Annotated in this window: 92 protein-coding genes (2 of these 92 cut by a window edge); 40 read left to right on the forward strand and 52 right to left on the reverse strand. The window is 60.0% G+C overall.

The genetic code is table 11. The features are described from left to right. The 3 genes in view from asd to R3C19_11395 are tightly spaced (at most 35 nt apart) and all read right to left on the reverse strand, a layout consistent with a single transcriptional unit that may run on beyond the window. Positions 1–825, reverse strand: the 5' portion of a protein-coding gene (gene asd, locus R3C19_11385) for an archaetidylserine decarboxylase (GenBank protein ID MEZ6060955.1). It extends 51 nt beyond the left edge of the window; the window shows 825 of its 876 coding nt (coding positions 1–825); the start codon lies at positions 823–825; its stop codon lies off the left edge, out of view. Positions 826–839: 14 nt separating this feature from the next. Next, positions 840–1,472 (reverse strand): GMC oxidoreductase, encoded by a 633-nt coding sequence (locus R3C19_11390; protein ID MEZ6060956.1) that lies wholly within the window; start codon positions 1,470–1,472, stop codon positions 840–842. A gap of 35 nt (positions 1,473–1,507) precedes the next feature. Beyond that, a complete protein-coding gene (locus tag R3C19_11395) occupies positions 1,508–2,062 on the reverse strand; it encodes a hypothetical protein (GenBank protein ID MEZ6060957.1) in 555 nt (184 codons plus the stop codon). A gap of 587 nt (positions 2,063–2,649) precedes the next feature. Between R3C19_11395 and R3C19_11400 the strand changes: the two genes are divergently transcribed. The 10 genes from R3C19_11400 (at position 2,650) to R3C19_11445 (ending at position 18,483) form a co-directional block, all read left to right on the forward strand. Then, positions 2,650–2,955, forward strand: a complete 306-nt coding sequence (locus tag R3C19_11400) for a hypothetical protein (protein MEZ6060958.1) — start codon at positions 2,650–2,652, stop codon at positions 2,953–2,955. Beyond that, on the forward strand, positions 2,903–3,487 hold the full coding sequence (locus R3C19_11405) for a hypothetical protein (protein MEZ6060959.1): 585 nt from the start codon (positions 2,903–2,905) through the stop codon (positions 3,485–3,487). Before R3C19_11400 ends, R3C19_11405 begins: the two co-directional genes overlap by 53 nt. A 75-nt stretch (positions 3,488–3,562) precedes the next feature. After that, the gene (locus R3C19_11410; protein MEZ6060960.1) at positions 3,563–4,882 is read left to right on the forward strand and encodes a glycosyltransferase family 1 protein; all 1,320 of its coding nucleotides are present in this window, start codon (positions 3,563–3,565) and stop codon (positions 4,880–4,882) included. Between the two features lie 13 nt (positions 4,883–4,895). Then, positions 4,896–5,780 carry a UDP-2,3-diacylglucosamine diphosphatase gene (locus R3C19_11415; protein MEZ6060961.1) on the forward strand — a complete coding sequence of 295 codons (885 nt, stop codon included), beginning with the start codon at positions 4,896–4,898 and terminating at the stop codon, positions 5,778–5,780. A 399-nt stretch (positions 5,781–6,179) separates the two neighbouring features. Further along, a complete protein-coding gene (locus R3C19_11420) occupies positions 6,180–6,830 on the forward strand; it encodes a hypothetical protein (protein ID MEZ6060962.1) in 651 nt (216 codons plus the stop codon). A gap of 305 nt (positions 6,831–7,135) precedes the next feature. After that, entirely contained in the window at positions 7,136–8,491 is a 1,356-nt protein-coding gene (locus R3C19_11425) for a DUF1501 domain-containing protein (GenBank protein MEZ6060963.1), read from the forward strand. 493 nt (positions 8,492–8,984) lie between these two features. Next, on the forward strand, positions 8,985–11,159 hold the full coding sequence (locus R3C19_11430) for a protein kinase (GenBank protein ID MEZ6060964.1): 2,175 nt from the start codon (positions 8,985–8,987) through the stop codon (positions 11,157–11,159). A gap of 188 nt (positions 11,160–11,347) precedes the next feature. After that, a complete protein-coding gene (locus R3C19_11435) occupies positions 11,348–16,132 on the forward strand; it encodes a hypothetical protein (protein ID MEZ6060965.1) in 4,785 nt (1,594 codons plus the stop codon). A gap of 12 nt (positions 16,133–16,144) precedes the next feature. Further along, positions 16,145–16,873: a hypothetical protein gene (locus R3C19_11440; GenBank protein ID MEZ6060966.1), complete on the forward strand. Its 729-nt coding sequence runs from the start codon at positions 16,145–16,147 to the stop codon at positions 16,871–16,873. A 347-nt stretch (positions 16,874–17,220) separates the two neighbouring features. Further along, the gene (locus R3C19_11445; protein ID MEZ6060967.1) at positions 17,221–18,483 is read left to right on the forward strand and encodes a transporter; all 1,263 of its coding nucleotides are present in this window, start codon (positions 17,221–17,223) and stop codon (positions 18,481–18,483) included. Positions 18,484–18,587: 104 nt separating this feature from the next. Here R3C19_11445 and R3C19_11450 read toward each other — a convergent pair whose 3' ends face one another. The 4 genes from R3C19_11450 to R3C19_11465 all read right to left on the reverse strand — a co-directional run bounded on the left by R3C19_11450 (position 18,588) and on the right by R3C19_11465 (position 24,170). After that, entirely contained in the window at positions 18,588–19,409 is an 822-nt protein-coding gene (locus R3C19_11450; protein ID MEZ6060968.1) for a hypothetical protein, read from the reverse strand. A gap of 156 nt (positions 19,410–19,565) precedes the next feature. Further along, complete coding sequence (locus tag R3C19_11455) at positions 19,566–20,669, reverse strand: cis-3-hydroxy-L-proline dehydratase (GenBank protein MEZ6060969.1); 1,104 nt, start codon at positions 20,667–20,669, stop codon at positions 19,566–19,568. Positions 20,670–20,700: 31 nt separating this feature from the next. Continuing rightward, entirely contained in the window at positions 20,701–22,455 is a 1,755-nt protein-coding gene (locus tag R3C19_11460) for an arylsulfatase (protein ID MEZ6060970.1), read from the reverse strand. A 74-nt stretch (positions 22,456–22,529) separates the two neighbouring features. Next, positions 22,530–24,170, reverse strand: a complete 1,641-nt coding sequence (locus R3C19_11465; GenBank protein ID MEZ6060971.1) for an FAD-dependent oxidoreductase — start codon at positions 24,168–24,170, stop codon at positions 22,530–22,532. Between the two features lie 121 nt (positions 24,171–24,291). On the opposite strand from R3C19_11465, the gene R3C19_11470 reads away from it, so the two are divergent. Further along, positions 24,292–25,608: a Gfo/Idh/MocA family oxidoreductase gene (locus R3C19_11470; GenBank protein ID MEZ6060972.1), complete on the forward strand. Its 1,317-nt coding sequence runs from the start codon at positions 24,292–24,294 to the stop codon at positions 25,606–25,608. Between the two features lie 383 nt (positions 25,609–25,991). Here the strand turns inward: R3C19_11470 and R3C19_11475 are convergent, their stop codons facing one another. The 3 genes from R3C19_11475 to R3C19_11485 all read right to left on the reverse strand — a co-directional run bounded on the left by R3C19_11475 (position 25,992) and on the right by R3C19_11485 (position 28,638). Further along, positions 25,992–27,410, reverse strand: coding sequence for a magnesium chelatase (locus R3C19_11475; protein ID MEZ6060973.1), 1,419 nt, complete (start codon positions 27,408–27,410; stop codon positions 25,992–25,994). A gap of 158 nt (positions 27,411–27,568) precedes the next feature. Then, positions 27,569–28,249, reverse strand: coding sequence for a tetraacyldisaccharide 4'-kinase (gene lpxK / locus R3C19_11480; protein ID MEZ6060974.1), 681 nt, complete (start codon positions 28,247–28,249; stop codon positions 27,569–27,571). Next, on the reverse strand, positions 28,159–28,638 hold the full coding sequence (locus R3C19_11485; protein MEZ6060975.1) for a tetraacyldisaccharide 4'-kinase: 480 nt from the start codon (positions 28,636–28,638) through the stop codon (positions 28,159–28,161). The genes lpxK and R3C19_11485 overlap by 91 nt, the downstream gene beginning before the upstream one ends. A gap of 83 nt (positions 28,639–28,721) precedes the next feature. Between R3C19_11485 and R3C19_11490 the strand changes: the two genes are divergently transcribed. The 4 genes from R3C19_11490 to R3C19_11505 all read left to right on the forward strand — a co-directional run bounded on the left by R3C19_11490 (position 28,722) and on the right by R3C19_11505 (position 35,871). After that, positions 28,722–30,959 carry an NADP-dependent isocitrate dehydrogenase gene (locus R3C19_11490; protein ID MEZ6060976.1) on the forward strand — a complete coding sequence of 746 codons (2,238 nt, stop codon included), beginning with the start codon at positions 28,722–28,724 and terminating at the stop codon, positions 30,957–30,959. Positions 30,960–31,127: 168 nt separating this feature from the next. Further along, on the forward strand, positions 31,128–32,246 hold the full coding sequence (locus R3C19_11495; GenBank protein ID MEZ6060977.1) for a leucine-rich repeat domain-containing protein: 1,119 nt from the start codon (positions 31,128–31,130) through the stop codon (positions 32,244–32,246). A gap of 376 nt (positions 32,247–32,622) precedes the next feature. Next, positions 32,623–34,887, forward strand: a complete 2,265-nt coding sequence (locus R3C19_11500; protein ID MEZ6060978.1) for a CehA/McbA family metallohydrolase — start codon at positions 32,623–32,625, stop codon at positions 34,885–34,887. A 63-nt stretch (positions 34,888–34,950) separates the two neighbouring features. After that, the gene (locus tag R3C19_11505) at positions 34,951–35,871 is read left to right on the forward strand and encodes a hypothetical protein (protein MEZ6060979.1); all 921 of its coding nucleotides are present in this window, start codon (positions 34,951–34,953) and stop codon (positions 35,869–35,871) included. 54 nt (positions 35,872–35,925) lie between these two features. Here R3C19_11505 and R3C19_11510 read toward each other — a convergent pair whose 3' ends face one another. Beyond that, entirely contained in the window at positions 35,926–36,495 is a 570-nt protein-coding gene (locus R3C19_11510) for a hypothetical protein (GenBank protein MEZ6060980.1), read from the reverse strand. A 346-nt stretch (positions 36,496–36,841) separates the two neighbouring features. Beyond that, positions 36,842–37,573 (reverse strand): hypothetical protein, encoded by a 732-nt coding sequence (locus tag R3C19_11515; GenBank protein MEZ6060981.1) that lies wholly within the window; start codon positions 37,571–37,573, stop codon positions 36,842–36,844. A gap of 391 nt (positions 37,574–37,964) precedes the next feature. Between R3C19_11515 and corA the strand changes: the two genes are divergently transcribed. Beyond that, positions 37,965–39,065, forward strand: a complete 1,101-nt coding sequence (gene corA / locus R3C19_11520) for a magnesium/cobalt transporter CorA (GenBank protein ID MEZ6060982.1) — start codon at positions 37,965–37,967, stop codon at positions 39,063–39,065. Positions 39,066–39,093: 28 nt separating this feature from the next. On the opposite strand, the gene R3C19_11525 is transcribed toward corA, so the two are convergent. From R3C19_11525 to R3C19_11560, 8 genes are all read right to left on the reverse strand, one after another. Further along, complete coding sequence (locus R3C19_11525) at positions 39,094–39,759, reverse strand: carbonic anhydrase (GenBank protein ID MEZ6060983.1); 666 nt, start codon at positions 39,757–39,759, stop codon at positions 39,094–39,096. A 109-nt stretch (positions 39,760–39,868) separates the two neighbouring features. Beyond that, on the reverse strand, positions 39,869–40,414 hold the full coding sequence (locus R3C19_11530; protein ID MEZ6060984.1) for a PTS sugar transporter subunit IIA: 546 nt from the start codon (positions 40,412–40,414) through the stop codon (positions 39,869–39,871). A gap of 328 nt (positions 40,415–40,742) precedes the next feature. Further along, positions 40,743–42,101, reverse strand: a complete 1,359-nt coding sequence (locus R3C19_11535) for a sigma-54 dependent transcriptional regulator (protein ID MEZ6060985.1) — start codon at positions 42,099–42,101, stop codon at positions 40,743–40,745. 34 nt (positions 42,102–42,135) lie between these two features. Beyond that, positions 42,136–43,494, reverse strand: a complete 1,359-nt coding sequence (locus R3C19_11540; protein MEZ6060986.1) for an ATP-binding protein — start codon at positions 43,492–43,494, stop codon at positions 42,136–42,138. Positions 43,495–43,822: 328 nt separating this feature from the next. Further along, positions 43,823–45,262 (reverse strand): proton-conducting transporter membrane subunit, encoded by a 1,440-nt coding sequence (locus R3C19_11545; GenBank protein MEZ6060987.1) that lies wholly within the window; start codon positions 45,260–45,262, stop codon positions 43,823–43,825. Positions 45,263–45,268: 6 nt separating this feature from the next. Beyond that, positions 45,269–45,952 carry a hypothetical protein gene (locus R3C19_11550; protein ID MEZ6060988.1) on the reverse strand — a complete coding sequence of 228 codons (684 nt, stop codon included), beginning with the start codon at positions 45,950–45,952 and terminating at the stop codon, positions 45,269–45,271. A gap of 117 nt (positions 45,953–46,069) precedes the next feature. Then, the gene (locus R3C19_11555; GenBank protein MEZ6060989.1) at positions 46,070–46,999 is read right to left on the reverse strand and encodes an NADH-quinone oxidoreductase subunit H; all 930 of its coding nucleotides are present in this window, start codon (positions 46,997–46,999) and stop codon (positions 46,070–46,072) included. Positions 47,000–47,012: 13 nt separating this feature from the next. Further along, a complete protein-coding gene (locus R3C19_11560; GenBank protein MEZ6060990.1) occupies positions 47,013–49,016 on the reverse strand; it encodes a proton-conducting transporter membrane subunit in 2,004 nt (667 codons plus the stop codon). Positions 49,017–49,697: 681 nt separating this feature from the next. Between R3C19_11560 and R3C19_11565 the strand changes: the two genes are divergently transcribed. The 9 genes from R3C19_11565 (at position 49,698) to R3C19_11605 (ending at position 63,882) form a co-directional block, all read left to right on the forward strand. After that, positions 49,698–50,405 carry a PTS sugar transporter subunit IIA gene (locus tag R3C19_11565; GenBank protein ID MEZ6060991.1) on the forward strand — a complete coding sequence of 236 codons (708 nt, stop codon included), beginning with the start codon at positions 49,698–49,700 and terminating at the stop codon, positions 50,403–50,405. Between the two features lie 115 nt (positions 50,406–50,520). Beyond that, positions 50,521–52,062, forward strand: coding sequence for an NADH-quinone oxidoreductase subunit C (locus R3C19_11570; protein MEZ6060992.1), 1,542 nt, complete (start codon positions 50,521–50,523; stop codon positions 52,060–52,062). A gap of 41 nt (positions 52,063–52,103) precedes the next feature. Continuing rightward, on the forward strand, positions 52,104–52,880 hold the full coding sequence (gene nuoB, locus R3C19_11575; protein ID MEZ6060993.1) for an NADH-quinone oxidoreductase subunit NuoB: 777 nt from the start codon (positions 52,104–52,106) through the stop codon (positions 52,878–52,880). 576 nt (positions 52,881–53,456) lie between these two features. After that, the gene (locus R3C19_11580) at positions 53,457–56,585 is read left to right on the forward strand and encodes a DUF2309 domain-containing protein (GenBank protein ID MEZ6060994.1); all 3,129 of its coding nucleotides are present in this window, start codon (positions 53,457–53,459) and stop codon (positions 56,583–56,585) included. 120 nt (positions 56,586–56,705) lie between these two features. Continuing rightward, a complete protein-coding gene (locus tag R3C19_11585) occupies positions 56,706–58,112 on the forward strand; it encodes a proton-conducting transporter membrane subunit (protein ID MEZ6060995.1) in 1,407 nt (468 codons plus the stop codon). Then, on the forward strand, positions 58,112–59,656 hold the full coding sequence (locus R3C19_11590; protein ID MEZ6060996.1) for a proton-conducting transporter membrane subunit: 1,545 nt from the start codon (positions 58,112–58,114) through the stop codon (positions 59,654–59,656). Before R3C19_11585 ends, R3C19_11590 begins: the two co-directional genes overlap by 1 nt. Before the next feature lie 12 nt (positions 59,657–59,668). Beyond that, a complete protein-coding gene (locus R3C19_11595; GenBank protein ID MEZ6060997.1) occupies positions 59,669–61,681 on the forward strand; it encodes a SulP family inorganic anion transporter in 2,013 nt (670 codons plus the stop codon). Between the two features lie 179 nt (positions 61,682–61,860). Further along, positions 61,861–62,094 (forward strand): hypothetical protein, encoded by a 234-nt coding sequence (locus R3C19_11600; GenBank protein MEZ6060998.1) that lies wholly within the window; start codon positions 61,861–61,863, stop codon positions 62,092–62,094. A gap of 597 nt (positions 62,095–62,691) precedes the next feature. Further along, complete coding sequence (locus R3C19_11605) at positions 62,692–63,882, forward strand: pyridoxal phosphate-dependent aminotransferase (GenBank protein ID MEZ6060999.1); 1,191 nt, start codon at positions 62,692–62,694, stop codon at positions 63,880–63,882. Positions 63,883–63,958: 76 nt separating this feature from the next. On the opposite strand, the gene R3C19_11610 is transcribed toward R3C19_11605, so the two are convergent. Further along, the gene (locus R3C19_11610; protein ID MEZ6061000.1) at positions 63,959–64,738 is read right to left on the reverse strand and encodes a 2-phosphosulfolactate phosphatase; all 780 of its coding nucleotides are present in this window, start codon (positions 64,736–64,738) and stop codon (positions 63,959–63,961) included. A gap of 729 nt (positions 64,739–65,467) precedes the next feature. Between R3C19_11610 and R3C19_11615 the strand changes: the two genes are divergently transcribed. Next, positions 65,468–66,562, forward strand: a complete 1,095-nt coding sequence (locus tag R3C19_11615; protein ID MEZ6061001.1) for a hypothetical protein — start codon at positions 65,468–65,470, stop codon at positions 66,560–66,562. Between the two features lie 142 nt (positions 66,563–66,704). On the opposite strand, the gene R3C19_11620 is transcribed toward R3C19_11615, so the two are convergent. From R3C19_11620 to trpB, 3 genes are read right to left on the reverse strand one after another with little or no spacing between them, the layout of a single operon-like run. Then, positions 66,705–67,763, reverse strand: a complete 1,059-nt coding sequence (locus R3C19_11620) for a hypothetical protein (GenBank protein ID MEZ6061002.1) — start codon at positions 67,761–67,763, stop codon at positions 66,705–66,707. Further along, positions 67,763–67,987: a SlyX family protein gene (locus tag R3C19_11625; protein ID MEZ6061003.1), complete on the reverse strand. Its 225-nt coding sequence runs from the start codon at positions 67,985–67,987 to the stop codon at positions 67,763–67,765. The genes R3C19_11620 and R3C19_11625 overlap by 1 nt, the downstream gene beginning before the upstream one ends. A 45-nt stretch (positions 67,988–68,032) precedes the next feature. After that, positions 68,033–69,154 (reverse strand): tryptophan synthase subunit beta, encoded by a 1,122-nt coding sequence (gene trpB, locus R3C19_11630; protein MEZ6061004.1) that lies wholly within the window; start codon positions 69,152–69,154, stop codon positions 68,033–68,035. An 820-nt stretch (positions 69,155–69,974) separates the two neighbouring features. On the opposite strand from trpB, the gene R3C19_11635 reads away from it, so the two are divergent. Then, complete coding sequence (locus R3C19_11635) at positions 69,975–71,585, forward strand: NAD(P)-dependent oxidoreductase (protein MEZ6061005.1); 1,611 nt, start codon at positions 69,975–69,977, stop codon at positions 71,583–71,585. A 59-nt stretch (positions 71,586–71,644) separates the two neighbouring features. Here the strand turns inward: R3C19_11635 and leuB are convergent, their stop codons facing one another. Then, a complete protein-coding gene (gene leuB / locus R3C19_11640; protein MEZ6061006.1) occupies positions 71,645–72,718 on the reverse strand; it encodes a 3-isopropylmalate dehydrogenase in 1,074 nt (357 codons plus the stop codon). A 121-nt stretch (positions 72,719–72,839) separates the two neighbouring features. Between leuB and R3C19_11645 the strand changes: the two genes are divergently transcribed. Then, positions 72,840–73,265, forward strand: a complete 426-nt coding sequence (locus R3C19_11645; GenBank protein ID MEZ6061007.1) for a hypothetical protein — start codon at positions 72,840–72,842, stop codon at positions 73,263–73,265. A gap of 12 nt (positions 73,266–73,277) precedes the next feature. On the opposite strand, the gene R3C19_11650 is transcribed toward R3C19_11645, so the two are convergent. From R3C19_11650 to R3C19_11660, 3 genes are all read right to left on the reverse strand, one after another. Continuing rightward, positions 73,278–74,285 (reverse strand): PmoA family protein, encoded by a 1,008-nt coding sequence (locus R3C19_11650; protein ID MEZ6061008.1) that lies wholly within the window; start codon positions 74,283–74,285, stop codon positions 73,278–73,280. Positions 74,286–74,324: 39 nt separating this feature from the next. Continuing rightward, the gene (locus R3C19_11655) at positions 74,325–74,675 is read right to left on the reverse strand and encodes a hypothetical protein (GenBank protein ID MEZ6061009.1); all 351 of its coding nucleotides are present in this window, start codon (positions 74,673–74,675) and stop codon (positions 74,325–74,327) included. 159 nt (positions 74,676–74,834) lie between these two features. Then, the gene (locus R3C19_11660) at positions 74,835–75,005 is read right to left on the reverse strand and encodes a hypothetical protein (protein ID MEZ6061010.1); all 171 of its coding nucleotides are present in this window, start codon (positions 75,003–75,005) and stop codon (positions 74,835–74,837) included. Between the two features lie 1,038 nt (positions 75,006–76,043). On the opposite strand from R3C19_11660, the gene R3C19_11665 reads away from it, so the two are divergent. After that, entirely contained in the window at positions 76,044–76,334 is a 291-nt protein-coding gene (locus R3C19_11665) for a hypothetical protein (GenBank protein MEZ6061011.1), read from the forward strand. A gap of 267 nt (positions 76,335–76,601) precedes the next feature. On the opposite strand, the gene R3C19_11670 is transcribed toward R3C19_11665, so the two are convergent. The 9 genes from R3C19_11670 to R3C19_11710 form a co-directional block, all read right to left on the reverse strand. After that, entirely contained in the window at positions 76,602–76,784 is a 183-nt protein-coding gene (locus R3C19_11670) for a hypothetical protein (GenBank protein MEZ6061012.1), read from the reverse strand. Positions 76,785–76,891: 107 nt separating this feature from the next. Then, positions 76,892–77,995: a Gfo/Idh/MocA family oxidoreductase gene (locus R3C19_11675; protein ID MEZ6061013.1), complete on the reverse strand. Its 1,104-nt coding sequence runs from the start codon at positions 77,993–77,995 to the stop codon at positions 76,892–76,894. After that, positions 77,988–78,869, reverse strand: coding sequence for a methyltransferase domain-containing protein (locus tag R3C19_11680; protein ID MEZ6061014.1), 882 nt, complete (start codon positions 78,867–78,869; stop codon positions 77,988–77,990). The genes R3C19_11675 and R3C19_11680 overlap by 8 nt, the downstream gene beginning before the upstream one ends. An 18-nt stretch (positions 78,870–78,887) precedes the next feature. Further along, positions 78,888–79,550 carry a class I SAM-dependent methyltransferase gene (locus R3C19_11685; GenBank protein ID MEZ6061015.1) on the reverse strand — a complete coding sequence of 221 codons (663 nt, stop codon included), beginning with the start codon at positions 79,548–79,550 and terminating at the stop codon, positions 78,888–78,890. Further along, entirely contained in the window at positions 79,543–80,220 is a 678-nt protein-coding gene (locus R3C19_11690; GenBank protein ID MEZ6061016.1) for a pyridoxamine 5'-phosphate oxidase family protein, read from the reverse strand. The genes R3C19_11685 and R3C19_11690 overlap by 8 nt, the downstream gene beginning before the upstream one ends. 94 nt (positions 80,221–80,314) lie before the next feature. Continuing rightward, positions 80,315–80,833 carry a putative metal-dependent hydrolase gene (locus R3C19_11695; protein MEZ6061017.1) on the reverse strand — a complete coding sequence of 173 codons (519 nt, stop codon included), beginning with the start codon at positions 80,831–80,833 and terminating at the stop codon, positions 80,315–80,317. A 277-nt stretch (positions 80,834–81,110) separates the two neighbouring features. Beyond that, complete coding sequence (locus R3C19_11700) at positions 81,111–81,587, reverse strand: CbiX/SirB N-terminal domain-containing protein (GenBank protein MEZ6061018.1); 477 nt, start codon at positions 81,585–81,587, stop codon at positions 81,111–81,113. Between the two features lie 6 nt (positions 81,588–81,593). Beyond that, positions 81,594–82,484 carry an NUDIX domain-containing protein gene (locus R3C19_11705; protein ID MEZ6061019.1) on the reverse strand — a complete coding sequence of 297 codons (891 nt, stop codon included), beginning with the start codon at positions 82,482–82,484 and terminating at the stop codon, positions 81,594–81,596. A 114-nt stretch (positions 82,485–82,598) separates the two neighbouring features. After that, positions 82,599–83,426, reverse strand: coding sequence for an enoyl-ACP reductase (locus tag R3C19_11710; protein MEZ6061020.1), 828 nt, complete (start codon positions 83,424–83,426; stop codon positions 82,599–82,601). Between the two features lie 219 nt (positions 83,427–83,645). Between R3C19_11710 and R3C19_11715 the strand changes: the two genes are divergently transcribed. Then, entirely contained in the window at positions 83,646–84,710 is a 1,065-nt protein-coding gene (locus R3C19_11715; GenBank protein ID MEZ6061021.1) for an endonuclease/exonuclease/phosphatase family protein, read from the forward strand. A gap of 54 nt (positions 84,711–84,764) precedes the next feature. Here R3C19_11715 and R3C19_11720 read toward each other — a convergent pair whose 3' ends face one another. After that, positions 84,765–85,649: a PA0069 family radical SAM protein gene (locus R3C19_11720; GenBank protein MEZ6061022.1), complete on the reverse strand. Its 885-nt coding sequence runs from the start codon at positions 85,647–85,649 to the stop codon at positions 84,765–84,767. A gap of 115 nt (positions 85,650–85,764) precedes the next feature. On the opposite strand from R3C19_11720, the gene R3C19_11725 reads away from it, so the two are divergent. Genes R3C19_11725 through R3C19_11735 form a run of 3 tightly spaced genes read left to right on the forward strand, consistent with a single transcriptional unit; the run spans position 85,765 to position 87,366 of the window. Continuing rightward, complete coding sequence (locus R3C19_11725; GenBank protein MEZ6061023.1) at positions 85,765–86,148, forward strand: nucleotidyltransferase domain-containing protein; 384 nt, start codon at positions 85,765–85,767, stop codon at positions 86,146–86,148. Continuing rightward, the gene (locus tag R3C19_11730; protein MEZ6061024.1) at positions 86,145–87,200 is read left to right on the forward strand and encodes an ADP-ribosylglycohydrolase family protein; all 1,056 of its coding nucleotides are present in this window, start codon (positions 86,145–86,147) and stop codon (positions 87,198–87,200) included. Before R3C19_11725 ends, R3C19_11730 begins: the two co-directional genes overlap by 4 nt. Positions 87,201–87,207: 7 nt before the next feature. Beyond that, positions 87,208–87,366, forward strand: coding sequence for an AAA family ATPase (locus R3C19_11735; GenBank protein ID MEZ6061025.1), 159 nt, complete (start codon positions 87,208–87,210; stop codon positions 87,364–87,366). Between the two features lie 42 nt (positions 87,367–87,408). Here the strand turns inward: R3C19_11735 and R3C19_11740 are convergent, their stop codons facing one another. The 7 genes from R3C19_11740 to R3C19_11770 all read right to left on the reverse strand — a co-directional run bounded on the left by R3C19_11740 (position 87,409) and on the right by R3C19_11770 (position 95,412). Beyond that, a complete protein-coding gene (locus tag R3C19_11740) occupies positions 87,409–88,920 on the reverse strand; it encodes a sulfatase-like hydrolase/transferase (protein MEZ6061026.1) in 1,512 nt (503 codons plus the stop codon). A gap of 352 nt (positions 88,921–89,272) precedes the next feature. After that, positions 89,273–90,109 carry a hypothetical protein gene (locus tag R3C19_11745; GenBank protein ID MEZ6061027.1) on the reverse strand — a complete coding sequence of 279 codons (837 nt, stop codon included), beginning with the start codon at positions 90,107–90,109 and terminating at the stop codon, positions 89,273–89,275. A gap of 21 nt (positions 90,110–90,130) precedes the next feature. Continuing rightward, positions 90,131–90,877, reverse strand: a complete 747-nt coding sequence (locus tag R3C19_11750; GenBank protein ID MEZ6061028.1) for a glycosyltransferase family A protein — start codon at positions 90,875–90,877, stop codon at positions 90,131–90,133. After that, complete coding sequence (locus tag R3C19_11755) at positions 90,823–91,497, reverse strand: hypothetical protein (protein ID MEZ6061029.1); 675 nt, start codon at positions 91,495–91,497, stop codon at positions 90,823–90,825. The genes R3C19_11750 and R3C19_11755 overlap by 55 nt, the downstream gene beginning before the upstream one ends. Further along, positions 91,494–92,225, reverse strand: a complete 732-nt coding sequence (locus R3C19_11760) for a hypothetical protein (GenBank protein MEZ6061030.1) — start codon at positions 92,223–92,225, stop codon at positions 91,494–91,496. Before R3C19_11760 ends, R3C19_11755 begins: the two co-directional genes overlap by 4 nt. 30 nt (positions 92,226–92,255) lie before the next feature. Next, on the reverse strand, positions 92,256–93,464 hold the full coding sequence (locus tag R3C19_11765; GenBank protein MEZ6061031.1) for a bile acid:sodium symporter family protein: 1,209 nt from the start codon (positions 93,462–93,464) through the stop codon (positions 92,256–92,258). A gap of 4 nt (positions 93,465–93,468) precedes the next feature. Continuing rightward, on the reverse strand, positions 93,469–95,412 hold the full coding sequence (locus tag R3C19_11770; protein ID MEZ6061032.1) for a hypothetical protein: 1,944 nt from the start codon (positions 95,410–95,412) through the stop codon (positions 93,469–93,471). A 437-nt stretch (positions 95,413–95,849) separates the two neighbouring features. On the opposite strand from R3C19_11770, the gene R3C19_11775 reads away from it, so the two are divergent. The 7 genes from R3C19_11775 to R3C19_11805 all read left to right on the forward strand — a co-directional run bounded on the left by R3C19_11775 (position 95,850) and on the right by R3C19_11805 (position 107,912). Further along, positions 95,850–97,577: a PQQ-dependent sugar dehydrogenase gene (locus tag R3C19_11775; GenBank protein ID MEZ6061033.1), complete on the forward strand. Its 1,728-nt coding sequence runs from the start codon at positions 95,850–95,852 to the stop codon at positions 97,575–97,577. Next, positions 97,574–99,976: a DUF1592 domain-containing protein gene (locus R3C19_11780; protein MEZ6061034.1), complete on the forward strand. Its 2,403-nt coding sequence runs from the start codon at positions 97,574–97,576 to the stop codon at positions 99,974–99,976. The genes R3C19_11775 and R3C19_11780 overlap by 4 nt, the downstream gene beginning before the upstream one ends. A gap of 275 nt (positions 99,977–100,251) precedes the next feature. Further along, complete coding sequence (locus R3C19_11785) at positions 100,252–102,384, forward strand: hypothetical protein (protein ID MEZ6061035.1); 2,133 nt, start codon at positions 100,252–100,254, stop codon at positions 102,382–102,384. 57 nt (positions 102,385–102,441) lie between these two features. Further along, a complete protein-coding gene (locus R3C19_11790) occupies positions 102,442–103,677 on the forward strand; it encodes a sialidase family protein (GenBank protein MEZ6061036.1) in 1,236 nt (411 codons plus the stop codon). 207 nt (positions 103,678–103,884) lie between these two features. Continuing rightward, positions 103,885–105,216: a DUF1552 domain-containing protein gene (locus R3C19_11795; protein ID MEZ6061037.1), complete on the forward strand. Its 1,332-nt coding sequence runs from the start codon at positions 103,885–103,887 to the stop codon at positions 105,214–105,216. Between the two features lie 118 nt (positions 105,217–105,334). Then, a complete protein-coding gene (locus R3C19_11800; GenBank protein ID MEZ6061038.1) occupies positions 105,335–106,858 on the forward strand; it encodes an ankyrin repeat domain-containing protein in 1,524 nt (507 codons plus the stop codon). A 130-nt stretch (positions 106,859–106,988) separates the two neighbouring features. Further along, the gene (locus tag R3C19_11805) at positions 106,989–107,912 is read left to right on the forward strand and encodes a metal ABC transporter substrate-binding protein (GenBank protein MEZ6061039.1); all 924 of its coding nucleotides are present in this window, start codon (positions 106,989–106,991) and stop codon (positions 107,910–107,912) included. Between the two features lie 78 nt (positions 107,913–107,990). Here the strand turns inward: R3C19_11805 and R3C19_11810 are convergent, their stop codons facing one another. The 7 genes from R3C19_11810 to R3C19_11840 form a co-directional block, all read right to left on the reverse strand. Further along, on the reverse strand, positions 107,991–108,911 hold the full coding sequence (locus R3C19_11810) for a class I SAM-dependent methyltransferase (protein MEZ6061040.1): 921 nt from the start codon (positions 108,909–108,911) through the stop codon (positions 107,991–107,993). An 8-nt stretch (positions 108,912–108,919) separates the two neighbouring features. Then, positions 108,920–110,221, reverse strand: coding sequence for a hypothetical protein (locus R3C19_11815; GenBank protein MEZ6061041.1), 1,302 nt, complete (start codon positions 110,219–110,221; stop codon positions 108,920–108,922). Then, a complete protein-coding gene (locus R3C19_11820; protein ID MEZ6061042.1) occupies positions 110,215–111,546 on the reverse strand; it encodes a hypothetical protein in 1,332 nt (443 codons plus the stop codon). Before R3C19_11820 ends, R3C19_11815 begins: the two co-directional genes overlap by 7 nt. A 160-nt stretch (positions 111,547–111,706) precedes the next feature. Next, entirely contained in the window at positions 111,707–112,816 is a 1,110-nt protein-coding gene (locus R3C19_11825) for an SDR family NAD(P)-dependent oxidoreductase (GenBank protein MEZ6061043.1), read from the reverse strand. A gap of 39 nt (positions 112,817–112,855) precedes the next feature. After that, positions 112,856–113,419, reverse strand: a complete 564-nt coding sequence (locus R3C19_11830; protein ID MEZ6061044.1) for a sulfotransferase family protein — start codon at positions 113,417–113,419, stop codon at positions 112,856–112,858. Positions 113,420–113,521: 102 nt separating this feature from the next. Continuing rightward, positions 113,522–113,851: a thioredoxin gene (trxA, locus tag R3C19_11835; GenBank protein MEZ6061045.1), complete on the reverse strand. Its 330-nt coding sequence runs from the start codon at positions 113,849–113,851 to the stop codon at positions 113,522–113,524. 143 nt (positions 113,852–113,994) lie between these two features. Next, positions 113,995–115,343, reverse strand: partial view of an NAD-dependent epimerase/dehydratase family protein gene (locus R3C19_11840; protein MEZ6061046.1) — the 3' portion only. Its footprint extends 133 nt past the window's final position; 1,349 of the gene's 1,482 nt are visible here — the last part of the coding sequence; its start codon lies beyond the right edge, outside the window; the stop codon is at positions 113,995–113,997.

Genomic DNA, 115,343 nt, shown 5'->3' on the forward strand with positions numbered 1-115,343 from the left:
GAACTGAAAGGCCAATGTGTCGTCAGGCTCCGTAATCAAAATCACTGTCGAACCCAGTTCAAACGTCGCGATCCATTCCCCCGCGCGAAACGACACCGGTGACTCCGGAAATGCGTGTGTGACTTTCGCCTTGTGGAACTTCAACGGCGACGGAAACGGGTGAGTGATATGGCCGACGCCCCATCCGGCCACCATCACAAGTACGAACTTCGCGCGATCGCCTTGCATTCTGAGAATCACGCGTTCGTTCAGCACGAATACGGGAAACTCGGATCGCTGAAACGGAGGATGCACCAGCAACCTGCGGCCGGGCACATGTGTCATCTGCAGCAGTCTGGCATCCGCGGGACAAAACACGCGATGGCAATCGCTGGGCGACAAAAAGCTCACGGCAAAGTGTCCTCCGTGAAAGCGTTGAATGTCATAGTCGGGCAACAGTGACGGCAGAGAATAATCGATGCCTTTGACCGTCATCACCGAATCATCTCGCAGAAGGCCGGCATCCTGGATCGTCGCATCGCACGGACACAAATAGCCTTCCGGTACGTTGGCAATTGGCCGGCATTCTTCGCGTATTCCGCGAGTAAACAATTCGTTCAGGGATCGGAATGCTGTCAGCGGCTGAGTCATTTCCCGTTCATCCAGCGCCTGGTATTTGTTGCCGTACACCAGCCCGAACACCTTGCGCCGCAGTCGCCGTGACGGAATGGGAACGCGCGACAGTCGTACGCCAACAGACGCGGCCAGCATATTGGCCATGCCGCCGTGAATGGTCTTTGCCTGGCGAATCTGTTCGCGGCGGGTTTGAAAAGTGGTGGCTGTCATCGATCGGCGGTCCTTCAGCAGTGAAGTGCGAGACTGGCAACTCGAAGAGAATTGGCAACAATCGTCAGCGACGGACCCACGCCCATCGAAGTTGGCAGCACGCTGCCGTCGACGACAAACAGATTGGCCCGGCCAAACAGCCGTCCGTCCCGATCCACCGACGCATGACGCGGACTAGAGCCCATGCGAACAGTTCCGCACTGATGAGCAACGTGTTCGTGTGAAGGGAACTCTTTGACGATCGTCGAGACAGCGCCCGTCGCGCGCAGGATGCGTTTCATTTCGCGTCCCAGCGCCTGGCCTCGCAGTTGATCGAAGCGGTTGAATGAATGTTCCAAACGAATTCCGCCGTCTTTGCGCAGAGACACGCGGTTCGCGGGATTCGGCAAGTCTTCGACAATTCCGGCCAGAGGCAACATGCGGGCGCGGAGGAACTGCACCACACGCTGCGGGACGTGTTTCAATCCCGATTTGGCCAGCAACAGAGGTCCCGGAGCCGGCAGAGACTGGACAATTCCCATCTTGCGAGGACAACCCGCCGTGCCGAAATAGAAGTCGGCAAACCCAACCTGTTTGACAAACGTGTGATCGGCTTCTGTCGCTCCGGCAAACAGTCCGATCGCGATGGGGGAATACCAGTGCATCATATAGGAGCATGATCAGTCCGTCATCGATGCCGACTTCAGCAGGATCGCGGGCGATCTGATTGCTCCGGCGCCGGTGAACACAACAGCGAGCTGTCAGGCATAGTTCCTGCTGACTGCTTCGGTCGCACAGATACGCCGGTGATCTGTCCAGTCCTGTTTGTTTCCAGCCGCAGAACATCGGTATTTGTCATCACGCGGATTGCCTCGACGCGGCGGGAGCCGTCAGGAGATCCGCTGCGGAACGGCGAGCACCGTGCGGGCACAAATATCCGGGCGTAGGCACGCAGCACAGCGGAACGATCGATCGCCAGCGGCAGCCGAAACGGCCGAAGCCCCTTCGTCCGGCAGCGGCCGATCAGTCGCAGATTGATATCTGCCATCGGCAGCACATCATGGGTATTGTGCTGACACGGAGGTTCCAGCGGACGGAAGCTATCCTGAGAGTCGCTCGCTGCCGCGAACAGCCGCTCGGCTTCATCATACCACGGAGCGAGATCCTCGTACTGAATGGGCCATTCCCACTGTTCGCGGGGAAGCTCGTTTCCATAATGTCGGCCAGGCAGAAAATCGTCGACACTGGGTCGCAGCATGACACCTCCAAACCGCCGTGCCGCCGCCTGAACGCCGCCCATATAGAGCCGCAGGGCCCCGAGCATTCACTTCGATGGAACGATCGTCGTATGGTCGTTTGTCGATGAGCGATGCCTGTTCGTCCAGCGGTTGTTGTGGAGACTGGCAGGGCATTGCCACGTTCGACCACGAGCACGCTGCGACCGGCGGAAGCCCAGACATAGGCGAACGCTGATCCGCCGGGGCCACTGCCAATGACGATGGCATCAAAATCGTAGTGCACGCAGATCCTTTGCAGCAGTGCGTTGCTCAGTCTCGATGAGTCGCGAGTACGGCAGTTTTCTGTCGACAAGCGCGAGTTATGAAACCGCCACGTCGTTCTGTAAATCCTGGGCAGGCGGAAAGTTGTGGTATTCACGAATACTTCAACGACACTTCGCCATTTCAACACAGCCATTTAGAGTTCGCCGTGTCTGGTGGATGAGCGATTATGCACCGGCCATAACCCGATTGCACAACCGAAGAACAAGGCATCGCGACAATTGGTTGAGCGGTCGCAAATGAACGATAACGAACGGCCTGTCGCCGTGAGCACAAGGAATGTGGAATGAGTACGGTGGTGGCCATTCAGCGGCAATATGATGAAGTCATTGCTCACAACTATGACCTCGATCCCTTGTCGCTGACAAATGATTCCCTCGATCACGCCATTGAACAGCTTGCTGCGGAAGGCTGTCTGGCGGCTGGCCTTCCCGCCCTGAGATCGCTCGATCCGGGCATGGGGACCGGCCTGTTTTACGAGAAGCTGCGCGTGAGTGCTCGCGAGCTTCTAATGTTCGGGCTGGACCTGTCCGGGCCGCATGGTCGAGATCGCTCGCGGGCGAATCCCGGACCTGACGGCGGCGGTGGATGATGCGGCCAACGTCGATCAGCATTTTCGCGGCGAAGTCTTCGATTTGATCTGCACGCACTTCATTACTGGTTTCGTGCCGCTCAGCCATCTTGCTCCGCGAGTGTTTCAAAAGCTGAAGCCCGGCGGATACCTGACTCTGCTGGGTGCCACCGGCGAAGCGTTCCCCGTTCTGCGCAGGAAGGCATCCGGGAAAATTCTGCAGCTCGTGTTTCGCGGCCGCAAGCCGGACCTTGCCAATCTGATCACGCCGGCCAACGCCGGTGAAGTCGCCGATCAATTGCTGCGGAACGGTTTTGAAATCATCCGGCTGGAGCTGCTGGAGCCGGAGCTGCGTTTCGCGAACTTTGATGATTTCATGGAGTTCGCTTACCACGGCGGCTGGCTGACTCCGTTCATTGAAGACATCGGACTGCATCAGGCGCGTCCGGCGCTGCGGAAACTGCTGAATTCCTTCGTGTTTCCGGTACGCGATCAGCATCGCATTGTTTCGGCGCTGGTTCGTCGTCCGGTGGACAGTGAATTCGACGGGTGATCTTCCGGCCCTGCCTGTAACCGCGGAGTGTCAGGACGGGACTCTGCAAACGACTGAAACAGCGGAACAGATTCCATGCGAGTTGCGATTGTTGCCGAAGTGTTTCTGCCGAAGATCGACGGAGTCGTGATTCGGACAATGAACCTGATTCGCCATCTCCGCGAGTCCGGCGACGATGTGCTGGTGATTTGTCCGGAAGCGGATGAGCGCGGAGACTGTGGCGTGGCTCTTGCTGAATTTCCCGCGTTTCCGTTTGTTGCGTATCCGGAATATCGAATTGGCACTCCGGATGATCGGCTGCTGAGCAGGCTGGACGAGTTCCGGCCGGATGTTTTGCACTTTCTGAATCCGTTTGCGTTTGGATTCCGCTGCCACGATCTGCTGCAGCGCCACGGTCGGCGGTATCCATGTGTTTTTTCGTTTCACACGCTGTACGGCGAATTCGTGAAGCGCTACCCGCTGCTGCGTCCCCTGTCGAAGATGCTGTGGTGGATGACGAAGCAGTATCACAACCAGGCTGACATGAATCTGACGGTGTCCGGGACGATGCAGCGCGAACTGGCTGCTCGCGGATTCGAACGCGTCGCGCTGTGGCCACCGGCCGTGGACAGTTGTCTGTTTGCTCCCGATCGCGCGTCGGCAGAAATGCGAACGATGCTGTCCGGCGGAGAGCCCGATCGTCCCCTGCTGCTGACCGTCTCGCGGCTGGCTCCGGAAAAGAACGTTGAGTTTCTGCATTCGGTCATGCAGAAGCTGCCACAGGCGAAGCTGGCGATCGTCGGTGACGGGCCTCATCGTGGTGTTTTGGAAAGCAAATTCGCCGACGTCGACGCGGTGTTTCACGGTTATCTGAAGGGTGAGCAACTGGCGTCGGCCTATGCGTCGGCGGATGCGTTCGTATATGCGTCCGAAACGGAGACGATGGGCAACGTGATTCTGGAAGCGATGGCATCGGGTGCTCCCGTCGTGGCTCCGCGAGCCGGCGGTATTCCGAGTCTGGTCGATCACGAAGAAACGGGCCTTCTGTTCGAACCCGGCGACGCGGATACGGCGGCCAGGCTGGCCGGGCGTCTGCTGGACGATTCCATTCTGCGTTCAATGATCAGCCGTTCGGCGAGAAACGCGGTCGAAGAAACCGGCTGGCGGCAGTCGATCGATCAGGTCCGCGAATGTTACAGGCGAACGATCGCCAGCGCGCTGAGCAGGTCCGCTCCGCGCCTTCATCGCCGCAGTCGCATGGCGGCCGTGGCGGTTCGAGGACTCGTGACGGCGTTTCGGGTTGTGTCGCCGCGTGGCGTGCTGCGCGATCGATTAACCATTCGCGAATCCGCGCGTGCGAAGTCAGATGATTCCATTCCGGTGACTGCTCCGGAAGCCGTTTCCGTCTCCACTTAACATGGATATGAACATGGAAGTGATTCCAGGCCAGCCACCGCGTTCGGTCCGCACGCTGTTCGTCAGCGACGTGCATCTCGGTTGCCGATTCGCTCAGACGGAACGATTCGTCGAGTATCTGGAAGCCGTTCATCCGGAACGCATCTATCTTCTCGGCGACATTCTTGACGGGTGGAAGCTGAAGGGATCGTTTCGGTGGAAGCCGATCTGCACGCGCGTGCTGAACCGCCTGATGGAACTGTCTCACGGCGGAACGGAACTCTATTACACACCGGGCAATCACGACGCGTTCATGCGTTGCCGGAATCTGCGGGATGCCGTGGCCGCCAGCGGGTTGCGGATTCACGTGGCGGATGAGTTCATTTTTGTGACACGCGACGGCCGCAGGTTTCTGCTGACTCACGGCGACCAGTTCGATTCGGTAGAAATGAACTACCGCTGGCTGTCGGTGGCGACGACTTACATCTACGAACCGTTCTTGTATCTGAACTGGTGTACGAGCCGCATTGTGCGTCGTCCGGACCGCAGTCCGTATTCGCTGTGCGGAGTTGCCAAGGAGCGTGTGAAGCGGGCGGTGAAGTTCGTGAGCAGTTTCGAGTCGCGAGTGGCAAAGCGAGTTCGGGAGCGTCGCTGCGACGGCATCATCTGCGGCCACATCCACAGTCCGCAGATCGTGGAATCGGAAAAGCTGACATACATGAACACTGGCGACTGGGTGGAAAACTGCACCGCCATCGTAGAACTCCACGACGGCACGCTGCAGCTGGAATCGAGTTACAAGAATCGCGAGACCCGGACGATGCGCGTGACGTGCGAGCCTGCCGTCGATGCGTTCTCATCCGATCCCGGCGACACGGAGGACGAAATCCGCGAACCCAGCCGCAGAGTTGTTGCCTGACAGGTTACCGAGTTCATCATCCGTGGCGGATTCCTGGCAGCACAGCGCCCCCTCAGGGTGTTGGTCACGGCGAGTTGTCGGCGTTGTAAGTCATCGTCACTCGAGAACCGGTCGGCAGACGATACTGAACTGTCGGGTGTTGGTGGTCCCATGCGACTTCATGCCAACCGTTTGGCAAATCGTAGTGTGGGACAAGCAGGCGGAATCATCAAAGCATTCAAAAACATGCCGCCCCATATCCGATCTCGGCGAACGAAGACACGGCCTGCCTGCTCCGTCCCACCTGCGGTCGCGTAACGGATATCCGTGGGGCGGCGCGGGCACGGTTCGGGTTGATTGAGCTCAGCTTTCAGCGAACCTGAAGCTTTCCACAGACCGGATTGGAGTCCGGCTGCTCGTATGTTCGATGTGTTATCGGGCCACGACCTGCCGCTGCCGGTGGCGTCACACGCTTCGCTCGTCGCATGGCAAGACCCGTCAGCGGGTCTGGTGTTGCTTGACCTTAACAGCAATCAGAAGGTTGTCACACTGCCAGTCACTGACAACGTGGAGGCGCTCGATTTTTCGCGTGACGGCCGATATCTGGCAGTCGGAAGCGTCGAATCTGTCATCTACGACCTGTCAGCGAACGCTCAAAACGTCGTTCTGGATGGCATCGGAAGGCCAGCCAACTGTCTCGCGTTTCCCCCGGACTCATCCGGCGTGGCAGCCGGTATGCAGGGCCGCACGATTCACCTTTCGAAACTGGCCCGAGATGGAAATTCGCAGAATGCCGTTCACAGTCGAGTGCTGCACTGCCATGCGGGAATCGTCCGTGCTGTGTTGTATTCTGCCGACGGCGAAACATTGTTTTCAGCAGCCTCCGATCGCACGATCCGCGTCTGGGACGTTGCGACCGGACAACAGCGAGCCGTTCTGAAAGGCCACACCAACAACGTCGACTCGCTGGCGTTGTCGCCCGACGGCCGCACACTGGCTTCGGCGGGATCTGACAACACCGTCAGGATCTGGCGAACGGCTTCGGAGCGCGACGTTCGCGATTTTCCGTAGCCGACTGACTGGTTTGACGGCACCTGTGCGTCACGGCTGCGTTGGCATTTTCCGTCACCTCCTGATTCGCACGATCGCTGTGCCAAGGTGCCGGTTGTTCCATCCCGGCGAGCTGATTTTCCATCGCAGCCCTGCACACCTGGCAGGGTTGCGCCGGAGCGGTGTAGCTTGGTTCCCTGTTTCGGCAGACCTTTCTCTGCCGGCGGAGCAGGCGTTTGAAAGCGCTGTTCACGTCGCCGGATTCGCGGTAGACTCGAAAGACTCTGCCACCGCCTTCCCGCCTCAACCCGCATCGGGAACCTGCCATGCTGTCAATCCTTGCCCGACCTGACGCCGGCCAGCGTCTGTGTAACGGAATCTCACGTCGCGACGCGTTGCGGATCGGTTCGCTGGGAAGCGTGGGACTGACTCTGCCGCAACTGTTGCGCGCAGAGGAATCGAAACCAGCGTCCGCGGGCAAACGGCACAAGTCGGTCATCATGATTTACCTGTGCGGAGGCCCGCCGCATCAGGACATGTACGACATCAAAGTCGACGCGCCAAAGGAAATTCGCGGCGAGTTCCAGCCGATCGCGACGAATGTACCGGGCATTGAAATCTGTGAGCTGCTGCCGGGGCTGGCTCGCAATATGGACAAGCTGGTGCCCATCCGGTCGATGGTCGGAGCGAAGGATGCTCACGCTTCGTACCAGTGCATGACGGGCTATCACCAGCAGAACGAAGCGGCCGGGGGCTGGCCTCATTTCGGTTCCGTGGTCAGCCATTTTCAGGGGCCGGTCAATCCCGGAACACCGCCGTTTGTCAGCCTGTGTTATCGCACAAAGCATACTCCCTATAACGAACCGGGAGCCGGCTTTCTGGGACTCGGTCAATCCGCGTTCGCGCCGAAGGGGCCTGGCCGCGACGACCTGGTTCTGCAGGGAATCACGCCGGAACGCCTCTCGAACCGTCATCAACTGCTGACATCGATCGATCGTTTTCGACGGGAAACCGACGCCAGCGGCCGGATGGACGGCATGGACGTGTTCACCGAACAAGCGATGAACATTCTAACGTCGCCGGAATTGTTCAATGCGCTGGACGTCACCAAAGAGTCGCAGGAAACTCGCGACCGCTATGGCGTGCAGGACGAAACCAAACCGCGAGGCGACGCCGCTCCGCTGTGTCCTCAGAACTTCCTGGTGGCTCGCCGGCTGGTGGAAGCCGGCGCGCGAGTCGTCCCGGTGAATCACAGCTTCTGGGACTGGCACGGCAACAACTTCAAGACCGCTCGCCACGAACTGCCGATCTTCGACCAGGGCGTTTCGGCACTTGTTGAAGACCTGCACGAACGAGGGCTCGACAAAGACGTCACGGTCGTGATCTGGGGCGAATTCGGCCGGACTCCCAAGATCAACAACGACGCCGGACGCGACCACTGGCCAAACGTCTGCTGCGCACTGCTGGCCGGCGGCGGAATGCAAACCGGCCAGGTGATCGGTGCCACCGACCGTCTGGGCGGAGAAGCCGCCGAGCGTCCGGTGACGTTTCAGGAAGTGTTCGCCACGATCTACCACAACCTTGGCATCAACCTGGATTCCGAACGCCTGTTCGACTTCCGCGGCGTGCCACGTTCGTTCGTGGAACCCGGTGTGAAGCCGATTGCGGAACTGGTTGGGTAGCAGCGCGCCGCCAACGCGACCTACTGCCGGTTTTCCAGCAGATACCGCAGATGAAACCGGCGGATGCCAGCGCCTCCGCGGCGTTGTCCAGGTCCGACCGCCGCAGCAGGACATCGACGTCGCGAGTGAACCTCACCGCCGCCCTGTCGAGTCGTCCGACCCATTCCACAACCGCGTTTTCGCCCGGTATGGCGTATGCGACCCCGCCGGCTTCCAAAGCCGCGACGGCTCGTTTCAGCCGCTACTGTACTTCTTCGATCGCCATCGCGACTCGGCTCCAGCCTGAGGTCTGTTGCGAACCTGCCGGCATCGTCAACCTGTTTGAAAAATGAATCCGGTGTGTGCGACGAACAGGACAGCCAGTGTATCACGGCGCAGCGGCATTGATTTACTTATCCGCTGCCGTGAGAATTGGCCGATTGCGGTTATTGGGAACCTGCGGCGCGCGTCACGCCGATGTTCCGTCCAGCGTAAGAGGGCCCGGACAAAGCGCATGTCTGACGACAAGTTTACAGGCCGAAAACTGGATGACCGCTACCACCTGGCGCGGCGGCTGGATGCCGGTTCGTTCGGTGCCGTCTACGAAGCCGTCGACCTGAAATTCGACAGCACCGTCGCCGTCAAAATTCTGTTCGAACAGAACCTGGAATCCGCGTCGTCGTTCCGCAAGGAAGCCCGCCTGGCTCGCCAGTTCAAGCATTCCAACGTTGTCACTGTGTTCGACTACGGCTCTGACAAAAAGCTGGATGTCGGCTACATCGTGATGGAGTTCCTGAAGGGGCACCGGCTGGATCAGTTGATCGTGCCGGAATCACCGATTTCGGACCGCATGATCGCGAAGTTCACGGACGAAATCGGATCGGCTCTGCAGTCGGCGCACGAACGGCAGCTTGTGCATCGCGACCTGAAGCCCCGCAACGTCATGCTGGTCGACGAAGGCACGTCGCATGAACGCTTTGTGCTGCTGGACCTGGGACTTGCCAGCCAGACAGATTCCACAGCGACTTTGCGAAATCAAACGCTGGACGGTGCCATGACGCCGCACTACGCGTCGCCGGAGCAGTTCAATCAGGGCACGGTCGATTTTCATTCCGACATTTATTCCTTCGGCACGGTGCTGTACGAGCTGATCACGGGAAAGATCCCGTTTCCACGCGAGCAATTGCTGGGAATGATGATGGCGATCTGTAACGACCCGCCGCCTCCGTTCTCTCAGTTCGCTCCCGACCGCCAGGTTCCTCCGGAACTGGAAGCCGTTGTGATGCAGTGTCTGGAAAAACGGGCGGAAAACCGGCCGTCGTCGATGCAGGAAGTTCGCGATCGCGTGCTGGCGTCGATGGGTTTTGCGACCGGCTTCTACGATTTTCCGGGCCGGGACACGTCGCAGTCCGGCAGCAGTTCGACGCTGACTCCCGCGCATCACGCGGACGTCGACCAACCGTTTGATTCGAAGGAGACCGTCGCGCCGCCGCGCCCGGGTTCCGGAAGCGACATCAGCCGGACGGCGCTGCCGGGATACCCCGCCGAATCGCGCGCAACCGGAACCCTGTTGCCCGGCGAACCACCGACAACCGACGTCGCCGGAACGCTCGAGCCGCCCGGTACCGGTGGATTTTCGACCGGCGACACAGCGCCCCCGGGCAGCCGCCGGGCGTCCGGCTGGGCAAGACCGCACGCTCGCCGCGAGACCGCGTCCAAAGGCAGGACCTGGCTGTTGCTGACTCTGCTGCTGGTGCCGGCTGCGGTTGTCGCGGCGATGCTGTACGTCCCCGGCAAGAAAGAAGCGACGACTCCACCGCGACCTTCGACCGTGCAGTGGGAGCCTCCCGCCGGTTTCGCACCGGTCGAGGGAGCGGAATTCGTGACCAGCGCCGAAAATGGTGTCTCATATCCCGATTGGATTGAGCGTGATCTTGGCGGCGATCTGCGCGTGCGGTTTCGGTTGATCCTGACTTCGCCGGATCTGGGTCGCGAATGGAAGATGCCGCCGTTCTATATCATGGAAACGAAAGTCTGGAACGAACTCTTCAACAGGTTCTGGGACGAAGCCGGGAATCAGACGTTTTCCGGAGCCGATCAGGACCGATGGCGAAACGGCGGCCAGGCAAATGGTGACGACGTACCAGCCGCCGGGCATCCGCGAAACCCGGTCTTTCGAGTCCACGCGATGCAGGCCTACGAATTCGGCGTCTGGCTCGGTGGTGAAAAAACGTGCCACCTGCCAAACCGTGACCAATGGAAGCTGGCCGCCGGACTGCCGCAATGGGAGGCGATGTCCGCCGAAGACCAGACCCGATGGCCCGAAGGACCGTACCACGGACCGTGGCAGCCGGATTCCTCCGACATCGCCGTCAACCGATACAGCACGGGACCGATTCCGGTGATGAGTTCGAAGGCGGATGTCAGCGTGACAGCGTGTCACGACATGGCGGGAAATGGCCTGGAACTGACGGAAAACATCCTTGGCGGCGGCATCGTCGGTCCCGAAGTTGTTGTGCCGGGCGGCATTGATGTTGACCAGCGAGTCGAACTGCAGGGTCGGTCTTATCAGTCGACCACGGGCCCGCTGCAATGGTCTGATCTGAAGACCACGGGACTGCCGCAGACAACCGGCTACGTTGACTTTGACCCCATGGTTGGCTTCCGCGTCGTGCTGGAAACGAACTGATTGCTCGCGCGGAGCGCCGATTTTGAATCAGCACGAAACTCCGGCAGCGATCCCTCGAAAATGGCTTTCCTGAGCTGTGACCGATCGGAGTCGATAAGATGCCGGAAAATTCGAGGCGAAGGTTCTGGCGAAACCGAACCTGGTTTCGCCCTGATCGCAAACTCCGCCAGCGAAACGGACGGTGAACCATGAATTCTTCCGATCGGCTTCGTCACGATACCACGCGCTGGTTGTCCTGGTGGCAGGCGGCCACGGTTGCCGTGTTGCTTTTCTGGTCAACCGCCGGCGTTGCTCAGCCGCCGGATCCGGCACCGACTCCCGTGTTGCGGCACGATCCCGGCGGACCCGACAGTTTCGTGAAGGCACTGCAGTTCGCTCCTGACGGGAAGACTCTGTACGTCGCGGGGTGGAATAAGGTTGTGCAGGTTTACAAAGCCGGCGACCTTCCGGAATTTCACTACGAACCCAGGCTTAACTACCGCGTGCCGGTCGGGCCGGGACGATTCGGAATGATTGAGGCCATGGCGCTGTCGGACGACGGCCGATATCTGGCCGTGGCCGGACCGGGCTGGGCGAAAAGCATGGATGCGCTGATGAAGGTCGGCTACGTCTGGCCGCGCGGGGCTGCCGATGAGGCCATCTGGAATGACGTCGGCACGATCTACGTCTACGACACGAACTCCCGCGAATGCCGAGTCCTGCGAGGACACCGCGGCGATATCCGACAGCTTGAATTTCCCGCTGGCGGCGGTGAGCAGAATCAGGCTCCGCGGCTGGTGTCGGTCGGTTTTGAATACGAAGGCGAAACGATCAATCAGTCCGTGCGCGCGTGGTCGATCGACGACGGCACCCCCATCGGCCAGCCGCTGATGCTTCCCAACAGCAATCTGCCGCCGCGCATTCGTGCCTGGAGCGATCAACAGAACTCGCTGCATGTCGCGGTCAGCATCTCGCAGATCACAAGCTCCGGCGCCACGTCGGAGCTGAAGCTCTGGAGCCCCTCGCGGAATGCCGTCGCCACGTCGCTTCCCGTCAGTCCGGGTGTGTTCGCGATTGAGCTTTCCGGAAGCGGCGGTTCCCGGCGTCTGTTCGCCGGACACACAGGCGGCGCGTCGGCATACAACGTCAGCGACACCGGCCGAAACGCACGTCAGGCTATCAGCGGTCTCTCCGCCGGAGCGACTCCGTTCGCCGCCGCGGAGATCCCGTCTGCGAATTCAAACACGGCGTCACGGGTCGCGTTCATATCCATTCAGGGAACCGACGGCGGCGACCTGGAGTACTGGCTGAACATCGCTGACGGCGGTCGCTCGCGGCCTGTTGGCCGACTGTGGACAAACACGAAGGAGCGGGGAGAAACCAGTACCCGGCTGCGCGAACCGGCGCTGGTGGTGTCGGCCGACGGTCAATTGCTGGCCGCAGCAGGATTTCAGGGCAACGATGTTCGGGTCTATAAACTGGCCGACCTTCCCAGCGCCGGAGTTCGCGGCGAAATCGCGCCTTCGCAGATTCTGGCGTCGGAAAATGCCGTCCCCTCGCATGCGGCGTTCGCCAGACGAGACAACGCCACCGGCATCGCCATCGGTTTCGGAAATGCGTCTCAAACGGCACCGGTGCTTTCGAATGGTCGACCCTTTCCTTCCGGCACGCTGATTCTGGATCCCGGCACCGGCACGCTGGCCGACAACGCGACGGGATGGACGCCCGACGTCGCGTCTCCGGGACGATTGACGGGGCGGTTGTCGACAGATCGAAGCACCGTGATTGTCAGCGGCGCGTCGGCATCGTTGGCGTTGACGATTCAGGTGCCGCAGGCATTTCGGCCGCCGGATGTGCTGGCGGAAGTGACGGCTTATGTGCTGTGCCCGGCGGTCGGGAAAAATCCACCGCTGGCGATCGTGGCGACACACATTCAAGGCGAACCGTTCCTGAACGTATTCCGCGCCGATACCGGTGACTTCCTGCGCGAACTGACCGGACACGTTCGGCGGATTTCAAACCTGTCGCTGTCCGCCGACGGAAATCTGCTGCTTTCGTCGTCACTGGATGGCACGGTGCGAGGCTGGCTGCTGGAAGATCTTGTGGACACGACGATCGGTCATGTCGGCTTGCTCAACGGTCTGCAGGTCGCTGCGCGCGACGGGAGGTTGATCGCCGAGAAGGTGCAGCCGAATACTCCTGCCGCGACCTCCGGCATCCGCGAAAACGACGTCATAGCGGGACTCGTACACGACGGCGAAGTCGTGACGTTTGAGAATCCTTCGCAGTTTTATCTGCACATGTCTCGCACGCCGCCCGGTCCGCAGGCAACCGTTGTCGTACGGCTGACGCGAGGCGGCAGGAACACGGACGTCACCGTTCCCGTCGGTCAGGGAGCCGACATTCGCGAACCGCTGTTTTCCATTCTGGTGCAGAATGTCCCCGGCCAAAACGTTGCCGGCGCGAATGCCAACGCGGCCTGGAACTGGCTGGTCTGGAGTCCGCTCGGCCAGTTTGATCTCAGCGGTCCCGAGCTGGAACAGAGGCTCGGCTGGCATCTGAACACGGGCGACGACGGTGCACCGGTCACATATTCTTCCATCGATCAGTATCGCGACCGGTTCTGGCACGAAGGACTGCTGGGTCGGCTGCTGACGGGAGATCACCTGGCACTTCGGCCGGCTGCTCCGCCGCCGATTCTGGTCTCGCTGCTCAGCGACGACGGACAGGTGGCGACTCCGGACTACGACAACGATCTGGTCGTTCGACAGGCAGGCGGTTCGCTGCTGCTGGAGTTTCCGGACGACGCCGGCCGAATGGTGCGAAGCGCCGAATGGCAGATTTCGGACGGCGAAGGCGGCAACTTTGCTCCTGTTCGCGGCGACCTCTGGGAAGCTCGACTCAACGCCGCTCAGGTTAACCGGGGCCAGCGATTCCTCAATATCCGCCTGCTGACCGCCGATCAGCCGCCGCGGGAAGTCAGCCGACGGTTTGGTCTGCGGTATCAGCCGGCGGCTCCCGAATTGAAGCTGGTGTCGCCGGACAACAACATCGGCACCGTCGCGGACGCTGTCCTGCCGCTTCACGCGACAGCCGCGTTCGCAACGCCCGGACGCGTCGTGCTGACTCACGGATTCGACGACAACCAGTCCGTCGAAACAACCACCGACTTCGAAACCTCCGGCGACCTCCGCCAGGACATCACTCTGCGGCCCGGCCGAAACACCCTTCGGCTGGTCGCCCGCAACAATGACATCCCCGACGACGTTGCTGACTTCGCGTTTCTGGAAGAATCCTCCCTCGAAATCACGGTGACCTACACGCCGGTTGAAGCCCCTGTGATCACAGTCGAAAGTGTCGAAGTCACCGAAACCGGACAAGCTGCGGATTTGAACGACGGCTCACTGACGGTTGACCGATCGAATATCACTATCCGCGGCACGATTGCCGGCGATCGACCGCTGACGGAAGCGTCTTTCCGATTCAACGATCAGGAATCCGCGTTTGCCGGTTTCACAGCGGGCAGCGCGCAGCAGTTTCCCTTCAGTCGGCAACTGCAGCTTCAGCCCGGTCGACAACGGCTCACGATCTCGGCGTCCGCTGGCGGTGAATCGGGTACGCTGGACCTGGACCTGAATTTCCATCCGGCGCTTCCCGCTGTCACTGTGCTGTCACCGGAACGGCAGCGAACCCTCCTGGACGCGTCACGCGATGAGCACTCTGTTGCACTGCACGCTCGCGTGGAGCAATTGGGGGGTGACTATCCCTTCGAGTTCGATGTGGCGGTTGACGGGCAGACCATTGACCGAAGTTTGCTGTCCTTTGACGCGGCGTCGGGAACATTGTCCGGAACTCTGCCCCTGGTACCGGATGCGAATCAGCAGTCAGACGAGCACCGGATCGAAGTCCGCCTGGCGAATGAGTGGCGGCGGGAGTCCGTGCATCCGCTGGCGGTCGAGTTCCGGCATCCGCCACGGCTGGCCGACGTCACCGTGAACCGACCCGGCGATTCCGCGATTGCAGACATCCTCTGCCAGGTCGAAACTTCGCCGTCTCGTCCCGTGACAAGTGTTGAGGTCACAGTCAACGGCAGTCCGGTTCCCGTCGACCGTTTCAGCGTTGACGGCGATGATCCGTCGCAGCATCAAATGCGGATTCCCGATGTCCCGCTCCGGGAAGGTCCGAACGAAATCAGCATCGTGGCGCATAACCGAGACGGCCGGTCCAATGCCGCCGATGCACGGGAAGTTGTACCGCCTCCGCCGAAACCCGCCGTCATTCGGTTGCCAAATCCCGTCGGACAGGTGTCGAGTGCTGAGCTGCCGATCGCGTTTTCCGTGGAATCCGAATCACCGCTGCAGCGCGTGGACGTCGTTGTGCGGCAGGATCGCGGACCGGAACTGCGAACGTCGCTGCTGGCGAACGCCGCCGACCGGCCGGGCAGCGTGCAGACCTTCCGTCACGAGTTGAACCTGAATCCGGGCACCTCGGTTGTGCGAATTGAAGTGCAGAATCGGGGAGGCTTGTCGGAAAGTTCCTTCGCCGTGTCCTATGTGCCGCCTCCGGTCAGCGTGCACCTCACCAGTCTGGAACCACTGAATCAGCAAAGTCCCGCCGCGCTGCCGAAGCTGACCGATGGGAGACTGGTGTTTGATCAGCCGGCCGGTTTCTCCCGGGCGACGCTGCACGGTTTTGTTTCCTGGTCGCCCGGTATCCGGCCGACGGCCGATACCTGGACAGTTCGCGTCTGGATCAATGGCTTTCTGCGAAGCACGTCAGCTGTCGTCAACGAAACGAAGCGTCGCACGGAATTTCAGATGCCGGTTGTGCTGAATCAGCGTTCCAACCGAATTCGCATTGAAGCCGCTGTCAACGACCTGAACCAGCCGCTCAGCGATGAGAACCTGGCGCTGCTGGAAGACATCCCCGTGCGCTGCACGAACCCGGAGACTCGGCAGCGGCTGCACCTGGTGCTGATGGGACTGCAGATGTAAGGCGATCGAAATGTGGCCAGCGCCGAACAACTGCGCGACCTCGCCGATCAGGCACTGCTGCTGCAGGCTCCCGAAAGCGCGTTTGAAAAGATCGAGCTGTACCCGACGCTGACCGGGGACAACGCCCTTGGCCGGCAGTTGAAGACCGTCATGTGGAACGTCGAACGGGAACTCCGACAGCAGCGCGACGCCGGTGCGCAGCCAAACGACGTCGTCATGTTTTACTACCGAGGCCGCGAACATCGCCGCACGACGGGTGATGACGGTGACTTCGTGCTGGAAGACTTCGCGAACCGCGCCGTCGTTCGCGACCCCGCCAGGCGCGACGCAGCTTTCCGCGATACTCAATCGATCACCGGCACCTACCTGTCGGCACTGTTCAAGCGGCTGCCTGGAGCCCACGTCGTGTTTCTGGACATGGAGGATCCTCAGCCGACGATACCGGTGGCCGGGAGATACGGACATGACTGGCCCCATTTTCCGAACCTCGGACTGTTCCGTGTCGCGTGGACCGGGCCGCAGCCGGGAATCACGAACCCGCCGGGACCGCTGCTGACCGCCGTGCGCAAAGCCACCGCGGAACCGGATTCCGACGGTGTCGTCGTGCTTGGAACGATCGCCAAAGTGGTAGAATCGTATTTCGCCGGTTCCCGGTCCACTTCGGTCGAAACGGTTGTTCCGCCGGATCTGGCCACACTGACGCTCGCAAGGCTGGGGCGAGGACAGTCGCCTGACCGCTGACGTCTGCCAGCGGACGCGTGCCGGAAACGTAACCACGGTTCGAAGGTCCGGCGGTGTTCGTCATGCACATCGCAGTTTCGCTGTCTTGCCGGATCGTCAAAGACTGCCGGCAATCCGCAGATGAAATAAGCGGGATTCCCGCACGTGGTTTTTTTCCGCGTGAAGGGATCTGCACGATTCGCCGTCACCCTGTACGTCTGTTGTGGCCGATTCAACTTCATGGATTCGGCCCGTTCGTACCGTTGTCAGGTACGTCGTGGCCAGCAAGGCTTTGCCGCATCGTTTGGCCGGAGAGGTCGCCGGCTGACACGGTATGACGGCTACACACGCAGGGAAGGCGAGTTTCTATGATTCGGCACAGGCTCATCGACGGGATCGGCGCGCGCTGTTCCCGAATCTTTCTTGCTGCTGCCACTAGTCTCTCGCTGGGCGCTACCGCCTTCGCCGAATCAGACTGGGTTGGACCCAGTGGCGTCGGTTGCGGCACGGGCTGTGGTCCCGGTTACGGCATCGGTTGCACCGAAGACAACTGCACGGACCTGGCGGCTCCGGTAACGACGGAACCCATATACAGCCCGTCACCAAATCCGATTCAGGAATCTCCCGCCTACTCTCAGCCCGCAACTACGCCGTCAAATGCGTTTTCCAGCGGGACACCGCAGGGCTTTCCGTCGTCGACTCCTTCCGGATCGAACATTTTCTCCGGCGGCGTTGAAGGAACCCTCACGGCTCAGGCTCACGCGCCCGGCTACATCGACAACGCCCTTCCGCAAAGCCAGTTCCGTATCCGGTTCGACGGTGGCTGGAATAATGTGACCCCCGACCGGGCGGAATTCTTCTACGCTCAGTGCGGTTGTGCCGGAGGACCGGGCCCGGGCGATCCGAACACCGGTACGATCAACGGCCGAGTTGACTATCAGGACATTCGAGCCTACCTGGAAATCGCGACGGGGAACCGTTCGTCTATCTTCGGTGAAATCCCGATTCGCTTTATTCAGGGTGTTGGTCCGCTGGACAACCGCGGCAACGGAACCGGCACCGCCAGCGGTCTCGGCGATATAGATCTGGGCTTCAAGTACGCTCTGACGACCGATCCAAACGACATCCTGACCTTCCAGTTGCGTGCGTACCTTCCGACAGGCGACGCGGACCGCGGTCTGGGAACTCAGAATGTGAATCTTGAGCCCGCACTGCTGTGGCGAAGCCGTGTCAGCAACCGGGTCACGGTCTTCGGTGAACTGCGTGACTGGATTCCCATTCAGGGCAGCAAATTCAACGGTCAGAACTTCGCGGGCAACGTTCTGCGATATGGACTGGGTGTCGGTGTCACGGCGTACGAAGACTGCAACCTTCAGGTGTCACCCATCACGGAACTTGTCGGCTGGTCCGTTCTGGACGGTCTGGTGAACGACGCGGCAGTGACCGCCGGCGGTCTGGGACTCGGAAACCCGCCGGTTTCCGCGAAGACGACCATTGTCAACGCGAAGTTCGGTCTGCGAACAATCTTCAAGCGGAATGGAAGTTCACTGTACTTCGGCTATGGCCGCGCGCTGACCGGTACTCACTGGTATCAGGACATCGCCCGAGTCGACTACACCGTCTACTATTAAGCCGCCGTCCGCTCTTATGCGGCATCGAACACAAAAGCCCGGCATCGCAATGATGCCGGGCTTTTTTTGTGTTCGACCTCGTTCCGTCAGCAAACCTTGTCTTTCTATTCGACGACAAGTTCGCTTTCGGCGTTGTTCAGGATGCGCTTGACGGACATCACCGTGGTGACCGCAGCGACTTCCCGGAACTGATCGCGGGGGGCGGTGGATTCCTTTTCTTCCTGCGTCACCTTCACTTCCCAGCGCACGAGACCGAACGGCACATCGGCGGCCACCCAATAGTCGCCGGTGTTCGTCGATCGCATCCGAGTGCTCTCGATCGTCAATTCGCCCTTCAGATGCTTCGACGGGAATGACTGTCCGGCTTTCGTCTGCGGCACTTCGGACTCCGTCACGACTTCCGGAGAACTGTAGTTGGTCAGTTGCGTCATTGTCGGATACACGCGCAGTGCCCGGCTGGTCATCGGTTTGACGGGATTTTCTCCCAGTCGCTGAAAGCCCTTGACGATCGGCAGCTGATCGTTCGGAATGGAATCCGCGTCGACGGCTGTATCGATGACTTTGCTCTCCGGAATCAGGACCTTGTAAATGGTCGCCCCGACCGGCCCCGGATCTATTCCCGCGGCCCCGGCTGTTCCGGTGACGGTCTTGATTTCGATCCAGCGGCACGGCTGACGTGTCCCTTCGAACTCCGCGTCCTCGCGTCCGACCGACTTGATGGACAGTTCCCGCGTAAAGGACAGCACTTCCTTGCCGTCCGGGATATCCGGACGGAAGTTTTCCTGCACGAACGTGCCTTCATATTCGATGCCGATGCCGTCCTGCGGCAGGTTGAAGATCAATCCCTGCGCCGGCGCCGATTCACAGGCAACAACGATGATTCCCAGGACAGCGGCGACAACGGCTGATCGGTTTCCCACGCTCATGAGCAGCGAACCTCGTAACGAAAACTCCCGGAGCAGTATTGACTTACGTTGGGATACAGTGTGTCAGCCAAACGGACTTTGACGCAAGAGGAAACGGCATTGGCCTGCGGGATTCCCCCGGCCTGCCGTTTCTACCGGTCAAACTCACCCCAATTGCTACTCCACAATGACGACCGGGTCTTTCAGGACGTCGAATCGGGGCCGGACACCCAGTCCGGCTTCCCGAGACGCCGCCATCCGACCGTCCTGACGATGCGGTGCACCTTCCGCGTTGCTGACGGTGACATAACTGTTGAAATCGGTACTGGTAAACAGGAACTCCGTCGGCGTGCTGTGCGCCAGAGCCGCGATCGCTGCTGTCGTGATATCACCGCCCCAACTGTCTTCGATCGTCATGGCGATCCCCAGTGACGCGCATAAGTCGCGAGCCTGCCGGGCCTTCGTCAGACCGCCGAATTTGCTGATCTTGATGTTCACGACATCGGCTGCCTGGTCTGCGTGAGCCTTCAGCAAGACGTCGATGCCATCGACGTGCTCGTCGATGACGAACGGCAGACTCGTGCGACGCCGGACCGACAGGCACTCTTCGTAGCTCAGACACGGCTGTTCGATGTACACGTCGACGTCCCGAACAGCGTTGACCACTCGAACAGCCTCGTGCATCAGCCAGCCCGTGTTGGCATCCGCAACCAGTTTGTCGCCGGGCTTCAGCACCTCGCTGACTGCGATGATCCGTTCAATGTCTTCGTTCGGATTTCCTCCGACTTTCAACTGAAACCGACGATAGCCCTCCGCGCGATAACCTTCGACGTTCTTCGCCATGTCGGCGGGAGACTGCTGGGAAATCGCCCGGTACAGCACAAAGTCGTCTCCGTAGCGACCGCCGAGCAACTCGCACACCGGCATTCCGGCGGCCTGACCCAGCAGGTCCCAGCACGCGATATCGATCGCTGATTTCACGTAGGAATGACCCTTCATCGCTCGATCCATCAATCCGTTCAGCTTACCCGGCTGCGTGGGATCTTCGCCGATCAAATGCGGGCCCAGTTCGCCGATCCCGGTTCTCACTCCCTTCGCGTATGCCGGCAGATAGAACGGGCCCAAAGGACACACTTCGCCGTGTCCGGTCAGACCGATGTCGGTTTCGACCTGCACGACCGTGCTGTCGAAAACTTCGACCGACTTGCCGCCGGACCACTTGTAGCTTCCCTCATGCAGCGGAAGGTCGACCTGATAGGCAGCGATACGCTTGATTTTCATAAGGTGTCCATCTTCGATTGGCAGCCGGCTGCTACAGAATTTTTCGCGTCAGCGTCAACAACCGGAAATCCATCGCTCTGTCGCCGGGGATCTTTGTTGCTCGCAATTCCAGAGTCCCGGTGCCGGAATTCAGGTGGATCGTGCCGGCCGTCATTCTGGCCCAGTGCTGCTCATAGGATTCCTGGCGAGGCACCCGGTCCTGTGCTGCGCCAACGAGTTCCGATTCGTGAGCGGTCGTTATCGTGGATGTCAGTGAGTCGTCGTTGAAGCTGAGTCGCAGTTCTGTTCCGACGGATGATTCCGGACACGTGTAGTAGATGTCGACTTCGTAGTCGCCGGTCGCCAGCACCTCCGCTTTCCACAGAAGAGCGTCGTCGGTGCTGGTCCAGTTTGTAAAGAACGAGCTGTTGGGAAACCGGTTTGACCGTTCGATCATTCCCAGCGACGTCGCGTCGCGCGCCGGAAGCTGCGTGACGGCGGCATCCGGATGAGCGATGACAAACGGCCGATGATCGTCGTCGTATCCCGGCATGACGTCGTCGCGATAACGTTTTGCTTCCGCTTTCATCGTCGCCGTGATTTCCGGATGCTGCTGGCTGACATCTGTGTCCTGGCCAGGGTCCGCCGCCATGTCAAACAACCGGCCGTCGGTGTCCAGCCGGTACCGCTGGCTGCGGACACTGACACTGTCCCGCCACGACGATACGATCAGTCGTTCCGGCCATTCGGCTTTGGCGGACAGCAGCAGCGGTTTCAGACTGAGTCCGTCGAACGGTTTGTCGTTCTTCGTGTCGATATCCGCCAGCTCCGCCAGTGTTGGATGCAGATCGATGGCCGCGGCGATCTGAGTCACCAGGCTGCCGGGTTCGATTCTTCCCGGCCAGCGGACCAGCAGCGGCGAACGCACTCCGCCTTCGTCCGTTGAACCCTTGCGTCCCTTCATTCCGCCGTTCCACCGCCAGCCGTTTGGTCCGTTGTCACAGAAATACACGACGATCGTGTTGTCCGACAAATGTGCTTCGTCCAGCGTCTGCAGCAGACGACCGATGTTCCAGTCAACGTTTTCGCACATCGCCAGCGCCGCCCGGATGTGGTTGATGTCTTCTCTGTCGGGGTCGCGGTTGTGCATTTTCAGCTCGGCGTCTCGAAACCTGTTCCACCAGCGGTCCGGCACCTGCATCGGCGAATGCGGCGTGTTGTAGGCCAGGTAAACGAAGAACGGCTCGCTTTGGTGCGACCTGATGAATTCGATCGCTTTGTTCGTGAGATCGTCCGTGATGAACCCATCGCCCTGTACGATGCGGCCGTTGTGTTCCAGCATAGGGCTGAAGTAGTGTCCCCAGTGTCCGGAACAGAAACCGTAGAATTCCTCAAAGCCGCGTGCGTTCGGGTGGTAAGGATACTGTGTGCCGTTGTGCCACTTTCCGAAGGCCGCCGTTCGGTATCCGGCGGCTCTGAACGTATCGCCGATCGTCTTTTCGTCCAGATCCAGTCGCTCGCCTCCGGCTGATGTGCTGTAAACGCCTCCGCGCGGATGATACCTCCCTGTAAGAAACTCAGCCCGCGTCGGGGAGCACACGGGGCACACGAAAAACCGGTCGATACGTGCTCCGTCCGCTGCCAGTTGATCGATGTTGGGGGTGCTGAGATTCCTGTTTCCGTTCAACGACAAATCACCCCATCCCTGATCGTCAGTCAGAATGACGATCACGTTCGGACGCTCAGCGGCCGCCGCTGGCACGACAAGCACGGCCACCAAACACAGTCGCATAATGATTTCGTGCATCGGTCGTTTCTCTCCTCGCTGACATGACGACCCCGGGGGCCGGGCATCTTACAGGGAGTGCGCAGCGGATCGAACTACTGGACGGCGACATCGTGCTGCAGTTCGACTTTTCTGACGACATACAGAACCGGCGACGAATCACCGGCGGACCTGCTTTCGATTCGCCGGACATTGAAGCCTGCTCCGAGTCGCGCGAGCACTTTGGTGACGGCTGTGCCTTCTTCCGGACCACCCGCATGACCCCGGTAAGCCAGAATCGTCATGATGCCGCCCGCTCGAAGTGCTTCGGCAGCCTGTTGAATCGCCGGCACTGTTGTTTCCGGTGACGTGATCACTTTCTTGTCGCCTCGCGGCAGGTAGCCGAGATTGAACATCACGGCCGCGACGCTGAGCGGGCTGACTTCGCTGTTCAGTGTTTCGTGTCCGCGAAGGATCAATCGGACGTTTTGCAATCCGTGGGCCTGCAGCCGCTGTGTTGTCGAAGCTAGTGCCGCTTCCTGGATATCGAAGCCGATGACCAGTCCCGCGTCGCCGACGAGCCGGGACAGATGACACGTGTCGAACCCGTTGCCGACCGTCGCGTCGATGACGGTGTCGCCGGGTTTCACGACTTCCGCCACAAGTTGCTGAGCTATCTGCGTCAGCGGCGGCTGTGCGGCAAGTTCGGCCTTTTTCTTAAGTCTTGCATAGTCGCTTTTCGCTTCGATCGGGCTGTCGTTGTACATCGCTTCGACGAGTTGCGCCGCCAGCCGCGGTGCCCGTACCGCTCCTTTTGAACCCAGCCCGTTGAAAATCCAGGCGTTGCGATGTTGTGAATTCCGTCCCAGCACCGGTTCGTAGTCTTTCATCGTCGGCCGCACCGCCGCTCGATGCCGGATCACTTCGATCGACCCGGTCACGAGTTCTGACAGCCGGCTCAGCAGTTCCGCTCGTCCCTCTGCTTTCGGCTGCGGCCTGGGATCCTTCCAGTCATACGTCGCGCCGGCTGTCTGTCGCCCGTCGATTTCCGGAGCAATCCAGATTCCGCGATGAATCACTTCCGTCCGTCTGTATCCGCCGATGCTGATCGTCAGGATATCGCCGCGAGCGGGGTTGTTCGGGACTTCCGGGAACCACTTCGTGCTTTCGAATCCTGTGCAGAACACGATGTTGTCGGCTGTCGTTCCGAGTGGATTTATTGATACGCGGTCGCCTCGCAACTCCACTTCCGTCGTCATGTCCACGCGACCGCGAAAGTACTCGCTGCGTCGATCAAAGAAGGCGGCCGTCGCCTTAAGAAACCCGGCGACGTCCAGTCGGCCTGACGGCTTGCGTCGGCTGCCGTAGTACGTTTTTCCGCCGACCTGCAATTCGCCGCTCCATTCACCGCGATCTGCGCCGGACTGATCTTCGGCCGTTGCTCTTGCCGACGACGTGTCTTCCTCCGCCTGCCGCAGCCGCACTGTTTCGGTTTCGCGAAAAAATGTCCCGGCGACTTCTGCTTCGACCCGCTGATAGAACGCTCTGGCCGTCTGCCAATCGAGTTCGAAATCCTGCGACCGCACCATCCGTCGCCCGGTGACCGGTGTCATCAATCCCGCGGAAACTCTTGACGCTGAGTTCTCGTCACCTGCGTCAGCGATCAGTACTGATCGGCCCTGCCAATGGAGGTTCCATGCCAGAGTTGATCCGGCAAGTCCCTGGCCGATAATGATTGCGTCGACGTGTTTCGTCATTCACCTGCCGCGCCCTGAAATCCGTTGCTCTGAACAATGATTGCTGGCAACGATTGTTCAGTTTCCGTAATCTCTTCGTGGTCAGCTACCGTCGCCGCTTTTTCCCTCCGGAGTGCATTCCATGACTCAACAAACCCGCCGCGCTTTTCTGCAAACCACCACCGCTGCCGCCTCGGCGATTTCCACCGGCCTCTTCGCTGGTTCGTCGGTGGCCTACCAATCGAAGAATCCTCTTGAGAAGCTCAGCGTTGCCTGCATCGGCACCGCCAATCGTGCCGCCGAAGATGTGAACGGTGTCATGAGCGAGAACATCGTGGCGCTGTGCGATGTCGATGCCAATTATCTGGATCGGTCAAAGAAACTGATCACGGAAAAAATGGGCGCGGAACCCCGGACCTACGCTGACTATCGAGAAATGATCGACGCTGAAGCCGACAGGATCGATGCCGTTGTCGTCGCTACGGCCGATCATCATCATGCTCCCGCTACGATGCGCGCGATTCGCGCCGGAAAGCATGTGTACTGTGAAAAGCCGCTGACACACACGGTTCAGGAGGCTCGACTGGTCGCTGAAGCCGCCCGCGAATTCGGCGTCGCCACACAGTTGGGGACTCAGATTCACGCCGAAAACAACTATCGTCGTGTCGTGGAGATCATTCAAAGCGGTGCGATCGGCGACGTCACCGACGTTCACGTGTGGGTCGGTAAGGGCTGGGGTATCACCGAACTGTCGGGTGAGGAATCCGAACCGCCGAAAACACTGAGCTGGGATTTGTGGCTTGGTCCGGCCCCTGTGCGGCCTTTCGTCGCCGGACGATACCACCCCGCTCAATGGCGTCGCTGGTGGGATTTCGGTCAGGGGACACTTGGTGACATGGCCTGCCACTACATGGACCTGCCGTTCTGGGCTTTGAAGCTGCGTCATCCGACGCACTGCGAAGCGGAAGGAGCCGAAGTCCATCCGCTGATGGCGCCCACCGGGCTGATTGTTCGCTACAAGTATCCGGCACGGGAAGACCTGGTCGCCTGCAATCTGACGTGGTACGACGGTGACCTGATTCCGAAAGAGGTCGCCGGCCAGCGCGTGCCCGCCAACGGCGTCATGTTTGTCGGCACGGAAGGTCTGATGTTTGCCGACTACGGAAAGTACAAACTCTTCCCTTCGGACAAGTTCGCGGGCTTCGAACCGCCGCCCAAAACCATCCCCGATTCGATCGGTCATCATCAGGAATGGATCAGGGCGTGCAAAGACGGATCGTCGACGACGTGCAACTTCGATTACTCCGGCGCTCTTACCGAAAGCGTGCTGCTCGGAAACGTGGCTTATCGAACCGGCACATCTCTGGATTGGGACGCTGCAAATCTGAAGGCCACGAATTGTCCCGACGCGGATCATTACATCCGCAAGGAATATCGCAGCGGTTGGGAAGTCTCGTGACCTTGTCAGGAATGACGCTGCCGGTCGCACGAATTTGTCCTCCACCGAAGCAGAGTCGGTGGAGGACCGGCAAAACAGAAATAAAGAAAGTAGCAGTAATAGACGTCAGACGAACGGTTGTTGATAAGTCACGGCCCGAAGATCGTAAGTACGGCGATCACAACGAATTGAATGAACCCGTGAGCTGTGAAGACACGGCGAAACAGCCGGGCGATCGATGTTGGAAAAGCGGCTGGTGAGTCGTGTCGAAACGGACGCAAACGCCGTCACGGAATCGACCGTCGCGTCAAAGTCGATGGAAAGTAGCACAACCATCAGACAGACAGAGACAATCAATCAACACGCGTGTTGATAACGTCAGCAGGGGTCGAAACGGCGGCGGATCAGGTTTCGTAAGCCACGACGCCGTGACGCTGCGAGCGGCTGATGCGGTCGGTGGCGTGCAGTCCGGCCAGCACGAATTCCACGCACGAAGCACGGACAGCCACATTTTCGGAGGCATTCAGTTCGAAGGCCTTGTCCCAGATCGGCGGCACTCGTTTCAGCAGTTGCTCATAGTGGTGGCTGGGCAGCATGTCGCCCACTTCGATCTTGACACCCCTGGCGAAGATCTGACTGATTTCTTCCAGACCGTGCAGCTCGACATATTCTTCGAAGACGGACTTAATCGCTTCGGCAGTGACGGAATCCAGCACCTGCCGTTCACTCATCTGATGGCTGCTCATCAGGTCGACTTCCAGCTTACCGAGTGACGACGAATACAGGTGGCCCAGGTCGCTGATTCGGGGAGCGGAAGGTTTTTCGCCAAGAACAGCACCTCGACGTCGGGCGCTGGCGATCATTGTCTGATAGTTGGCGATACTGAATCGAGCACTGACACCGGACTGCTGGTCGATATATCGGCTGCGGCGAGCTGCGCGGCTGATTTCCTCAACGATCTGCTTCATGAAGAACGGGACGACGACGGGAAATTCGCCGTCAAGCGGGATGTCTGCTTCCTGTTCCATGATCTGAATGCCCAGGTCACGCTCTTCCGGATAGTGCGTGTGAATGATGCTGCCGATGCGGTCCTTAAGCTGCGGGATGACCTTGCCGCTGCGGTTGTATGTCGAGGGATTCGCGGAGAACAGGATCACAACATCGATATCGAACTGGATGGGAAAACCGCGAATCTGAACATCGCGTTCCTCCAGAATGTTGAACAGCCCGACCTGAACCAGCTCATCAAGCTCCGGCAGTTCGTTCATGGCGAAGATACCGCGGTGCATTCGCGGAATCAGCCCGAAGTGCAAAGCGTCTTCGGCCGACATGCTGGTGCCGGCGGCCAGTTTCGCGGGGTCGATTTCGCCAATGATGTCAGCAAACTTGGTGCCTGGTGCAAGGCGTTCCGAATAGCGCTGCTCACGAGGCCACCACTTGATGGGGACCTCTTCATCCGCCGTGGTTGCCAGGTGGTCGATGGCCATCGAAGTAATCGGCTTCAGAGGATCCTCGTGGACCGGACATCCGGGAAGATCGAGATACGGAATGGCATCAGTCAGAAACCGCGACATCGTTCGCATCAGGCGGCTCTTCCCCTGGCCCTTTTCCCCCAGAAACAGCATGTCGTGACCCGCCAGCAGCGCCAGGCTAATTTCCGGAATCACAGTACTGTCGTAGCCGATCATCCCGGGAAACAGTTCCGCGCCGCCGGAGAGCGCGAGGAGAAAGTTGTCACGAAGCTCTTCCTTGACGGTTCTCGACTGCCAGCCGCAGGCCTTCAATTCGGCCAGGGTGGACGGTCGTTCCGGGGTGTGAGTCATAGTCTTTTCGCTTTCGTTGCCGTGAGGCGACCGCAACAGAGGGTTACGAGTCACAAGTGACAACAGCCGAAGGGGATGGCTCGGCGAAGGTTCGCTGTTTGTACCCGGATCGCGGCGGGCATCCGATTATTGCCGCGATTCGGCCTGTGAACAGGGCTTCATGATGTTTTTGACGGCATGTTTGAAATCGCGGCTGTCATGAGTCCCCGGAAGGATTCTTCATCGTCAGTGGATAGAAAAGCGGTATCGATCATCACAGCCGCCAGATCGTCGGTTCGCCGAGGAATTTTCACGAGATCCTTCAGTGTGACGAGCACCAGATCGCAGTCGTTGTCGGTTCGCAACCGGAGCACTTCATCGATATCAGCGGCGGTAAAATGATGGTGATCGGGAAAGAACCGCGACGCCGCGATTTGGGCGCCGAGAGTCTCACAAGTCATCCGAAAAGCCGTCGGGTTGCCAATCGCCGCAGCCAGCACCACCCGTCTTCCCATGATCGCGGTGAGATCGATGTGTTTCCCGGTCGCCGTCTGAAGACCGGCGGGCACGAAGCTGACGCGAAAGATCCGGTCGGCCAGCTTCGGGTTGTTTCGCAGCACCGCGGTGTCAATCCGGTCTAAAGCAGTGTGATCCGCGAGATCCGCTCGCGTCACCAGGACCGCGTCGGCACGTCGCAGCGAGGACAGCGGTTCTCGAAGCAAGCCCCGCGGCAACAGATGATCGTGGCCGAACGGACACGTCGCATCGATCAGAACGACGTTGAAGTCACGGTGGATTCGGCGATGCTGGAAGGCGTCGTCCAGCACGATCGCCGTCGCGGAAGTGTTGCGTGCCAGCATCGACGCCGCGACCACACGATCCGGGTTCTGTTCGTGAGGAACCCGGGACACAACAATTCCAGAACGCGTTTTTCATCGTTGGTGCCGCTGCTGTCCGCCCGATAACCGCGGCTGACGATACCCGGCATGTGGCCGGAGGACAGCAGCATTCTCACCATCGCAGCGACCACGGGCGTTTTTCCCGTGCCGCCCGTGGTGAGGTTGCCGATCGAAATCACGGGCACACTTATCCGCCGCGTTGTCTTCCAGCCGAAATCATACGCCGCATTTCTGGCAGCGATCACGGCTCGATAAGGCACGGACAGCGCTGACAGAACAAGACGTCCGCAGGCCGCCGCGGGACCAGCCGTCTCACCGCTGATAAGTTGGTGAAATGCCCGTTCAGACATGATCCCGCCGAAGTTGTTTGGCCGCGCCGATACTGCTAGTTTGCCCAGCCAGGCTCGAACAACACCCGAAAACAGAGGATCGCATGTCGTCCACAAAGTCCACGATTTACTACACCTACACCGACGAAGCTCCGGCGTTGGCAACGCACTCATTGCTTCCGATCGTGCGGTCGTTTGCCGGCGCCGCGGGAGTTGACATCGAAACGCCGGATATCTCACTGGCCGGAAGAATCATCGCCAACTTTCCGGAGAATTTAACGGAGCAGCAAAAGCAACGCGATGCACTGTCGGAACTGGGGGAACTTGCGAAGACACCGGCCGCGAACATCATCAAGCTGCCAAACATCAGCGCGTCAGTGCCCCAACTGATCGAAGCCATCCGCGAACTCCAGCAGCAGGGCTATAACATCCCGGATTACCCGGAAGAACCGCAGACCGAAGCAGAAAAGGCAATCCGGGCGCGGTACGGCAGAGTACTCGGCAGCGCTGTGAATCCCGTACTGCGCGAAGGCAACTCTGACCGCCGAGTCGCCACTCCCGTGAAGGAATATGCCAGGAAGCATCCGCATTCGATGGGCGAATGGAGCCGCGATTCAAAAACGCACGTGGCCAGCATGAGCCGCGGCGATTTCTACGGCAGCGAACAGTCGGTTGTTGTGGAAAACGCAGGCAGCGTACGAATCGAACTGGTGTCGCGGAACGGTGACGCAACGGTGCTGCATCCCGGTGTGACTGTGCAACAGGGCGAAGTCATCGACGCGGCGCGCATGAGCGCGAAATCGCTTCGGGAATTCCTGGCGTCCGAAATCGAGGACGCGAAAGCTCAGGGTGTGCTGCTGTCGGTCCACCTGAAAGCAACGATGATGAAGGTGTCGGATCCGATCATCTTCGGCCACGTCGTAAGCGTCTACTTTGACGAAGTGTTCACGAAGCATGCCGCTACGCTGGAAGAGATCGGTTTTGATCCGGAGAACGGATTGGGAGATCTTTACAGCCGGATCGAAAGTCTTCCCGCCGATCAGCAGCAGTCCATCAAAGCCGACATCGAAAAGGTGTTCGAGAATCGGCCCCGCCTGGCGATGGTCAATTCGGACAGGGGGATCACGAATCTGCACGTACCCAGCGACGTGATCATCGACGCTTCGATGCCCGCCGCGATCAGGGCCTCCGGAAAGATGTGGGGCCCGGACGGCAGCCTTCACGACACAAAGGCGCTGATCCCGGACCGCAGCTATGCCGGCGTTTACCAGGCGACGATTGACTACTGCAAACAACACGGAGCCTTCAATCCCGCCACGATGGGCAGCGTCTCGAATGTAGGTTTGATGGCCAGAAAAGCCGAAGAATACGGCTCCCATGACAAGACGTTTAAGATCCCGCATCCGGGGACCGTTCGAGTCGTCGATGAATCGGGGCAGGTACTGCTGGAAGAAGTTGTTGAGACCGGCGACATCTGGCGAATGTGTCAGACGAAAGACGAACCGATCCGAGACTGGGTCCGCCTGGCGGTCAGCAGGGCTCGCGCGACAGGAGCGACTGCCGTGTTCTGGCTCGACGAGAATCGAGCCCACGACGCAAATCTGATTGACAAGGTGAACCAATATCTGCCGGACTATGACACGACCGGACTCGATATCCGCATCATGTCTCCCGTAAAGGCAACAGAGTTCACGTGCCAGCGTTCGAAGGAAGGCAGGGATACAATTTCCGTGACCGGCAACGTCTTGAGAGATTATCTCACGGACCTGTTTCCGATCCTGGAACTCGGCACCAGTGCGAAGATGCTGTCCATCGTTCCGCTGCTGGCGGGTGGCGGATTGTTCGAAACCGGTGCCGGCGGTTCCGCGCCGAAGCATGTGGAGCAGTTCCTGGAAGAGGGCCATCTGCGCTGGGACTCGCTGGGTGAGTATCTGGCTCTGGCCGTGTCGCTGGAAGACCTCGCGGAAAAAACCGGCAGCGAACGAATTCGAATGCTCGCGGAAACGCTGGACCGAGCCAACGGCCAGTTTCTGAACAACGACAAGTCGCCGTCGCGCAAGGTGAACGAGCTGGATAATCGCGGCAGCCACTTCTACCTTGCGCTGTATTGGGCTCAGGAACTGGCGGCGCAGGCAATCGATGGCGATCTCCGGAGTCGGTTTACGGGAATTGCGCAACGGCTGAGTGAAAACGAATCCAGGATCGTCGGGGAACTGAACGCCGCGCAGGGACATCCGGTTGATATCGGCGGCTACTACCATCCGGATCCCCAAAAGACGGAAGCCGCCATGCGTCCGAGCGCGACGTTCAATCAGATTCTGGCGGAGCTTGTTGATCGGTAACCGCAAATCGTCAGCGCCGCTGTTCACATTGGCGAGCCGGGCAGCACTGCGATCGTGCGGGAGATCCGCGTTTCGCATCGCAGCCGCAGGCAGTCCGGCGAACTGACAGTTTCCGTGCATATCGGGCACATCGACGACTCGGAACATTCACATCGACGGGAGACTGACATGTTGGATCGTCTGCTACTGACCTGCCTGTTGTGTCTGCTGATATCCGGATGCCGGGAAGCGGCTTCTCCCGGCGGCGGATCACCGCCCACGGCCGAAGTGAGCTCCGCAATCGCAAAGCCACCGGCGGACGATCCGGCCGCTGTCATCACGCTGGAAGCACTGGGAGCAACGCTCAAACGGGACGGCAACGGTAACGTGACGGAAGTCAGCCTGAGGAATACAACGGCGTCGGACCACGATATTGCTCACGCGGCGAAACTCATGGAATTGAAATCGCTGCTGCTGAACGACCTGCCTCTGACGGACGAGGGCCTCGCGCATCTTGCCGAAATGAAGGCTCCGCTGGCCAATCTGGATCTGCGCGGTGCGGCGATATCGAACGCCGGGCTGCAGTCGATCACCCACCTGAAGACGCTGCGGGCGCTGAAGCTGTCCGGCGAAAACTCCAGCATGTCGGTCGACGACGACGGCATGAAATTCATCGCCGAACTGCCAAACCTGAAGGCTCTGGGACTTGATCAGGTCTGGATCACCGAGCCGGGGATCGAGCAACTGACGAGTCTGGCGAATCTCGAAGAACTCTACCTGGCGAAAACTCCCATCGGCGATGAAGCACTGACCTCGATTCAACGGATGCCCAGGCTTCGAAAGCTGCGGATTTCACAGAACCAAATCACCGACGCCGGTCTGGCTCACTTGGCCGGAAATCCGACGCTGGAAGAACTGGATCTCAGCGAAAACAGCCAGCTTACTGACGCCGGGATGGCCCATCTTTCGGGCATGACGTCGCTGACGAAGTTGAATCTTTGGCGGCTGGGGATATCGGACGAAGGAGTCAGGCATCTGTCGACGCTGGTAAACCTGGAGTGGCTGAATCTGGACAACACGCAGTTGACCGACGCCGGCTTGCCCGCGCTGCAGGACATGACGAAACTGAAGTTCCTGCACATCGGTTCCACACAGGTCTCCGATGCCGGACTGCCCGCATTGTCGTCGCTGACGTCACTCGACGATTTGAAAGTCACGCGGACAGCCGTCACGGAAGCCGGCGTGGCCGAATTGCAGAAGCAACTTCCGGACACAGCGATTCAGTTGAAGTACATCGAAGGTCAGTAACGGCTCAGTCGTCTGACGACCGCCGGAATTCCGGCCTTCTGCCGGCTGGAAGTCGCGCGACCCGGTCCGATCCAATCAACGGAACCACGGGAAGCCGGTCACGCACCGCGTCGGCTAAATCGGAAACCGTATCCCCGGACGAAAGGCTCTGTCATGCAACCACCATTGGATCGTCGCCGTCGCAATCTGCGCGTTCGGACAGTCGTTTGCCGCCGGACAGGCCGTTGACGGACAGCCGCTGGCCGCCAACGCCACGCGACTGCTGGAAGCGCTGGACTATCTGGGATCGCCGCTGCCGGCTGATCTGACGAAGACCCTGCGGGCCGCGATCGACCGCGACGACGCGAACGCCATCATCAAGACACTCGATCCACAGGTGCTGTTTCAGATTTCCATCAATCCGGAACTGCGGGTGAAGGTGGCTCGCGGTGACGGCGATCCCGTTCTGCAGCAGGCCGGCTACACCCCCGTTCTGGTGAAGGTGACAAACGAAGCCACCGTGACGCGCCGTTTGAGAATCGACAGTCCGCAATCCGGCCCGATCTACGCCGGAGCGGCGGAGGCTATTCTGAAGCGACAGGCACAGACCGAACTGAACACGAACGAAAACTCGAATCGCCAGCGTCGATTTCTGAACGTCGAGATCTTTGACACGTCGCCGATGACTGACCGGCTGAGCGGCCTGAACGTCGAATACATGATCGCATTGATCTACAGCAGCGAAGCCGGCCAGCGCGAGGCAACGATCATTTTTGACATCGGTCAGGGGACGCAGGATCTGGGGTTTCGAAGTGAAGTCCCCGTGCTGTTCAGCGTGAAGCCGGCGATTCCGGTGAAGCTTCACATCGTCGACACGGACGGCACGCCAACCACCGGACGACTGGAATTCCGCGACAAGGACGGGCACGTCTATCCGCCTCAGGCGCGTCGGCTGGCACCCGACTTTTTCTTCCAGCCGCATATTTACCGAGCCTTTGGCGACGCTGTGCTGCTGCCACCCGGCGAGTTTCGATTGACCTCGGGTCGCGGTCCGGAGTACCTCGATCAGCAGCAAATCGTTCGAGTGACCGAAGGCGGCTCCGAGCCTGTCACCGTATCACTCAAGCGCTGGGTGAATCCGCGCGAATTCGGATTCTACAGCGGAGATCATCACATCCACGGAGCCGGCTGTTCGCACTACGACAATCCGACGCAGGGCGTGACGCCGCAGGACATGTTCGCTCAGGTGAAGGGAGAAGGTCTGAATGTAGGCTGCGTTTTGACGTGGGGTCCGTGCTTCGACCATCAGCGGAAGTTCTTTTCACCGGTTGCTGATACCGTCAGTGAACCGCTGACGGTGCTGAAGTACGACCTGGAAATCAGCGGCTTCGGGTCCGCCGCGCTGGGACATGTCTGCCTGTTGAACCTGGCCGACCAGACCTATCCCGGTTCGGAAGGCACCAGCACCAAAGGCTGGCCGACGTGGACGGTGCCCGTCATGAGATGGGCGAAGGAACAGGGTGGAGTCACCGGGTATCCGCATTCGGCGCTCAGCGTTGATCCGAAACTGGCGGCGGCGTGGCTGATTTCCGAACGAGACACCAGCGGCGACGGAACCATCACCGAAGATGAAGCCCGCGGCCGTCTCTTCCCCGAAGGCTTCGGCGCAATCGACGAGGACGGCAACGGTTCGCTGACGTCCGAAGAACTTCAGCGCAGCGCCGATCGCGCGGCCGACATACTGCCGAATCTCGCGCCGCCTTCCATGAACGGCGGCGGTGCGATGGAAATCTTCGTCAGCACGGCCGAAGGAGTCTGCGACTTCATCAGCGCGATGGATACCGCCAGGATTCCCGAATGGAACACGTGGTATCATCTGCTGAACTGCGGATTTCCGCTGAAGCTCAGCGGAGAAACCGACTTCCCCTGTATGAGCAGCCGTCGAGTGGGTCAGGGACGGGTTTACGTTCAGCTCGGCGAATCGGAACAGGTCGACTTTACGGAATGGTGTCGCGGCATCGAAGCCGGACGCAGCTATGTTTCGGACGGATTCGCTCACGCTCTGGACTTCACCGTCAACAATGTCGCGCCGGGCACAGGCGACGTCGCCGTGGCTGGCCCTGCCACGGTCAAGATTTCGGCGAAGGTTGCGTTCGCTCCGGAACAGCCGAGAGCCGTTGCCTACGGTACGCTCGATCCGCCGACCGGCCGGCGCATGGTGGGGGACACGATAAACCTGCACGCCCCGCGCGAAACCGGTACCGTGCAGGGTGGCGATCGGCTGGTGGAGATCATCGTGAATGGCGACGTCGCGGCATCGAAAGTGGTGGAAGCCGACGGCAACATCCATGACCTGTCGTTCGAAGTTCCCGTCGAACAAAGCAGTTGGATTGCTCTGAGGCAGTTTCCGCAGCTTCACACCAACCCGGTCAACGTGATCGTCGCGAACAAACCAATCCGAGCCTCCCGAGCCAGCGCGATCTGGTGTGCCGAATCCGTTCGCCTGCTGTGGCAGAATCGCCGCCGGTTTATTGTCGACGAAGAACGTCCGGCAGCCCGCGATTCGTACGTTCGCGCAGTCGGAGAATTCCTGGCACGAGCTTCACAGGCAGGCGACTCCCGGCTGTCGGTACCAAAAGTGTCGATTGGTCCACTGGAATAGGCCTCGAATCCTCAACAGCGCCGGGCTCACGGCTCGTCGCGACGTTTCCTGGGCTGCGACCCGATGACGGACGACAACTGGACAATTCTCGAGCCTGACATTGAATCGATTTTGTCGGCGAATCCGGAGCCGCTGGAATCGCTGGCGGCTGGTGACGTACCGGCGGTGGTAATTCGAAGTGCGTTCGCTGCTGATTCCTGCCGCGAGCTGGTTGGCAGGCTGGTTGATCGGGGATTGCTCTACGACCCGGCTCAGCCGGTACCGGACCAGTTCGTCAGGGCCGCAATTCCCGAAGGATACTTCCGCGAAGGACGCAGCCAGGCTGCTGCGGCTGCCTGGGACGCCGGTGCTGCCACGGATCGCCGCAGAATCGACATCGGGACAAGTCTGGGATACCGGGGCTCCGATCCGGAAGAATTCTTCGCTCACGCCCGTGACACGCACGCATTGTTCGCCGATCTGTTTGCTGACGGCGACAATCCGATCCGAACGCTGTACGAATCTCTTCAGCGGCTATCCCCCGAAAAGCAGGTCACTACGGCGCGCGAACCGGATGGTCGCGAATACGGTCCCGCCATCATCCGAGCCCACTACGGCGGATACACGTATGCTCCGCACTTTGATTCCGTCCGTCTGCGTGAGAAGCGCGAAGGCTACGCGGTCCATGATTTCGAGCACCAGTTTGCCGGAGTGCTCGTGCTGCAGAACACCCAGGACGGTGACCGGTCGGCCCAGTGCGTTCTGCATCGATGTCTGTGGCAGCCGGACGTTGACCCGTACCTGCAAGCCGGCACGTTCCATGAATATGCTTCGCGGACGGGGATCGCGAATGTGCGTGTCGTGCTGGAACCCGGCGACCTGTACTTCTTCAACACGCGCTGTATTCACGAAGTGCCGGGTGTCGCCGGCCGACTGCCGCGAATCGTTGTGGCAACGTTTATCGGCTACAGCAGTGACAGGAACGACATCTTCGTGTGGTCGTAGGTGCTACGACGCTGCGCAGTCCGTTCGCCGTGGCGCGTCGCGCTGCAGACGTCATCACCGGAGCTGGCTGACCAACTGGTTGCGGGTCATTTCGATCAGCGCGGCCACCATCCTGACATTGTTGAAATACTTGTTGGCCTGAATTCGTGTCTGCCATTCCTTGCCGGACGGCTTGCCTTCCAGCGCATCAGCAATCAGGCCGATGCCCTCTTCCTCCATGGAGATCATGATGGCCGGAGTCTGCCTGTCGCCGAGAACCTTCAGCATTTTTTCGGGCGGCGCTTCGGACAACAGCTCGTCACCGGTTTCTCGCAGGTAAGCGGCGATTGCAACGGCGCTGTCGTGAACAGACTCGGCGCCGCTCGATGAATCGCCGGCGTCGGGCGACCGGGTGACGTCTGCAGCGGTCGCGGCAACGGCTTCCGGTTCGGCCTGATGCTGCGACGGTGCCGAAGCCGGTGCTTCGGCCGCGGGCTGTTCGGCTTCGGCCAGGAACGCAGCCAGCGGAAGGCGATACTCCACTTCGCAGCCGTCCGGAAGTCGCCCTTTCGAATGCAGCTTTTCCACTTCCCTGCGCGTATAGGACTTCGTGCGTTTTCCATCCGGCATGATGATTCTGTACACGACGCTCTATCCTTGTCTTGAGATCCCGGGCGTGCGGATTCTCCACGGCGATCAGAAGTGGGGTCGGCTGTTCACGATACCAGTGGGCCGCAGAATCCCATAGCAGAATCCTCAGGCCACCCGGTGGCAACGTCTATCTGACGGCAACGTTCCGGGAACGAAGGCTGGCGGCCGGTCACTCGGAACTTTCGGCATTTTTCAGACAGCCGCGCAAACCGAAACGGGCGTCGCAGTTCAGGAACCGCGACGCCCGCGTGCTGAAGCGGGTTCATCCGCTTACTGACACAATTGTTCCGGCGGCGACCTGGCCTCGGGCGGCTGGTCGAACCGCTTCCGATAGTGACTTTCAGTCGTGATATTCGACGTCGATATGCCCGTCGCAGGACCGAATTTCCACTTCGTAGTCGCCATAGTCCAGTTCCACCATGGTTCGGCAGGGTGAGACTTTCAGCTTCTGAAGCGGACAAGGCGGCACGAACACCTGGACATAAACAAGGCTTTCCACGCAGCCCGGACTTCCGAACGGCCCAAGATGCGGATTGCGGACGGCCACAGTCACAGGCACCGCTCCTGGAGCGATCTCCTGGGCATTGAAGACGACCACATGGCGTTCCAGAGGCACCGGGCATGTCACGATGCAGCCGATTTCATGGACCGGAGCGGGCGCGGGAACCACGGGGTATGTCGGTACCGGCGGCACGGTGTACACCGGAGCCGGAACCGGGGCCGGAGGAACGATCGGAAACGTGCCGCCAATCTGCAGTGAAACAGTCGTTCGGCTGCGGTTTCCAATGGTGATCGGGCGGCGATAAGCCGTCTGGCCGCGCCCGAAGTTTCTGCTGCCCGCGGACCAGTGAGCGCCACCTGCGTGGTGGGATGCAGCGGCGTGGATGGCTGGGTTGCCGTGCCCTCGGTGACCAACGGATTCCACGACCACGGGACCGCGAACCTGGCGGTGTGGGCGTGACGGACCGCGGACGGCCTTCAGAAAATCAACAATATCATTCGCTTCCACCGACATCGGTGACGAAGCGATTACAGCCAGCAGAGTCGATGCGAGAAAGAGAGAGCGGGTCATCGTGATCGTCCTTTATTCGTCGTGAGTCGGAGGGAACGGGTTGAGAAGTCCGTTTGACACCACATCGTTCGGTGGTGTCGGCATGTGGAGATTCAATTTCTGTACCAACAGCGACACCAACAACAATAAAGTCCTAAATATAAACGACTTGCGAACATCATTGAATCACTCGGGATTGCCGCAAGGCGTCATCAGAACGATGTCACTGCTGTCGTCGTGACAACACGTCGCCGGTGATTTCAGCCCATTGATCAGCGGAATCCGCCGTTCGCGGGAACACGCGAAGTCACCGTCGGCAACGGGTCTTGCGGAGACAGGGGAAGTCGAAGATGCTTTGAGACGACCGCGCGAACAACCTGCCGTTCGCGAATCTCGATCGAGGCACCAGTACATGCTCGCGTCTGCCATTCAGTTTCCGGGCCGCCTGCGACAGCGCCTGCGACGGCGCAGCAAGCCGGGAGCGGTTCCGGGGACGATCCTTCCGGGCCCCACCGCGACGGCTCCCGTCGTGCGGCTGACACGATACGGGACTTCCGAGTACCACGACGAGACCATCGAAGATCTCGATTCGATTCCGCCCCGGCTGAATCAGTCGCCTGTGACCTGGGTGGATGTCGACGGTCTTGGTGACGCCCGCGTGACGACTCGAATCGGCGAGATATTCGGGCTGCATCCGCTGGCCCTGGAAGACGTGACCAACGTCCATCAGCGTCCGAAGGTCGAAATGTATGGCAGCTATCTGTTTCTGGTGGCTCGGGCCTATCGAAGCGGGGAGTCGCTGGAGAGCGAGCAGATCTCCATGTTCCTGGGATCGAACTTCGTCGTCACGTTTCAGGAAAGCGGGACGGATTGTTTTGCCGCTGTTCGAAAAAGACTGGAAGCGTCCACCGGACGAATCCGCCAATGCGGAGCCGACTACCTGCTGTACAGTCTGCTGGACGGAGTCATCGACCACTACTTTCCCGTGCTGGAGCAATACGGTGAACGGCTTGACGCGCTGGATGAACGGATCGCCGTGCGCCAGGAACGATTCATGATTCACCAGATCCACACGCTGCGCAGCGAACTGCTGTCGGTGCGGCGGTCCATCTGGCCGCTGCGGGAGGCCGTGAACGCGCTGATTCGCGATTCGGGGCAACTGGTGTCGGATGAGACGGACATCTACCTGCGCGACTGCTACGACCACACAGTTCAGATCATCGATGTCATCGAAACGGACCGGGAAACCTGCGCCGACCTTCGAGACTTTTATCTGACCGTTGTCGGCAACCGCATGAACGAAATCATGAAGGTGCTGACGGTGATCGCCACGCTGTTCATGCCGCTGAGTTTCATCGCCGGCCTGTACGGGATGAACTTCGACACGAACGTCTCGCCGTGGAACATGCCCGAGCTGCGCTGGGCGCTGGGTTATCCGTTCGCGCTGGCATTGATGGCGGGAACGGCTCTGGGGCTGCTGGCGTATTTCTGGAAGCGAGGCTGGCTTTCGTAGCCGGACGGTCTGCACCGCATCGCAGGACTCAGATTGCCGGCAGGCTGCGGTCCATGTCCGGTTCGAGCGCTGCGATATCCCGGATTTCCAGGAACTGTCCGTGATCCGGGTCGTACGCGAACACCTGGCCGGATTCGAATTGATAAACCCAGCCGTGCAGGTTCAGGCTGCGTCGCGAAATTGCCGCCGCCACGGCGGGGTGAGTTCGCAGGTTTTCCAGTTGAACCAGGACGTTTTCCTCAACGGTCAGCGTCAACCTGCGTTCGTCGCCTTTCACATGGCCGTAGTTTTCCAGAACGATGCGTCGAGTCGCTTCGGCATGGGACAGAATCGCCTTCACCGCCGGCAGATTTGCCAGTTGATCCTGGTTCAGCAGCCCGGACATTGCGCCGCAGTGCGAATGCCCGCAAACGACAATGTCCTTCACTTTCAGGACGCTGACTGCGTATTCGATCGTGGCCGCTTCGCCGCCATGAACGGCCCCGTACGGTGGAATGATGTTGCCGGCGGTCCGCAGAATGAACAGCTCACCGGGCCGTGTCTGGGTCAGCAGATTCGGATTGATGCGCGAATCCGAACAGGTCACGAACAGCGCCAGGGGCTGCTGACCTTCCGCCAGCGTTTCGAACAGTGTCGCATTCTGACTGAAATGCTGGCGCTGAAACGCATGGATACCTTCAACCAGTTTCTGCATGATCGCGGACCGGATGCTTTAACGGACAATCGGACGGCGGGACAGACTCCCGGCCGATGCAGTCTAGCACCACAGACCCTGCAGGCCAGCGCGCCCGGCGGTTGGCCGATCAGGACTGGTCGTCGAGATCCGTCAGGTAGGCGTAGATGTCCCGCGGCTGCATCTGATGGTTCAGCCGCATGTTGACCGCCTTGTCCTTCATCAGGCTGACGAGTCGGCTGAGCAGTTGCTGATGCTGTTCGCGATCATCCCACGGTGACAGCGTCAGGAACACCAGCTTTGTGGGTTCACCATCCAGGGAACCGAAATGGATGCCGTCCGGTGCCACGCCGATCGCGCCAGCGAAGTGAGTGACGTCTCGCGTTCGGAGGTGAGGAAACGCCAGGCCTCTGCCGATAGCGGATGACGTATGCCTTTCCCTTTCGATCAGGTCCCTGACGAGCTTTTCGGCATGAATCCGGTCAATCCGCTGCTCGCGCGCAAGGATCTGGATGAGCAGGCTGATGGCGGAAGATTTCCCGGTCGCCGGTCGAATGATCTCGATGCAGTTCTCGTGAAAGACATCGGTCAGTGACAACTCCGATGGGGATTTCGCCGGGCCGGGATCGTCTGCTGCCGAAGCCGTGTCGTCTGAAAGCGTGAAGCCTGTCATCATTGGAAACCTCGCGGCAGCCCCAGGGATCGAAGCAAGTTCATTTTTCAAAACGCAAGACGTGTGCCAATGGCGGACGAGGTTGCGGATTTGCCGGTCGCTCGCAGCGACGCGTGCCGTTGTCGTCGCCGACTCTGTTTGCGGTTCTCCGGATTCCGCCTGTTGACTGAGTCACAAGTGTCGGAGCAGATACCGGTAACCGCCGGCACAAGTGCAGTTCAGGATGCCGTTGCCCGTTGCCTGGTGGCGAGTGCAGGTTTCAGCATCCGCCGTGCAAATCTTTGCACCGAATCGAAGTCAATGTGGTACAGCGCGGCGACTGACATCGAACTCAGTGCAGCCCGTACCGGCTCATCTTGTAGTGCAGGGTTCGTACGCTGATGCCGAGCGCTTTTGCGGTCTGTTCGCGACGGAAATCCGACACGGCGAGAGCGGCCTGGATGGCATCCCGTTCCGCTTTTTCCGTGACCTCCACCAGCGGGGCGACGACGGTGGCGGAGACCGGCTGCAGCGGGTTCAGTTCGGCGGGCAGATTCCTGGCCCGAATCACGTCGTCCGCCACGGTCACCACCAGCCGCTCCATCACATTGCGAAGTTGTCGGACATTTCCAGGCCAGTTGGCGGCTGTCAGCACCTGAACCGCATCGTCGGCAAGTTGCTTCGGCGGACGACAGTGCCGCTTGCAGAAGTGGTTCAGGAAGTGTTCGACCAGCAGCGGGATATCTTCACGCCGCTCGCGAAGTGCGGGTACCTGAATCGGGACGACATTCAGGCGGTAGTAGAGATCTTCGCGGAATGTGCCGGCTTCGATCATCGGCAGGATTTCGCGGTTCGTCGCCGACACGATGCGCGCGTCGGACGACAGCACTTCTTCACCGCCGACGCGATTGAACCGGCCGGATTCCAGCACTCGCAGCAGGTCGACCTGGCTCTTGACGGGGATTTCCGTGACTTCATCCAGAAACAGCGTGCCTCCGCGGGACTGTTCGAAGCAGCCGGGCTTCTGTCGCGACGCACCGGTGAAGGAACCTTTTTCGTGGCCGAACAGTTCGCTTTCCAGCAGCGTTTCGGGCAGCGCTCCCATGTTGACGGCGATAAAGGGGCCGCAGCTTCGGTTGCTCAGGTCATGCAGGGCTCGGGCGATCAGTTCCTTGCCGGTGCCGCTTTCGCCGCGGATGAAGACCGTGGCGTCGGTATCGGCGACCTGCCGGATCTGCTCGAACACATTCTGCATGACGGCGCTGTTGCCGATGATGCCGGAGATCTGTCCCGCGTCCGCCAGGCGGTCCCTGAGTTCGCGGTTCTCCGCCTGTAGCCGATGATGATCCAGCGCGCGATGGACCTGCTGACGAATCAGATTCAGGTCGACCGGCTTCATGATGAAGTCAAATGCTCCGCGGCGCATGGCGTCGACAGCGGTTTCGACGGTGCCGTGCGCGGTGATCACAATTGCGGTTGTCTCCGGCCTGCGCTGCAGCAGCAGCGACACCAGATCCAGTCCGTCCCGGTCGCCCGGCAGGCGAACGTCGGCGATCACAAGCTGAAAGTTGCCGGCATCGAACTTTTCCAGGGCGTCATGGACGTCGCGGGCCGTTTCGATGTGATCCGCTTCCTTCGCCAGACCCTTCGCCAGGCCGGACCGGATGTTCGGTTCGTCGTCGACAATCAGAATGTGAAACTCGTCGTTCATGGGCAATCGCTGAACGCATTCCGGCGGCGGACAGTCACTGAATGGGAAGCGTGAATTCAAAGGTGGTACCGCCGGAAGAACTTCGGAATTCCAGGTTACCGTGGTGCTGGCGAATGATTTTTTCGCAAAGGGCAAGTCCCATGCCGGTCCCGTTGCTCTTGGTGGTGAAGTAGGGATCCAGGATTCGGTCCCTCAGATTTTCGGGAATTCCGACACCCGCGTCGATCACGGCAACGCGGATGCAGGCAGGATCGGAGGCTTCCGAAACCGCCGCGTGGATTCTCAGCGGGCCGCCTTCCGGCATGGATTCCATGGCATTAACCAGCAGGTTCAGCAGCACCTGTTCCAGCCGCACCCGATCCGCCAGGATGATCGGCAGCGGTTCCGGCGGCAGGTCGACGTGAATATCAATGTTCAGCCGGCTGGCCTGAGGTGCGACCAGCTTGACCTGCCGATCGATCAGCATGGCCAGATTCAGTTCACAGCGGTTCAGTTTGCCGAGCGAGGCGAAGTCCCGAAAGCCTTCCAGCACTCCGCCGACGCGGGTGACTTCCGTTCTGATGACGCCCAGCATGTCGCGAGCTTCGTCGGACATGGTCCCGTCATCCAGTTGTTCCTCCAGCAACTGAACGTGAAGCGAAAGTGCGGCCAGCGGGTTCTTGATTTCGTGGTGCAGCCCCGCCGCCAGCGAACCGAGTCCCATGTAGCGTTCCATGCGGCGCAGGCGATCGTCCATCAGGATCCGTTCGGTGACGTCGCGAAGCTGAACGATGTTGCCTATGTCCGCGTCCGCCCGGTCGCGCAGCGGCTGGCAGAATGCTCGCAGTGTCCGGACGTTGTCGCGAGCGACGATGTTAAAGTCGCGAGTCAGCGGTTCGTGGCCGATGGACCGGGATTCCTGTCGAAAATCCTCCAGCGGAAGACTGTCCGAAAGTTCGTTCAGCGGGCGCCCCACCTGCTCGTCCGTCAGCGAAAGCAGTTCCAGGCCGCGGCGATTGATGCTGGTCACCAGGCCATCGACATCCGTTGTGATGATGGCCAGATCCATGCTGTCCAGCACGTCCGCCGCCAGCGCCTTGATGTCGCGAAGGGAATCCTGCGATGTGTTGTAGGCTCGCCAAAGCAGCAGCATTGCAAAGCCGGTGACCACCAGATTCAGCACGACAAGGATCGTCAGGCGGAATTGCCACCGCAGCTCCCCGGCAAGTTCTCTCGCGGATTCCGTGGCTTCGGGAGGAAGCTGGCCGATCAGTTGCCGGACAATTTCCTGTTCGCGCAGAAAATCGACCATCACCCAGACGGTGACGGCAAGAGCAGCCACGCTGAGCGTCAGCAGCCCGGCAATCGCCAGACGGTAGTCACGTCCTGTTGCAGTTGATTGAACGCGGAACATGTGATTTGCAGCGGCGGACCGAAAACCTGCTGATTGGGATCAGACGAAAATTCGCTGCTGAATTGTATTCGACTGACCCGGCTTCAGCGGAACAAGGGCGTGTGCCTCAATCCGTCATATGGCCGGATTCAAAAAAGAGAGTCCGGCGATGGTACACAGTAATCCGGGAATGCGTCTCCGCTGCCGCGCTCCTGCTGCATCGGACAATCCAGTGCACACGCGGCTCGGCGGGAGCATCGCCCCGGTTGTAGCCGCGCATCCCGTACTGCGGACGTTTGGTCGGTCGCGCGCAGGTTGGCTGCGGCCCAACCGCAGCAGGCGGTCGGGATTAATCACTGGGAACACGCTGCAGGAATTTCGCGGCGCCGCCGATCCATTCTTCCAGAAACTGCGGCGTGTAAATTCCCAGCAGCAGTGTCAGCAGCAGCGACAGCGCGATCGGCAGAATCATGGGCAGATTGTCTCGAAATCGGTTCGGTCCGCCATTTTCAGGAGCAGGACCCGTCAGGCAGCCGAGCAGTGTGCTGCCCATTCCGAAGAACACGATCAGAAGCAGGACCAGGAACGTCAGTCCGTAGCCGAAGTGTCCCGTGGAGAACGCTCCTCCCAGAATCTGATATTCACTGACGAACGGTCCGAACAAAGGCGACCCGGTGATGGCGAAGAACAGGATGACCATGGCCCAGCCACTGAACGGAAGGCGATGAAGAACACCCTGAACCTGGTCGGTTTCCTTGCTGCCGTACGCTCGATGAATGTTACCGGCGGCCATGAACAGACCGGCCTTGCACAGACCATTATGGATCACATGCAACAGCGAACCGGTTGCCGCAAGTCCGCCGATCCCCATGCCAAACACCAGCATTCCCATGTGTTCGACGCTGGAGTACGCCAGCAGCCGTTTGATGTCGCGCTGTCGCGGAATGAACACGGCCGCGGTTCCCATCGACAGCAGGCCCATCGTGATCAGCAGCCGGTGGGAATACGCATCGTCGTGAGCGATATGAGCGACATGATAGAACCGCAGGACACACAGAAAGGCACAGCTTGTCAGTCCGCCGGCCAGCAGTGCTCCCACCATTCCCGGAGCCTCACCATAGGCGTCCGGCTTCCAGGTGTGCATCGGTGCCAGGCCCATCTTGGTTCCGTACCCGACCAGCAGCAGCACGAACGCCGCATGCAGCCAGGGCAGCGACAGCTTGTGTGAATGTTCGACCAGTTCGTCGAACAGCAGCGTCGATTCCGACCCGGCCTGAATCATCGAATAGGCCAGGAAGAAGGAACCCAGCAGCGCCAGAGCGATGCCGACGGATCCGATCACCAGGTATTTCCACGTTGCCTCCAGCGAACGCGGATTCCGGTTGAAGTAGACGCTGGGCGCGGTTGCCAGTGTCGTCGCTTCCATCGCGATCCACATCAGTCCCAGATGGTGTGACAGCGTCACCAGCGACATCATCGCCAGCGCCACCAGAAGGCATCCGCACAGCACGCGGTTGTCTCGTTCGGATCGTGAACGAAGGTAGGCGGGAGCGTACAGCGCGCACAGGAAGAACAGCAGGCTGATGTAGCCGACAAACACACGGCTCAGCGGATCGATCGCCAGCCAGCGATCGAAGATCCACTGATCGCCCATCGGCAGGATCCGAATTGTCAGCCCCAGATGTGCCGCCGCTGCCAGCGGAAGAACCCAAGGGCGCAGGCGGTTCGAAGGAATCGCGAACGCGATGCCGGCGGCGATCAGTGGCACAATGACAAGCAGAATCAACACGCGGCGCTATTCCTTGAGGCTGGACAGGTGTTCGACGCTGGCTTCCGGGAAGGCACGGCTGACGTGGTTGAAGATGATGCCCATCACAAACACGCCGACAAACAGGTCCAGCACAATGCCCAGTTCCACCATGATCGGCACCGCTTCGATCAGCAGCAGTCCGAAGATGAAGATGCCGTTTTCCAGCACGATGTAACCCAGCACCTGCCCCAGTGCCTCGCGGCGCGTGCTGAGCATCAGAAAGCCGCAGATCACGGTGGACAGTGCCGCGGGTATCGGCAGGTGGCTGGCGTGTTGCGCCGCAAGGGGCAGTGATCGCGCGAAGACGATGGCCAGCATCGTTCCCAGCCCTCCCATCAACAGCGGCAACACGGTCCCGATCGTCGACGTCACCTGGGATCGCACATCGGCGACACGAACGGCTCTCAGCAGAAATCCGGGAATCACCCAGCCCTTGATGATGACAACCGCCACGGTCAGCGCCAGAAGCCGCAGGACAGTAAACGTGTCCAGGGAATGCGCGTCGACGGCGGACACCAGCCCGGTGTGAGCGATGGGATACAGCAGTCCCAGCAGCGCACCCTGAAATGCCACCGCATAGATCGCCTGCTTCAGGCGGGTGATCGTCAGGACATAAAAGTTCAGCAGCAGGGCGATGACCAGCCCCGGATCAAGCAGCAATTCGTTCATGCGGACAAAATCACACAGACCTGAACAGTCGGAAAAAACAGCCCGGGAAGTATCGGATGCCGGTTCCGGGACGTGTGTCAGGAAAATCGTCGGGGCGCGTTCGGCGCCTCTGAAACTTCAGGGGTAACTCAACAGCAGGATGACAGCAAACAGCGACATAACACCGGCCGTGACCAGCAGCTTGGGAATCTCCGCAAGCTTCAGGCGAGCCATGATGGATTCGACAATCCCGACCACGATGGCAACTACAACGGTGGCCGGCAGAAAAATCAGCCAGTCCAGCAGGCTGTAGCCGGTGCCGACCGGGACGGCCAGATTGATGATCATCGCGGCGAATACAAACAGTTTGACGGCCGACCCGTACACGATCATTCCCAGTGCCGGGCCGCTGTGATCCAGCACCATGACTTCGTGGATCATCGTCAGTTCCAGGTGCGTGTTCGGATCGTCAAAGGGGATGCGGCAGTTTTCGACCAGCAGCACCACGAACCAACTCACGACAATCAGCAGCAGCGGCGCGGCGGACGTCATCCAGCCGCCGGCGACCGCTTCGCCCAGCAGGCCGCTCATTTGAAGCGACCCTGTAATTCGCGACAGGACCAGCAGACCCAGAAACAGCACGGGTTCGGTCAGGCAGGCAAACGTGGCTTCGCGAGCGGACCCCATGCCTTCAAAGGCAGAACCGGTATCCAGCGCGGCGGCGATCGTGAAGAACCGGCCGAGCGCCAGGACGTAGGCAAACAAAATGACATCGCCGGTAAAGGCCAGCGGAGCGCTGGCATGACCCATGGGAACAACCAGTGCGGCGATCAGCGCCGTTGCCATGCCCACCACCGGGCCGAACCGAAAGACCCAGGTCGTCGTCTGGCTGAAGACGCATTCCTTCTGCATCAGCTTGGCCAGGTCGTAGTACGTCTGCAGGATCGGCTGACCGCGGCGTCCGGCGAAGATCGCCTTGGTGCGGTTGATGATCCCCGGCAGCAGCGGCGGAAACAGCAGCACCACCGCAACATGAATCAGGCTGTGAATGGAAAGGTATTGGAACATCAGTGCCCTTCGGCTATCCCCCAGGCCGCCACAGCAGCAGACAGACGACGATGACAAGGATGTACAGCAGATAGGCCTGCAGACTGCCCTGCTGCAGAAATCGTGACCATCCGAACAGCCACTTCACGTTTCGCGTCATCGGCTTGACGGCTCGTTCCAGCACCGTGTCAGGAATCTGGGTCTCAAAACGGGGGTTTTCCGGGAACAGCGTGTCGATTTTCGGCGGGTGAACGGTCGGCTTAAGTGCCCAGCGGAATAGATTCACCAGCCATTGCGCAAACGACGACGACGAATACTGCATGGTCGCGGAAGGCGCCGCGTAGCCGCAATCCCACGTCAGGCCCGACGGTGCGCTTCTGACTCGGCGCTGCAGCAGAATCGTGCCGACGGCCACCAGGGAAATCAGGATTCCCGCGATGATGCTGACCGGTCCCAGCGGAAAAACCGTTCGCAGGGAAAGTTCGGCAAGGTCGGCGGTCGCACCGGTGTCCGCCGCTGCCCAGGTACCTGCCGCTCGTTCCAGCATCGAAACAACCAGGACCGGTGCGACTCCGATCAGCACGCAGAAGGCGGCCAGCACGATCATCGGTGCGGTCATCGCATGACCGGATTCATGCGCGGAAGCAGCGGTTTCGCTTCGCGCCGCTCCAAGGAACACGATGCCGTACACTTTCACGAAGCAGGCAACCGCCAGGGCTCCCACAAGAGCCAGTGCCGGTGTGGCAAATGCGGCGGTGGAAACCAGCGACTCCGTTTCGCCGGGTTTCGTCGGCAGCGTGCCGAACAGCCCGATGTAAATCATCAGTTCCGATACGAATCCATTCAACGGCGGCAAACCGCAGATCGCCACAGCGCCGATGACAAAACAGGTTGCCGTCACCGGCATGCGACGGCTGAGCCCGCCCATGACGTCCAGATCGCGTGTTGTCATGCAGTGAATCACGGACCCCGCCGCGAAGAACATCATCGACTTGAAGAACGCGTGATTCCAGACGTGCAGCAGTGCTCCGCAGATGCCCAGCATCACCCATTCGGGACGTCCGGTCGCGCGACCGATCAACGCCAGGCCCAGTCCCATCACAATGATTCCGATGTTTTCGACGCTGGAATAGGCCAGAAGCCGCTTGAAGTCGCGCTGGCTGACGGCGAACGCGATTCCCAGAACGGCGGTAATCGTGCCAGCGGCCAGCGTCACCAGGCCCCACGAAAGCGGAATCTGCGGGAAGAACGACGCCGTGCGGAAGATGCCGTAGATCCCCATCTTGAGCATCACGCCGGACATCACGGCCGACACATGGCTGGGCGCAGCGGCGTGAGCTCCCGGAAGCCAGACATGCAGCGGCATCAGCCCCGCTTTTGTGCCGAAGCCGACCAGTCCCAGCACCGCCATGGCGATCGCCGCCGTCGATGTCGAATTCGGCAGTGTCGAGTAACCGAACGAACCGGTCTGCGCGTACAGCAGAGCGAAAACACCGAAGGCACACAGCGTCGCAAGGTGACTGGCGGCGATATACAGCCAGGCGGCCCTGCGTGTTTCCGCGAGGTGTTCTTCGGTCGAAACCAGGAACATGGTGGAAACCGCCATGACTTCCCAGCCAAACAGGAACAGCAACCCGTCCGCAGCGGAAACCAGCATCATCATGGCGGACGTCATCAGGCCGAGAAACACGGAGACGCGCCGCGCGTTCTCCGCACCGCTGTGCTGCGACCAGTACTGAGTTCCGTAGATCGACGCCAGCGCACAGACCACCAGCACCGGTACCAGAAAGAACGCCGACAGCCCGTCGAGTCCCGCAGTGAATTCGAAACCCGGAATCGGCGCCGGAAAGCGCACCAGCGATGCATCACCGGTGGAATAGTAAGACCAGACGCCTGCCAGACCGCAGCCACAACCAGCCACATTCATCGTGGCCGACAGCAACTGCCCGGCTCTTGACCGAACCGGCGACAACAGTGCCGGCAATCCACTCAGCGCGGAACAGGCGGCCCCGCAAAGAATCATCTGGGTGGAATTCAATATGGCATCTTTCAGAATTCCAAATCCGGCCCGGCGACGCTTTGTTCCTGTCCAGCGCCAGTCAAAGAACGGATCCGGTTGTTACCCGGACGGACAGCAGGTCAGACGCCGCAGATCATAGACGACGGCAACACTCCGCCAGTCAGTACAACTCAGCATTTTCAGTGCCGTGCAACGCCTTTCTTCCGGCCGGGAACCGGATTGCGGAAGACTGATACCGTCGGCGATTGAGTTCCCGCAGACGGCAGCGTGCGGGGGCGTTCACTTCGAACCTTGTGCGCGATTTATCGTCCGGTGAATTGACTCAACCGAGGGCGTTCCCACGTTCAGCACAGCAGCCGTCCGGCTGGCTCAGACGTGCAATTCGTTGCACTCAACTGCAAGAAGCTGCACGGGTAAATCTGCAGGCAATGCAGAATCGGTCAGCATCGGCACTCGCCGAACCGCGCGCCGAACAACGCTGACCAATCCGGCTGCGGGAAACGCGGTTACGGCGCGGTGTATTCCGACGACACAACGAATATCGAGAATGATCCCGTCGACACTGCAGTATTCCTGTTTTCTGGCACACTTTGCGCTGAATGTAACTGCGCGCTGAATCTATCTGCGCTGAAAGCAGAAGTGTGCCGCTGCGAGCGGTGTTGTTTCCGGTTCCGCATATTCCCGAGGTCAACGATCGTCATGGAGCTGGCGCTGAAACAGGTTGCCGATTTCTTCGGTGTCTCCGAGAACCGCATCATCAAGTGGATCAAGAGCGAAAACCTGCCGTCAGATCTGGTCGCTGACCAATATCGATTTCATCGTGCCGAGCTGCTCGAATGGGCGGCGTTCCACGGATATCCGTTTTCTCCCGCGATCTATGCCGCGGAGAGCGACGATCTGACACCTGCCGGAACGCATGTGTCGGATGCCCTGCAGAGTGGTGGAGTGCTGGAGAACGTGTCCGGAAGTTCCCTTCGCGAAGTTCTGAAGGTCGCCCTGAACGGACTTCCGCTTCCCGCGACGATGAGTCCGGATGTCCTGATCGAACTCTTTCTTTCGCGGGAAACGGTTGGCAGTTCGGCGGTCGGCAATGGAATAGCCATCCCGCATCCTCGCGAACCGGTGCTGCTGAACGTTCCTGCCGCTGTTATGCGGTTGTGCTACCTGAGCCAGCCGCTCAGCATGTCCACGCCCGACAATCGTCCCGTCACAACCTTGTTCGTGCTGATCTGCCCGACGGCTCACGAGCACCTGCAGATGTTGTCTCGACTGGGAGCGCTGTTGCGCGTGGACACCGTTCAGGAAGCACTGCAAAAGCGGCAGACAGGAGAACCGCTGTTCAGAATCCTCCGCGACGCGGGCAGCAGGTTTCACGAAGCTCAGCAGTTGACCAGCGAGGCAAACTAACGACCACCTGACGCGCGGCGTCGCGCCAGCGCACGAATCGCTTCCGTTGCCCGGTCGGCATGACAACGGACTTCCCGACGCGGAAATGGACGAACGGGTCTTTCAGGAATCATCGATGACACAAGTTGCGGAACAGCTCACAACAACGAACTGCTGTCCGGTACCGCTGGCCGACGTGCCGGTGCTGCCCGTCGACGATTTTGCCGAGCAGCTGAGCGACGAGCTTCGCGGAAATGCCAGCGGTCTGTCGGCTCTGTTCGGAGTCCCGGGTTCCGGCCAGTCGGTGCGTCTGTATGCGGTGACGAATCATCGAGTCGCCGGGCGAGTTTCCGTGTTTGCAACGGACGTGAACGACAGCTACCCGTCATTCACCCCGCGAACCCCGCAGGCTCACTGGTTCGAACGGGAAATCGCCGAACAGTGGGGAATTGTGCCGGAGGGGCATCCGTGGCTGAAGCCCATTCGGTTTCATCGATCGTATGTCGACGGCCGTGACGCGTGGGGCCGAACGTCCGACGACGAAATTCTGCCCTGTGTTCAGCCAGCCGGTACGGACTACTTCCGAGTGCTGGGGGACGAAATCCACGAAGTTGCCGTCGGTCCGGTGCATGCCGGCGTCATCGAACCCGGCCACTTCCGATTCCAGTGCCACGGAGAAAACGTGTTTTCGCTGGAGATCGAACTGGGTTTTCAGCACCGCGGCATCGAACGGCAGTTGATCGGCGGCCCGGACAAACGTTCGCTGCATTTCATGGAGACACTGTCCGGCGACACGTCCGTCGGACATGGCACGGCCTATTGCCAGTTGCTGGAAGGCCTGGCATCGGTTGAACCGCCGCTGAAATCCCACGCGATTCGGGCGATCGGCCTGGAGCTGGAACGTCTGGCCAATCATACGGGAGACCTGGGCGCTCTCGCTTTGGACGTGGGGTTCCTGCCGACCGCTTCGTTCTGCGGGCGGCTTCGCGGCGACTGGCTGAACGCGTCGGCTCTGATTTGCGGCAACCGGTTCGGGCGGTCCCTGGTTCTGCCTGGCGGCGTGCGATTCGACATCGACACGGCGATGCGCGACGAACTTCAAAACCGTACGGAAACCGCTTTTCGGGATCTCACAGGCGCGGCCAACCTGCTGTGGAGCACCACCAGCGTGATGGCCCGATTCGAAGACTGTGGCAGAGTGCCGCGGGAAGTCGCCGACGACCTGGGCCTGGTCGGAATGGCGGGCCGGGCCTGTGGAATCGACCGCGACGCGCGACGGGATTTTCCATCGGGAATGTACCGATTTCATCAGGTGCCGGTTTCCACCTGGCACACCGGCGACGTGTTCGCTCGCGCCTATGTGCGGTGGCTGGAAGTGCAGCGTTCGGTGAGATTCATTCAGGATCAGCTTCGCGCGCTGCCCGACACGGCGACAAAGACCGACGTTGGATCGCTGCAGCCGGATTCGCTCACGGTGTCGCTGAATGAAGGCTGGCGCGGGGAAATCTGTCACGTCGCCATCACCGACAGCGACGGGCGCTTCGCTCACTACAAGATTGTTGACCCCAGCTTCCACAACTGGATCGGTCTGGCGATGGCGCTTCGGAACCAGGAGATCTCCGACTTTCCGGTCAACAACAAGAGCTTCAATCTGAGCTACTGCGGACACGATCTGTAAGCGGCCGGAATCCATTTACTGAAACGGAAACCTGCTTTCCCATGCTGAGAATTCTGAATGAACGTCGCTGCCAGGGCCATCGAACGATGTCATGGCCTGACGGCGAGGCACCAAAGTTGCCGGAGCGTTTTCGCGGGCTGCCGGTGATTGATTCGTCGAAATGTCCGGACGGCTGCCGAGCTTGCGCCGACGCGTGTCCCACGGACGCGATCACACTGAACGGTTCGATGAAACTGGATCTCGGCCGTTGCCTCTTCTGCACCGACTGCACCGACGCGTGTCCGGAAGGTGCGATCGAGTACACACAGGACTTTCGCCTTGCTGCGCGGACTCGGGAGGATCTGATTCTTGACGGCCAGGCTTTTCGAATCGCGGACGCTCTGGAAGAAAAGTCGCGAAAGCTGTTCGGGCGATCCCTTCAGCTCCGTCAGGTCAGCGCGGGCGGATGTAACGGCTGTGAAGCGGATATTAACGTGCTGGGGACGATCGTTTTTGACCTGAGTCGTTTTGGAATTCATGTCGTCGCGTCTCCCCGTCACGCCGACGGGCTGATCATAACCGGGCCGGTGACCGACAACATGAAGCTGGCTCTGCAAAAGACGTACGATGCCGTCCCTGCGCCGAAGATTGTGGTTGCCGTCGGAGCCTGTGCGATCAGCGGTGGTCCGTTCGTCGACAATCCGGAACAGCACAACGGCGCGGACGGAATCGTGCCCGTCGACATGTACATTCCCGGTTGCCCGCCGCATCCTATGACAATTCTGGACGGCCTGCTGCGACTGCTCGGCCGGATTGAAGACGGCTCACGGCGGACGTGATCCTTACCGTCCTTTCATGACCGCGCACCGATCGGGACGGCAACGCTGCCGCGTTGTTCGTCCGCAGGCACGTGCGGCCCGTTGGAGTGCGGCGACCGGTCGCCGCTTTGGTTTTCACGTGGTCGGCGAATAGCCGTGAACCGCACGGCATCACAAATTTCGTCCTCTCTGCGAAACCCAAAGCGATGCTGAATCATCGCACTCCAAAACATCGGTCGGTTCGGGGATTTCGGATTGCCCAGGTCGCCAGACAGTCTGGCGCGGAGTACATCGTCCGGCATCCGGAAGTCGCGTCGTGCAGTAAGTTGCGTCTCGTCTGCAGAGGATTGCATGAGAGCGGCGCGATCTTGCCCGGACACACGCAAGTCGCGGGAATTCCCACCGAATATCTGTGAATTCCCGACAAGATCCGGGGAGGTCCGGGGCAGCGGCCCCGGTTGGCACGGCCATTGCTAAAAGGTGTGACGGCCCGTTCGCGGTCCGGAGTCTCAACGCTCCGACCGCCGCGGAACCGCAGAAATTCACCGGGCGTCTCGGGCCGGCACTTGCCCGAGTTCACGATTCAGGAACCGTACGGTGTCGACAGCTTCCATCGCAGATCATGTTAAGAACGCCGGCTCGGGTTTCGTCGGCGAGCAGCCGGATCTTCGGCAGATCATGAAGCGCGTGACGCCGCTGCTGCCCACGCAGGGGCCGATCGAGGTCTTCGTCTATCTGAACCCACTGGAGGCGTTCGAAGGCATGCCGTTTCATGACGGCGTGCTGGCTGCGCAGCGCGTTTACGGAGGAAACCCGTACTTTCCGGAATCCAAATATCGCGAGCTGCTGACAGCCGGTCGCATCACCACCGCCGATCTGGAAGCCGTCTTGCGGGAAGAGCTTGGTGAGCAGGATGACGACCGGATCGACGCTCTGGGAACACGTCTGCAGCTTCGGATGGCGATGCTGCGGCATCCGCTGCATGTGGGTCCGGACGCGGAGCTGAAGTGGGTCGTCGCGGAAACGGATGCGCTGGATCGCTTCCGTCATGAAGTACCCGTTCGCGTGCGGGAAAGAACGCTCGCCGACACTCGCGAATGGTTTACGGAACGGCTGACCGGCGCGGCGGAAGATCCGTCGTGTTCGGACGAGCAGTTCCGCGAATTGACGGACGACATGTTCAGCCGCTACGGACGTCGCCTCAGTCGCTGGCGCGAGCGGCGCTGGGAAGCGGTTTCTCTGCAGTTGCTGTGGCGAGTCTGCCGGCAGGGCGTCGAAGACGTTTCGGCCGGTCATCCGCCGCAGGAACGGCTTCTGACGCCGCGGGAAATCCTGCTGAAGGCCACCGGTGAAGACATCAACCGCTACGTTCATGATGTTCTGATCCGGCTTTGCGGTGCGTTTCTGGATCAGGGGTACGCGGACTGGAAGATGCCCCATCGCGACCGGGGGCTGTATCACGCGTTCCTGTCGCTGTATTCCCAGCATCGCAGCGTCCCGGAGCAATGGACTCGCGACCTGCGGGATGAACTGTTGACGCTTCAAAGGGAAAACACGTCGGCGGAAGAATCAATCGAAGAGTCGCTGGACATTCTGGGCGTGGCCGCGGCGGATCGCGAAGAGTTCATCACACAAACGCTGCTGTCGCTGCGCGGCTGGGCGGGAATGATCTGGCAGCTTGAGAATGCTCCCGGATGGGTGGTGCGTCCGGCTCCAAAGGGATCCATCGTCGACTACCTGGCGATCCAGTTGATCCTGGAACGGCAGGCGATCGCGTATATCGGCCGGGAAGTTCTGGGAGTGTCCGGTCCGATCAGCAGAGTGGTCGCAGAGGCCGCCGCACTGATTCCGGAGCCTCGACCGCTGAACGTCGAGCGCCGCGCGTTTCTGCTGTTTCAGGTGGGACAAATGCTGGGCTGGCAGCCGCGAGTGCTGCTGTCTCTGACTCGGCAACAGTGGGCGCAACTGGTCAGTGAGTTCGAGAACTTCTCTGCGCTGGAACGTCGCCGGGTGTTCCATGAAGCCTACGAACGGCGGTACCGCGTGGCGGCTCTGGATGCCTTCGAAATCCACTCCCGTCGCCGCCGGCGACTGAGAGAAAAAAGCACAGCGGACACGTTTCAGCCGCCGACGTTTCAGATCATGACCTGCATCGATGACCGTGAAGAGTCGTTCCGCAGGCATATTGAAGAAGTGGCGCCGGAATGTGAGACGTTCGCCGCCGCCGGATTCTTTGCCGTGGCGATGAACTACAAGGGAGCCACGGACAGCTTCTATAAGCCTCTTTGTCCCGTCGTTATCGACCCGGTGCATTATGTTCAGGAGGACGTGGGTTACACGTTCGAAGGCATGCATCACAGCCGCGCTCAGCTTCGAAACCGGCTGGGGTGGGCGACGTATCTGTTCCACACTCGCAGCCGCACGTTTATCGGCGGCGTGTTTACGGGAATCGCCGGTTCACTGGCGACCGTGCCACTCGTCGCGCGAGTTCTGTTTCCGCACCTGACCTCCAGAATTCGCAGCCGTGTCGGAGCACTGCTGAAACCGCCGCCGGTGACTCGGCTGCAGTTGCTGCGGCATCAGGAAACTCCCGGTCCGAACAATGGCCATGTCGGTTACACGCTGCAGGAAATGGCGGGCATCGTGGAACGCCTGCTGCAGGACATCGGCCTGATCGAAACGGAAAAATTCTCGCGACTGTTCGTTGTCTGCGGTCATGGTTCTTCCAGTCTGAACAACCCGCACGAATCCGCATACTGCTGCGGAGCCTGCGCCGGAAAACGGGGCGGTCCCAATGCCCGGGCATTCGCCGAAATGGCGAACGACTGGCGAGTCCGTGCGATGCTGGACGAACGCGGCCTGCACATTCCGGAAGACACGGTTTTCGTCGGGGCCTATCACAACACCTGTGACGATTCCGTCGTGTACTACGACCTTGACCGGCTGCCGGCGTCGCATCGCACGGACTTCGAAGTCGCGCGCACCGCGATCGACGACGCTCGCAGACGCAACGCTCACGAACGCTGCCGCCGGTTTGTTTCGGCACCGCTGACACTCACCGCCGACGAAGCGCTGAGACACGTGGAATCACGTTCTCAGGACCTGGCGCAGGTTCGCCCGGAATACGACCACGCTACCAACGCGCTGTGCATCGTCGGACGGCGGGAATGGACTCGCGGCCTGTTTCTGGACCGCCGCGCGTTCCTTTCGTCGTACGACCCCGGTCAGGACGATGAACAGTCCAGCATTCTGCTGCGGATTCTTGCCGCGGCGATACCCGTCTGTTCGGGCATCAACCTGCAGTTTTACTTTTCGACAGTGGACAACGTTCGTTACGGAGCCGGGTCAAAGCTGCCGCACAACCTGGCGTCACTGCTGGGTGTGATGGAAGGTTCGTCCAGCGACCTTCGCACCGGCGTCTATGCCCAGGTCACGGAGATTCACGAGCCACTGCGGCTGCTGTTCGTGATTGAAACGACCACTCAGGCCATGCTGTCCATCATGGATCGAAATGCCGTCATCGGCCGTCTGTGCCGAGGCGGCTGGGTCCAACTGGCGGTCATTGACGCCGAGACTTCCACAATTGAACTGTTCCGGAACGGCCGGTTCGAACCCTACGAAGCGTCGACGGACCAGCTGGGAGAAGCCGTTTCGTCGCTGGAATGCTACGCCGGTTCGCGCGGCCACTTGCGGTTTCAGTCCATCGAGGAAACGGAAGTCGAATAGCTTCAATTTGCACACAAACGTCTATTTGCCGCGCGTCGCCATTGAACAGGTCGGGCGGCATTTACATGTCTCAGGCCACTTTTCCGTTCTTCAGCACCACCAGCTATCGAGTCACTTCAATTGTTCGCCGATCACACCATCACGATTGAATCCGTCTATCAGGGTCTGGGGCTGATTGTCGTCGCCAGTCCGCTGGCACTGCTGGCGATGATCGGGCTGCCGATGCTGTTCGGTCGTCCTGTGGAAGAACCTGTCCAGGCGGGGCTCACGAAGCTGGCCGTATCGTTCGGCCTGGTGGCGGCGGTCGGAATCCTCGGGATGATGCTGGCCTTCGACGCGCGCAGCGTGCCGATCGATATCGGAAACTGGGTCGTGATCCCGCAGGAAGAGTTCCACTTTCATCTGAAGTTTGTCTTCGACCGGCTATCCGTGCCGTTTGCCATCCTGTCGTTCGTGCTGTGCGGTACCGTGGGAGCCTTTGCCAGCGTGTATCTGCACCGCGAAACCGGCTTCGGTCGGTTCTTTCTGCTGTACGCTGTGTTTCTGCTGGGGATGGTCGTTTCCTCGCTGGCCGGGACGATTGAAACACTGTTTTTCGGCTGGGAGCTGGTCGGACTGTCGTCCGCGCTGCTGATCGCTTTTTTTCACGAACGTCCCGGTCCGGTTCGCAACGGACATCGAGTCTGGACGGTCTATCGAGTGGCCGACGCCGCGTTTCTGGTCGCCGCTCTGACGCTGCACCACCTGACGGGAGCCGGCGACTTCGAGAAGCTGATGGGAACCGGACCCTGGCCGGAAGGCGTTGCAGCCATTGATTCCAGCCACGCATTGATCGTTGGTCTGTTGCTGCTGGTCGCGGCGGCCGGCAAGTCCGGCATGGTTCCGTTTTCCGGCTGGCTTCCGCGCGCGATGGAAGGTCCGACGCCGTCCAGCGCCATCTTCTACGGAGCGCTTTCCGTTCACCTGGGAACGTATCTGCTGCTGCGAGTCAGTCCGCTGCTGGCCGCTTCGGTGCCGCTTAGTATTGCTGTGATCGTGCTGGGACTGGTGTCCGCAGTTTTCGGAACGCTGGCTTCGCGCGTGCAGGCCGACGTGAAGAACGCTCTGGCATTCGCCTCACTGACACAGGTCGGAATCATCACTGTGGAGATCGGCTGCGGTCTGCGGTACATCGCCCTGATCCACATGATCGGTCATGCCTGCCTGCGAACTCTGCAGTTGCTGCGTGCTCCTTCGGTGCTGAAGGACTATCAGTCTCTGGAAAACGCGATCGGAGAACGATTGTCAACCGGGCCGTCTTTCTGGGAGCGACTTGTCCCGGAACGGCGCCGATCCTGGCTGTACTGTTTTTCGCTGGAACGCGGCTTCCTTGACGGGTTCCTGAATGAATTCATTGTCCGTCCGTTCATTCGACTGTTTCGCTGGTGTGACATGCAGGAGCGTCGCTGGACCTCCGTCATTGGCGGCGCTGCCGCGGAGTCGGACCGAATCACGCCGTTCAGAGATTCGCTGGAGGACGTGGTCTGATGTCAGAACTTCATCTTCCCTGGCTGGAATTGTCGGTCATCATTCCGCTTCTCGGCGGACTCTGGGTTTCGCAGATGGTGAACCGAGACCGCGCTCGCACGGTCAGCATCGCGATCTGCACGGTCACCCTGCTGTGTGCCGCCGGTGAGTGGATCGATTTCAGTTCTCTGGGCCAGTTCGAAGCGCACGATCACTGGAATGTCCCCGGCAACCTGTTCCACACGGACATTTTTGTTGTCGACGAACTGAGTGCTCCGCTGTTGCCGCTGGCGGCGATGCTTTACGCCGTGACCGTCATGACCACGCTGCGAACAAAGGTCAACCGCTTTTCGTTCGGCTGGACGTTGTTCTCCGAAGCGATCCTGCTGGCGACGTTAAGCTGCCGCGAACCGTGGGTCATCGTCGGGCTGCTGTCGCTGGCCACGATTCCTCCGTGGATTGAAATCCGGCACCGGCGACAGTCCTCCCGGTTCTACTGCCTGCACATGGGACTGTTTGTTGTCCTGCTGTGTGCCGGTCAGGCGCTGGTTCCCGCAGACGCGTCGGCGGCCAACCCGCCACTGATCGCCGGATGTCTGCTGACCGCGGCTGCGCTGATTCGCAGCGGAGTCGCTCCCCTGCACTGCTGGATCACAGATCTGTTCGAGAAAGTGACGTTCGGGACCGGACTGCTGTTCGTGACTCCCATGACCGGGGCCTACGCGGTCATTCGACTGGTGCTGCCGATTGCTCCCGACTGGGCGCTGCAGAGCATCGCAATTGTGTCGCTGTTCACTGCCGTGTACGCGGCCGGCATGGCGCTGGTGCAGCACGATTCCCGCCGATTCTTCTGCTACGTCTTCCTGAGTCATTCGTCACTGGTGCTGGTCGGTCTGGAAATGGCGACGCCGGTAGGACTGACGGGCGCACTTTGTGTCTGGCTGTCCGTCGGCATTTCTCTGCTGGGATTCGGCCTGACCTTGAGAAGCATCGAAGCCCGCACCGGGCGGCTGTCTCTGGACAGCTTTCACGGACTGTATGAACACACGCCCGTGCTGGCAGGACTTTTCCTGCTGACGAGCCTGGCGTCGATTGGGTTTCCCGGAACGATCGGGTTCGTCGGTACGGAGCTGCTGATCGAAGGAGTGGTCGCCGTGTATCCGCTGGTCGGTCTGGCGATGGTGCTTGCCGCGGCACTGAACGGGATCGCAGTCGTGCTGGCGTACTTTCGTGTCTTCACGGGAACTCGGCACATGGCCTCCGTCTCGCTGGAATGCCGGCCGTGCGAACGGGTCGCCATCCTGGTTCTGGCGGCTCTGATCATCGGCGGCGGTTTGTATCCGCAGCCCGAAGTCGTATCGCGCTATCACGCAGCGGAAGCTTTGATGAAGCAGCGCGGCGTGGCGGCAAGAACAAGCGACCATCACGCCGAGGAAGTCGGCGAACACACCTCCCCTGCACCCCTGCCGGATGTTTCTCCTGCGATCAGACTGCTTCCGCCCCAGGCAGAAGCGGTTTCCCCCACAACGCTGGCTGATCGACCGGCGATTCATCTGAGTTTTTGAGAAAGCATGTCGATGTCCGAAACAACTGCCGCCCGGCCTGCCGCCGCCGACATCCCCCGAGGAAATCTGTCCGGCTTTGGCCGTTACCTGAAGCAGGACCTGGTGTCCGGATTCCTGGTGTTCCTGATCGCACTGCCGCTGTGCCTGGGGATTTCGGTGAACAGCGGTTATCCGCCGATCGCCGGACTGTTTACCGCGATCATCGGTTCCATTCTGACAACATTCATCAGCAACTCGGAACTGACGATCAAGGGGCCGGCAGCCGGCATGATCGTGATTGTGATGGGCTGCATTGAGGAATTCGGCGGCGATGGCATTGCCGACGGCTGGGCCGCGACCGACATGACGGCTTACAAGGCCGCACTGGCCGTCGGAGTCGTCGCGGCCATTATCCAGATCTTCTTCGGCCTGTTTCGAGCCGGGATTCTGGGTGAGTTCTTCCCGATCTCCGCCGTGCATGGGATGCTGGCCGCGATCGGCGTCATCATTATTCTAAAACAGATTCCGGTTGCTCTTGGTGTTTCCGCCAAAGGCAGCCCGTTTGAACTGCTCAGAGGCATTCCGGGATTTTTCGCGGAAGCGAATCCTGCGATCGCTGCCATCGGATTGGTCAGCGTGCTGATCATGTTTCTGTGGCCCGTCGTCAAAACGAAAATCCCCGTATTGAAGCCGATTCCGGCGCCGCTGGTTGTGCTGCTGGTGGCTGTGCCGATGGGGATGGGATTCGACCTGCTGCACGAACATTCCTACGTGCTGAGAAATCACGAGTACCAGCTGGGTGAGCAGTATCTGGTGTCGATGCCGAAGGAAACGTTCGGCATGTTCAAAGAGGTGGCCTATCCGGATTTCAGCGTGTTGTCACAGTTCAAGGCATGGAAGTGGGTCCTGATGTTCTTCATGATCGGCAGCCTGGAATCCCTGCTGAGCGCCAAGGCAGTCGACCTGATCGACCCCTGGAAGCGCAAGAGCAACATGAACCGCGACATCGTTGCCGTCGGCGTGGCGAATCTTGCTGCATCGGCCGTCGGCGGCCTGCCCATGATATCGGAAATCGTCCGCAGCCGGGCAAACATCGACAACGGTGCCCGCACCCGGTTCGCCGACATGTGGCATGGGGTCTTTCTGCTGCTATGCGTGGCGCTAATCCCAATGGTCCTGCACTGGATTCCTCTGGCTGCGCTGGCGGCCATGCTGGTTTACACCGGCTACCGGCTGGCCCATCCAACTGAGTTCGTGCATGTGTATCGCATCGGCCGCGAGCAGCTGGCAATCTTCGTCACCACGCTCGTGATGGTGCTCGCGACGGACCTGCTGATCGGCGTTGCCGCGGGCATCCTGCTGAAGATGGTGATTCACGTGGCGAACGGTGTGCCCGTTTCGTCGCTGTTCAAGCCGTACATCGAAGTGCAGGAAATCGACGACAAGACCAGCGTCATCCTGGCGCGCGAGTCCGCCGTGTTCAGCAACTGGATTCCCTTCCGCCGGCAGATTGAAGACATCGGACTGGTCCAGCGGCGCAATCTGATTATCGATCTGTCCGACACGAAACTTGTCGACCACAGCGTCATGGGCAAGCTGGAAGAAATGAAACGGGACTTCGACCAGGAGGGGCTGGGCTTTGAAATCCGCGGGCTGGAAACGCTGCAGCCGTTCACGAATGACGCTCATGCCGCCCGAAAGAAGGGCCTTGCCAGCATCCGGCGGCTAACCGTGGTGGCCGATGTCGAGATTGAAGACTGGCTGGAGAAGGAATTCGTCGATCGCGGAGCGACCGGATATACGGCGCTGCCCTGTTCGGGTGTGGGACGTCGTGATCTGCAGAACGGCCACCATCACAAGAAGCAGCAGGTACGCATCGAGGTTGTTGTCCCGCCTGACATTTGTGACAACCTGATGACGTTTATTCATCAGGAAGTGCTGCCGACGCACCACGTGACAGCCTGCGTCGAAACCGTCGATGTGATCTTCCGCGACCAGTTTGAGTCCCGGACGGAGCACGACGAACACGTCGCCGCCGGGCATTGAGTCGATTCCCGCTCGCCTAACCTGGCGGGCCATGCATTTGCGCAAAAGAAAACGGCTGCCGTGTTCCGGGGAACACGACAGCCGTTTCTGATTCGGTTTCCGGGGAATCCGATTACGACTTCTTCGCAGCGGGCTTCCGAGTCGTGGTGCGCTTGGCACCGGTTCGTGCCTTGGTTGACTTGGCAGCGCTGGTCTTCGGCTTGGAAGCCGTGCTCTTGGCTGCGGTTGTCTTCTTCGCTGTGGTCCGGGCCGCCCCTGTCTTAGCCTTGGTTGACTTGGCAGCAGTCGCACGCTTCGTGGTGGACTTCGCAGCACCGGCCTTTGACTTGGTGGACCTGGCAGCCGTCGCACGCTTTGCGGTCGACTTCGCAGCAGGCTTTGCCGAGGTGTTGCTTCTTGTAGCCATTCCTTGATTCCTCCGTGGGAAGAAAGTCGGCACGCTTAGGTGAATGGACTGTTGGGCGGTGCCGGACCTGTCAACAATCTCGGAATTCCACTGAGCCGATGTGCCGCACCATTACGGTCACTCTTCGACTCGTGCGGGAGTGTAAGCCAGTTCCGAAAAATGCGTCAATCCGAAATCGTTGGCTGCCATCACCTTCCCTCGATTTGGATTTCTGTAAGTTTGCACCCCGGCGACTTCCGGCAGTTTCCGCCGATCGCGCCACCGAAACAAGTCCCCCGGATTGACGAACGAACAGCAACCAAAACCGAGAGGATTTGCCGTTACGACGCATCCGGCATTCACACGGTTGAAGTTGACCGATGCCAGTTGCAGAATCCCGTGACACTCACGCGCAGCACGGCCCGCAACGTTGTGAGACGCGTTTATTTCGAGTCAAAGGCGAAGTCATTCGGCCGACTCGCGCGCGACAATCTCGCCGGTGGCTCGTGTCACACGACTCATGGCGAACCCCGGCTTTCCGTCGGCGGTAGAACGAATCCGTACCGTTGAATCGGCACGCTGAATTTCCCGGCCGATTGTGAAATCCCAGCAACAGAACTTCCAAATGCACACTTCGAACCTTGTCAACCAGCTTGCACCTTCCGCCACGATTGCCGCTGCCGCGAAAGCTCGCGAACTGCGGTCAAAGGGCATCGACGTTCTGGAATTCACGCTGGGCGAACCCGATTTCACGACGCCCGGACACATCTGCACGGCAGCAAAAGCGGCCATCGACGCCGGACATACGCACTACACTCAGGCGACCGGAATTCCAGCGCTGAAGCAGGCCGTCTGCGATGCCTTTCAGCGGGACTACGGCGTCAGTTACAAGCCTGGCGAAGTGACCATCTCCAACGGAGCCAAGCACGCGCTGCACAACGTTCTTGTCGCCTGCTGTGATCCCGGCGACGAAGTCATCATTCCGACTCCCTACTGGGTCAGCTACAGCGCTCTGGTGGAACTTGTGGGAGCCAAACCGGTGCTGGTGGAGACAACCGAAGACGCCGACTTCTGTATGACCGCCGACCAGTTGCGGAATGCCATAACGCCGAAAACACGGATGCTGATGCTGAACAGCCCCAGCAATCCCACCGGTGTCGTCTACCCGGTGCAGACTCTGGAATCGCTGGCTCGCGTCGCCGTGGAGAAGGACATTCTGGTGCTGTCCGACGAGATCTACGACAAGCTGATTTACGATGGCTACACCTTCCGCACGTTTGCATCATTCGGCGACGACGTGAAGCAGCGCACGATCATTGTCAACGGAGTCAGCAAGGCCTACGCGATGACCGGCTGGCGAATCGGCTGGACTCTGGCGCCGGCAAATGTCAGCAGGGCGATCGATGGCCTGCAGAGCCAGCAGACGTCAAATCCCTGCGGCATCAGTCAGTACGCCGCGCTGGCGGCGCTGAACGGCCCTCAGGAATGCGTGTCCGAAATGCTGCAGCACTTCCAGCAGCGCCGCGACTACGTCATTGCTCGGCTGAGAAAGATGCCGGGACTGACGTTTGCCGATCCCGGCGGAGCGTTCTACGCGTTCTTCAACGTCAGCAGCCACTTCGGCCGCACGCTTCCCGGAGGAGTCACTGTGGACAACAGCAGCGATTTCTGCACCGCTCTGCTGGAACAGGCACACGTGGCACTGGTGACCGGCGACGCGTTCGGGGCTCCCGGTTACGTACGGCTGTCGTTCGCCACAAATATGGAGACAATCGAAGCCGGCCTGGACGCGATCGAAACGTTTCTCACGACCTGACGAGTCGTTCGGCCGGTGCATCCCGCGCGAGGGATTCCGGGACCGGAGAACGATCGGCGATTCGGCCGCCGTAGTATCATCCCGACTCTCGCGCGGCGGCTGGTGATGCGGTGATTCTTTTTGTGTTGCCGTCAAAGATGCCGACGATGCTGCACAGGTCGATCATTCCCGCGGTCTGGATATCCCTGTCGTAGCCCAGCGCCATCAGGTTTCTGGCCCCCTTACTGCGAAGAAGCGCTTCCGGCAGCGTCATTTCGCGAGTCATCTGCAGCCACGCGCAAAGCGCCAGCAGCGAAGAATCCGAAAGTTCCCACCGCGATTCGTCAACGTCCGGAATGTCCACGCAGCCGGTCAGCCGCTGCACGATGCATCCGGCAAACAACACGTCTTCGTTCGTCACGGCACCATTCGTCCCGGCGCAGACCAGGTGGATCGGGTTGCAACATCCGGCCAACTCATTGACGACGCCGGAGAGGTTCACGAACGATCCGACGAGAATTCGTTCGGCGATCCCGCATCGCAGCAGTGCTCGGGTGCCGTTGGTGGTTGTGAACGCAATCGTTCTGCCGTCGACGACGTTTGGTGAATAGTCGTCGGGCGAGTTGCTGAGTTCGAAGCCGTCGATTTTGACTCCGCCGCGTTCGCCACCCCGCAGAACTGTGTCCGGCGATCTTTCGAACGCGGAGTTCGCTTCTTCAATGCTGCCGCAGGGAATGATGCCGGCCGCGCCGTTTTGCAGCGCGAGCGTCATCGTGGTCGACGCGCGCAGAACGTCGATCACGACGGCGATACCGTCCCTCAGCGCTTCCGGTTCGAACATAGCCGGCAACAAGTGGACGTTTAGCGTACGAGTCATCGCAGTGACTGCATGAAGTTGAATTCGGGAACGACGGACGAACGATAATCGAACACCAACGATTCTTCCCGTTCCAGGGTTCCGCTCTTCAACTCGTTCCGGGGTTCCACCCTGGAACGCACTGCCAGGAAGGCTCCGCCTATCCGATCGGCCATCCGGCAGTGTGCGAAACAGCAGGCACCCTGTTCCGGCGCCGGATTACTTCAATGGAGTTCCTTATTGTCTTCGTGTTGGCTGTCTGCGGTTCAGCGAACGGAGCTTGCACGATCTGCCTTCGGAGTGATGAGTCCGGCGGCCGATGAAGACATACCCTCCCGTTGAAACGGGAGGGTCGAAGTTTGATCGCCGTGCAGGCGAGCAAACGAGGGGAGGGCCTCCGCGCAACGGGAGTTCCCTGTGTGTCGCCCTCCCCGCGATCGAACGCCTGAACGGCATGCGTTCGGCGACCCGCCCGTTGAAACGGGAGGGTGAAACAATTTTCGCTCTGCGTTGGTCAATGCTAATCTGCCAATCGCCAAACTGCCGGAGCTCTGAAGTGCGCTTTGTGTGACGCGGTGCTGCGACGGCCGGGACCACGCTCACCGAGGGCGTGTCAGGAATTCGGCAACCCTGCAGCGGCACACGTCGTTTCAGAATCCGCGGCTCGCACAGTTGAGTATTCGGTTGAGTTTCGTCATCTTCAGGGATTGCGGACCAGCCTGCACTTCCGAAACCCAGGAGACACAAGTCATGAGACGAACAGCAATGATTCTCGCGATCGCGATGATGGTATCCGGCGGCCTGGCCAGAGCGGCCGATCCGTGGGGCCTGGAACGGGGCACACCCGATCTGAAGTCGGCCGACAGGCTGGCGTTTGGCCCGGAGGACATCCTTTTCGTTGGCGACACGAAATCCGCGGCGGTATTTGCCGTCGCGACGGGAAACACGCAGGGCGATGCATCAGCCGCCAGCATCAACATTGAAAACCTGCCGAAGAAGGTGGCCGATGTGCTGGGAGCCGGCAGTGCAACGGTCAACGATATCGCGGTGAACCCGGCAACGGGAAACGTGTTCGCCGCCGTGACCGCAGATGACCAACCGGCGATCATTCAGATCGACGGAGCCGGAAAGATTACGAAGCTATCTCTGGAAGAAGTCCGGTTTGCGAAAGCCGGTCTTTCTGATGCTCCGGAAGACAAGGAAGTCGGCGAAGGCCGCCGGCGCCGCAACAACCGCGGTGATGCAATTACCGATCTGGCATGGTTTGAAGGAAAGGTGCTGATCTCCGGACTGAGCACTCGCGAAGCTCCATCGACGGTTCGTGAACTGAACTTTCCGTTTGCTGATTCCGATCACGGCACCAGCGTTGAAATCTTCCACGCCGCTCATGGTCGCGACGAAGACTACGCCGCCGTTCGAACGTTCGTTCCGATGATGATCGACGGTGAACCCAGCCTTCTGGCAGCTTATGTCTGCACACCGCTTGTGAAGATCCCGTTGTCTGAACTCGAAAAATCCTCCGACAAGGTGAAGGGCACCACCGTCGCAGAACTTGGAAATCGCAACCAGCCCCTGGACATGATTACCTACGAGAAGAACGGCAGGGAGTTTCTGTTGCTCAGTAACAGTGCTCGCGGCGTCATGAAGATCACGACGGCGGGACTGAGCAAGAACCCGGGACTGACAGAGCCTGTCAGCGGCGGCGGCACTGCCGGTCAAACCTATGACACTGTCGAAGCCATGCAGGGCGTGGTGCAGATGGACAAGCTGAACTCCGATCACGCGGTGATTCTGGTTCAGAATGACGCCGGAGCCCAAAGCCTGAAAACGGTGGCTCTGCCGTAGCGGCACACGTCGATGCCGATTGTGGCAGGATCTGATTCACGAAAGCGACGGACGCCAGCCGGTGCCCGTCGCTTTCTTTTTGGATTCGAAAGCCGCCGCGGATCACCTTTTGCGGTTTTGCGTGATCAACCGACCTGGTTTCTCACATCGCTTCGCGGATTCGAACGCCGATCAGCGGATCCACCATCGGTGCTGTCGCCAGCGCCACCGATGACGCGCCGGCTGCCAGGTAATCGTGAACGTGCTGAGCGGTCGAGATGCCGCCGACGCCGATCAGATGCAGCGGCAGGCCGCGTTCGGTGACGATTCGCGAGAACATCCGAGTCTGTTCGATCGACGCGACACGAGTCGCGTCGCCGCAGATGCCGCGCGGCTGGCCGTCGAACAGCAGCGAATCGTCCTTGCCGCGGACTCGCGCGGCGATCGAATTCGTCATCGCCAGACCATCGATCCAGGGACTCAGCGATTCGACCAGGACTTCGGCGTCTTTCTTCGTTGCGACCTTGCCAATCTTGATGACCAGCGGCACGCGTCCGATTGCTTTGCGAATGTGTTCCGCGACGAATGCGGCATCGGCTGGCTGCTGGAAGAGCTGGCCGTCGGCGGTGGAAACGTTCGGGCACGAAAAGTTCGCTTCGACTCCATGAGCACCCGCGTCGACGGCCCACGCCGCACATTGGGCAAAGTCGTCCGCAAGCTGTGTCAGCGATTCTCCGGGATCGGTGAGGGAAACGTCCTGAGTTCCCACGACGGACACGACCAGCACTTTTCCCGCGGGAAGGTTCTGCCGGGTTTGTTGCACATCGTTGCGCCAGTCATCCGGCGGCTGGGACGGCATGCCGAACGACACGGCCCAGCTTCCGCTCATCCACCAGAACTCCGGAAGAATCTCACCGCTTTGCAGCAGCGGCCCTGTCTTCACCGGCACCAGATTTGGCAGCGGATAGCATTCGCGCGCCGAGCTGCGCACGGTCTTGTAGACCAGAATGTCGAACCCCAGCGATGCGTAGTACAGCAGCCAGCGACCGTTCAGCAGCGGTCCGGCGGGAATTCCCAGCGGCGATTCCACGGGAAGACCGCACCACGTCCAGTCTCCCGAAACAGCGACGACGGAGGGAAGCCGGTCGGCAGGCAGCGCATCGGGAGCGTTGTCCAGATTCCATTGCCAGGATTTCGTGACATCGTAGCGGGGAAGCATCATCAGTAGTGCGGAGGCTTTTCGTCTTCGGCATCGCGCTGCTCGGGCGCTTCGTGCAGAGTTTCCAGTTCGTGTTCAATCCGCGCGAAGCGCTTGTCGAATTCGTTCAGCCGCGCGAAGTATCGTGTCAGCGTCTGATTCAGTTCTTCAACGTCGTGCTGCAGATGAGCCAGCGCCGTTTCAATGCGGACCAGGCGTTCCTCGGTGTGTGAATCCTGTTGCGTCATGAGTTGTCCGTGTGTGTGTCGCGGCTGCGTCCGGGGAAGCCGAAGCTACATTTCCTGCCCGCTCAGTCTGGCGACTTCGTTGACGTCTTTGTCTCCGCGGCCGGACAGGCAGACAACGATGACGTCGTCTTTGTCCCGCTTTGTCGCCGCCTTCATGGCGTACGCGATCGCGTGCGAGGTTTCGATGGCCGGCAGGATGCCTTCCATGCGGGCCATCTTCTGAAACGCGGCCAGCGCTTCGTCGTCGGTGGCGCTGACGTAATTGACGCGGCCGGTATCCTTCCAGTAGCTGTGTTCCGGCCCGACTCCCGGATAGTCCAGGCCCGCCGAAATGGAATGAACGTCCGACGTCTGTCCGTCGTCATTCTGCAGGACGTAGCTGTAACTGCCGTGCAGGATTCCCGGCTTTCCGTACGTCAGAGTACTGGCGTGATCACCGAGTTTCGAACCGCGGCCGCCGGCTTCGACACCGGTCAGGGCGACGTCGTCGTCGATAAACGGATAGAACATGCCGGCCGAGTTCGAGCCGCCTCCCACGCAGGCCACAACTTCGTCCGGAAGTCGACCGATCATTTCCAGCGATTGTTCGCGGGCTTCGCGACCGATCACCGACTGAAAATCTCGCACCATCATCGGAAACGGATGTGGCCCGACAACGCTGCCGATGATGTAGTGCGTGTCGCGGACGGACGCCATCCAGTCGCGCATGGCTTCGTTGATGGCGTCTCGCAGAGTCCGCGAACCGGTGGTGACCGGCCGCACTTCGGCTCCCATCGTTCGCATGTTGAAGACGTTCAGCTTTTGCCGGCGAACGTCTTCCTCCCCCATGTAGACCACGCACGGAAAACCGAACCTGGCGCAGGCCGTGGCGGTCGCGACTCCGTGCTGACCAGCGCCGGTTTCCGCGATGATGCGCTTCTTGCCCATCCGCATCGTCAGCAAAGCCTGGCCGATTGTGTTATTGATCTTGTGAGCGCCGGTCAGGTTCAGGTCTTCCCGTTTAAAGAAGATCCTGGCACCGCCGCAGGCTTCCGTCAGACGCTCGGCGAAGTACAGAGGGTTGGGCCGTCCGACGTAGTGCTTCAGCAGATCGTCCAGCCGACGACCAAATTCAGGGTCGCGCTTCGCGTCATCGTACGCTTCTGTCAGTTCGTCCAGAGCGTACATCAGCGTTTCGGGAACGTACCGAGCGTCCGAATTCGCCGAACCGGCCTCGTGAATCCGGTACGGCGCTTAACACGGTGGTTTCGGAGGCGGAAGTGTCGATGGCCATGAATCAGCGTCCTGAAGGTCAGGGAGTTTGAACGGGAAGACCGCATTTTACGGCCCGGAGCGGGGAATCAAAGGGCGTCGGCCGGAAGGCGGCGACGCTGAACGCGGAACCGGTAGCCGTTCGTCGCTGCGGGACGATCGCGGCGGTGTTCGTCGGAGCCCCCGGAACCTACTGCCTTGTCCATCGAATCGACATGTGCCACCATCTGGCTGGTTCTCGGTGTGCCACTGGCTGTGCCAGTGCTGGGCACAGGAGAGCACTGGCACGGCCAGTGGCAACCATTCTGAAGCAGACTGGCACAGCCAGCGGCACACGACCCATCGATTTCTGCCTGACGCAGCACTACGCGTGCCGAAACTCCGCAACTTTCCCCAGGAGCCGCCGTTTCTCGCCTGAAGACGACCGTCGGCAGTTTCGGCGGCAGAATCTGCCGACAGACCGGCGATCGGTGCCGGCGAAGCTTCCGATGTCGGGCAGAAAAGCTCAAGTTGCCGGGAATCTGGTCTGCCTGAATTTCACCGGACCGAGTAACCTCGCGCCACGTCGCCTTTCTCCGGCGGCTGTCTCCCCTTTCTCACTCGCCCGTCACTTTTTCTCGACCTCTCTGCTTTCCGCACGGCAAACCCAAACGCCCGTGACGCGCGAACACGCGCGGCCGGGTACGCCGGTTGTGTCGTCGCCGGACGCCATTCCCCGAGAGGAAAGGAATTCCCTGTGCAAACGCAGACGTCCTCAGCGGTTGACGCTTTCTCATTGACTTCCGTTCGTTTTCGACTGTTCGGGGCCGCGTCGTGGAAATACCTGCTAACGCGATTTGCGGCGGATTTCGCGATCGCCAACATCGTGCTGGTGGCGTCCTGTCTGCTGCGACTGGTGGCCAACGGAAGCTTTTCGTCCGCTGACCCGGTGGGTTCCATCGTGGGTCGCGTCAATTCGGTGTACCTGATGAACGCGGTCTGGTTCGGAGCCACCGCCGTAGTGCTGCTGTGCCTGACGGGCTTCTATCGACCTCGTCCCAGCAGCCGCGTTGGTGAGCGGCTGGCGGCTGTCGCGAAGGCGTGCGCCGCAGGAGCCGCTCTGCACATTGCCTTTGGGATCCTGTTGCTGCGCCGCGATCTGCAGCCGTTCCAGCTTGCCTTCATCGCCTGGGCGTTGTTGTTTGGGGCCATCGCGCTGACTCGCGTGTCGCGGATTTCGCTCTCTTCGTATTTTCGATTCGTGCCGCGAGTGGCGGCGGCCGGCACGAGCCACGTGGAAGATGTCCTGGTCGTCGGCGGAGCCGGATACGTGGGTTCCGAGCTGGTGCGGCAGTTGCTGAAATCGGGATACCGTGTGCGTGTTCTTGACCTGCAGATGTTTGGCCTGAAGCCGCTGGAGGATCTGCTGGGCCACCGGCGGCTGGAGGTCATGAAGGGTGACTTCCGCAACGTCGAACATGTCGTCAAGGCGCTGCGGGGAATGGATGCCGTGATTCATCTGGCTGCGATTGTCGGAGATCCGGCCTGCGCAATCGACAAGAACACAACGATCGCCGTCAACTACCAGGCGGCCCGGATGATGGCTCAAATGGCCCGCGCGAACGGCATCAGTCGCTTTGTCTTTGCGTCCACGTGCAGTGTCTATGGCGACGCCAGCGATCAGGGCGTGATCAGCGAAGGCGGAGTTCTGAATCCCGTGTCGCTGTATGCCACAACCAAGATCGACGCTGAAAAGGCACTGCTGGAAACAGCCGACGACGTCTTCCAGCCGACGATTCTGCGGTTCGGAACGGCCTATGGCCTGTCGTCCCGCCCGCGATTCGATCTCGTGGCCAACCTGTTTAGTGCCAGGGCTGTGGCGGAAGGCGAAATCTCCGTCTTCAACGGCCATTATTCACGGCCGTTCGTGCATGTTCGAGACATGGCTCGCGCGTGCCAACTGATGCTGGAATCGCCGCTGCATCTGGTCGGTTGCGAGATCTTTAATGTCGGCGACGAAAGTCAGAACTACACCATCAGCGAACTCGGTCAGATGGTCGCTCAGCACGTTCCGGGGACGATCGTTCACGAATCGTGCGACGACAGCGACCCGCGAAGCTACCGGGTTTCCTTCGAAAAGATCCGTTCGACGCTCGGCTTCCGAGCCAGCGTGGACGTGTCGGAGGGCGTGCGGGAAATGGTCGAAGCTGTCCGCTCCGGCCGGATCGGCGACTGGCGCGACCCGGTCTACAGCAACAAGCTGCAGATGGAAGAATTCGCTTTGAACCTGCTGACATTTCCTCAGCCGCAGATCAGTGCCGAACAGGAAATGCCGGCGACGTCCGAATTCCTTCGCAAAGCCGCATAGCCTCGTCGCACGCGAGGTTCGTTGCCCTGCAGGAGCCTTCGGAACGAGGCACAGCGGGACTAACCGGCAAGGGCCTTCGTCACCAGGTCGCCCATTTCGCGAGTTGAAACGGACGGGCCTCCGGACGCGATGTCCTTCGTGCGGTGGCCGGATTTCAGCGTCGCGGCGACGGCTGTTTCGATGGCTGCGGCTTCATCGTTCAGGTTCAGTGAATGACGCAGCAGCATGGCCGTCGCCAGAATGGTGGCCAGCGGATTAGCGATGCCCTTGCCGGCGATGTCCGGAGCAGAACCGTGAATCGGTTCATACAGTCCCGGCCCGTCACTGCCAATGGACGCCGACGGCAGCAGCCCGAGCGAACCCGGCAGCATCGAAGCTTCGTCGGTGAGGATATCGCCGAACATATTGCCCGTGACCACAACGTCGAAATCCTTCGGCCGCGAAATCAGATGCATTGCCATCGCGTCGACCAGCACGACATCGTACTTCACGTCCGGGAACTCGTCTTTCATGACCCTCGCGGCCACCTGCCGCCACAGCCGCGACACTTCCAGCACGTTGGCTTTGTCGACCGATGTCAGCTTCCCGCGTCGTTGCCGAGCCGCCTGCGCCGCGAGTCGCACGATGCGTTCAACTTCGCCGGTTGAATAGACCATCTCGTTAAACGCTTCTTCGCCGCTGGAGTGCGGGCGGCGGCCGGACGGGCCGAAATAAATGCCGCCGGTCAGTTCTCGGAAGAACAGAATGTCCGTGCCGGAGACGATTTCGCGGCGCAGCGGGGACGCGTCGACGAGTTCATCAAACGTCTGAATTGGCCGCAGATTGGCGAACAGGCCCAGCTCGCGGCGAATCTTCAGCAGCCCGGCTTCCGGCCGGGTCTTTGCCGTCGGATCATCCCACTTCGGACCGCCGACGGCTCCCAGCAGAATGCCGTCCGAAGCGCGGCAGGCGTCAATTGTTGGCTGTGGCAGCGGGTCGCCGAAATCATCGATCGCATTGCCGCCGATCGGGTGTTCCGGCGTTTCGAATCGGTGGCCGAAACGTGTGGCAACTGCATCCAGAACCTTCCTCGCTTCGGCGACAATTTCCGGACCGATCCCGTCTCCGGGCAGCAACACCAGTTTGGCGTCCATTGACAAGCACTCCGACATGGGGCGAAATATGAAAGCGTGACAGAGTACGGGGCGCGCCAGGCAATGCAACCGCGATCGCCAAATCCACCGGTGTTGGGAATCGTCCTGAAAGGCGGCAGCGATGACAGACAATCCTTACAGCGTTTCACCGAGGTCGGCGGACACGATTGAAGGTGATGTGTCGACGTCGCAAAGACTGGAGTCCTGGGTCGCCGGCGGCCTGGTGGGATTCTTTGTCTGCCTGCTGTTGGTCGTGTTTTTCTTCGGCGTCGTGATGCTGTTCACCGGGCGGCTGGACATTGCCGCGTCCGGCAGCCCGAATCGCCACGGGTTGTGGGGATGGGCGATGGCATTCGGTGCGGCATTTTCCGTCTGCACGGCTCTGATCGTCGGCATCAATACGACCATGCGAATGCAGCGGGTCTTCCGCCGCCGGTCACGGCAAACGGAGCGGCAATTGCAAATGGCCCGCGACGCGGCGGCGGCGAAGAAGCAGATTTCGCTTCAGAAGCAGTCGCTGCCGGCGGACAGCCACGGCAATGCGTGACTGCCGCTGACTTTACTGACGTTCGACCTGAAAATGCAGGTGGCTTTCACCAGGCCCGGCGCGGCGCAGCCGAAAGGCCGTCCGACCGCCGAATTGCTGATGCACACGCTCAGCTTTGGCCGAATCGTATGCTCCGGAGTGAGCATGCAGCAGATATCGCAGCGTCAGTGGTGCTTCGTTTGTGATCGTGTAACCGGTGTCCAGACAGAAGGCCGCTCCCATCCAGCCGTCCTGCCGCACGTGCCAAAACGTCGGGTATCGCGGATTCGTTGGATGATCGAAGAACGTCATGCCTTCCGTGACAACCGAGCGATCTGTTCCGCTGCCCGCAGTGATTGGCCCGGAATAGTCCATCCAGCGAGCTCGCTTGCCGAAGATGGCTTCTTCGCCGACCAGTCCCTCGCTGTTCTTCAGTTCTCCGCCGCCGAAGTGAGCTGAGATGGTTTTCGCGACGCGAACCGCCAGAAATCCGAAGTTCGTCTTGCCGAGTGCCACTGTTTCGGCACCGTCCGGCGGACGCATCGTGATCTGCAGCTCCAGGGCATGCTCGCCATCGGCCATCGGGATGATCGCCGCAATCACGTCCTGTTCCATCAGTTCGTTTCCGTCGGGATCGTACCAGCCGGTGACCGATGCCATCACGGCTTCTGTGTCTCCGTCACGGTATCGGTACCACTGCTTCTGCCGCACCTGCGTTCCCGCCGTGTCGGCCCAGAAGCTGAATCCGTTGACGTCGTGGAAGGCGAACCACACGGACCGGTGATGGTCATGATCGGGCGCGCCGGGATGCCCCATCCGCGTGAGCGAAGTTCCGGACGGTCCGTTGAACGGAAAGAAAAACGGACGCGGATACTGCTTACCGAAATGCCAGCGCGTCTTCTCGACTCCGTCAACCCGCAGCGACACCTGCTGATCGGGAAGCGGGATAACTTCACAGCGCTCGGGCCGGAACGAATCGTCCTGAGCCAGGCACTGCGTATTGGCAGTGACGAGAGCGATGAACAAAGCGCGTACACACATTCGCGAACTCCTGTTGTGGCGCTACCGGACATGCTGCAATCACAGCGACTCCGGCGCCTCGGGGTGCGTCCATCGTTTCAGCAGCGGCGCGAGCATCAGGCAGACGCCGCCACAGATCAGAGCAGCGATCGCGATATGTCCGAAGACATCGCCGTAGACCTTGACGCTTTCCGAAGGCAGCGGAATCGTCGACTCCTCACCGCCGCCATGTGAGGCACCGGTAAACTGAGAAATAATCGCGGCCAGATACTGCGAAAAAGCGGTCGCCAGGAACCAGGCGCCCATCAGCGTGCTGACGAGAACCTTTGGTGACAGACGCGTGATCATCGACAGACCGACCGGCGACAGGCAGAGTTCTCCCGTGGTATGCAGTGCGTATCCAAGCAGCACCAGAACGGTGACACCAGTCGCCGCGGGCGTCGGCCTGAGTCGCTCCGTACGCAGATGGCTCCGAAGCCGAGGCCAAGCTGCAACAGCCCAGTGCGAACTTCGTGGGAGTCGAAGGCTCCAGACCGCGTTCGGCGAGGTATGTCCAGAGGGCCGTAAAGATCAGCTGCAAATCACGATGCAGAGAGCGGGATTCGCCGCCTGAAATGTACTGGCTGCGATTTCGCGTTTGCGTTCGGCGATCCCCATTCCGATGTTGTCTTCGTGAACTGTCCAGGCGATCTCGAAGTCGGCTTTCGTATCCTTCGTCGCCGATGCAGATTCACGCAGCATTGTTCAGGCATCGGTCTGGGTAAAGATCGCAGTCACGATCGCGACCATGTTCATCGTATTCGTTGAATCAGCGCTGCGTCGGCGGTGTCGAACTGAATCTGATCCGACGGGTCAGCGGCGACCACTGACGTCCGGTGACCCGGTCGACATTGCGGTCGGCGAAATTGTTTCGCCAGCCTGCTTCGGCGTCGCCATTGTTCGAGAGTCCACGATGTCTTCAGCATCGAAAACGGTCCGACGATCATCCGTTTCTCACTACTGTACCAGCCGACTTTGCTTCGTTCAATGGTTCCGAACGTGAAGATTCGCAGAATTAGAAAGCCGAATGCCAGGACTCCGCACCGTCAGAAGCAGGCCGGACGGTGCTGGTGAAGACTGATTTCCCAGCGATACAGAGAACACGGCCACAGATGGCTATGCTGACCGACTCCATGTCAGCGGAGCCTGCGTTCGTCGTTTCGAGGCGAATTCCAATTTCACCGGCTGATGGAATTCATGAGTTCACCAGCTGGTCAGAAGCAGGATACGAACAACGCAACAATCGGCACCAATGCAAGTACACGCAACAATCACAGCAATTGAGTTTCGTCCTCGGAAAGATTCCATTCGGTGGTCCTGGCCAATGTCAGGACGGCAAAACTGCCGCGGCTGTCAGAAAGAAGCTGATGCGATGATTTTGCGAAACTCCGAAACGATCAGACACACGGCGACAATACGTGTTCACGAGAATTGCCGCGAGGTTATCAGGAAAATACAGCAATGAGAATGCCGCCATCGCGCCCATGCCGACCAGTAACTGCGTAATCAGGATTGGCACCACCTGACAAACACTGCAGCCAGGTGAGCATCCTCTGAAACGCAGGTCCATGCCATCGGCCCAAAACCCAAGATGACACCCGTATGTTTCGAAGACGGACCAGAAGATGGCAATAACCGCAAAGCATGGGACTCATCGCCGCCCGAGATTCACGCCCATGTAGAAAATCGTGAAGGTCTCACCATCGCGGCGAAAGAACTTCCTGCGGATATCCGCCGGCAATGGCCATCGTGGATAATATTTGGCTTGAAAAATCCGTTGCCCATCCAAAACAACAGCGTCAGCCAATAAACGCGACCAGCATTTTCCGCAGGAATGCCAAACGCAGTGCGGGCCGTACCATCATCCAGAATGCCTCCGATGATGACGGAGTCAGCGGTCCCAACACGCCGGTCGATCCGAAGCTGATGAAAAAGAATCCGCCGAAAAACGCGCGTCATTACCAGATGCGTGTAGGCTCTGTTTGCCGAACTGGTATACGCCCACGTGAGCTGTCGACACGCACGGCTTGAGGAAACCGCCGCAGCATGTGGAACCCATACCAGCAGGCACGTCATCGGAGTAGGAAATCCGGCTCCACCCATTCGGCGAAGAACAGGTTGAACAGGCCTGTGGCCGATGCACAGTACACGATCGTACAGACTCTGATGAACCGTCGTGCGGCGATATCTGGCGATGACAATGTCGGGTACACGCAGTGATCCGAGTTGATGAGAAGCGTCCACCTGGGCGGTAAACGAAATTGTCCAGATAGTAGACGTTTGCCTCGGGCGTGCCATTCAGCCCGACTTCGGCGTCGAGTCATGTAGTGCAGATACTTCGTCATGAACAGCAACGCGAGAAAGTACAGCCATGCCGTAGAAGCTGAAACGTTCGGCGGCTTCGTTGCCGATGATGTACGGAATGCCTCTCGGCATGCCGGACGTGGCGACAGGTGCGGTGGCGTACTTCTGTTGCGACATGAGGTCGTCATCCGTGTGCAGGTAGCGGTCAGATGGGCGGGTTATAGCCGGACCCATCACATTTTGCACACGGATTGTGCGGACGCAGGCTGCCTGGCGAGCTTGCGCTACGGTACCACGGACTCACCGCCGTTCCGTGCCGAACGCAGCGCGGCGTCCAGAACCTGCTGCGTTTTCAACGCGATTTCCGGCCAGTAACTGTCACGCTTGCCGCTTAGTACGAGGGCGGCGAAGTTGCGGAACAGGGCGGTTTCCTGAGCGTTCGGTTTGTTGTTGGCGAACTCGTTTACGCTGACCTGACGGCTGTAGCGTTCCATGTCGAAGTGACAACCGTTCGCCACAAAGTTGTGGTTCGCTACTTCGAAGCTGACCGTGTTTCCGAAGTACGGCAGCACGAAATCGCTGACGTTCAGATAGCCCTTCGTTCCGCTGACGTGAGCCCACTGCTGATGGTTGGCTCGAAACGAATTGAAGAAACTCGCTGAGACACCGTTTGCGAAATGCAGCTCACCCTGGAATTCCATCGGCACGTCTTCCGGGCTGTCCGGCCGTTTAGCACCGAACAGAATTCGTCCGCGCACTTCCGTGGGCATTTCGAACTTCATCGCCCACAACGCAAAGCGGATCGTGTACCAGCCGAGATCTCCCAAACAGCCCGCCGGTTCCAGATTGCTGCTGGCCCGGATATTGCTGCCGACCCACGCGTCGTCGGCGCAGAAACTGAACTGGCTGGTGATGCGGCGGATCGTTCCCACGCTTTCACCGTCGTCCAGAACGTCGCGCATCGCCTGCATCCGAGCGCTGTGCATGAACATCACGCCGTCCATGAACTGCACGTTGTTTGCGTCGCAGGCGTCGATCATTTTCTGAACGTCGTCCGCAGTGACGCCGCACGGTTTTTCGACCATCACGTGCTTGCCGGCGTTCGCCGCTTTCACGACCCATTCGGTTCGCAGGCCGGTGGGAAGCGGAATGTAGATCGCATCGACGTCGCTACGTTCGAGCAGCGCCTCATAACTTCCGACGGCGTCAACGGCGTGACCGGCTGGTGCCGACTGCTGGCATTCGTCGATGAACGCCTGAGCTTTTTCGACGGAGCGGCTGGCGACGGCAACGACCTGGCCATAGCCCGAATTGCCGATGGAATGCCAGTTCTTCTTCGCGATTGCGGCGGTGCTGAGAATTCCCCAGCGGCAGCGTCTGTCACTCATGAGATCCCTGTGGCTCCTGTGGATGCGGACCGCCGCGGAGTACCGGCAGCGGCTTGTAGTCGATCGGAAACGACCGCATCGTATCGGGCGAACAGTATTCTTCGAGCGTCACGTCGGCCCGGCGGCGACCGACGACGCGCACGCAGCCCAGTCGCTGCCCCGCGTCTGCTTGCAGCATGTTGATTTCCGACGAATTCTCCGGGTGCGTCGTCTGCTGCCAGTCGAGCCATTTCTTCCAGCCGTCGGGCATGGAATCAGCCACTTCGATGTCGACGATTCCCGTTCGTTCCCAGTGACGCCGCCACCACGCCGCGGAATGCAGAGCCCACAGATCCTGAGTCCACGACTCGCGGAATTCAGCGGGCAGGGCTTCGAATTCCTGCATCAGACCGGCTCCCGCGATTCCAATTCGGCCCTCCGGTTTCACGAATCCGGCCAGGTAGTTCAGGTACAGATCGTCCGTTCCGAAATACGGATACGCATCGATGCAGACGATCGCATCGAAGAAGCCGGCCGCGAACGGCAGTGCTCTGGCGTCGACGTGCAGTGGAAAGACCTGCCCGTCCAGCCCCGCGTCTCGAATCCGAAGGATGTTCTCCGACGCGTTGATCCACAGATCCGTTGCCCACACCTGGACACCAAACTCCCGAGCCAGAAAGATCGACGAGACGGCTCGCCCGCAGCCAAGGTCCAGGACGCGCATGCCCGGTTCCAGCTTCATGGCGGGAAGCAGCCATTCCGCCAGCCACAGCGTCGCGCATCCGCTCATTGAATTCGCGATCACCCAGTCCGGGTGATACTTCGACGCGAGCGGAAACTCCGCGGACTGCAGTCGTTCATCAGGGGCGGACGCGTTTGACGAATCAGCGTTCATGAGATCAGTTCCTCAAAGTCATGCGTGACGTTTGTAAACAGCGCGAAATCGGCGCACGGGCGGGTCTTCTGCTTCGACGAAATCCTCGACGTGCTCCTCCTTCAGTCCGTGCTCGACAAACCGGTCGAGTTCCGTCCGCAGCAGCGGCCAGGGCATCAGGCCGCGGTCATCGGCTTCGTCTCGCGCGCGGGTGATGACCAGCAGCGTTCCCGCGGATCCCACGAAATTCGCGATGTGGCGGATGGCCGATTTCCGCAGCTCCGGCGGCAGCACCTGAAGTGTGTAGGCTTCGAAGACGAAATCGAACGCTCGCGTCCACGCGGCAGGAGCATCAAACAGATCCGCCCGAAGATACTGCACAGCGGAGTCGGGAAAGCGTCGCTTGCACCACGCGATGCACGTCGGCGAGATATCGAAGGCGGTGACTTTCAGGCCGAGTCGCGCCAGTTCTTCAGCGTCGTCGCCCAGGCCGCAGCCCACAACCAGCGCCGATCCGCCCGGCGTCGGGAAGTCATGCGTCGAGAGCCAGTCGGCAAGATTGGGATTCACCGACATGTCAGCCCACGGGACCGTGGAGTGGTCGCCGTCAGCCTGCGAGTACAGTGTCTCGAACCAGCTCAGCGGTGCTCCCGCGTCGCACGCTGCGGTGGCAAGTTGCCGGGCAATACCGCGACTACTCATTCGCGCCGCTCCGTCCGGGCCCGCGATGATCGGTCAGTTGCTGAATGCTGCGGGAAAGTTCGATGCCGTCGGCCAGTCGGGCATCAGGTTCCGCAGCACCGTACGTCTGAGCGATGGGAACGACACCGGCCCAGACCGGCAATGAGTAGTCTTCTTCATCATCATTCGGCGGACCGGTCCGGACCTTCGCCGAGGCGCTGTCGACGTTCATTCGCAGCACCGACGTCGCCTTCAGTTCCTTTTCGACGGGTTCGCGAACTTCACTCCAGCGACCGCGGATGATCTGTTCCGAAATCACGAACAGACCCTGGACCTTTTCGTCGCCGGTGACTTCCACAGCGGTGCCGTACAGAACGGCCGACCGGAAATTCATCGAATGGTGAAACGCGGATCGAGCCAGCACGAGTCCGTCGACGTGCGTCACCGTCAGGCACACGGGAACTCCTCCCGCCAGATAGTTCAACATGCGGCTGGCCGCCGATCCGTGCAGATAGATCGTGTCGCCGCGCCTGCCGTACAGCGTGGGAATGACGAATGGCTGCCCGTCCACGACAAAGCCGGCGTGGCACAGGAAGCCGGCATCCAGAATTCCGTAGATGGTCTCCCGATCATAGTGGCCGCGATCGGGAATTCGTCTGACTCGGTTGCGATCGGTTTTTTCAAAGTCCATGTCGTCCGCCGTGCGGTGCCCAAATCCACCACGGTGACAGACTGGCTCGCCGCTGCGTTCACCGTGTGGAACACGCTGCGGCGCTGCAGGATCATCACTTCCAGCCGCCGTGTTCACAAAGCCAGACGATCTGTGCCGCGTGGTGCCGGGAATGCCAGGCGTAGTAGTTCAGTGCCTTCCAGAGGCTGACGGTTTCTCCCGTCTGAGGATGCAGGAACGTCCTGGCGTATTGGTCGGCAGTCATGGATTCCAAAATCTGAACCCACTTCGCGTGCAGGCCGTGCAGCAATTCCAGGGCCGGGCCGACGTCTCCGCATCGGCAGTCGGCCAGTTGCACCCAATCGGCTTCCTCATACGCCTTGATGGTGGGGTTGTCTTCGGTCAGAGCCCACTTGAAACGAATCACGCTGTGCAGGTGGCTGTCGGCCAGGTGATGCGTGATCTGTCGAATCGTCCAGTTGTGGTAGGGCGTGTCGAGCTGCGAATTGCTGAGCCCCGCGACCGCATTCCTCAGCGCGGCCGGCGCCTGGCGAATGGCATCGGTGAGCCGAACTTTGTCCGATTCGGAATATTCATCAACCGCAGCAAACGGACCGGCAGGATGATCAGGCACAGTCTGGCTCAAGGTGGAAGGATCCCTTTGGGCTTACGATGACAGAATTGGCCGCGCACCTTTTTGCCGTACTCGCGGCAAGCGGATCGCACGCTCCCCCGATTCGTCGGCGACATTTTAGGAGCTGCGATGCGACAACCGACGTGTTGACACGGCAGCGGCTGTGAGGTTCGGTCCTTACTCCGGCTTCTGAAACTACTTCAATGCCAGCACCCACGAATCGGCGAAACCGTCCGCATCGAAACCGTCCGCATTGAACCGGGCAGCTTTCGCAGCGTCAATCGGCGCTGCGGAACAGCCGGCACTGCTGACCGTCCTCACAGGCGTCGCAGTGTTCGTCGACCGTTGTGCCCAAAGCGCGCTGCAGACAGTCTTCGATGCGGTCATTGATGATTTGCAGCAGATCAGGATGCAGCGCGAAGGGAGCGGTCACCAGCCATTCGGTGTCGGGATGGTTTCGCGCGGCGTCGCGGACCATGCGCGGAATGTCTTCCTTCCAGTGCCTGCCGGTCGACAGGAAATAGGGGAACACGATGACTCGGTGGGCTCCTCGTTCAACACATCTGGAGAAAGCGGTGGCGATGTCTGGTTCCGCCAGTTCCATATGAGCGGGCTCAACAATCGAATACGGCGACTGAGCAGCAAACGCTTCCGCCGCTTTCAGCAGCATGTCATTGCTGCTTTGCCGGCGTGAGCCGTGGTCGACGATGATCACGCCCGTGCGTACTGAGGAATCCGCCAATTCGCGGGACACGATTTGTCAACCCTTTTCGAAACACCGGAATCTCGACAGCCAGGCGTCAACTTCCGCCAGCGGGCTGTCCGCCTGAGGCCTGGGAAACAGAGTGCCCCATTCGCCGTGCTGAGCAGTTATCTGCCGAGCCATCCGATTTCGATAGCCTTCGAGAAACCCGACAACCGCCCTACGCTCATCGCCGGAGAGCGCGGCGAATCGTTCCGGGCGCAGATGCAGCAGGAATTCCTGAAAGTACTGTTCCGGATTGCGCGTCATGACTCGCGCCAGCCCCGGCAGCAGATAACGATAGGCGTCGTCGCTGACAAACGTGATCGGATCCCAGCCGGGGTTTCCAACGTGCTTCAACCGCAGATCGTCGCGATCGATCGACTGCAGCAATCGGTCGTGCTGAGCGCATTCGTCGCAGTGTGAGTAGTCAGTGAAGTGCTCCGGCCTGCGAGCGTTTCGGAAGGCACCGGTCAGTTGATCGATCATTCTCGACAGTTCAACGTCGGGCTCCGGTCGCGGGGACGATTGTTCCAGCAGCAGATCCAGCACCTTCCGATTGGCGTCCGGAAAGTCCAGGTACCGCAGGTCGCTGAACGGGACCCACCGAAACGGTTCAGCGGGTGCTGACAGGTCCGCAACATCGGGGCTCAGCGCACAGCGCCAGAAGTCGAGTTCCACGGTGCCGTGTTCGTACTCGCGAGTCGTCGTGACCAGGTGTTCGCGCGGAATGACCATCAGCCCGGTTTCTTCACGGCATTCGCGGACGGCGCACGAACGTGTGGTTTCGTCCGGCTGACATTTGCCGCCGGGGAACTCCGCCTTTCCGGCCAGAGGTACGCCGTTTGGGCGAGTGCCGACCAGCACGTGTCCAGCCGATTCAACCACGGCAATTGCGACTTTGGTCACGGTGGGCAACGCGACGCGCCTTCCGAATGTGGAACGTTGGAGGTCAATCCTGGTGAAGATTCCGTGAGTTCCGTATCTCAGCGTGGCCCGCGCTTTGTCGATGGTTCGGGACTGCTATCCGGAGGTCTTTCGAAGCTGATCGGCGAAGTCCGCCGGAGGTGCTCCCATCTTGCTGAATCCACAGTCCACGTGCATGACTTCCGCAGTGATCCCGCTGGCCAGATCGCTCAGCAGAAACATCCCGGACTTGCCGACTTCGTCCGCCGTGATGTTTCGACGCATCGCCGACATATGGTCGTACAGCGCCAGCATCTGATCAAAGTCGCCGACTCCCTGAGCACTGACGGTCTTGACCGGCCCGGCGCTGATGGCGTTGACGCGTGTTCCGTCCGGGCCGAGTTCGCTGGCCAGATACCGCACGCCGCATTCCAGCGCGGCTTTGCAGATTCCCATCAGATTGTATCCGGGAATCACTTCCTCTCCGCCGAAGTACGACAGAGTCAGGATGCTGGCGCTGTCGCTCAGGATGCCCTTCTTCTTCGCGGCACCCGCCACCGCCAGCAGGCTATAGGCACTGATTTCCATCGCCAGGCTGAAGCCCTTTCGGCTGCAGGCATACGTCGGTCCCGTCAGATCTTCCGGCGGCGCAAAGGCGATGCTGTGAAGAAGAAAGTCAATCCTGCCGAATTCCGATGCGGTGGCGTCCATCACGGCGGCGATGTGATCGTCGTTGCAGACATCGCACGGCATGACAAACTTCGCCCCGATCGGATCGACCAGCTTGCGAACCTTCTTTTCATTTTTGGGCCGGTCGCCGTCCGGCAGATGCGTGAAACCCATGACCGCGCCTTCCTGATGCAGTCGCTCCGTGATCGCCCACGCAATGGAGAAGTTGTTGGCGATGCCCAGCACCAGTCCCTTTTTTCCTTCGAACAATCCCATACGGTCAGTCTTCTTTCCGGCTATTGTGTGGAGTCGCCATGCCGAAGCGACGTTCGAGTCGACGGCGACGGGCTGCGGATGATAAGTTGCCTGGCGCAAATCGTCGACGCAGGCGGAGGGAAACTTGCCTCTGCCGCCGGACCGCCTGACTTCGATCCGAAGCCATTTGTCTCCGCAACGCCGCGATGCGTCCTGAACTCAAACCCGGAAAGCCAAACCATGAGCAAACTTCGTCCCGTTACTGTCCTGTTGCTGGCAGTCGGCGCGGCGCTGCTGGCGGACTCAAACGGCGTCGCCGCGGAACCGCTGCGCGTCATGAGCTTCAACATCCGCTACGGATCAGCCCGTGACGGCGAAAACCACTGGGACAAGCGCCACGACCTGGTTGCGGAGACCATCCGCGACTTCGACCCCGATCTGCTGGGAACGCAGGAGACGCTGCGGTTTCAGGGTTCCTTCCTGCAGCAGCAATTCCCCGAACACACCTACGTCGGCTGGTCGCGAGAGTCCAACCCGGACGGCGAACAGTGCGGACTGATGTTCCGGACCAAACGCTTCGAACTGGTTGATTCCGGCCAGTTCTGGCTCAGCGAAACGCCGGACGAGAAGTTCAGCAAGAGCTGGGATTCTTCCCTGCCGCGCGTCGCAACCTGGGTCCGGCTGCGGCAGAATTCGGACGGCGCCGAATTGCTCTTCCTGAACACTCACTTCGACCACATCGGTCAGGTCGCGCGTCTGGAATCCGCGAAGCTGCTGCGCAAGTTCGTGGAATCGCAGCCCGCGGAATTGCCCGTCATCATCACCGGCGACTTCAATACCGCAGAGAAATCGGAGCCGTACAACGAACTGATTGCCTCAGAACGGCTCGACGACACACGACGAAAGAAGCACCCGATCGCGGAAGCGGAAGAGGGCACGTTCAACGGGTTCAGAGGCACAACCGATGGTGCTCGCATCGACTGGATTCTGGCGTCTCCCGGCTATTCGGTGGTCAGCGCCGACATTGTTCGCACAAACCGAGACGGTCGCTATCCATCCGACCATTTTCCCGTGACAGCACTGCTGCAGGGGTCCGACAGAGTAGCGGCCGTTGCCCCAGTGCGATTGCAGGACTTTTTTTGTCAGCGACGAAACGCTGCGGGCGAACGGGGCTTCGTTCGGATCGTCAGAACAGCCGCATCTGGCCCGATTTGGCGGCGGGAGGACGGAAAAGTTCGCAGTTCTGCGGCGGCATTTTTCCGTCCAGTCCGTGTCTCTGCCGGAACACGCGAAACATGCGGCTGATCTGATCCGCGATTTCGCCGCGACCCGCCATCCGTTCGCCCCAGACCGTGCTGTTCAGGTCGCCGCCGCGCGCGTGTCGCGGATTCGGCCGAGAACCTTTTCGGCGTGGCGATTCTGAGTGCGCTGCAGCCATTCTATAAACACAGGCTCAACGGTCAGCGGCAGCCGCAGCAGGATGTAACCGGCGGTGATCGCACCGGCCGCCTTCGCTGCTTCAAGAATCCGCGGAATCTCTGAATCGTTCAGCCCCGGAATGATCGGTGCTGTCATGACTCCCGTCGGAATGCCGGCATCTGTGAGCATCCGAACAGCCCGCAGTCGCGCCGCGGGGATGCTTGTGCGAGGCTCCATGTCGCGAGCCAGTTCGGGATCCAGCGTTGTGACCGACAGGAACACTTGCACAAGCTGGTCGGCGGCCAGCGGCTGCAGCAGATCGAGATCTCGCAGCACCAACGCGTTCTTCGTGATGATGCTGACCGGCTGGCGGCACTCCAGGGCCACTTCCAGACACTGTCGCGTGAGTTGAAACTCCCGCTCCGCCGGCTGGTAACAATCGGTCACACCCGAGAACGTGATTGGTTCCGGCTTCCACGAATCCCGCGCCAGGAACTCCCGGAACAGTCCCGCATCACGTTTGACGACGATCTTCGTTTCGAAATCCAGTCCGGCATTGAACCCAAGGTATTCATGCCCCGGCCTCGCATAACAATACGCGCAGGAATGGACGCAGCCGCGATAGGGATTGATGCTGTAGCGAAACGGAATGTCGGGCGAGTTGTTTTCAGAGACAATGCTGCGTGAGGCGTCGTCGATGTATTCCACTTTGCGGTTGGTCAGCGTTTTCAGATGTTCCTGATCCCATTCCAAATGTCCGCGATCTGGTTCGTGGCGAACCTTCTCGAAGCGATTTGGAGGATCGATGTTGGAACCATGACGCATGGATCAATGCCTTCTTCCACTTGAAAGACCTTGTCACCAAGTCATTCTACCGGCTTACGTGGCCCGCTGACGATCCTCTCGCGGCATAACACCCGCGGTTGAGCGCCAACATTTCATGGGGAATTCCAGTTTCGCCTCGACGCAGTGGAAGTTTTTTCAGAAGGAAGACCGTCCGAGAGTGAAACCGCTGCTGTACGTCTACCGAGTTCTGCTCACCGGAATTCACCTAATGCGAACAGGCGAGGTCCAGGCGAATCTGGCACATTTGAATGAGTCGTTCAAGCTGCCATACTTGCCTGACTTGATTGAGCGGAAGATCAGTGGCACGGAGAAAGGCACGCCGGATCAGGCCGACCTAGCGTTTCATGAACGGGAATACAAGCGATTGCGGACTGAGCTTGAAGAAGCCTTTGTGCAAAGCAACCTCCCCGAACAACCGAGTGGTGCAACGGCATTGAACGACTTGCTCGTGCGGCTTCGAATGGGGACCGTGCAATGAACAGTTCAGACATCAATGGATGCCTCATTGGAACGGCAGTTGGTGACGCCTTGGGGCTGCCCTATGAAGGACTTTCTGCTCGCCGAGCGATGAAAGTGTTTGGCCCTCCGACACGTCATCGCCTCCTGTTTCGGCGCGGAATGGTCTCCGATGACACCGAACACACATTAATTGTTGCAGAGTCGCTGATCGAATCGGGGGGAGACACGAAACGATTTGAGAGAGCATTCGCCAAGCGTCTGAGACGCTGGTTTTTGTCACTTCCTGCGGGCATGGGGATGGCAACGGCAAAGGCTTGTCTCAAGCTGCTTGTCGGTGTGTCGGCGAAGAGATCCGGCGTTTTCTCTGCCGGGAATGGACCGGCAATGCGAAGTGCGATTCTGGGAGTCTTTGCTGACGATATTCAGCAGCTTTCCGAGTTCGTGCGAATCACGACCAGAATCACCCATACTGATCCCAAAGCCGAAATGGGTGCTTTCGCCATCGCACTCGCAGCGCACCTTGCAAAGTCGGGACGCTTGATTAAACCACAGGAATACTTGTCGCAACTGCGTGAACACCTGCCACCAGATGGTTCAGCGGAGTTTCTCACGGTGATGGAACGTGCCACGGAATATGCTGAGAAGGGGTGTGACACGAAGGATTTGGCGAGTGACATGGGGCTTGTAAAGGGCGTCGGTGGTTTCGTCTACCACTGCGTTCCGGTCGCCGTTCATTGCTGGCTGTCGCACCAAACCGATTTCCGTGCAGCCATGGAGACAATCATTTCCTGCGGCGGCGATACGGATACCAATGCAGCCATGGTCGGTGGAATCATCGGAGCATCTTCTGCGGGTGACTCGATTCCTGTTGAATGGATCGACAGCTTGATTCTGTATCCCATGTCAATTGAGTCAATTGGCAAACTGGCCCAGGAACTGAACAACACAAGGGAATCCGGGGAAGCTGGCGCACCAAAATCGCCACTGTGGGTCTCCACATTTGCGAGAAACGTGTTCTTTCTCGCTGTTGTCCTGTTTCACGGATTTCGCAGACTTCTCCCTCCGTACTGATCATTGAATGCAGATCAAGATTCCAAAACTCTCACTTGTCGTTCTCATCGGCCCCAGCGGGTCGGGTAAGAGTACGTTCGCACGGAAGCACTTTCTGTCGACCGAGGTGCTGTCGTCGGATTATTTTCGTGGACTCGTCAGTGACGACGAAAATGATAAGCCGTAGCCGGTACCGAAGTCTTTGGCGCCGGGGTGGTTCACCGTGGAGTCACGGCACGGGCGGCTGGTCCCACAGTTGATAGGGATCGTGGAGCCGGCGCATTTCTGCCAGCAACAGCGCTTCGAGTTCCCTGCGCTTGTCCGCGTATCGGGCATCGTTGGCGAGGTTGACCTGATGAACTTCCGGCGTATGACCGGTCAACGCGACGACGTCGGGTGCGTGGTGTTCGGCAAGGAATTCATGGGGATTGTCGTTCAGGTTGAACATCTGCGTCTCACGGACTTTGCCGTCCAGCACGTCGTACTTGATCAGCTTCCAGCCGTCGGATGTCTTCACGCTGCGCATGCCGGGTTTCGTGCCGCCGCAGTAGGCTCCGTAAAGGACATCGCGGATGCGGTCGGCCCTGCCTTCCAGCACCGGTCGAAAGCTCAGGCCTTCCATGCCGTCGGGGCGATCGATGCCGGCCAGATCGCACATCGTGGGCAGAACATCCAGCAGGTAGATAAATCCGCTGGCTTCGCTTCCTGCCTGAATCTTCGGTCCGCGGACAAGAAACGGAACTCGCCACGTGTGTTCGTAAAGGTTCTGTTTGCCGGTCAGACCGTGGCGGCCGACAGCGATGCCGTGATCGGCCGTGAAAAAGACGTACGTGTTGTCGAGCTGGCCCATCGACTGCAGTTTGTCCAGGACTCGCCCGATCTGGATGTCGATGTTTTCGATGCAGGCGTATTCTCGACCGAGTTCGTTGCGGATGGTGGCTTCGGAACGGTCCTCCATGACACCTTCGACTTTTGTTTCGTCGCGCAGTCCCGGATGTCCGTGATGAAACGGGTGCTTCGGAAGATAGTTGATCTGCAGCGGCGGAGCGTCCGGGTTGACGGTCGTCGGAGGTTCTGTGCGGTTCTCGGCACCGTACTTCGCCAGCAGTTCCGGCTTGCCGTTGCGTGGATCATGCGGGTGTGAAAAGCCGAGGAACATCAGGAATGGATCTGCGTCGTTTGTCCGTTCTCGCTGTTCCAGAAAGTGCATGGCGTGATCAGAGTGCCACTTGCTGCCGCGTTCGTCGTTTCCTTCGCGCATGTCCTGTTCATGGCGGACCTGGAAATGTTTGTTGGCCGCAGCGAACGTGTTTCCGTTCTTGCACGTGCGGAACGTGTCGTATCCGGCGGCATTGAACAGTGCCGCCATGCTGAACCTTGCGGCTTCCTCCATCGCCTGTTGACGCTGCCGTTTCTCTTCGTCCGTCGTGGCGGGCATATTGGGCAGGTGCCACAGAGTGCGGCCCGTCATGATCATGGTTCGCGAGGGCAGGCAGACGGCACCGGACCAGGAACCCATGTGGTGAGCATCGCGTAACAGCATTCCTTCCCGCGCGATGCGGTCAATGTTCGGCGTGTGGCAAACGTCGTTCCCGTAGGCTCCGACGGCGTGAGGCGACTGATCGTCCGTCAGGATGAACAGGAAATTCGGCCGCTCTGCGGCCGAACTGTGGGCACACATCACGCAATACACCGAGGCAGCGGCCAACAGTCGAATCATACAGCAGGTAACACTTTTCATGGGTTTCTCCGGCAATGAGCGATATTCGCAGAGTTGCCGGATCATAGCGAATTCGACGGGTGGCGTGGTCCGATCCACCGCCGTTGCCGCTCCGATGGCGGTATCGGAACAGACTTCCGCTGCCGTCGTCCTCGCGCTCACGTGCGTCATTCCCGCGCTCACTTCCGTCATTCCCGCGCAGGCGGGAACCCAGCCGCGCGGACTGGGTTCCCGCCTGCGCGGGAATGACGGGCTTGGGAGAATGACGGGCGGCGCGAAATCGCGGGCGGAGTGTCGGCGAAGGCTGCCGCGTGACTGTGGACTCCTGTCGGCGTGTCGGGACATTTCACGTGGTGCAAGGTGTCGCCGAGCATCAGGACTTGCGCGAGACGGTCGATGGACCGAGCGTCTGCAGCAGCGTTGTGCGAAAGGCGTGACAGGTCGCGTGCGGCAGCGGTGCCTGAGCGAGATGGAACGTGTTGGGACGCCGCCAGTCAGAGTGAAGACGACGGTGAAGCGCGGATCGGACTTCGTCGGAAATGTGGGGACTCAGGGCCAGACTGGTGAGTGATCCGAAATCCGTACACGGCAGCAGTGCAGCAGACGAAAACAGCAGGGCTCGCAGATCGTCGGCGTGGCGGTCGTGGGCCGGCAGGTGACGCCGATGGCGTGTGTCGAAGTCGAACCAGGTGGCGCAACCGTTCTGCAGGTCGATGCAGACATTGTCCGCGGTCGCGTCGCCGTGGCTGAGCGGCCAGGATTCTTCATCGTCGATCATGACGCGGCGCTGTTGCAGCGTCAGCAGCGCTTGCAGTGCCAGTTGAACAGCTTCCAGCTTCTGTGGGGCTGGCCTGTTCCGGCTGCGGAGAATCGCGGCCAGAGTGTCGCCGTTGTAAGTGGCGGACACAGACCGCCGCGAAGCAGCTTCGTGTGGCAGTGTCGGAGGTGGCGCGACGATGGCTTCCCAGTGCAGCCATTCGTTTTCGCGCAGGACTTCGCTGTCGGCGCCGATCAGTCTCAGATACCGATTCCCGATGGCAACCAGCGGTGGCGACACGAACGACCGGCGTTTTGCGATGACTTTCCCGTCGCCGGACTTATCGACGCGGACGCGGTGCAACCTGACCTTCGCCAGCAGCATTGCCAACCGCCGGCGGAATTCGTGAGTCACCCGGTTCATGAGACTTCGCGGCCAGGAATCCTGTGGCATCGGTGTCAGCGTCCTCGTCGTTCACCGGATTTTGTCACCGTAGTTGATTCGTCCGCTGCGATGCAGGATGGCCCAGACGTATCGCAGGAACGTACGCGAATATCCGAATGGGCGGCGGTCCATGCGGCGGCTTGACGAGCGAGCGACGATGGAGCGATCGTAGACGACGGCTTCCGGCGATCGGCGGTACAAGCCCGCGAGGATCGGCCATTCTTCGCCGATCGCGACGTCTTCATCGAAGGGACCGTGAGTATCGAATGCTCCGGCCGTGCAGAACATCAACGCGGGCATCGCCTTGGCTTTGGCCAGCGGCAGGCGTCGGACGGAATTCCAGAATCCCCACCAAAGTCTGGCCCGAAATCCGCCGTCCAGAGTTCCCAGGGAAGTGATTCCGGCGGCATTGTCGCGCTGGTGGCAGTGATCGGCGATTCGCCGCAGGCAGTCGGGCGGAATCATCGTGTCGGCGTCCACGAACAGCAGAATTCGGCCGCGAGCTCGCGCGCGACCTGCGTTGCGAGCGCGAGCGGCTCCCGCGGTTTCCAGATGCACGACCGATACCTCAGGACGACCGGCATAGCGTTCCAGAACCGCCTGCGTTCCGTCAGTACTGCCGTTGTCCACGACGATCAGTTCCCAGTGACGCGCAGGAGAATCCCGGCCTGTCGCGGCGAAATGGCTGCCAGCCGCCAGTACGTGGTCGATCGTCTGACCAATCAGCCGCTCTTCATTGCGAGCCGGGATGATGATGGAGAATTCCGGATCCTGCATTCGTTCGCTTCTCTGCCAGGTCTCAGCACAAACAGCTCCCGGCGCAGTCTAATGAACGGCATCGATTCCGGCTCCGTTGCCACCACAGCCAGGCCAGCGTCGTCGAAGGCCTGCATCAGACCTGCCGAAGTGAAGTATCGTTCCGGCATCAGCGGACACGACCGCGCCGGCACCAGTCCGGCAACGCGCGCCAGAAAAAAACCAAAACGTCCGAAGAAGAATTCCCGAACCTTCAGCACGCCCTTCGCGAAGCGTCCTTCATGTGTGGACTGCAGCACGATCACAGACCCGGACGAAACCCGAGCTGCCTCCCGAAGCACCTGCGGCGCGTTGGCAGGATACTGCAGGACGAACAGCAGCAGCGCGGCATCGACGGAATCATCGTCGGCGGGAATCCGGCCGTTCACAATCCTCGACGGAGCCGGCCCGACCCAGTGCAGATCATCGACGTCGAACTCCAGGACCTGCAGCCCTGCCCGTTCTCGCAGCGCTTCTCCGTTGTGTCCCGTGCCGGAGCCGATGTCGGCGATCACGCCGCTATCGGGAAGGTGCGGACGAATCCGCTGAAACAGCCGGATCGCTCGCCGAGACATAATGCGGTTTGCGATCCACGTGATCACGTTTCCTCCGGCGTCATCAATGCGCCAGGCGTCGTCGGCCGGCACCCGCTGTCCAGCAATCGCTCAATCTGTTTCAGTATGAACGGCAGCCACCCGCGAGCAACATCGGCCGGATGAATGACGACACACGGAATCGCGTCTGACGTTAGTTTCCACGCGGCGACGCCCATCGCATGGCCGGCCCACGCGGCGGATTTCAACCAGCCCCAGTCATACGACCACGTAGCAAGTCGGCGGTCAATGGCGCCGTCACGGCACGATTCCAGCCGACGGAAACCCATCACGTACGACAGCCTCTGAAGTTGAACGGCCGCAACCGGCAACTGCCACGCGGGTGGCACCAGGCCATGCACCTTCGAACCGCAAACGGTCTCCAGTTCGTCCTTCGCGGCGTCGATGTGCTGCTGAATCTCCGCCAGAGTCAGCCCGCCGAATTCATCCGAACGATTCGTCAGCCGCGAAACCAGCCCCGGCGAATGTTCGCGACGGTGAGTCAGACCATGCACCAGCCATTCATCACACTCACCGGCGATTTCCAGCATTCGCGCAATGCCCTGCCCCGGACGTTCGCCATGCCACCGAGGAACCGCCGCACACGAAAATCGCGACCCGACAATCCGGCGAACCGCAGCAATCGCCCGCGCCAACTCGCCCTCAAACACCGGCGCAACATCGTGAAAAACAACCAGCAGAGACGAATTGGCCTGGGATGTTTGAGCGTCGTTCACGGAGCACTCTTCCGATTTGTTCTTGTGCCATCAGTCCACGGAGTGCTTTGTGGCGTACGGGTTTGAGGACTGTGCGCCGGAGGTGTCGGGGCCGATGGTGTCGGGGCCGATGGTGTCGGGGTTGGAGTTATCAGCGGGTTCGGGTTTGCCATCTTCCGGTGGTCGTGAGCGCCACCAGGAGGCGAGTACCGAGCCGGAGATGTTCATCCACGGACCGAAGATTGCCGATGCCAGCGCGGCGTCGGAACTCTTCAGGACGTTGACTGCCAGACCGGACGCCATGCCTCCGTTCTGCAGACCGACTTCGATTGCAACCGTGCGGCGAGCGGACTCGTCCAGCCCCGCAATAGCGGCCCCGTAGTATCCCAGGACATAGCCCACCGAATTATGGATCACGGCGATGGCGATCAGAGTCGCGCCGACGCTGAGCAGTTGATCTCGCGACAGGGCCGTGATGATCGCGATGATGTAGCAGATGGAAGCCATCGCCAGCCACGACAGCAGGCGGTCGACCCATGGTCCGCGCAGGTTCAGCATTCGCAGCACGGCGTTGGCGATCAGGCCGGCTCCGATCGGAACAATGATGATCTCCAGGATGGTCATCATCATGTCGACGAAAACGATCTCCACGTATTGGCCGGCCAGCAACTTCATCATCAGCGGAGTCATCAGTGGCGAGACCAGTGTCGAACACGCGGTCATCGTGACGGACAGAGCCACATTGCCTCGACTGATATACGTCATCACGTTCGACGCGACTCCGCCGGGACACGCGCCGATCAGAACGATGCCGGCGGCCACTTCGCCGTGCATTCCGAAGACCGCCGCCAACAATGCTCCGCACAGCGGCATTACGGTAAACTGCAGCACGATGCCGACCAGCACCGCTTTGGGCATCTGCAGAACGCGGGCAAAGTCGGTCAGGCTAAGCATCGTTCCCATGCCGAACATGATCAGCTGAATCAGCGGAACGATCAGCCGTTTCAGTTCGAATCCACCCCACGACAGGAATGCCGCGGGGAAGACCATCGCCGCCGCGACGAAAGCGCCCACCCACAGGCTGAACGCGAAGCCGCGTGCCTTCGTCGACAGATTTGATGCCAGAGCCAGCAGCGCCACGCCGCCGATCAGGAAGGTTCCCGCGGGAACTGCGGCTGCAATTCGCGAACGAGCAATTTCGCCAACAACGCACAGCGCCGCCGACAGCAGGCACAGACGGACAGTCGTCTTGTTGTTCACTCGCTCAGTTGTCCCATGGCAGTCGATATGTTGGCGGATTGGCATATCGTTGCATGTCGATTTCCAGTCGTCCAACAGCTCCCGGAACCAGTTCGACTTCAAACGCCGCGGCGTTGATGGTGTCGAACTGGAACGGATAGTGAACCACCTGACGAACTCGCGTGAATTGATGTTCGCCGAACATGCCTGCCTGCAGGATGACGCGGCGCGGTTCGGCCGGGTTCAGATTCACCAGCTTCAGCCGCACTCCGTTCGTTGTCAGTCGTTCAACAAGTACGGCGACATCCGGCGGAACTCCCGGACGCCGGGCTTCCGGATCGAAATACCGCAGCGACGCATGCAGCAGTCCGCCGTGGTAAATGTGGTTCGGAGCTCCCAGCATGGTCTGCACCAGCCCTTCCAGGACCACCGGGTTCAGCTTCTGCCAGTGATGGACGTCCTGTTCATCGGGCGTCGTCCGGTCGTCGCGGATTTTCTGCAGGCGGTTCTGAGTCTCCTGGTAACAGCCTTTCAGAATCTGCAGCGGGTAGTCGTCATTTTGTCCGTGAACATAGGCCAGCCACGGCAGCGGGTGTTCGGAATCGCCCTTCCCCTTGGAATAGCTGAGCTGGCTCCACGTTTCCGGGTCCGTCAGCTTCTTCAGTCGTTCCATGTCTTCGTCGGCTCGGGACGAGTACCACAGATGCACGAGATACTTGGAGTTGATCGGCTTGAAGTCGTACCAGCCGTCGTCGCCGTGTCGATGGGGCACGACGATGCGGCCGTCTTCTTCGCGAGCCTGGCTGCTGACCAGATCGATGACCGAACGAGGCAATTCCAGAAACCGGGGATCTCCGGTTACCAGGTACGCGTTGGTTCCTCCGATGACTGTCGATTCCAGTTGATTGAACAGCCCATGCGGCCAGCGCCAGCCGTAGTAGCCTCCCCACCATTTGCCGTCCATGAGTTCGCCGACTTCGCCGGATGGGCCGACATTGTCTGGCAGAATGCCGTCATTGGCTTCCACGCGATCTTGCCATGCGCCGACATAGTCGGAAATCCACGACCGGTAGTCCGCATTTCCCGTCAGCATATAGGCATGAGCCATCAGGCTGGTCGAAGTCAGATTCAGCGGTACGTCGCCGGTCATCATTCGCTGATTGATGGCCTGCAGAATGTTCGGGAACAGTGCGTCGTCGTTCCACGCGTCGCTGGATGTCACGCCGGGGATGTCGTCAAACGGCAGCGGATAGTCGGCCAGAATCGGCCGATGAGTCACCCAGTCTTCGGCCGTGTTTTCATAGTGCGGACCCCGGCTGCCGGTCAGCGGAGACCGCATTAGTCGCTTGACCGGATCGTAGTTCGGCGTGGATTCATCCTGACCCGAATACAGCCGTGCAAAGCGAATGGTGCGTTCCCGGTTTTGTTCGCCGTGAGGATTCGAAAGCCCGAAGAAATAGAAGTAGGTGTACGATTCGCCGTGGTGCATCCAGTCATAGTGAGCGTCGAATTCGTTGTGAATCTGGCCGTAGCGCGTGAATTGCCGCGTCACGCCGCCCCACAGCTTTTCCGACAGCGGAGCCAGATCCGCGTGTCCTCCCAGCGCATACAGCAGCGGAAAGTTGTAGAAGCTTTCGTAGCCATCGTCGGAACCGTCCATCCCCGGCCATTCGTCACGCCAGATCAGCTCGCCATCGTTGGTGGTGTATTTTTCCACCAGAGCCATTGCCGCCGGATAACTCTGTTCCAGAACATGCCGCTGCCAAAGCGCCCATTCCGGCGGTTCACCCGGCGTGGTTACGGGAACAGTTTTCAAGCGGAAGTCACCGGTAATGGCCCGGTCGCCGAACTGGGCTCGGCACGACCTGGTGGCTGTGGCTTGCGTGACAGCGGCGGCCATGAGAGCGATTACCAGCATTCGAGTCATGGGTCGAAGGCGTGAATCAGCGGCGAGCGAAATTGCGGCCATGTGCGAAAAATCCTGCGGGGCGAGTTTCAAAGCGGGAGTGTCCGGTGCGAGAACAACGGGGAGAGAAGTGTGAACGCGCCGGGACCGGTCATGATAATTCCGAGTCAGACTGAATGCGTACACAGAAGTTCGACGACGAAGAGTTCCTTGCCTGGATTGCCGCAGGGTCGCGATGCACACTCGACAGTCATTTTTGCAGGACATGTTGCCGAATGGCGACGAACCGGGAACGCGCATCGCTGTCGTTGCAGGAATGCAGTCCAGGGCATTCAATGGTTCCGTTGAGGCGCTTCGCGTCGTGACCGTATGTTTCGGTCGGCCCCGGATCGTTTGCAGGCCGCCGTCGGAATTCTCCGTCCCGCTTCCCATGCGCTGCGGCGCCGATATCGTCGAGCGATTCAACGGACCGGCATCGCCTATCTCAGCGAGACGACTTCATGCTCCGATTCAGGCTGACACGTTTGATGCTGGCGGCAATGTGTGCCGCGATGGTCGTTTGCTTCGTTGGCCTTCAGCAGGTTCCCGCCGATACGACTTCCGCGGAGATCGAAGCGTACCGAGAATTCGCCATGGCTCACCTCGGCGATCCGGAACGCGGGCGGCGGCTGTTTGAGGAACACGAAACGCTTTCCTGTACGGCCTGCCATCGGATCACTGGTCTGGAAAAGAGCGGGCCGAACCTGGATGGCATCGGCGACAAGTTCACTCGTACGGAACTCATCCGGCAGGTGCTGGAACCGAGTGCAGAGATCAAACCCGGCTACGAACAAACCGTGGTTGTGACGTCCGATGGAGTAACTCTGGCCGGCCGCGTGGAACGTGCGACCAAACTGGAGGTTCGGCTGATCGACGCGAAGGGTAGACAGACGAATTTCGCCCGCGACGACATCGACGAACTGCACGTGTCACTGAAGTCGCTGATGCCGGACAACATCGTCACCACCGTTTCGAAGGAACAGTTTGCGGACATCATCGCCTACATGCAGACTCTGAAGTTTGGTGTGAAGACGGGGCTGGCGGCGGGAGGCCGCGCGGTTGACATCCCGCGTCTGACGAAGCCGGTTCGCTTCATTCCGGCTTCTTCGGATGCCGTTCGTTTCGAGAACCCGGTTTACTGCAACTCAATTCCGGGATTGCCCGGCCAGTTGATGGTTGTTGAGCATGCACTCGCTCGTGTCTGGCGGCTGATACCTGACACTGACAACCCGCGGAAAGAGCTGTTTCTGGATCTCAGTGACGAGGTTCATGTGAGTCCGAATCAGGGAATCATGTGCCTGGCGTTTCACCCGCGGTTTGAAGAAAACGGTCGGTACTTTCTGGAATACGAAGTCGAGGAAGCCGGACAGGTCAGGACCACGATCGCTGAACGCAAAGCTTCCGCCGACCGGCTAAGCGACAGCGGTCAGCCCTCAATTCGACTGCTGGAAGTTGATCAGCCGGCGTACAACCACAACGGCGGCTGCCTCACGTTCGGCCCGGATGGAATGCTGTACGCAGCCTTTGGCGACGGAGGACCGCAGGAAGATCCGCCGGGCAATTCGCAGAACCCCAAAGTCCTGCTGGGTTCCATGATTCGCATTAACGTCGACGAAGCTGACGGCGCGCGGGCGTATTCGATCCCGCCCGACAATCCGTTTCTGGCGGCTCATCAGGCTGATCCCGCTGTGCGTCCGGAAACCTGGGCGATCGGGTTTCGCGAACCGTGGCGGTTTACATTCGACAGCCTGACCGGCGATCTGTGGCTGGGAGACGTCGGGCAAAACAAGTTCGAAGAAATCAGCCTGGTGAAACGCGGTGAGAACCATGGCTGGAACGTCCGCGAGGCCTTCGCGCCGTTCTCTGACGAGTATCGACGTGAGGGGGAAACTTACACCGAACCGCTGTTTGCGTACGAACACGGTTTGGGGTTCTCCGCCACAGGCGGCTACGTGTATCGGGCCAGGCGGGACTCATCGTTTTACGGCGTCTACATCTTCGGCGATTACAACACTCGCCGAGTCTGGGGACTGCGGCAGCGCGGCGGCGAACTGCTGGACGTGAAAGAACTCGGTACGGCACCGGGCGGCATTGCGTCGTTTGGACTGGATGACCGCGCAGAACTGCTGCTGGTGACTTATGACGGCGGCATCTTCCACGTTGATCTGTCAGAAGCGGAGTACGAATGATGCGGCGCGACGCAAATATCGGCCAGCGCGTGGCTCGTCAGCAAAGTTATACGATGCCTGCATTAGTATTCCTTGTCTGCGCACTGTGCTGTTGCCGGACGAAACTTCGCGCGGACGAAACGGCGGACGCCGCGTTTGGTCAGCCGGTGCAGAGTCTCGTCAGTGAATTCTGCATTGACTGCCACACGGGCGGCGACGCGTCCGCGCAGCTTGACCTGGCCGCTCTTCGGCGATTGGCTGTGGAACCGAATGTTGATGCGTGGGAGAAAGTTGTCCGCAAGCTGCGTTCCCGGCAAATGCCGCCCGTGGATGTGCAGCGTCCTGATGAAGAAACTTACGACGCCGCTCTCTCCGCGCTGGAACGCGAACTTGACCGCGTGGCTCGTGAGCACCCGCATCCCGGACGCACGGAGACCTTCCGCCGACTGACTCGCACGGAGTACCAGAACGCGATTCGCGATCTGCTGGCGGTCGAAATCGACGCCGCTGACCTGCTGCCAAAGGACGAAGTCAGCCACGGGTTTGACAACATCACCGTCGGCGAGCTTTCGCCGACGCTGCTGAATCGCTATGTGACGGCGGCCCGGAAGATCGCTCGAACGGCCGTTGGAGGCGTCAGCCGGGTTCCCGGCGGCGACACCTTTCGCGTGCGGCCCGATGTGACGCAGGAAGACCACATTCCCGGGCTTCCCGTCGGCACGCGCGGCGGCACGCTGATTTTGTACAACTTTCCGCAAAGCGGTGAGTACGAAGTCACAGTGCGCCTGACTCGCGACCGCAACGAAGAAGTTGAAGGCCTGCGTGGACGCCACGAACTGGAAGTCCTGCTGGATCGCGAACGTGTCGCCGGATTCACGGTTGAACCGCCGCCGAACGGCAGCCGTGATTTCAGCAAGGTCGATGCGCATCTGGTCGCGAGGTTTCATGTGACCGCTGGTCCTCACAAGCTGGGAGTCACGTTTCCGCGGACCTCCCATTCGCTCGTGGAAACAAGTCGGCAGCCCTACAAGGCCCGCTTCAATATGCATCGGCACCCGCGCCTGAGCCCGGCTGTGTTTCAGGTGTCGATCACAGGTCCGTACGAAGCGACCGGCCCCGGAGACACTCCCAGCCGACAATTGCTGTTCGTGCGCCGACCGCGAGACTCTGCCGACGAAGACGCCTGCGCGAAGGAAATCATCTCCACATTAGCGCGGCGAGCATGGCGCCGCGATGTCAACGACGACGACATCAGCGGACCGATGGAATTCTTCGACGCCGACAGGCAGGAAGCCGGTTTCGAAGCCGGCATCGAATCCGCTGTGACGGCTGTGCTGGTGAACCCCGAGTTCCTGTTTCGCATCGAGCGTGATCCGGCAGATTCGCGGACCGGCGATGTCTACCCGATCAGCGATGTGGAACTGGCTTCGCGGCTGTCGTTTTTTCTGTGGAGCAGTATTCCCGATGACGAACTGCTCGATCTTGCGGTTGAAGGGCAACTTCGCGACTCGGAAGTTCCTGGTCAGCAGGTGCGACGAATGCTGGCGGATGAACGGTCGGAGTCGCTGGTCACAAACTTCGCCGGACAGTGGCTGTATCTTCGCAATCTGGAATCTGTCACTCCCGATATGCGGCTGTTCCCGGACTTCGACGACAATCTGCGACAGGCCATGAAGCAGGAAACAGAATTGTTCTTCGCGGACATCGTACACAACGACCGCAGCGTGCTGGATCTGCTGCGCGCCGACTACACCTTTCTGAACGAACGGCTGGCGGCTCACTATGAGATTCCGCATATTCAGGGCAGCCGTTTTCGCCGAGTCGAGCTCGAACCGAACGGTCATCGCGGCGGATTGCTGCGGCACGGCAGCATTCTGACCGTCACATCGTACGCCACGCGCACGTCCCCGGTGATTCGAGGGCACTGGATTCTGCAGAACCTGATCGGCGCGCCGCCGCCTCCTCCTCCCGCAAACGTGCCGGCGCTGAAGGACAATACGGTTGAAGCCAGTTTGCCCGTGCGGGCACGGCTGGCTCAGCATCGAGCCGACCCGAATTGCGCGGGCTGCCACAACATCATGGATCCCGTCGGCTTCGCTCTGGAGAACTTCGATGCCGTCGGGCGCTGGAGGGATCTGGAAGTCGGTGAACCGGTCGATGCGTCCGGCGGACTTCCCGACGGCAGCGAATTCACCGGCGTCGAAGGACTGGAAGACGCCCTGCTGCGGCGACCGGAATTGTTCGTCGGTACCGTCGTCGAAAAGCTGATGACGTACGCACTGGGGCGCGGGCTGGATGCTCACGACGCCGCAGCCATCCGCAACATCGTGCGAGACGCCGCAGCCGACGACTACCGCTTCTCGTCGCTGATCCGGGGAGTCGTCAACAGCGTTCCGTTTCAGATGCGAACCGCGGAATGATTGTCTGCAGCTTGGAAGTTGAGGCTTGCGGGAAGCGACCGCACCGTGCCGCAGCCCGGCGTCGCCGCAGCATCACGGGCTTGTACGGGTCGTCACATCGCAACACGCGCGGTTCAACAGCCGGAATCATTCGCGGCGCGTTGCCGGAACGGTGAATGGGCGACCGTCCGCGCTTCGTGCTAGAGTCCGCCAGCGCGATGCCGCCGAGGATGATTCCCGCTGGCTGCGCGGCTCGACCGGAAACGCTTTAACCCATCCGTCTCTGCGACGCATTCATGTACGCGATCACGATCTTCCTGAGCGCCTTTCTGCTGTTTCAGGTCCAGCCGCTGCTGGCGAAATACATTCTGCCGTGGTTCGGAGGAACGCCGGCCGTGTGGAGTACCTGCATGCTGTTCTTTCAGGCAATGCTGCTGCTTGGCTATGCCTATGCGCATGGACTGGTTCGCATGTCGTCGCGGCGACGGCAGGTGATCGTTCATCTGTGCGTGCTGGCAGCAACTCTGGCCCTGCTGCCTGTGATGCCCGGTGATGACTGGAAGCCGAACGCAGCGCAGGACCCGGCGTCGTCCAACCCGACGTGGCAGATTCTGGCATTACTGCTGGCCTGCGTTGGCGGGCCGTATTTCGTTCTGTCAGGCACGGCTCCGCTGTTGCAGAGCTGGTTCACTGATGTCGCTCCCGGACGATCGCCGTTCCGGCTGTACGCGGTCTCCAACGCCGGCGCTCTGCTGGCGCTGCTGACGTACCCGATCGCGGTGGAGCCGTTTCTGACGTCCCGTCATCAGGTCTATGGCTGGTCCGCTGTTTACGTTGTCTTTGTGGTCGGCTGCGCATACTGCGGCATCCGCCTGTATCGAGTTCGCCACAGCCCGGTGATTTCGAATGCAGCTCTGCCGGACGAATCGTCGGCTGTTCCTGGTGACGGCACCGCGGCAGACGAAGCGAACTGGCCGTATTGGGTCATGCTTCCGGCCTGTGCATCCGTGATGCTGCTGGCCACGACGAATTACATGTGCCAGGACGTGGCGTCCGTCCCGTTTCTGTGGATCGTGCCGCTGAGCCTGTATCTGTTGTCGTTCATCATCTGCTTTGATCATGAGCGGTGGTATTTGCGGCGCGTCTTCTCCGTTCTGCTGCTGTTGATCATTCCGCTTGGGCTGACCGTAGTCAGTATCGATTCGATTCGTACGGCCTGGCGGGATTCGATCGAATGGCAGGTCGCGGCCCTGTCCGCGGGTTTGTTCATTTGCTGTATGTGTTCTCACGGGGAACTTGTTCGACTGAAGCCGCGAACGTCGGGTCTCACCGCGTTCTATCTGATGATTGCGTTCGGCGGTGTGCTGGGTGGTGTGTTCGTCACGCTTGCCGCCCCGCGGATCTTCAGGCAGTACGACGAGTACATCGTGGGGCTGATGGCGACCGTCCTGCTGCAGCTGGCGCTGCTGCGCCGAAGTCGGATCCGCAGAAAAAGCGGTCTTCCCCAGGGTCACCGTGCGGCGCTGATCGTCGTTGCAGGAATCGTGACACTGGTGCTGGTGCTGCCGTTGTTTTCGGAGCACTTCCCGATGTCCAACAGAAGCGTGGTTGCTCGCGGCCGGAATTTCTATGGCGCGCTGCGTGTGGCGCGCGCGGTGCGTCGTTCCGACGGCCCCGTGTTTGTTTCTCTGACGCACGGAACCACAAGCCACGGTTACCAGCTTCAGAGCGACGAACTTCGTTCAATGCCGACCAGCTACTATGTGGAAAACAGCGGGATCGGCATTGCCCTGCGACATCATCCGGGTCGTGACGTTCGGCCGCTGAACATCGGCGTTGTCGGACTGGGAACCGGAACACTGGCCGCCTATGGCCGGTCCGGAGACACGATGACGTTCTATGAAATCAACCCTCTGATTCTGCAATACGCCGATCAGTACTTCACTTTCCTGGGCGACGCTCGAAATCGCGGGGTTGACGTGAGCCTGCTGCATGGTGACGCCAGAATCGTCATGGAATCACAGTACCGGACAGGGCAAGTGCCGGGCTTCGATGTTCTGGCGATCGATGCATTCGCCAGCGATTCGATACCCGTTCATCTGTTGACTCGGGAGTGTTTCGAACTCTACTGGCAGCTTCTCCGGGAAGACGGAATTCTTGCCGTCCATATTTCCAATCGGCATCTCGATCTGCAGCCGGTCGTTCGCAAGTCGGCCGAATTCGCAGTGAAGGAAGTCTGTCGCGTCGATCATTCGCCGCCGGATTCAGAACTGTATGCGTCGGCCAGTGTCTGGCTGCTGGTTACGAGTAACCAGGAATTTCTTGCCGACCCGGATGTGACGTCGTCGGTTTCTCCGTGGGAGTCAGCGGACCGGGAACCACTGCTGTGGACCGACGATTTCAACAACCTGTTCCGGATCCTGCGATGAAGTCCGGTATTCGCCGCGGTTCGGTTCCGGGTGCATTCGAAAAGAGGATTACGTTCCATGAAGAAACAAACCACATGTCGGGTTCTGACCGTGTTGGCCCTTGCCTGGCTCGCACACCTCGGGCTGGGTGCCGACGCGCCGCTGGAAACGGGAATCGAACCGTTTCTCGGTGAACCGCAACTGGCCGCTACTCAGGTCTTTCAGAACGAACGATTCCCAAACATCGTGGTTACAAAATCCGGAACATTGCTGGCCACCTGGGGCAATCCTCACGTTCGCGTGCGCCGCAGCGACGATAACGGGGCGACCTGGGGTGATGAGATCACGATTGCGGAATCCGGCATTCACGGCGGAGGCACTACAGTCGACGAAAACAGCGGCGATATTCTGGTGTTCGTGGAAGCGCAGCATCCGCCGGCGCCGCTGACTGTTTATCGCAGTACAGACGACGGCAGGAACTGGCAGGCCGAATCGATTCGGATTCACCCGGACAGTTCGGGAAGGATGCCTTCGATGCATATGAACGAACACGGCATCACGCTGCAGCGCGGCGAACACCAGGGCCGCCTGATTCGGCCGTCCCGGTTCTATGGGGAAGGCAACCGTCCCGAAAGCCTTTGGCCGACACACTTCACGAATGCCATCTTCAGCGACGACGGTGGCAGAACCTGGCAGACCAGCGAGCCGTTCCCCGAAAACGGCACAGGTGAGGCAACGCTGGCCGAACTGTCGGATGGCCGCGTCTACTACAACTCGCGGCGTCACTGGGCACCGGATGGAAGCAATCCGCGACGCAGGTGGACTTCGTTCAGCGACGACGGCGGCGCGACGTGGCAGGAGGCGACGATTTGCGAAGCTCTTCCGGATGGTCCGCAGAACACCAACTACGGTTGCATGGGCGGACTTGTCCGACTTCCCGTCCAGGGGCGTGATATCTTGCTGTACAGCAATTGTGATGACCCGGAATCTCGCCGGAACGGTACCGTGTGGGCCAGCTTTGACGGCGGCGGGACATGGCCGATCAGGCGACTGGTCGAAGCTGATGCGTTTGCCTATTCGTCACTCAACGCTGGCCGGCCGGGGACGATCACCGAAGGCTGGATTTTTCTGCATTACGAAAGCAGCGGTTCCAAAGTGGCCCGCTTCAATCTCAGTTGGCTGCTGGAAGGTGAAGCGACCGGTGACGGAGAATTGCCGGCATGGCTCGGTGCGGTCGGAGGAGACCACCGGTCGGTGAATACCGTTGCGGCAAGTCAAAAGCTCCGCGGACTCCCGGACGAATTCGGTCAATGAACGCCGGATGACGCCCGTGCAATCGTCGGCTGACCGTTCATCGTCAGCCTGCGAATGCGAGAACACCGTGGCTGCGCCCCGCGGGCTGCGAGTCAGAATGCGCGCGCGAACGGGGAGATTTGTTGATACACTCTTCGATCACGCTCAACCGGTACGCTCCTGATGTCTGTCGCGGGCCGACATTCGCTTTTCGTGAGGACCTCCGAAATGCTGATTTCGAAAAAGGCACTACCTCGCCGCACGCTGCTGAAGGGTTTCGGAGCGGCCATCGCACTTCCGCTGCTGGACGCGATGGTGCCGGCGATGACGGCACTGGCCGACACGGCCGCCAGCCCGTCGAAACTGCGCCGGCTGAGTTACATCTACATTCCGATGGGCTGCGATATCTCACGCTGGGCGCTGACCGGCGATGATCTGAGTCAGCTTTCGCCGACGCTGAGTCCTCTGGCCGGCGTGCGAGACCACGTGACGGCGATCAGCAATCTGGAACTCAAACCCGCCTACCCGGGGACTCACGCGACATCCAACTGCGCCTTCCTGAGTTGTGCGACAGCGAAACGCACCGAAAGTACCGACTACTTCCTTGGCACAACGGTCGACCAGCTCGCCGCTCGGCATATCGGTCAGCAAACGCAACTGCCGTCACTGGAACTGGCCATGGACCTGATGGCGACCGTCGGCCAGTGCGACAACGGCTATGCGTGCGTCTATCAGAACAACCTGTCGTGGTCATCGCCGACAACGCCGCTGCCGAGCGAAGCTCATCCCCGCATTGTGTTTGAATCGCTGTTTGGCGAAGGCGGCAGTATCGCCGACCGCCAGGCAGCGCTGAAAAAAAGAGCGAGTCTGCTGGATTCCGTGAGTGACGAGTTCGCGCGACTGCAGAAGACGCTGGGACCGGCCGATCGTGAAACGCTCAGCAGTTACCTGGACAGCGTCCGGGAAGTCGAACGCCGCATTCAGCGAGCGGAATCCGATGTCACAGAAAACCCGCTGCCGGATCTCGATCGCCCCACGGGAGTCCCTTCCGAATACGCCGATCACGCGCGGTTGATGTTTGATCTGCAGAGGCTGGCGTTTCAGGGCGATATCACGCGAGTCATCACGTTCCAGCTTGCGCGTGAAACCAGCAACCGTACGTATCCGGAAATCGGCGTGTCGGATCCTCACCATCCGCTGACCCATCACGGCAACGATCCGGAAAAGATCGCGAAGGTCGCGAAGATCAATCAGTTTCACGTGTCGCTGTTCGCGGAATTCCTGCAGAAGCTGCAGTCGACGAAGGAAGGCGACGGCACACTGCTGGATCATTCGCTTGTGCTGTACGGCAGCGGCATGGGCGATCCCAATGTTCACGACCACCAGAACCTGCCGATCCTGGTGGCCGGTGGTGCCGCGGGCAACATGCGCAGCGGCAGACACATTCGATTCCGTCAACCGACCGCGCTGGCCAACCTGCATGTGACGCTGCTGAATAAAGTCGGCGTGCCGATCGAATCCTTCGGCGACAGCAACGGTCAGGTGGATGAACTGTTCTAGCCCCTGGCGATCTGACTCGGTCGAAACTGTTGACCGTTTCACTCACACCGCGCACGATTTCGGAATGATCCGCCAGATGTGTCCCTCCGCGACCATACCCTCCGCGACAGCTCATTTCATGAAATCCACGACACTCACTTTCATTGCGGCCGTGTTGCTAATGTTCAATGCGCCGCTTCGTGCCGCGGACGCGCCGCTTGCTGACGCCGCGGAGCGCGCGGACTGGTCTCGCGTCGCGGATCTGCTGCGCGAACATGCTGACGTAAACAAGGCCCAGGTTGACGGCATGACGGCTCTGCACTGGGCCGTCTGGCATGACGAAGCAAACATCGCCGGGAAACTGATCGCGGCGGATGCCGACGTCGGCGAGGTCAATCGCTACGGAATCACTCCGCTGTCGATCGCTGCAAAAAACGGAAACGCAGACATTGTCAAATCGCTGCTGGAAGCCGGTGCCGACGCGAATGCCGCCATTCCCGGCAGAATCACTCCGCTGATGACGGCTGCCCGCACCGGCCGAATGGATGCTGTGCAGGCATTGCTGCAACACGAAGCAAATGTCGACGCGAAAGAGACAAACGGTCAGACCGCCATCATGTGGGCCGCCGCGGAAGGACACGCCGATGTCGTATCACGCTTGATGGAAAACGGCGCCGATTTTTCGACGCCGCTGGAATCCGGTTTCAATGCGCTGTTCTTCGCGGCCCGAAACGGACACGGTGAAGTAATCGACACGCTGGTTGCCGCGGGAGCCGACGTCAACAGCACGATGGAACCGACTGTGAAGGGCATTCGAGTCGCTCGCAAAGGCACCAGTCCTCTGCTGCTTGCCGTCGAAAACGGACATTTCCAAGTGGCTGTGAAGCTGCTGGAAGCCGGAGCCGACCCGAACGATCAGCGCTCCGGCTTCACGGCGCTGCACGCAATAACCTGGGTTCGCAAACCGAATCTGGGAGACGATGTGGACGGCGATCCGCCTCCGATCGGTTCCGGTAACGTCACCAGCCTGCAGTTCGTCAGGAAACTCGTCGAACACGGTGCCGACGTGAATCTCCGGCTGGATCGGGGACGATCGGGAACCGGCCGGCTGAATCACAAACTGGCCACTCCGTTCCTGTTTGCCGCCGACACAGCCGACATACCGCTGATGAAGCTGCTGCTGCAACTGGGAGCCGACCCTTCGATCCCCAACGCCGACAACTGTCCGCCCGTGCTGGCTGCGGCGGGCATCGGAACGCTGGCTCCCGGTGAAGAAGCCGGCACGGAAGACGAAGCACTCGCCGCCGTGCAGTTGCTGCTGGATCTTGGTGCCGACATCAATGCCGCGGACGACAATGGCGAAACCGCGATGCACGGAGCCGCCTACGCAAGCTGGCCGCGGATGGTCGATTTTCTGGCCGACCACGGCGCGAATGTTTCCGTGTGGAATACAACCAACCGGTACGGCTGGACTCCCGTGCTGATCGCCGAAGGACATCGTCCCGGCAACTTCAAGCCCGCCGCCGAAACACTCGCCGCCGTGTATCGTGCGATGCGCGCCGCGGGAGTCGAACCGCCGCCGCTGACGCCTCGCAAAAGCACGAATGAAAACTACGAAGTGAGGGAAAAGCGTCCGGCAGGAAAGAAGTCGGATGCGTTGTAGCCTCACCCGCTCTGCTGGTGCCACGCTCGAAACCGGTATTGCGTGCGATTTCACTGCCACGCGCGAATTCCCTGCTCCGTGCTTGGGGCCGCCAGCGGGAACTCTCGCGACGGGCCGGCAACTCAGACGTTTGCTGCTCTGCGCCGCTGTGCTGTTCCTGATCACGGGCTGCGTTCAGCAAGCCGCGCCGACTGAATCTTCCGCAGCAACACAAAAGAAGCCGCAGATCATTGCCGCCAGCTACCCGCTGGCCTATTTCGCCGAACGCATTGGCGGCGAACTGACAGACGTGACGTTTTCGGTTCCCGCGGATATCGACCCCGCCGACTGGCAGCCTGACGCGACGGCGATCGCATCCGTGCAGTCCGCGGATCTGATTCTGCTCAACGGTGCCGGATACGAAAAGTGGGCGCAGCGAGCCACGCTGCCGTTGTCACGGACACTGGTCACGACTCGCGGCGTTCAGGAGAAACTGATTCCGCTCGCAAGCGTCGTCACTCATCAGCACGGGCCTCAGGGAGACAAGTCGAATTCGGATGTCGCGTCGTTTACCTGGCTTGATCCGCAGATCGCGATCGCGCAGGCGCATGCCATCCGGGAAGAACTGCTGCGGCTTCTGCCCGAACAGGCGGAAACACTCAACAGGAACTTCGAGACGCTGGATCAGGATCTGCAGCGGCTGGATCAGGATCTGAAGACCGCCCTTGCAAACGTCGCGGCGAAGAAGTGGCTGGCCAAGCCGCCAATTTTTCAATACCTGCAGCGACGGTATGGGCTGAACATGAAGAACGCAGAACTCGACATGTCGGCAGCCGCTTCGCACGACGATTGGTCGCAACTTGTGTCGTACCTGAAGGAAAATCCCGCTGAGTTCCTGCTGTGTGAAACCGACCCGTCGCCTGCTGAGACTGAACACCTGCGATCGCTGGGCATTCACGTTGTTGTGTTTCGACCACTGGGAAATCGGCCCGCGACGGGTGACTATCTGACGGCGATGTGCACGAACCTGGAACAGCTGCGGCGGGCCGTCGACGCCAGAAATGGGCAGCATTGATGTCCCGTCAACCAGGTTCATCGCAGCCGGGGTGACGCATCGCGGAAACGGTCGCCGCGTCGCCGCGAATCGGCCGTCTCAGGCGGCAGATCGCTGGTTCGCAGTGCGGCCCGCCGAGTCACCGCCCGGTTTACGAAACAGGATGAATTCCTTCGGAACCAGGCTGGCCCGACCGTTCGACCAGCGATAGGCCATCGCCGTCATGTGAAAATAACTCTGCTTGAATGCTCGCACCAGGGTGCTGCCGATTGTCGGCATGGATTCCGCGAACGAGGTTTCGTAATTAAAGCCGCAGGACTCGGCCAGCATCGTCAGCGTCGTGCGGTTGTAGTAGAAGTAGTTGACTCCGGCATTGAGTCTTGCGGGCCGACCATACAGCAGGCGGCAGAGGATTCCCGTTCCCTTGAGCAACCGGAAGTTCAGGCCGCCGATTTCGATCGCCAGCAGACCCCCGGGATTCAGAATGCGGTGTATTTCCCGCAGGTCAGCGGCCGGTTCTCGGTGGCAGGTGAAGGAATCCAGCGACGTGACAACGTCGAAGGTTTCGTCGCTGTAGGCCGCGTCGTGCAGATATCCGTTGTGGATTCTCAGGCCGAAGTGCTTTCGGGCAAACGCCGTGGAAACACACGACGGCTCGACGCCGGTGACTTCCCAGGACGGCTGATTCTGAAACTGGTGCAGAAAGAAGCCGGATGCGGCTCCCACGTCCAGCAGTCGGCCACCGTCAGGATACATTCGGCGGATGATTGCCGCTTCTCGTGCCAGACTGTCTTTTCGCCAGTCGACGTAGTGCTGCTGCGTCGAGCCTTCATCCGTGATGTGTTCACTGCGAAAGAAGTCCTGCGTTTGTTCGACGGGCGCTGCTTCGCCGACGAACAACAGTCGGCAGCCGCAGCAGCGAACGATCGGGAAACCGCTGCATTCCGTAAACGGAATGCGGTTGGCCGGTCCGCAGATCGGGCACGGAACGGTTACGCGGCTGGAGTTTCGAGCGATCATGGAATTTCTCACCAGAACAACTGCCGGACCGCGACGGTCAGCAGAACTGTTGTTGAAGCAATTAGGCGCAGCGGTATGCCGGCTTGTCGGTGATAGTGCAACAGCAGGCTCATGCGGCTGATGAGCACCACGGCTTCTCCCAGAACCCAGCCGACGGCCGCGACAAACGGCCACGAATCTGCTCCATAGAACAGTGTGAACGCGGTTAGTGAGGCGATCCCCAGCAGCACGATCAGCACGTCCTGCCAGTTCAGGGCAAACGCGGTCAGCGTGAATCGAAGGCCCATGTTGATGCACGACAGGTACAGTCCCGGCATCAGCAGCACCATGGTCTCGCCGGTGCCGGAAAACCGGTCGGGCAGAAATCGATCGGCCACCGGAACGGAAATCCAGATTCCCAGAAAACACAGCGGTACGAAAATCAGCGTTGTCAGCACCAGGGTCCGGCTGATGATCGATCGCACCGCATCCGGATCCTGCGACTGCACCGCCTGTACCAGCGGAGAAAACGACGCGACGCACACGCTCGTGCCGACGAAGCCGGCCGCCGTGACAAGCTGGAAGCCGGTTCCAAAAACGGCCACATCTTCGGGTGTCCCGAATACATCCAGCAGCAGGATTCCGGCTCTGTAGAACAGTGTGGTCAGGAACAGCGAGGTTCCGATGGGGAACACGTCCACCAGTGTCCGGATCAGATCGGTGGCGGAAGGCTTGTCGATGGCTCCCCTTGCAAACAGGGGCTGCATCACGGGAGCCACCGCTTCCGAAAGCAGTCGCACAAGATTCAGAGCCAGCCACACCAGCAGCAGTGTGCTGACTCCGGCTTCCAGCCAGGCCGCCAGTCCCAGCGCGGCGAAGATCAGTACCCGGTTGAAGAGTACCAGCACGGCTTCAATATCCAGCCTGTCCCGGCCGCGCAGATACCACAGCAGCGGGTCTGTTCCCGGCTGCGTGATGGCCACCAGCGTGCTGAGCACGAAGTCGGCAGGCGTCAGGCTGTTCAGTGGCAGACACGCCAGCACTGCCATCGCGCAGGCCGTGTAGAAGAGTTTGCACAGCACCGATCGCAGCAGAATCTGCCGCGGGTTTTCGGACGTCGTGAATTCGCGGACAGCCCACAGGCGGGCTCCATAGTCGGACGCGGTTTCTCCCAGAGCCACAATGGTGCGAGCCGTCACGAACGCCGCAAAAACCGGTGTCGGCAGCAGCCGTGCCAGCAGCAGCAACAGCAACAACTGCAGCGCACTGTTGACCGCATTGCCGCCGGCGTTGGTGAGGACGTTGACTGAGAACTGTTTCCTTCTCAGCACGGCAGTTGCTCTTCAATTGAGTCCCGTTCCCGCTGCAGTGCGACGCCCAGCACGATCCAGTTCAGGCACGTGACGGGGTGGTTGTTCAACAGGTATGGCATGTTGGACAGGTCACGAAAGTAGTACATCAACACCAGGCAGATGACGATGGCCCTGTATCTGCCGCAGGATGTCAAATACTGACGGCCAAGACGCCACGCCAGATACACATAGAAGACCAGGCCCGCAACGCCAAACATTCCAAACACAGACAGAATCCAGTTGTGCGGGTCCGCGGCGGGCATCCCGGTGTGTGCCTCGAAGAACACGGGGAAATGTGTGACGCCCATGCCGAACAGCCAGTCTTTGCCCTCCATTCCGAAGATGACAGCCTCCCAGAAGATTCCGCGATAGCCAAAGCTCTGGAAGTTCTCCAGCCGAATCAGCCTCAGCATGTCACCCCACGGAATGTCAATCATCAGCAGCAGCGGCAGCGAAACGACCATCATCAGCATGGCTCGCGATCGGGATCGCGTCCACAACAGCGCAGCACCGGCTGAGGCATAGAACACAAACATCGTGCGTGCCGCTCCCAGAAGTGCGACCGTGAAACCAACAACGAGGAATCCTGCGATGAATATCGGTGACACCTGGCGCCCCTGCTGAGCACCAAGAAACAGCAGCATGAACAGTGCCGGTACCATCGCCAGCATGTTGGGGGAGTCAAACGGGCCTGTAAGACGCGCCATTCCGCGTTCCGAGGGATCGATCAACTGGTTTTGCGACAGCATCTCCTGTGCACCCTGTGGCGACGCGCCAAACGAAGGTCCGAGCACCGTCTGCAGGCCGCCGATCAGCAGCACATGCACGATCACACACGCACAGACCGTGGACAGTCGTGTTCGGAACAGCCGGTCCACGATCATCTCGCGGTATGCCAGCCAACCGGTGCACATCATCACGAACATCAGGAGCGACACCAGCCACCATGGACGATAAGCCGATTGTTCATGCAGTCCATACCGGTGCTGATAGAACGAACTGACCGCCCCGTAGACAACGACCACTGCGCCCACACCCATCAACCGCCACAACTCCGTGGACTGGATCCGAGTGTTCCGCGCGGAACGGCGGCTGATCATTCCATCAAGCAGCATCAGTGCGGCAATCCCTGCGACCGTCACATAGAGTGATTTCGGCGACTGTCCCGGCGAGTCCTGCACAGAGAGGGCCAGCAAAAGAATATAGGGACGCCAGGTTGGCAGGCACGCGGCAGCGGCAATGGCCAGCATGACGGCATCGTAGACGCCAAAATAGCCGACAGCCGCCACAGCAAAAAAAGCCATGCTGAGCAACACTCCTTTGACGACTTCGGCCCGTTCGGACGAAGCAGAAATCGCCCAGGGTTGCTCAGGAACGAAAGTCGTGCCGGGCAGTGGTGCGGTATGCATGGTATCGCGATATCACTCGCTGTGCGGTATATGAATCCGCGTGACCGAACGACCGTCAGGCTGCCTGGCGATGGGGCACTGGATCCACAACGGGCATGGTCACCGCCTCAAACGGATCCAGTATGTTGCATTGCTCCAGGATGAGTTCGATTTCGTCGTCATTCATCGTTGACCCAAGGCCGCTGTGATAGGGTTCTGTAACCGTCGTCCGCACAATGTCCGGGTAGTCGTATTCGATTGTCTGATACACGCTGCGGAATGCCGGCAGGACGGCGAACATCTGAGGCAGCTCCCATGTTCTGCGGGTTTCCTCGTCCGTCATCAGTTCTTCATAGAACTTTTCGCCCGCCTTTGAACCGATCAGCGTTGTGGCGATATCTTCGGGCTGGTGACCAAAACGTGGTGCCAGCCGCCGAATCATCACCCTGGCAAGATCCTCGATTCTCATCACCGGCATCTTGGTCACGAAGACTTCACCTCCGCGCGCGAGTTCTGATGCCTGCAGGACAAGCCGGCAGGCCTGTTCCAGCGTCATCACAAAGCGAGTCATTTCAGGGTCTGTCAGGGTAACAGGCCCACCGGCTTCAATCTGCCTGAGAAAGACGGCGGCGACGGAACCGCGCGATCCCAGGACGTTGCCAAAGCGGGTCGAACTGAAAATCGTTCGCTTATTGATCTTCAGGCTGTTCGCCGCAGTGATGAGCCTTTCGCCCATCAGCTTTGACGTCCCCAGCACATTGGTTGGGTTCACAGCCTTGTCAGAACTGGTGAAAATGACTCGTTCGACATCGTGCGTCAGCGCCGCCTGAATCACGTTCTTTACACCGATGACGTTTGTCTGCACAGCATCGAACGGTGACTTTTCGCAGAGAATGACATGCTTCAGAGCCGCAAGATGCAGGACGACGTCGACGTCTTCGAAAAGAGATGTCATCCGGTCAATATCGCGCAGGTCTCCGACGTTGCAGGACACTGTTGTGTCATCAAAACCCAGTTCTGCGACTGCCTGTTCCAGCTCCTGTTCCAGAAAGAAGATCTCTGATTCATTCGAATCGATGGTTCGAATCTCGCCGGGCTGTTGAGCGACAATGTGGCGGACAATGCGTCGCCCTACCGTACCGCAGGCACCAGTTACACAAACAGTCTTGCCGGTCAGAAAAGCCATATCCGAAATCCTCACATGGGGATGAAATACAACAGGGACTCACGCAACGCGAACGCCTGCCGGAGTGACGGAGTCGATCGCTGGCGTTGCCGAGCGATTCCGGTACAGCGACGGGTCTACTACGGTGGCCATTGCAGGAATATTCAGTCTGCCGTTCAGCAGACGATTCACGGAACATAGCGGCACGTCTGATCCACTGAGGACGTCGCGATAATGCACTTCTACGGATTCAATGTGCGCTGCCGCACGAAGCCAGTGCCGAAATGCAGCAATCTCCTGATCGAAGAGCTGAGCCATCCGGTCGTCAGTGACTGCGGACGTTTCCTGAAGGTTGTCCAGCATTTTCCGTTGCGACGCCAGGATTTCTCGAACGTTTCGTCGCATCAGGATCACGCGGTAGTTTCGTCCGACGGGCAGATCATAGACGAGTCGATAGACCATCTTGACGGCATACCCGGAGGCACCGTCGAGCCAGGACGCATCGGTTCCTGTTTGCTTTACTTTTTCAAATTCGTAGTAGCCATTGGGATTGTCGGAGTCCGAGTTCCGGACGGAATCACAGAGCACAGGCACGCCACCGGCCTCCAGCATTTTCATCATCATTGAGGTTCCGGAACGCGGGAGCCCTGTGACAATAATCACCGGCTCACACCTCGGGTCGGAAGCTGCAGTATTCTCTGACATGATCGTGCGCCGTTTCCGCTGTCATGCTGCGGTGGAGGATTCTTCGCCGGCGCTGATCAGCGCACGCAGTTGATTCTGAGTCTGAGCGCCTGTCGCCTGTGCGACTGGAAGACCGTCTTTGAAGGTGATGAAGGTTGGTACGCCTGAGATGCCGTATTGGGCGGCGGTGCCGGGATTCTGGTCGATATTCAGGCAGAAGACGTCAGCCCTGTCAGCATATTCCTGCTTCAGACGTTCAACCATCGGCTGCATCATTTTGCAGGGAGGGCACCAGGACGCCCAGAAGTCCACCAGCACCGGCCGCGGGGATTTCAGCACGTCGTTTTCGAATGAAGCATCTCGTGTTTGCATGGAAGCGATGTCCTATTCCCTCGCATTGCCCCGGGACGCTATGTCCCGCAGACTTCATTGGTCTTGTGTCCGGCTGTGTGAATGACGGGATGCAGAGCCGCTGTGCGTTGCCTGTCAGGCCTGGGTCCGCCGATGAGAGTTGTCTATGCGGCGGGCCGCCAGGTCTCCAGGACCTGCAACTCGTCCTCGTCTCCTGACCATCTGGTCTTTGGAAACAACGTGTCTCGCTGTTCTTCGATGCGCTGACGAGCTTCGGGAACTGTAAGCACCTGGAAAAGGCGGCGAACTTCGTCTTCGAAACCGGACTCCGATCGAAAGCCGAAGTTGTCTTCCAGCTTTTCGTGAATTACTTCATAAGGGTGTTCTTCAGCTTCAACGCGGGGATTTTCAATCCGTTGAACGGAGGTGTCCAGGTCGAACTCGCGACCAATCCGGGCCACGGTCTGCGCGATTTCACGCACTGAGAGCACGTCGGTCACCTGATTCACCACGTCGTACTGACCCGGTTCCGGCGGAGCGGCAATCAGGCGCGTGATGCACTGCATCGCGTCTCGAAGTGTGATGTAGCCGCGTCTCTGGTTGCCGCTGCCATAGATTGTCAGCGGCATGCCAATCACGGCCTGAGCGACAAATCGGTTGACGACGGTCCCCCACCATTCGTCAATGTCGAATCTTGTATTCAGGTCACTGTGAGCCGCCAGCTCTTCAGAATAGTTGCCGTAGATCACTCCCTGCATCACGTCGTAACTTCTCAGCCACCAGTATTTGCAGGCTTCATAGACACTGAATGTGCCCTGCACCTTGCTGACGTGATAGAAGCTGACCGGGTCGCGGGGCGTTAGTTCTCCGCCCAGGCTCCATTCCTGGCCCCGGTACTGCAGGACTGCGTCTCCGGGAAAGAGTCCTTCAAAAAGCGGGCGTCCCGTCAGCGGGCTGCCATATTCACCCATCGTGCCGAGCTTGATGATAGACGCATCCGGTGCGTGATCCCGGACTCCGAAAAGCAGCCCAAGCGTACCAACAACGTTGTTCTGAATTGTCTCAACAGCTTTGTCGACGCTGGCCATGCTGTAGGGAGCGCTAGGGATTTCCGCAAACTGAACGATCGATTCGGGCTGAACGTCGCGGATATACGCGAAAAGCGTGTCGCGGTCCATCAGATCGATCTCGCGAAAATCGATATCGACACCCAGATGCTCGTTCGCTGCGGCGACCCGGTCTTGCATGGACAGAATCGGCAGGACCGACTGGGCACCGCGTTCGGCGACCAGCCTGCGCCGCAGCATGTTGTCGATGCCGTAAACCTTGCAGCCCAGTTTCGCCAGCTTGAGTGCCAACGGCCAGCCGAGGTAGCCGTCCATTCCCAGAATCATCACCTTCATGCCGTCCAGCAGATAGCCGCAGTCGGTTTGCTGCCATTCGGTGCAACTTTCGAACGTGATCGACATGGGGTCGAAGTAGCCAATCTCCGGACGGCGTTTGCATTCGACGA

The sequence above is a fragment of the Planctomycetaceae bacterium genome (genome assembly GCA_041398785.1).
Classification (GTDB): Bacteria; Planctomycetota; Planctomycetia; order Planctomycetales; family Planctomycetaceae; genus JAWKUA01.

What these genes read in the sequence shown, in the direction of transcription:
- R3C19_11465 (MEZ6060971.1), bottom strand. Translation starts at nt 24,170, where the DNA reads ATGACGAAACACGTCGACGCAATCATTATCGGCCAGGGACTTGCCGGA.
- R3C19_11530 (MEZ6060984.1), bottom strand. Translation starts at nt 40,414, where the DNA reads ATGATGACAGGCTTCACGCTTTCAGACGACACGGCTTCGGCAGCAGAC.
- R3C19_11485 (MEZ6060975.1), bottom strand. Translation starts at nt 28,638, where the DNA reads ATGTCTGAACGGGCATTTCACCAACTTATCAGCGGTGAGACGGCTGGT.
- R3C19_11400 (MEZ6060958.1), top strand. Translation starts at nt 2,650, where the DNA reads ATGAGTACGGTGGTGGCCATTCAGCGGCAATATGATGAAGTCATTGCT.
- R3C19_11605 (MEZ6060999.1), top strand. Translation starts at nt 62,692, where the DNA reads ATGCACACTTCGAACCTTGTCAACCAGCTTGCACCTTCCGCCACGATT.
- R3C19_11785 (MEZ6061035.1), top strand. Translation starts at nt 100,252, where the DNA reads ATGTACGCGATCACGATCTTCCTGAGCGCCTTTCTGCTGTTTCAGGTC.
- R3C19_11470 (MEZ6060972.1), top strand. Translation starts at nt 24,292, where the DNA reads ATGACTCAACAAACCCGCCGCGCTTTTCTGCAAACCACCACCGCTGCC.
- R3C19_11430 (MEZ6060964.1), top strand. Translation starts at nt 8,985, where the DNA reads ATGTCTGACGACAAGTTTACAGGCCGAAAACTGGATGACCGCTACCAC.
- corA (MEZ6060982.1), top strand. Translation starts at nt 37,965, where the DNA reads ATGCTCGCGTCTGCCATTCAGTTTCCGGGCCGCCTGCGACAGCGCCTG.
- R3C19_11770 (MEZ6061032.1), bottom strand. Translation starts at nt 95,412, where the DNA reads ATGGCCGCAATTTCGCTCGCCGCTGATTCACGCCTTCGACCCATGACT.
- R3C19_11800 (MEZ6061038.1), top strand. Translation starts at nt 105,335, where the DNA reads ATGAAATCCACGACACTCACTTTCATTGCGGCCGTGTTGCTAATGTTC.
- R3C19_11435 (MEZ6060965.1), top strand. Translation starts at nt 11,348, where the DNA reads ATGAATTCTTCCGATCGGCTTCGTCACGATACCACGCGCTGGTTGTCC.
- R3C19_11420 (MEZ6060962.1), top strand. Translation starts at nt 6,180, where the DNA reads ATGTTCGATGTGTTATCGGGCCACGACCTGCCGCTGCCGGTGGCGTCA.
- R3C19_11450 (MEZ6060968.1), bottom strand. Translation starts at nt 19,409, where the DNA reads ATGAGCGTGGGAAACCGATCAGCCGTTGTCGCCGCTGTCCTGGGAATC.
- R3C19_11810 (MEZ6061040.1), bottom strand. Translation starts at nt 108,911, where the DNA reads ATGATCGCTCGAAACTCCAGCCGCGTAACCGTTCCGTGCCCGATCTGC.
- R3C19_11395 (MEZ6060957.1), bottom strand. Translation starts at nt 2,062, where the DNA reads ATGCTGCGACCCAGTGTCGACGATTTTCTGCCTGGCCGACATTATGGA.
- R3C19_11475 (MEZ6060973.1), bottom strand. Translation starts at nt 27,410, where the DNA reads ATGACTCACACCCCGGAACGACCGTCCACCCTGGCCGAATTGAAGGCC.
- R3C19_11715 (MEZ6061021.1), top strand. Translation starts at nt 83,646, where the DNA reads ATGAGCAAACTTCGTCCCGTTACTGTCCTGTTGCTGGCAGTCGGCGCG.
- R3C19_11405 (MEZ6060959.1), top strand. Translation starts at nt 2,903, where the DNA reads ATGGTCGAGATCGCTCGCGGGCGAATCCCGGACCTGACGGCGGCGGTG.
- R3C19_11495 (MEZ6060977.1), top strand. Translation starts at nt 31,128, where the DNA reads ATGTTGGATCGTCTGCTACTGACCTGCCTGTTGTGTCTGCTGATATCC.
- R3C19_11685 (MEZ6061015.1), bottom strand. Translation starts at nt 79,550, where the DNA reads ATGAGTAGTCGCGGTATTGCCCGGCAACTTGCCACCGCAGCGTGCGAC.
- R3C19_11750 (MEZ6061028.1), bottom strand. Translation starts at nt 90,877, where the DNA reads ATGCAGGATCCGGAATTCTCCATCATCATCCCGGCTCGCAATGAAGAG.
- R3C19_11515 (MEZ6060981.1), bottom strand. Translation starts at nt 37,573, where the DNA reads ATGACCCGCTCTCTCTTTCTCGCATCGACTCTGCTGGCTGTAATCGCT.
- trxA (MEZ6061045.1), bottom strand. Translation starts at nt 113,851, where the DNA reads ATGCAAACACGAGATGCTTCATTCGAAAACGACGTGCTGAAATCCCCG.
- R3C19_11735 (MEZ6061025.1), top strand. Translation starts at nt 87,208, where the DNA reads ATGCAGATCAAGATTCCAAAACTCTCACTTGTCGTTCTCATCGGCCCC.
- R3C19_11590 (MEZ6060996.1), top strand. Translation starts at nt 58,112, where the DNA reads ATGTCAGAACTTCATCTTCCCTGGCTGGAATTGTCGGTCATCATTCCG.
- R3C19_11665 (MEZ6061011.1), top strand. Translation starts at nt 76,044, where the DNA reads ATGGCCATCGTGGATAATATTTGGCTTGAAAAATCCGTTGCCCATCCA.
- R3C19_11460 (MEZ6060970.1), bottom strand. Translation starts at nt 22,455, where the DNA reads ATGCACGAAATCATTATGCGACTGTGTTTGGTGGCCGTGCTTGTCGTG.
- R3C19_11595 (MEZ6060997.1), top strand. Translation starts at nt 59,669, where the DNA reads ATGTCCGAAACAACTGCCGCCCGGCCTGCCGCCGCCGACATCCCCCGA.
- R3C19_11830 (MEZ6061044.1), bottom strand. Translation starts at nt 113,419, where the DNA reads ATGATGATGAAAATGCTGGAGGCCGGTGGCGTGCCTGTGCTCTGTGAT.
- R3C19_11555 (MEZ6060989.1), bottom strand. Translation starts at nt 46,999, where the DNA reads ATGTTCCAATACCTTTCCATTCACAGCCTGATTCATGTTGCGGTGGTG.
- R3C19_11565 (MEZ6060991.1), top strand. Translation starts at nt 49,698, where the DNA reads ATGGAGCTGGCGCTGAAACAGGTTGCCGATTTCTTCGGTGTCTCCGAG.
- R3C19_11615 (MEZ6061001.1), top strand. Translation starts at nt 65,468, where the DNA reads ATGAGACGAACAGCAATGATTCTCGCGATCGCGATGATGGTATCCGGC.
- R3C19_11625 (MEZ6061003.1), bottom strand. Translation starts at nt 67,987, where the DNA reads ATGACGCAACAGGATTCACACACCGAGGAACGCCTGGTCCGCATTGAA.
- R3C19_11660 (MEZ6061010.1), bottom strand. Translation starts at nt 75,005, where the DNA reads ATGCTGCGTGAATCTGCATCGGCGACGAAGGATACGAAAGCCGACTTC.
- R3C19_11505 (MEZ6060979.1), top strand. Translation starts at nt 34,951, where the DNA reads ATGACGGACGACAACTGGACAATTCTCGAGCCTGACATTGAATCGATT.
- R3C19_11675 (MEZ6061013.1), bottom strand. Translation starts at nt 77,995, where the DNA reads ATGAGTGACAGACGCTGCCGCTGGGGAATTCTCAGCACCGCCGCAATC.
- R3C19_11570 (MEZ6060992.1), top strand. Translation starts at nt 50,521, where the DNA reads ATGACACAAGTTGCGGAACAGCTCACAACAACGAACTGCTGTCCGGTA.
- trpB (MEZ6061004.1), bottom strand. Translation starts at nt 69,154, where the DNA reads ATGTACGCTCTGGACGAACTGACAGAAGCGTACGATGACGCGAAGCGC.
- R3C19_11535 (MEZ6060985.1), bottom strand. Translation starts at nt 42,101, where the DNA reads ATGAACGACGAGTTTCACATTCTGATTGTCGACGACGAACCGAACATC.
- R3C19_11650 (MEZ6061008.1), bottom strand. Translation starts at nt 74,285, where the DNA reads ATGTGTGTACGCGCTTTGTTCATCGCTCTCGTCACTGCCAATACGCAG.
- R3C19_11490 (MEZ6060976.1), top strand. Translation starts at nt 28,722, where the DNA reads ATGTCGTCCACAAAGTCCACGATTTACTACACCTACACCGACGAAGCT.
- R3C19_11550 (MEZ6060988.1), bottom strand. Translation starts at nt 45,952, where the DNA reads ATGAACGAATTGCTGCTTGATCCGGGGCTGGTCATCGCCCTGCTGCTG.
- R3C19_11720 (MEZ6061022.1), bottom strand. Translation starts at nt 85,649, where the DNA reads ATGCGTCATGGTTCCAACATCGATCCTCCAAATCGCTTCGAGAAGGTT.
- R3C19_11425 (MEZ6060963.1), top strand. Translation starts at nt 7,136, where the DNA reads ATGCTGTCAATCCTTGCCCGACCTGACGCCGGCCAGCGTCTGTGTAAC.
- R3C19_11740 (MEZ6061026.1), bottom strand. Translation starts at nt 88,920, where the DNA reads ATGAAAAGTGTTACCTGCTGTATGATTCGACTGTTGGCCGCTGCCTCG.
- lpxK (MEZ6060974.1), bottom strand. Translation starts at nt 28,249, where the DNA reads ATGCTGGCACGCAACACTTCCGCGACGGCGATCGTGCTGGACGACGCC.
- R3C19_11780 (MEZ6061034.1), top strand. Translation starts at nt 97,574, where the DNA reads ATGATGCGGCGCGACGCAAATATCGGCCAGCGCGTGGCTCGTCAGCAA.
- R3C19_11610 (MEZ6061000.1), bottom strand. Translation starts at nt 64,738, where the DNA reads ATGACTCGTACGCTAAACGTCCACTTGTTGCCGGCTATGTTCGAACCG.
- R3C19_11775 (MEZ6061033.1), top strand. Translation starts at nt 95,850, where the DNA reads ATGCTCCGATTCAGGCTGACACGTTTGATGCTGGCGGCAATGTGTGCC.
- R3C19_11825 (MEZ6061043.1), bottom strand. Translation starts at nt 112,816, where the DNA reads ATGGCTTTTCTGACCGGCAAGACTGTTTGTGTAACTGGTGCCTGCGGT.
- R3C19_11725 (MEZ6061023.1), top strand. Translation starts at nt 85,765, where the DNA reads ATGGGGAATTCCAGTTTCGCCTCGACGCAGTGGAAGTTTTTTCAGAAG.
- R3C19_11820 (MEZ6061042.1), bottom strand. Translation starts at nt 111,546, where the DNA reads ATGGCTTTTTTTGCTGTGGCGGCTGTCGGCTATTTTGGCGTCTACGAT.
- R3C19_11670 (MEZ6061012.1), bottom strand. Translation starts at nt 76,784, where the DNA reads ATGTCGCAACAGAAGTACGCCACCGCACCTGTCGCCACGTCCGGCATG.
- nuoB (MEZ6060993.1), top strand. Translation starts at nt 52,104, where the DNA reads ATGCTGAGAATTCTGAATGAACGTCGCTGCCAGGGCCATCGAACGATG.
- R3C19_11645 (MEZ6061007.1), top strand. Translation starts at nt 72,840, where the DNA reads ATGACAGACAATCCTTACAGCGTTTCACCGAGGTCGGCGGACACGATT.
- R3C19_11410 (MEZ6060960.1), top strand. Translation starts at nt 3,563, where the DNA reads ATGCGAGTTGCGATTGTTGCCGAAGTGTTTCTGCCGAAGATCGACGGA.
- R3C19_11415 (MEZ6060961.1), top strand. Translation starts at nt 4,896, where the DNA reads ATGGAAGTGATTCCAGGCCAGCCACCGCGTTCGGTCCGCACGCTGTTC.
- R3C19_11795 (MEZ6061037.1), top strand. Translation starts at nt 103,885, where the DNA reads ATGCTGATTTCGAAAAAGGCACTACCTCGCCGCACGCTGCTGAAGGGT.
- R3C19_11620 (MEZ6061002.1), bottom strand. Translation starts at nt 67,763, where the DNA reads ATGATGCTTCCCCGCTACGATGTCACGAAATCCTGGCAATGGAATCTG.
- R3C19_11690 (MEZ6061016.1), bottom strand. Translation starts at nt 80,220, where the DNA reads ATGGACTTTGAAAAAACCGATCGCAACCGAGTCAGACGAATTCCCGAT.
- R3C19_11445 (MEZ6060967.1), top strand. Translation starts at nt 17,221, where the DNA reads ATGATTCGGCACAGGCTCATCGACGGGATCGGCGCGCGCTGTTCCCGA.
- R3C19_11790 (MEZ6061036.1), top strand. Translation starts at nt 102,442, where the DNA reads ATGAAGAAACAAACCACATGTCGGGTTCTGACCGTGTTGGCCCTTGCC.
- R3C19_11680 (MEZ6061014.1), bottom strand. Translation starts at nt 78,869, where the DNA reads ATGAACGCTGATTCGTCAAACGCGTCCGCCCCTGATGAACGACTGCAG.
- R3C19_11745 (MEZ6061027.1), bottom strand. Translation starts at nt 90,109, where the DNA reads ATGCCACAGGATTCCTGGCCGCGAAGTCTCATGAACCGGGTGACTCAC.
- leuB (MEZ6061006.1), bottom strand. Translation starts at nt 72,718, where the DNA reads ATGGACGCCAAACTGGTGTTGCTGCCCGGAGACGGGATCGGTCCGGAA.
- R3C19_11525 (MEZ6060983.1), bottom strand. Translation starts at nt 39,759, where the DNA reads ATGCAGAAACTGGTTGAAGGTATCCATGCGTTTCAGCGCCAGCATTTC.
- R3C19_11455 (MEZ6060969.1), bottom strand. Translation starts at nt 20,669, where the DNA reads ATGAAAATCAAGCGTATCGCTGCCTATCAGGTCGACCTTCCGCTGCAT.
- R3C19_11390 (MEZ6060956.1), bottom strand. Translation starts at nt 1,472, where the DNA reads ATGATGCACTGGTATTCCCCCATCGCGATCGGACTGTTTGCCGGAGCG.
- R3C19_11730 (MEZ6061024.1), top strand. Translation starts at nt 86,145, where the DNA reads ATGAACAGTTCAGACATCAATGGATGCCTCATTGGAACGGCAGTTGGT.
- R3C19_11710 (MEZ6061020.1), bottom strand. Translation starts at nt 83,426, where the DNA reads ATGGGATTGTTCGAAGGAAAAAAGGGACTGGTGCTGGGCATCGCCAAC.
- R3C19_11540 (MEZ6060986.1), bottom strand. Translation starts at nt 43,494, where the DNA reads ATGTTCCGCGTTCAATCAACTGCAACAGGACGTGACTACCGTCTGGCG.